124 protein-coding genes, 2 tRNA genes and 2 pseudogenes (2 of these 128 cut by a window edge) are annotated in these 113693 nt (G+C 49.7%); 22 read left to right on the forward strand and 106 right to left on the reverse strand.

Annotation, left to right across the window (positions count from 1 at the left end; genetic code table 11):
• From WMO20_RS05855 to WMO20_RS05875, 5 genes are all read right to left on the reverse strand, one after another.
• Positions 1 to 166 carry the 5' portion of a DUF6900 domain-containing protein gene (locus WMO20_RS05855; protein WP_278543963.1) on the reverse strand. Its footprint begins 26 nt before the window's first position, so only the first 166 of its 192 coding nucleotides appear in the window; the start codon lies at positions 164 to 166; its stop codon lies beyond the left edge, outside the window.
• A 170-nt stretch (positions 167 to 336) separates the two neighbouring features.
• On the reverse strand, positions 337 to 786 hold the full coding sequence (locus tag WMO20_RS05860; protein ID WP_173702795.1) for a hypothetical protein: 450 nt from the start codon (positions 784 to 786) through the stop codon (positions 337 to 339).
• Between the two features lie 202 nt (positions 787 to 988).
• The gene (locus WMO20_RS05865; protein ID WP_173702794.1) at positions 989 to 1249 is read right to left on the reverse strand and encodes a hypothetical protein; all 261 of its coding nucleotides are present in this window, start codon (positions 1247 to 1249) and stop codon (positions 989 to 991) included.
• A gap of 12 nt (positions 1250 to 1261) precedes the next feature.
• On the reverse strand, positions 1262 to 1468 hold the full coding sequence (locus tag WMO20_RS05870) for a hypothetical protein (protein ID WP_173702793.1): 207 nt from the start codon (positions 1466 to 1468) through the stop codon (positions 1262 to 1264).
• Between the two features lie 140 nt (positions 1469 to 1608).
• Entirely contained in the window at positions 1609 to 1785 is a 177-nt protein-coding gene (locus WMO20_RS05875) for a hypothetical protein (RefSeq protein ID WP_349186107.1), read from the reverse strand.
• Positions 1786 to 1994: 209 nt separating this feature from the next.
• On the opposite strand from WMO20_RS05875, the gene WMO20_RS05880 reads away from it, so the two are divergent.
• The gene (locus WMO20_RS05880) at positions 1995 to 2246 is read left to right on the forward strand and encodes a hypothetical protein (RefSeq protein WP_349186108.1); all 252 of its coding nucleotides are present in this window, start codon (positions 1995 to 1997) and stop codon (positions 2244 to 2246) included.
• 198 nt (positions 2247 to 2444) lie between these two features.
• On the opposite strand, the gene WMO20_RS05885 is transcribed toward WMO20_RS05880, so the two are convergent.
• The 36 genes and pseudogenes from WMO20_RS05885 to WMO20_RS06060 form a co-directional block, all read right to left on the reverse strand.
• Positions 2445 to 2636, reverse strand: coding sequence for a hypothetical protein (locus WMO20_RS05885; RefSeq protein WP_107000231.1), 192 nt, complete (start codon positions 2634 to 2636; stop codon positions 2445 to 2447).
• Between the two features lie 71 nt (positions 2637 to 2707).
• Positions 2708 to 3079: a DUF3846 domain-containing protein gene (locus WMO20_RS05890; protein ID WP_349186109.1), complete on the reverse strand. Its 372-nt coding sequence runs from the start codon at positions 3077 to 3079 to the stop codon at positions 2708 to 2710.
• Complete coding sequence (locus WMO20_RS05895; RefSeq protein ID WP_349186110.1) at positions 3076 to 3516, reverse strand: DUF4314 domain-containing protein; 441 nt, start codon at positions 3514 to 3516, stop codon at positions 3076 to 3078. The genes WMO20_RS05890 and WMO20_RS05895 overlap by 4 nt, the downstream gene beginning before the upstream one ends.
• Complete coding sequence (locus tag WMO20_RS05900) at positions 3513 to 3992, reverse strand: gamma-glutamylcyclotransferase family protein (RefSeq protein WP_349186111.1); 480 nt, start codon at positions 3990 to 3992, stop codon at positions 3513 to 3515. Before WMO20_RS05900 ends, WMO20_RS05895 begins: the two co-directional genes overlap by 4 nt.
• Before the next feature lie 130 nt (positions 3993 to 4122).
• Positions 4123 to 4644: a gamma-glutamylcyclotransferase family protein gene (locus WMO20_RS05905; protein WP_349186112.1), complete on the reverse strand. Its 522-nt coding sequence runs from the start codon at positions 4642 to 4644 to the stop codon at positions 4123 to 4125.
• Complete coding sequence (locus WMO20_RS05910; RefSeq protein ID WP_227200398.1) at positions 4637 to 4873, reverse strand: DpnD/PcfM family protein; 237 nt, start codon at positions 4871 to 4873, stop codon at positions 4637 to 4639. The genes WMO20_RS05905 and WMO20_RS05910 overlap by 8 nt, the downstream gene beginning before the upstream one ends.
• A 67-nt stretch (positions 4874 to 4940) precedes the next feature.
• Entirely contained in the window at positions 4941 to 5879 is a 939-nt protein-coding gene (locus tag WMO20_RS05915; protein WP_227200396.1) for an amidoligase family protein, read from the reverse strand.
• A 232-nt stretch (positions 5880 to 6111) separates the two neighbouring features.
• Positions 6112 to 7287, reverse strand: a complete 1176-nt coding sequence (locus WMO20_RS05920) for a hypothetical protein (protein ID WP_227200395.1) — start codon at positions 7285 to 7287, stop codon at positions 6112 to 6114.
• Between the two features lie 223 nt (positions 7288 to 7510).
• Complete coding sequence (locus WMO20_RS05925) at positions 7511 to 9769, reverse strand: DNA cytosine methyltransferase (protein ID WP_349186113.1); 2259 nt, start codon at positions 9767 to 9769, stop codon at positions 7511 to 7513.
• Complete coding sequence (locus tag WMO20_RS05930; protein WP_173702782.1) at positions 9766 to 10539, reverse strand: DNA-methyltransferase; 774 nt, start codon at positions 10537 to 10539, stop codon at positions 9766 to 9768. Before WMO20_RS05930 ends, WMO20_RS05925 begins: the two co-directional genes overlap by 4 nt.
• Positions 10532 to 11800, reverse strand: a complete 1269-nt coding sequence (locus WMO20_RS05935; RefSeq protein WP_349186114.1) for a site-specific DNA-methyltransferase — start codon at positions 11798 to 11800, stop codon at positions 10532 to 10534. The genes WMO20_RS05930 and WMO20_RS05935 overlap by 8 nt, the downstream gene beginning before the upstream one ends.
• Before the next feature lie 21 nt (positions 11801 to 11821).
• Positions 11822 to 12040, reverse strand: coding sequence for a hypothetical protein (locus WMO20_RS05940; protein WP_173702780.1), 219 nt, complete (start codon positions 12038 to 12040; stop codon positions 11822 to 11824).
• The gene (locus WMO20_RS05945) at positions 12033 to 12527 is read right to left on the reverse strand and encodes a hypothetical protein (RefSeq protein WP_173702779.1); all 495 of its coding nucleotides are present in this window, start codon (positions 12525 to 12527) and stop codon (positions 12033 to 12035) included. The genes WMO20_RS05940 and WMO20_RS05945 overlap by 8 nt, the downstream gene beginning before the upstream one ends.
• Positions 12499 to 12819 (reverse strand): DUF2256 domain-containing protein, encoded by a 321-nt coding sequence (locus WMO20_RS05950; RefSeq protein ID WP_173702778.1) that lies wholly within the window; start codon positions 12817 to 12819, stop codon positions 12499 to 12501. The genes WMO20_RS05945 and WMO20_RS05950 overlap by 29 nt, the downstream gene beginning before the upstream one ends.
• Before the next feature lie 400 nt (positions 12820 to 13219).
• Positions 13220 to 13579 (reverse strand): HNH endonuclease, encoded by a 360-nt coding sequence (locus tag WMO20_RS05955; RefSeq protein ID WP_349186115.1) that lies wholly within the window; start codon positions 13577 to 13579, stop codon positions 13220 to 13222.
• 3 nt (positions 13580 to 13582) lie between these two features.
• Positions 13583 to 14650: a methionine adenosyltransferase gene (metK, locus tag WMO20_RS05960; RefSeq protein WP_349186116.1), complete on the reverse strand. Its 1068-nt coding sequence runs from the start codon at positions 14648 to 14650 to the stop codon at positions 13583 to 13585.
• Positions 14651 to 15156: 506 nt separating this feature from the next.
• Complete coding sequence (locus WMO20_RS05965) at positions 15157 to 17568, reverse strand: phage/plasmid primase, P4 family (protein ID WP_349186117.1); 2412 nt, start codon at positions 17566 to 17568, stop codon at positions 15157 to 15159.
• Positions 17569 to 17573: 5 nt separating this feature from the next.
• Positions 17574 to 18170, reverse strand: a complete 597-nt coding sequence (locus WMO20_RS05970; protein WP_349186118.1) for a type II toxin-antitoxin system PemK/MazF family toxin — start codon at positions 18168 to 18170, stop codon at positions 17574 to 17576.
• A gap of 254 nt (positions 18171 to 18424) precedes the next feature.
• A complete protein-coding gene (locus tag WMO20_RS05975; protein ID WP_349186119.1) occupies positions 18425 to 18895 on the reverse strand; it encodes a hypothetical protein in 471 nt (156 codons plus the stop codon).
• Positions 18855 to 19397 carry a hypothetical protein gene (locus WMO20_RS05980; RefSeq protein ID WP_173702772.1) on the reverse strand — a complete coding sequence of 181 codons (543 nt, stop codon included), beginning with the start codon at positions 19395 to 19397 and terminating at the stop codon, positions 18855 to 18857. Before WMO20_RS05980 ends, WMO20_RS05975 begins: the two co-directional genes overlap by 41 nt.
• 33 nt (positions 19398 to 19430) lie before the next feature.
• Positions 19431 to 19811, reverse strand: a complete 381-nt coding sequence (locus WMO20_RS05985) for a hypothetical protein (RefSeq protein WP_243873313.1) — start codon at positions 19809 to 19811, stop codon at positions 19431 to 19433.
• Positions 19811 to 20572: a hypothetical protein gene (locus WMO20_RS05990; protein ID WP_349186120.1), complete on the reverse strand. Its 762-nt coding sequence runs from the start codon at positions 20570 to 20572 to the stop codon at positions 19811 to 19813. The genes WMO20_RS05985 and WMO20_RS05990 overlap by 1 nt, the downstream gene beginning before the upstream one ends.
• 9 nt (positions 20573 to 20581) lie before the next feature.
• Positions 20582 to 21964: pseudogene (locus WMO20_RS05995) on the reverse strand (SNF2-related protein).
• Between the two features lie 7 nt (positions 21965 to 21971).
• A complete protein-coding gene (locus WMO20_RS06000) occupies positions 21972 to 22379 on the reverse strand; it encodes a VRR-NUC domain-containing protein (protein ID WP_330599548.1) in 408 nt (135 codons plus the stop codon).
• Entirely contained in the window at positions 22366 to 22602 is a 237-nt protein-coding gene (locus tag WMO20_RS06005) for a hypothetical protein (protein WP_173702770.1), read from the reverse strand. The genes WMO20_RS06000 and WMO20_RS06005 overlap by 14 nt, the downstream gene beginning before the upstream one ends.
• 10 nt (positions 22603 to 22612) lie before the next feature.
• Positions 22613 to 23680, reverse strand: coding sequence for a DUF932 domain-containing protein (locus WMO20_RS06010; RefSeq protein WP_173702769.1), 1068 nt, complete (start codon positions 23678 to 23680; stop codon positions 22613 to 22615).
• Positions 23681 to 23779: 99 nt separating this feature from the next.
• A complete protein-coding gene (locus WMO20_RS06015) occupies positions 23780 to 24118 on the reverse strand; it encodes a hypothetical protein (RefSeq protein ID WP_173702768.1) in 339 nt (112 codons plus the stop codon).
• Between the two features lie 12 nt (positions 24119 to 24130).
• A complete protein-coding gene (locus tag WMO20_RS06020) occupies positions 24131 to 26128 on the reverse strand; it encodes a DNA polymerase (protein WP_349186121.1) in 1998 nt (665 codons plus the stop codon).
• Positions 26129 to 26248: 120 nt separating this feature from the next.
• Positions 26249 to 26836 carry a DUF2815 family protein gene (locus WMO20_RS06025; RefSeq protein ID WP_179985299.1) on the reverse strand — a complete coding sequence of 196 codons (588 nt, stop codon included), beginning with the start codon at positions 26834 to 26836 and terminating at the stop codon, positions 26249 to 26251.
• 89 nt (positions 26837 to 26925) lie between these two features.
• Entirely contained in the window at positions 26926 to 28149 is a 1224-nt protein-coding gene (locus tag WMO20_RS06030) for a DUF2800 domain-containing protein (protein ID WP_349186122.1), read from the reverse strand.
• Between the two features lie 11 nt (positions 28150 to 28160).
• Complete coding sequence (locus WMO20_RS06035) at positions 28161 to 28853, reverse strand: hypothetical protein (RefSeq protein WP_349186123.1); 693 nt, start codon at positions 28851 to 28853, stop codon at positions 28161 to 28163.
• Positions 28850 to 29314 (reverse strand): hypothetical protein, encoded by a 465-nt coding sequence (locus WMO20_RS06040; RefSeq protein WP_349186124.1) that lies wholly within the window; start codon positions 29312 to 29314, stop codon positions 28850 to 28852. The genes WMO20_RS06035 and WMO20_RS06040 overlap by 4 nt, the downstream gene beginning before the upstream one ends.
• Positions 29307 to 29906: a DUF7768 domain-containing protein gene (locus WMO20_RS06045; RefSeq protein WP_349186125.1), complete on the reverse strand. Its 600-nt coding sequence runs from the start codon at positions 29904 to 29906 to the stop codon at positions 29307 to 29309. The genes WMO20_RS06040 and WMO20_RS06045 overlap by 8 nt, the downstream gene beginning before the upstream one ends.
• Before the next feature lie 83 nt (positions 29907 to 29989).
• Positions 29990 to 30745 (reverse strand): sigma-70 family RNA polymerase sigma factor, encoded by a 756-nt coding sequence (locus tag WMO20_RS06050; RefSeq protein ID WP_349186126.1) that lies wholly within the window; start codon positions 30743 to 30745, stop codon positions 29990 to 29992.
• Between the two features lie 481 nt (positions 30746 to 31226).
• A complete protein-coding gene (locus WMO20_RS06055; RefSeq protein ID WP_173702761.1) occupies positions 31227 to 31577 on the reverse strand; it encodes a helix-turn-helix domain-containing protein in 351 nt (116 codons plus the stop codon).
• A gap of 1213 nt (positions 31578 to 32790) precedes the next feature.
• The gene (locus WMO20_RS06060; protein WP_349186127.1) at positions 32791 to 33690 is read right to left on the reverse strand and encodes a helix-turn-helix transcriptional regulator; all 900 of its coding nucleotides are present in this window, start codon (positions 33688 to 33690) and stop codon (positions 32791 to 32793) included.
• Positions 33691 to 34049: 359 nt separating this feature from the next.
• Here WMO20_RS06060 and WMO20_RS06065 point away from each other — a divergent pair, with 359 nt between their 5' ends.
• The 7 genes from WMO20_RS06065 to WMO20_RS06095 all read left to right on the forward strand — a co-directional run bounded on the left by WMO20_RS06065 (position 34050) and on the right by WMO20_RS06095 (position 38099).
• A complete protein-coding gene (locus tag WMO20_RS06065) occupies positions 34050 to 34544 on the forward strand; it encodes a helix-turn-helix domain-containing protein (RefSeq protein ID WP_089984792.1) in 495 nt (164 codons plus the stop codon).
• A 27-nt stretch (positions 34545 to 34571) separates the two neighbouring features.
• Positions 34572 to 35237, forward strand: a complete 666-nt coding sequence (locus tag WMO20_RS06070) for an ImmA/IrrE family metallo-endopeptidase (protein ID WP_349186128.1) — start codon at positions 34572 to 34574, stop codon at positions 35235 to 35237.
• A gap of 18 nt (positions 35238 to 35255) precedes the next feature.
• Entirely contained in the window at positions 35256 to 35528 is a 273-nt protein-coding gene (locus tag WMO20_RS06075; protein WP_055058486.1) for a hypothetical protein, read from the forward strand.
• A 14-nt stretch (positions 35529 to 35542) separates the two neighbouring features.
• Positions 35543 to 35767, forward strand: coding sequence for a hypothetical protein (locus WMO20_RS06080; RefSeq protein ID WP_173702759.1), 225 nt, complete (start codon positions 35543 to 35545; stop codon positions 35765 to 35767).
• Positions 35768 to 35796: 29 nt separating this feature from the next.
• A complete protein-coding gene (locus tag WMO20_RS06085; protein WP_055058488.1) occupies positions 35797 to 37269 on the forward strand; it encodes a Y-family DNA polymerase in 1473 nt (490 codons plus the stop codon).
• 11 nt (positions 37270 to 37280) lie between these two features.
• Positions 37281 to 37733 carry a YolD-like family protein gene (locus WMO20_RS06090; RefSeq protein ID WP_055058489.1) on the forward strand — a complete coding sequence of 151 codons (453 nt, stop codon included), beginning with the start codon at positions 37281 to 37283 and terminating at the stop codon, positions 37731 to 37733.
• Between the two features lie 174 nt (positions 37734 to 37907).
• Positions 37908 to 38099, forward strand: coding sequence for a DUF6219 family protein (locus WMO20_RS06095; RefSeq protein ID WP_055058490.1), 192 nt, complete (start codon positions 37908 to 37910; stop codon positions 38097 to 38099).
• Positions 38100 to 38164: 65 nt separating this feature from the next.
• On the opposite strand, the gene WMO20_RS06100 is transcribed toward WMO20_RS06095, so the two are convergent.
• The 30 genes from WMO20_RS06100 to WMO20_RS06245 all read right to left on the reverse strand — a co-directional run bounded on the left by WMO20_RS06100 (position 38165) and on the right by WMO20_RS06245 (position 68190).
• Positions 38165 to 38488 (reverse strand): hypothetical protein, encoded by a 324-nt coding sequence (locus WMO20_RS06100; protein ID WP_155512383.1) that lies wholly within the window; start codon positions 38486 to 38488, stop codon positions 38165 to 38167.
• A gap of 111 nt (positions 38489 to 38599) precedes the next feature.
• Positions 38600 to 39385 carry a hypothetical protein gene (locus WMO20_RS06105; protein WP_349186129.1) on the reverse strand — a complete coding sequence of 262 codons (786 nt, stop codon included), beginning with the start codon at positions 39383 to 39385 and terminating at the stop codon, positions 38600 to 38602.
• A 2-nt stretch (positions 39386 to 39387) separates the two neighbouring features.
• On the reverse strand, positions 39388 to 39771 hold the full coding sequence (gene gloA2 / locus WMO20_RS06110; protein ID WP_349186130.1) for an SMU1112c/YaeR family gloxylase I-like metalloprotein: 384 nt from the start codon (positions 39769 to 39771) through the stop codon (positions 39388 to 39390).
• A 132-nt stretch (positions 39772 to 39903) separates the two neighbouring features.
• A complete protein-coding gene (locus WMO20_RS06115) occupies positions 39904 to 40296 on the reverse strand; it encodes a pyridoxamine 5'-phosphate oxidase family protein (protein ID WP_349186131.1) in 393 nt (130 codons plus the stop codon).
• A 51-nt stretch (positions 40297 to 40347) separates the two neighbouring features.
• A complete protein-coding gene (locus tag WMO20_RS06120; protein ID WP_349186132.1) occupies positions 40348 to 40674 on the reverse strand; it encodes a hypothetical protein in 327 nt (108 codons plus the stop codon).
• 66 nt (positions 40675 to 40740) lie between these two features.
• Entirely contained in the window at positions 40741 to 41100 is a 360-nt protein-coding gene (locus WMO20_RS06125) for a hypothetical protein (RefSeq protein WP_349186133.1), read from the reverse strand.
• Positions 41097 to 41957, reverse strand: a complete 861-nt coding sequence (locus tag WMO20_RS06130) for a restriction endonuclease (RefSeq protein WP_349186134.1) — start codon at positions 41955 to 41957, stop codon at positions 41097 to 41099. Before WMO20_RS06130 ends, WMO20_RS06125 begins: the two co-directional genes overlap by 4 nt.
• Before the next feature lie 232 nt (positions 41958 to 42189).
• On the reverse strand, positions 42190 to 43083 hold the full coding sequence (locus WMO20_RS06135) for an alpha/beta hydrolase family protein (RefSeq protein ID WP_349186135.1): 894 nt from the start codon (positions 43081 to 43083) through the stop codon (positions 42190 to 42192).
• Positions 43084 to 43093: 10 nt separating this feature from the next.
• Entirely contained in the window at positions 43094 to 44074 is a 981-nt protein-coding gene (locus WMO20_RS06140; RefSeq protein ID WP_349186136.1) for a hypothetical protein, read from the reverse strand.
• Between the two features lie 27 nt (positions 44075 to 44101).
• The gene (locus tag WMO20_RS06145) at positions 44102 to 44470 is read right to left on the reverse strand and encodes a nuclear transport factor 2-like protein (RefSeq protein ID WP_349186137.1); all 369 of its coding nucleotides are present in this window, start codon (positions 44468 to 44470) and stop codon (positions 44102 to 44104) included.
• A 13-nt stretch (positions 44471 to 44483) separates the two neighbouring features.
• Entirely contained in the window at positions 44484 to 45290 is an 807-nt protein-coding gene (locus tag WMO20_RS06150) for a hypothetical protein (protein ID WP_349186138.1), read from the reverse strand.
• Between the two features lie 9 nt (positions 45291 to 45299).
• Positions 45300 to 46109: a class I fructose-bisphosphate aldolase gene (locus WMO20_RS06155; RefSeq protein ID WP_349186139.1), complete on the reverse strand. Its 810-nt coding sequence runs from the start codon at positions 46107 to 46109 to the stop codon at positions 45300 to 45302.
• A 361-nt stretch (positions 46110 to 46470) separates the two neighbouring features.
• The gene (locus WMO20_RS06160; RefSeq protein ID WP_349186140.1) at positions 46471 to 47373 is read right to left on the reverse strand and encodes a sugar phosphate nucleotidyltransferase; all 903 of its coding nucleotides are present in this window, start codon (positions 47371 to 47373) and stop codon (positions 46471 to 46473) included.
• 23 nt (positions 47374 to 47396) lie between these two features.
• A complete protein-coding gene (locus WMO20_RS06165) occupies positions 47397 to 48491 on the reverse strand; it encodes an acyltransferase (RefSeq protein WP_349186141.1) in 1095 nt (364 codons plus the stop codon).
• On the reverse strand, positions 48472 to 50037 hold the full coding sequence (locus WMO20_RS06170; protein WP_349186142.1) for a BCCT family transporter: 1566 nt from the start codon (positions 50035 to 50037) through the stop codon (positions 48472 to 48474). Before WMO20_RS06170 ends, WMO20_RS06165 begins: the two co-directional genes overlap by 20 nt.
• A gap of 1 nt (position 50038) precedes the next feature.
• The gene (locus WMO20_RS06175; protein WP_349186143.1) at positions 50039 to 50758 is read right to left on the reverse strand and encodes an NTP transferase domain-containing protein; all 720 of its coding nucleotides are present in this window, start codon (positions 50756 to 50758) and stop codon (positions 50039 to 50041) included.
• Positions 50759 to 52534: an NTP transferase domain-containing protein gene (locus tag WMO20_RS06180; RefSeq protein WP_349186144.1), complete on the reverse strand. Its 1776-nt coding sequence runs from the start codon at positions 52532 to 52534 to the stop codon at positions 50759 to 50761.
• 105 nt (positions 52535 to 52639) lie between these two features.
• Positions 52640 to 53884 carry a CDP-glycerol glycerophosphotransferase family protein gene (locus WMO20_RS06185; RefSeq protein WP_349186145.1) on the reverse strand — a complete coding sequence of 415 codons (1245 nt, stop codon included), beginning with the start codon at positions 53882 to 53884 and terminating at the stop codon, positions 52640 to 52642.
• Positions 53885 to 53904: 20 nt separating this feature from the next.
• Positions 53905 to 55341, reverse strand: coding sequence for a lipopolysaccharide biosynthesis protein (locus WMO20_RS06190; RefSeq protein WP_349186146.1), 1437 nt, complete (start codon positions 55339 to 55341; stop codon positions 53905 to 53907).
• A 56-nt stretch (positions 55342 to 55397) separates the two neighbouring features.
• On the reverse strand, positions 55398 to 56561 hold the full coding sequence (locus WMO20_RS06195; protein ID WP_349186147.1) for a glycosyltransferase: 1164 nt from the start codon (positions 56559 to 56561) through the stop codon (positions 55398 to 55400).
• A 33-nt stretch (positions 56562 to 56594) separates the two neighbouring features.
• Positions 56595 to 57755, reverse strand: coding sequence for an EpsG family protein (locus WMO20_RS06200; protein WP_349186148.1), 1161 nt, complete (start codon positions 57753 to 57755; stop codon positions 56595 to 56597).
• 15 nt (positions 57756 to 57770) lie between these two features.
• Positions 57771 to 58958 carry a Coenzyme F420 hydrogenase/dehydrogenase, beta subunit C-terminal domain gene (locus WMO20_RS06205; RefSeq protein ID WP_349186149.1) on the reverse strand — a complete coding sequence of 396 codons (1188 nt, stop codon included), beginning with the start codon at positions 58956 to 58958 and terminating at the stop codon, positions 57771 to 57773.
• A 4-nt stretch (positions 58959 to 58962) separates the two neighbouring features.
• Positions 58963 to 60054, reverse strand: a complete 1092-nt coding sequence (locus WMO20_RS06210) for a polysaccharide pyruvyl transferase family protein (RefSeq protein WP_349186150.1) — start codon at positions 60052 to 60054, stop codon at positions 58963 to 58965.
• A 31-nt stretch (positions 60055 to 60085) separates the two neighbouring features.
• Positions 60086 to 61069, reverse strand: a complete 984-nt coding sequence (locus WMO20_RS06215) for a glycosyltransferase family 2 protein (protein WP_349186151.1) — start codon at positions 61067 to 61069, stop codon at positions 60086 to 60088.
• A gap of 25 nt (positions 61070 to 61094) precedes the next feature.
• Positions 61095 to 61346 carry a serine O-acetyltransferase gene (locus WMO20_RS06220; protein ID WP_349186152.1) on the reverse strand — a complete coding sequence of 84 codons (252 nt, stop codon included), beginning with the start codon at positions 61344 to 61346 and terminating at the stop codon, positions 61095 to 61097.
• A gap of 215 nt (positions 61347 to 61561) precedes the next feature.
• On the reverse strand, positions 61562 to 62671 hold the full coding sequence (locus WMO20_RS06225) for a glycosyltransferase (RefSeq protein WP_349186153.1): 1110 nt from the start codon (positions 62669 to 62671) through the stop codon (positions 61562 to 61564).
• Between the two features lie 21 nt (positions 62672 to 62692).
• A complete protein-coding gene (locus WMO20_RS06230) occupies positions 62693 to 63460 on the reverse strand; it encodes a glycosyltransferase family 2 protein (protein WP_349186154.1) in 768 nt (255 codons plus the stop codon).
• Between the two features lie 19 nt (positions 63461 to 63479).
• The gene (locus tag WMO20_RS06235; protein WP_349186155.1) at positions 63480 to 64727 is read right to left on the reverse strand and encodes a nucleotide sugar dehydrogenase; all 1248 of its coding nucleotides are present in this window, start codon (positions 64725 to 64727) and stop codon (positions 63480 to 63482) included.
• Positions 64728 to 66015: 1288 nt separating this feature from the next.
• Positions 66016 to 66690, reverse strand: coding sequence for a sugar transferase (locus WMO20_RS06240; RefSeq protein ID WP_005926608.1), 675 nt, complete (start codon positions 66688 to 66690; stop codon positions 66016 to 66018).
• Between the two features lie 1089 nt (positions 66691 to 67779).
• Positions 67780 to 68190 (reverse strand): hypothetical protein, encoded by a 411-nt coding sequence (locus WMO20_RS06245; RefSeq protein ID WP_349186156.1) that lies wholly within the window; start codon positions 68188 to 68190, stop codon positions 67780 to 67782.
• Positions 68191 to 68384: 194 nt separating this feature from the next.
• Between WMO20_RS06245 and WMO20_RS06250 the strand changes: the two genes are divergently transcribed.
• The 7 genes from WMO20_RS06250 (at position 68385) to WMO20_RS06280 (ending at position 72517) form a co-directional block, all read left to right on the forward strand.
• Entirely contained in the window at positions 68385 to 68660 is a 276-nt protein-coding gene (locus tag WMO20_RS06250; RefSeq protein WP_005926617.1) for a hypothetical protein, read from the forward strand.
• Between the two features lie 139 nt (positions 68661 to 68799).
• Positions 68800 to 69462 (forward strand): SprT-like domain-containing protein, encoded by a 663-nt coding sequence (locus WMO20_RS06255; RefSeq protein ID WP_349186157.1) that lies wholly within the window; start codon positions 68800 to 68802, stop codon positions 69460 to 69462.
• 67 nt (positions 69463 to 69529) lie between these two features.
• Positions 69530 to 69814: a hypothetical protein gene (locus WMO20_RS06260; RefSeq protein ID WP_349186158.1), complete on the forward strand. Its 285-nt coding sequence runs from the start codon at positions 69530 to 69532 to the stop codon at positions 69812 to 69814.
• A gap of 69 nt (positions 69815 to 69883) precedes the next feature.
• Positions 69884 to 70084 carry a helix-turn-helix domain-containing protein gene (locus tag WMO20_RS06265; RefSeq protein WP_349186159.1) on the forward strand — a complete coding sequence of 67 codons (201 nt, stop codon included), beginning with the start codon at positions 69884 to 69886 and terminating at the stop codon, positions 70082 to 70084.
• A gap of 199 nt (positions 70085 to 70283) precedes the next feature.
• Positions 70284 to 70682 (forward strand): hypothetical protein, encoded by a 399-nt coding sequence (locus WMO20_RS06270; protein WP_112091280.1) that lies wholly within the window; start codon positions 70284 to 70286, stop codon positions 70680 to 70682.
• Positions 70683 to 70733: 51 nt separating this feature from the next.
• The gene (locus WMO20_RS06275) at positions 70734 to 70916 is read left to right on the forward strand and encodes a hypothetical protein (RefSeq protein WP_349186160.1); all 183 of its coding nucleotides are present in this window, start codon (positions 70734 to 70736) and stop codon (positions 70914 to 70916) included.
• 1241 nt (positions 70917 to 72157) lie between these two features.
• Entirely contained in the window at positions 72158 to 72517 is a 360-nt protein-coding gene (locus tag WMO20_RS06280; RefSeq protein ID WP_349186161.1) for a sporulation initiation factor Spo0A C-terminal domain-containing protein, read from the forward strand.
• Between the two features lie 910 nt (positions 72518 to 73427).
• On the opposite strand, the gene WMO20_RS06285 is transcribed toward WMO20_RS06280, so the two are convergent.
• From WMO20_RS06285 to WMO20_RS06305, 5 genes are all read right to left on the reverse strand, one after another.
• Positions 73428 to 75236, reverse strand: a complete 1809-nt coding sequence (locus WMO20_RS06285; protein WP_349186162.1) for a DEAD/DEAH box helicase family protein — start codon at positions 75234 to 75236, stop codon at positions 73428 to 73430.
• Between the two features lie 74 nt (positions 75237 to 75310).
• On the reverse strand, positions 75311 to 76279 hold the full coding sequence (locus WMO20_RS06290; protein WP_349186163.1) for a tyrosine-type recombinase/integrase: 969 nt from the start codon (positions 76277 to 76279) through the stop codon (positions 75311 to 75313).
• A 121-nt stretch (positions 76280 to 76400) separates the two neighbouring features.
• Positions 76401 to 76484 (reverse strand) — tRNA-Leu (locus WMO20_RS06295).
• 180 nt (positions 76485 to 76664) lie between these two features.
• Entirely contained in the window at positions 76665 to 78182 is a 1518-nt protein-coding gene (locus WMO20_RS06300; protein WP_349186164.1) for a nicotinate phosphoribosyltransferase, read from the reverse strand.
• Between the two features lie 213 nt (positions 78183 to 78395).
• On the reverse strand, positions 78396 to 79910 hold the full coding sequence (locus tag WMO20_RS06305; protein ID WP_005926656.1) for an IMP dehydrogenase: 1515 nt from the start codon (positions 79908 to 79910) through the stop codon (positions 78396 to 78398).
• A gap of 617 nt (positions 79911 to 80527) precedes the next feature.
• Here WMO20_RS06305 and WMO20_RS06310 point away from each other — a divergent pair.
• The 4 genes from WMO20_RS06310 to WMO20_RS06325 are packed head-to-tail and all read left to right on the forward strand — an operon-like array spanning position 80528 to position 83734.
• Positions 80528 to 81328 (forward strand): aspartate dehydrogenase domain-containing protein, encoded by an 801-nt coding sequence (locus tag WMO20_RS06310; protein WP_316539799.1) that lies wholly within the window; start codon positions 80528 to 80530, stop codon positions 81326 to 81328.
• A gap of 18 nt (positions 81329 to 81346) precedes the next feature.
• Positions 81347 to 82243, forward strand: a complete 897-nt coding sequence (locus WMO20_RS06315) for an NAD(P)-dependent oxidoreductase (RefSeq protein ID WP_349186165.1) — start codon at positions 81347 to 81349, stop codon at positions 82241 to 82243.
• Between the two features lie 20 nt (positions 82244 to 82263).
• Positions 82264 to 83064 carry a bifunctional hydroxymethylpyrimidine kinase/phosphomethylpyrimidine kinase gene (gene thiD, locus WMO20_RS06320; protein ID WP_349186166.1) on the forward strand — a complete coding sequence of 267 codons (801 nt, stop codon included), beginning with the start codon at positions 82264 to 82266 and terminating at the stop codon, positions 83062 to 83064.
• Complete coding sequence (locus WMO20_RS06325) at positions 83057 to 83734, forward strand: thiaminase II/PqqC family protein (RefSeq protein WP_349186167.1); 678 nt, start codon at positions 83057 to 83059, stop codon at positions 83732 to 83734. Before thiD ends, WMO20_RS06325 begins: the two co-directional genes overlap by 8 nt.
• Positions 83735 to 83946: 212 nt before the next feature.
• On the opposite strand, the gene WMO20_RS06330 is transcribed toward WMO20_RS06325, so the two are convergent.
• The 4 genes from WMO20_RS06330 to WMO20_RS06345 all read right to left on the reverse strand — a co-directional run bounded on the left by WMO20_RS06330 (position 83947) and on the right by WMO20_RS06345 (position 87435).
• A complete protein-coding gene (locus WMO20_RS06330; protein WP_349186168.1) occupies positions 83947 to 85365 on the reverse strand; it encodes an aminotransferase class I/II-fold pyridoxal phosphate-dependent enzyme in 1419 nt (472 codons plus the stop codon).
• The gene (gene scfB, locus WMO20_RS06335) at positions 85362 to 86813 is read right to left on the reverse strand and encodes a thioether cross-link-forming SCIFF peptide maturase (RefSeq protein ID WP_349186169.1); all 1452 of its coding nucleotides are present in this window, start codon (positions 86811 to 86813) and stop codon (positions 85362 to 85364) included. Before scfB ends, WMO20_RS06330 begins: the two co-directional genes overlap by 4 nt.
• Positions 86814 to 86880: 67 nt before the next feature.
• Positions 86881 to 87027 carry a six-cysteine ranthipeptide SCIFF gene (gene scfA, locus WMO20_RS06340; RefSeq protein WP_005926683.1) on the reverse strand — a complete coding sequence of 49 codons (147 nt, stop codon included), beginning with the start codon at positions 87025 to 87027 and terminating at the stop codon, positions 86881 to 86883.
• A gap of 120 nt (positions 87028 to 87147) precedes the next feature.
• Positions 87148 to 87435, reverse strand: a complete 288-nt coding sequence (locus WMO20_RS06345) for a hypothetical protein (RefSeq protein WP_015538363.1) — start codon at positions 87433 to 87435, stop codon at positions 87148 to 87150.
• A gap of 228 nt (positions 87436 to 87663) precedes the next feature.
• Here WMO20_RS06345 and WMO20_RS06350 point away from each other — a divergent pair.
• Positions 87664 to 87737: transfer RNA gene (locus WMO20_RS06350), tRNA-Gln, on the forward strand.
• A gap of 352 nt (positions 87738 to 88089) precedes the next feature.
• On the opposite strand, the gene WMO20_RS06355 is transcribed toward WMO20_RS06350, so the two are convergent.
• From WMO20_RS06355 to WMO20_RS06410, 12 genes are all read right to left on the reverse strand, one after another.
• Complete coding sequence (locus tag WMO20_RS06355; RefSeq protein WP_349186170.1) at positions 88090 to 89850, reverse strand: bifunctional metallophosphatase/5'-nucleotidase; 1761 nt, start codon at positions 89848 to 89850, stop codon at positions 88090 to 88092.
• 288 nt (positions 89851 to 90138) lie between these two features.
• A complete protein-coding gene (locus WMO20_RS06360; protein ID WP_349186171.1) occupies positions 90139 to 91911 on the reverse strand; it encodes an oleate hydratase in 1773 nt (590 codons plus the stop codon).
• A gap of 365 nt (positions 91912 to 92276) precedes the next feature.
• Positions 92277 to 92540, reverse strand: coding sequence for a TIGR03905 family TSCPD domain-containing protein (locus WMO20_RS06365; RefSeq protein WP_112091053.1), 264 nt, complete (start codon positions 92538 to 92540; stop codon positions 92277 to 92279).
• A gap of 5 nt (positions 92541 to 92545) precedes the next feature.
• The gene (locus WMO20_RS06370; protein WP_112091052.1) at positions 92546 to 93406 is read right to left on the reverse strand and encodes a PHP domain-containing protein; all 861 of its coding nucleotides are present in this window, start codon (positions 93404 to 93406) and stop codon (positions 92546 to 92548) included.
• A gap of 14 nt (positions 93407 to 93420) precedes the next feature.
• Positions 93421 to 95688, reverse strand: a complete 2268-nt coding sequence (locus WMO20_RS06375) for a hydratase (protein WP_435387759.1) — start codon at positions 95686 to 95688, stop codon at positions 93421 to 93423.
• A 244-nt stretch (positions 95689 to 95932) separates the two neighbouring features.
• Positions 95933 to 97294 (reverse strand): MATE family efflux transporter, encoded by a 1362-nt coding sequence (locus WMO20_RS06380; RefSeq protein ID WP_349186173.1) that lies wholly within the window; start codon positions 97292 to 97294, stop codon positions 95933 to 95935.
• A 191-nt stretch (positions 97295 to 97485) separates the two neighbouring features.
• Positions 97486 to 98268 (reverse strand): amino acid ABC transporter ATP-binding protein, encoded by a 783-nt coding sequence (locus tag WMO20_RS06385; protein ID WP_349186174.1) that lies wholly within the window; start codon positions 98266 to 98268, stop codon positions 97486 to 97488.
• Positions 98269 to 98283: 15 nt separating this feature from the next.
• On the reverse strand, positions 98284 to 98931 hold the full coding sequence (locus tag WMO20_RS06390) for an amino acid ABC transporter permease (protein ID WP_349151601.1): 648 nt from the start codon (positions 98929 to 98931) through the stop codon (positions 98284 to 98286).
• A gap of 44 nt (positions 98932 to 98975) precedes the next feature.
• A complete protein-coding gene (locus tag WMO20_RS06395; RefSeq protein WP_349186175.1) occupies positions 98976 to 99818 on the reverse strand; it encodes a transporter substrate-binding domain-containing protein in 843 nt (280 codons plus the stop codon).
• Between the two features lie 326 nt (positions 99819 to 100144).
• Positions 100145 to 101173, reverse strand: coding sequence for a hypothetical protein (locus tag WMO20_RS06400; protein WP_349186176.1), 1029 nt, complete (start codon positions 101171 to 101173; stop codon positions 100145 to 100147).
• A 92-nt stretch (positions 101174 to 101265) separates the two neighbouring features.
• Positions 101266 to 102807 carry a cardiolipin synthase gene (gene cls, locus WMO20_RS06405; RefSeq protein WP_349186177.1) on the reverse strand — a complete coding sequence of 514 codons (1542 nt, stop codon included), beginning with the start codon at positions 102805 to 102807 and terminating at the stop codon, positions 101266 to 101268.
• Between the two features lie 164 nt (positions 102808 to 102971).
• The gene (locus WMO20_RS06410; RefSeq protein WP_112091118.1) at positions 102972 to 103820 is read right to left on the reverse strand and encodes a DegV family protein; all 849 of its coding nucleotides are present in this window, start codon (positions 103818 to 103820) and stop codon (positions 102972 to 102974) included.
• A gap of 258 nt (positions 103821 to 104078) precedes the next feature.
• On the opposite strand from WMO20_RS06410, the gene WMO20_RS06415 reads away from it, so the two are divergent.
• On the forward strand, positions 104079 to 104621 hold the full coding sequence (locus WMO20_RS06415; RefSeq protein ID WP_316539789.1) for a DUF1836 domain-containing protein: 543 nt from the start codon (positions 104079 to 104081) through the stop codon (positions 104619 to 104621).
• 100 nt (positions 104622 to 104721) lie between these two features.
• Here WMO20_RS06415 and WMO20_RS06420 read toward each other — a convergent pair whose 3' ends face one another.
• The 7 genes from WMO20_RS06420 to WMO20_RS06450 all read right to left on the reverse strand — a co-directional run bounded on the left by WMO20_RS06420 (position 104722) and on the right by WMO20_RS06450 (position 108668).
• Positions 104722 to 105009, reverse strand: a complete 288-nt coding sequence (locus WMO20_RS06420; protein ID WP_097770331.1) for a helix-turn-helix domain-containing protein — start codon at positions 105007 to 105009, stop codon at positions 104722 to 104724.
• A complete protein-coding gene (locus tag WMO20_RS06425; RefSeq protein WP_113620964.1) occupies positions 105006 to 105365 on the reverse strand; it encodes a type II toxin-antitoxin system RelE/ParE family toxin in 360 nt (119 codons plus the stop codon). The genes WMO20_RS06420 and WMO20_RS06425 overlap by 4 nt, the downstream gene beginning before the upstream one ends.
• 305 nt (positions 105366 to 105670) lie before the next feature.
• Positions 105671 to 107182, reverse strand: a complete 1512-nt coding sequence (locus WMO20_RS06430) for a recombinase family protein (RefSeq protein WP_349186178.1) — start codon at positions 107180 to 107182, stop codon at positions 105671 to 105673.
• A gap of 13 nt (positions 107183 to 107195) precedes the next feature.
• Positions 107196 to 107516 carry a type II toxin-antitoxin system RelE/ParE family toxin gene (locus WMO20_RS06435; RefSeq protein WP_097785877.1) on the reverse strand — a complete coding sequence of 107 codons (321 nt, stop codon included), beginning with the start codon at positions 107514 to 107516 and terminating at the stop codon, positions 107196 to 107198.
• The gene (locus WMO20_RS06440) at positions 107513 to 107818 is read right to left on the reverse strand and encodes a type II toxin-antitoxin system RelB/DinJ family antitoxin (RefSeq protein WP_035393314.1); all 306 of its coding nucleotides are present in this window, start codon (positions 107816 to 107818) and stop codon (positions 107513 to 107515) included. Before WMO20_RS06440 ends, WMO20_RS06435 begins: the two co-directional genes overlap by 4 nt.
• Before the next feature lie 111 nt (positions 107819 to 107929).
• Complete coding sequence (locus WMO20_RS06445) at positions 107930 to 108361, reverse strand: hypothetical protein (RefSeq protein ID WP_143405465.1); 432 nt, start codon at positions 108359 to 108361, stop codon at positions 107930 to 107932.
• Positions 108362 to 108419: 58 nt separating this feature from the next.
• Positions 108420 to 108668 carry a hypothetical protein gene (locus tag WMO20_RS06450; protein WP_097791371.1) on the reverse strand — a complete coding sequence of 83 codons (249 nt, stop codon included), beginning with the start codon at positions 108666 to 108668 and terminating at the stop codon, positions 108420 to 108422.
• A gap of 149 nt (positions 108669 to 108817) precedes the next feature.
• Here WMO20_RS06450 and WMO20_RS06455 point away from each other — a divergent pair.
• Positions 108818 to 109006: pseudogene (locus tag WMO20_RS06455) on the forward strand (DUF6061 family protein); the annotation flags it as partial.
• Between the two features lie 72 nt (positions 109007 to 109078).
• Here the strand turns inward: WMO20_RS06455 and WMO20_RS06460 are convergent.
• The 7 genes from WMO20_RS06460 to WMO20_RS06490 all read right to left on the reverse strand — a co-directional run.
• Positions 109079 to 109618, reverse strand: a complete 540-nt coding sequence (locus WMO20_RS06460) for a hypothetical protein (RefSeq protein ID WP_112091226.1) — start codon at positions 109616 to 109618, stop codon at positions 109079 to 109081.
• Positions 109615 to 109935 carry a hypothetical protein gene (locus WMO20_RS06465; RefSeq protein ID WP_242983423.1) on the reverse strand — a complete coding sequence of 107 codons (321 nt, stop codon included), beginning with the start codon at positions 109933 to 109935 and terminating at the stop codon, positions 109615 to 109617. Before WMO20_RS06465 ends, WMO20_RS06460 begins: the two co-directional genes overlap by 4 nt.
• 92 nt (positions 109936 to 110027) lie before the next feature.
• Positions 110028 to 111002, reverse strand: a complete 975-nt coding sequence (locus WMO20_RS06470; RefSeq protein ID WP_349186179.1) for a hypothetical protein — start codon at positions 111000 to 111002, stop codon at positions 110028 to 110030.
• Between the two features lie 156 nt (positions 111003 to 111158).
• A complete protein-coding gene (locus WMO20_RS06475; protein ID WP_349186180.1) occupies positions 111159 to 111848 on the reverse strand; it encodes a DUF4367 domain-containing protein in 690 nt (229 codons plus the stop codon).
• The gene (locus WMO20_RS06480) at positions 111841 to 112371 is read right to left on the reverse strand and encodes an RNA polymerase sigma factor (RefSeq protein WP_349186181.1); all 531 of its coding nucleotides are present in this window, start codon (positions 112369 to 112371) and stop codon (positions 111841 to 111843) included. Before WMO20_RS06480 ends, WMO20_RS06475 begins: the two co-directional genes overlap by 8 nt.
• A 64-nt stretch (positions 112372 to 112435) precedes the next feature.
• Positions 112436 to 113101, reverse strand: a complete 666-nt coding sequence (locus WMO20_RS06485; protein ID WP_349186182.1) for a sigma-70 family RNA polymerase sigma factor — start codon at positions 113099 to 113101, stop codon at positions 112436 to 112438.
• On the reverse strand, positions 113085 to 113693 hold the 3' portion of the coding sequence (locus tag WMO20_RS06490) for a helix-turn-helix domain-containing protein (protein WP_349186183.1). 222 nt of this gene lie beyond the right edge of the window; only the last 609 of its 831 coding nucleotides appear in the window; its start codon lies beyond the right edge, outside the window; its stop codon occupies positions 113085 to 113087. Before WMO20_RS06490 ends, WMO20_RS06485 begins: the two co-directional genes overlap by 17 nt.

Consider the following 113693-nt stretch of genomic DNA (forward strand, 5'->3'; position numbering starts at 1 on the left):
AGGCTTCTTCCATTGCTTTCTGGATGCCCCAGACCGGAACCTCAATGAAGTCCTCGCTGTCATTATCGCGGGCTTCGAGGTCGCCCCGGCTGTCTACCGCTGCCATCAGGCGCTTGGCGATCTCCAGCAGGGCTTTTTCCTCTTCCTTGGTGATGTTCTTCTTCATGGTGGTTTCCTCCGTTTTTCTTGGTTTTCCGTTTCGGTATGTGCATATTACCGTCTATGTCACACACTATCAAGCGGCTATACTACACAAATATGTTCCCCCGGAACTGTGCGTATTACGGCAGAAGAAAAGGGCCGCCGTTTCCGGCAAGCCCCATGTGTTTCTCTGGCTTAGTAGTCTTCATCGTCCTCGTAATCTTCCTCTTCGTCCCAGTCATCTTCCTCTTCATCCCAGCTGTCATCCTGGTCTTCTTCCTCATCTTTGAAGTCCCACATATCTTCAGTCGGCTGGTTTCTAAGGTCTGGGTTCTGCTCGACATAGTCGGCAACCGCTCCGCAAAGGATGTCCAGAACCTTTTCGTAGGCTTCCTCGCTGTAGACTGCCCAGGCATCTGCAGTCAGCTTTGCGATTTTGTCGTTGCCCTTGACTCCAAGGAACCGCCCTGCAGGGTTGCAGGTTTCCTTGCCGTAGCCGATGCCCAGCTGGTCGCCATCGTTGTAAAAGCGGTATCCGATGCGGCTCATTGCCCTTACCAGCTCCCCTGCGAGGCTGTCTGCCTTGCCCGTCTCCGGTACCAGTTCCTTGAAAAGTTTATTGATGCGTTCTTCGTTCTTCGTCATTGTCGTATCCTCCGTTTTTGTTGTTTTCCCCTTTCGGTGACTGTATATTACCGTCCCCTCGGAGCACTATCAAGCGGCTAAACTACACGATCATTCAATCCTGTAATTGCCATATTTATGTGCTTCTCATGCCAGCTTTCGGAAGACAGACACGAGCAAAAGGCTGGTCATTTCCAACCCCTTGCGCCTGTCGGTCTTGCCTTTAGCGGATGATTTCAAGGTAGCTTACGTTGCCCCAGCAGTCCGTTCCCTTGAAGCGGATGCGCTTGTCGTTCTCCCTGTCGAGGGTGAATTTCCGCAGGAGCTTCATCTTCTGGATGCGGTTCAGAAGGTCCTTGCCGTTCTTCGCATCCTCAACGGCATCCCTGATCTCGACCACCGCGCTGTCGCTTCCGTACCAGAGGTTGCTGAGTGCCTCTGGAATTCCGTTTGCAAGGTAAAGGCTGATTTTTGTGTAGGTCATGTTTTTTTCTCCTCAGAATGTCATCGTTTCCAGAATCTCATCCATGCCTGTCTCCCAGTCATGGCAGCTAAGTTCGATTTTGCTGTACATCTCTGCGCTGTCCGGCTCATCGAAAAGCCGGAAGCATTCTCTTGCCAGCTCCTCGCTGGTGTGCTGCTGGATTTCATCCGGCTGTCCATCCAGCCGTGTAAAGATAATCTCGTAAGTGTAGCGTTCCATGTTCTTTGCCCCTTTCGTTTTGGTAGCTGTATATTACCGTCACTGCCGGACACTATCAAGCGGCTAAAGTACACGATCATCTGCGCCCTGAACTGGTGGATTTATGTGTTTATCCGGGGAAGTTTCCCTCCCCGTTTTTCTTAGTTGAACATCTCTGCCGTGTCATCGTCGATCCAGAGGTGCATGCCGTCTGCTTCCATGATTGCGTGGTCTTCATGAACCTCGGTGATGATTCCTTCCCGGCTTCCGCTACCATCGAATTCGTTCCAGTGCCATGTTGTCTTTCTTCCTTTTTTCCATGTTCTCCAATCAGCCATTCTGCTGTCCTCCTTTGCTTTTTGTAGCTGTATATTACCGTCACTGCCCTGTGATAGCAAGGCCATAAAACCTCATATTATCAACGATCTTCGTCCCTCATGTTTGGTACATATATGACCCCTGATTGACTTGCTATATATGTGTTTCTGCGGCATTATACACACAACGAAAGCAAAGAAAACCAAACCAAAAACGGAGGACAAAAACCATGAAAAAGACCATTACAGAAGTTGAAAACGCAATCGAAAACCGCATCGCAGAGCTTGAAGAAGAATACGAGCTGGACATTTACGACCGCAACGACATTCGGGAAGAAGAATACCAGAAAGCCGGATGGCGGCACGACCCTTTCCCAGAGGAGCTTGAGGAAGATGACGAAGAAGAGGAAGAGGATTGGCACTACCACAGCATGGAGGAACGACTGAACGAGGTCGGCATGAGCATGAGGGATTTCTTCTAAGGAATCCCAAGAGGCTCCCCAGCAGAGGCTGGGGCTCTGCCTCGTATCCCCCGTTTTGGTTTGGTATAATACACAAAACCGCTGCCAGATGTTTGTGTACATTATGGCGGCGGTTCTCCTTGCTATTGTTGCTTTCCAGAGGTAATATACAGTAAACTGGAAGGGGGTTCTCATTCTTTTAAAGCCCCCATTTTCCGTCTAATCGGCCTCGCCCTGCATTGCCTGATGCATCACCCTGCGGTTATGCGCTCTGGCTTTCTTTTTCAGGTCCCTTTTCCATCTGCGGATGGTCACCGCCTTGCAGTGGTTTCTTGACCATTCGTATTCATCCAGAATGTATCTGCCGCCGTGTTCCCTCTCGCCATAAGCAGGCATCTTTCTGTGTCCCATAGGCTCCTCCTGTTAAACCAAGCCCTCCCGGTCTTTTCTGGCCGAGAGGGTATTTTTCTGATTGCGGTATCTTATTCCGGCTTCGTTCCGTCATCCATCTGGATGACTGCCATCTGCCCGAACATGCTGACGAATGCCTCCGGCACCCAGAAGCGTTCCTTGAATTTCCGGATCAGGTCCTGGGACAGTTCTGCGAAATCCTCCTCTCCCAGTCCGCAGATGAAGAAGTTTCCCTTGATGGGCTGCTCCAGCTCCGGGATGTATCTGCTGAATGACTTCTCGGTGAACAGACCGTTGTCATCGGTGACCAGGGCGGCGCGTTCTTCCCACGGGTAGGTGGCTGTGATGCAGTCGCAGTCGAGGATGCGGTAGAACTCTTTCAGGGAGTTTTCAATGTCAACCACCTGCGGATGCTCCATCGGTTTGATCAGAAGAACTTTCATTCGACCCAGCCCCCTTTCACGATTGCCCAGTCTGCAAGATGCATCTTCTGCTGTCCGCCCCATGCAATGTCCTCTAATGCTTCCTCCGTTCCGCAGCGGTTGCAGATCTGGATGTCCGCCCTTCGGCTGAGTGCCTGCTGCTGATGGTCGTAGCAGTCGGGCTTTGCTCCGCACCTGGGGCAACGCGGGCCGGTCTGTCGCGTTTTACCAAGGCGGTCGAGCGACACCTTGACCTCGGCATCCGTTTCCACACGGTGGCAACTGTCCGCACCGTAGGCAACGTTTAGATGGCTTCCGGTATCATCGACCCCGTTGCAGGTTCCCTGCGTTCCGATGGGCGGTGCCTGCCTGTCATCCATCTCATCGAGGACGATCCGGCATCCGACCGGGAACTCTTTTCTCAACTTCTTGACCATTTTCTGATCTGCGAAATTCATGCCTGCACCTCCTCGATCATCCGCTGGGCGGCATCCTTATCCATGCATTCCTTCAGCGCACCTTCGAGGATGTGCATCGGGAAGTGGAATGCCTTGTAGCCGTCATGCAGAACTTTGTAGTAATACCGGCTCGGTGCGCGGTGCCCGAAGTCGTTCTCCATGATGTAGACCATTGCGGTCACCATCTCCGGCTCTGCCTCTTCCCGGAGCAGTTCAATGTTCAGGTCTTCCTTGCGGTAGTAGTTCGGGTAGCCCTCATAGAGGTCGAGGTTTCCTTCGTCCCTTTCCGAGATCTCCCACACCAGAACCGGCGTGTTCTTCTTCGGGTTCGGTGCGATGGTGGCGCAGCCGCGGAACAAAAGCTCCCAGCCTGCCAGCACCGCCTGTCCTGCAATTTTTGCATCCGGACACCGGTATGCCATCTGCTCCACCGACAGGTTGCTGCCGTAGGCGATGTAATATTTCTTGTTTTTCATTAGAATCTCTCCCTTCGGTTTTCTCCGCTCTTGTCTGGCGGTATGGTATATATCACTCTTCTGCCCTGATTTATCAAGACCGATGAGCATCATATACTGCACAATGTTTTTTGCTTTTGATCGTGTACTCTTACATCATCTGCTGCTTCTTCAGATACCGGATGGCTTCCGCCCTTCCGATACTGGCTGCCAGTCCACGCTTCAGTGTGTCCAGCGGAAACTCCCAGTCGCTGTATCCGCCCTGCAGCAGTTCAAAATACTCGGCATCCGGGCAGCCAAGCCGCCGGTCCTCGTGCATCACATAAGCGATGCAGGGCTTTGCCTTTTTCATGCGGTTCCCGTTCAGGTTCCAGACCGGAAGCTGGAACTGCTTCTTGTAGTAGTATCGTGGGCAGCCCTCGTACCGGTCCAGCAGGAGTTCATCGTATTCCGAGAGTTTCCAGACCACCGCAGGTACGCTTTCATTGGCATCCTGCTCGATGGTGGCATAGCAGCCGGTCTTGCTCTTTTTGAACAGAAGCCGGTAGCCCTTGATCTCGGTCGTGCCGACCACCACAGCGTAGGGGCATCTCTTTCCCATCCGCTCCATGTCGAGGTTGCTTCCGTAGGCAAGATAATATCTGGATGGGACTCGGCTGATCAACTCAAACATCTGCCTCACCGTCCTCCCTGCCAGTGAATTCCACGCCCTGGAAATCCTCTGTCCCAAGCTCGATCTGGCTGTCCTGCCACCAGTCCTCTGCCACACGCTGTGCTTCCTCCACGGTCGGCTCTTTCATCTCGGATTCATAAATGGTCACCGTTCTCTGGTAGGTCTCGGTGATGGTCACCTTAAAGGTTCTGCCACCCGGTGTGTTTTCATTTTTTAACGTGCTTTTCATAAACCTGCACCTCCTTCTACCACCTCAAGGGCGGTTGCCCGCCCAAAAGGTGCCCGTGCATCCCGGCTTATTTGTTCCGCCAGGATGCGTTGCCCTCCATGTTCCGCAGAAGGATCTCCCTTGCCGTTGCAAATTCATCCCCGATGAATCCCAGCCTCAGCATCCAGCACCGCATCGCATACTTTTCATTGTCGGTCTGCTGGGGCTTTGGGCTTGCCGTCCTGACCATCTTGGCAAGCTGGCTCATTGCGAGGCAAAGCTGGATATAGGCTTTCATCTCACCGGCGTGCAGTCCGTTGCACTTTCCGTCCGCTGGGTCTGCGAATTGGAAAAGGCGGAATTCAATGGTCCCTTTTGTAAAGGTGGCATGGAGGTTCAGCATATGGTACCGGCTTGAATTGTAGTGGGCATTCCGGTTTTCCCAGCTGGAACCGTTGCCTTCGTACCAGATGTCTTCCAGCCTGTGCATGGTGGTCGGCTTCTCGCGGTTCAGCCGGTCGAGGAAGCGATGGTTGACCACCTGGCAATATTGTCCGGTGCGCCCTGCATCGATCCGGATGGCTCTGCCGATCTGCTGTTCGTGCGCCGCCATGATGTTCACAAGGTTGCGGATGGTCTTTGCGGTGTGGTCGCCTTTGCCAATGTGAATGTGGACTCCGCATCCGCGGCTTGGGCCGCTCTTTGCGCCTGCCTTTCGGAGCAGCCGGATGATTTCCTGCAAGGTTTCGATGTCGTCGTAGGTGAGGATCGGGGTGACCAGTTCGCATTTTTCTGCGTCCGGTCCGTAGATGCTCACATCCCTCTGGAATTTCCAAACCCTGCCCTGTCCATCCTTGCAAGCCCAGCTGTAATATCCGTACTCGCCGGCGGCGTTCCATGCTCTGGTTCCGAAGTACTCGGCGACCTTTCTTGCCGCTTTTTCTCTGGTGATGTTGTTCATCTCGATCTCAACTCCGATGGTCTGGTTCTTCATGGCTTCAATCTGCTCTCTTGTTTTATCGTTCATGGTATGTTCTCCTTTGTTTTTTCCTTGTTTTCCCTTTCGGTATGTGCATATTACCGTCAGGTGCGGATAATAGCAAGGATATAAAAGAACATATATTCGACAAATATAAGGCAGAATGATCGTGTACATTTCTGCAGTTTATCCGCTTGATAATGTACATTTTCAGAGCTAATATCGGTACAATGGAAGAGGGTCTCGCATATTTTCCGGCCCCCATTGGGGGATTGGGAGCTTACGCTCCCGCCTCCAGCATCTGCGCCGTGTCTGCCCCACAGTCGGGCTGTGTCGGCCGGGTCGTATCCGGTGCGACCGTTTCCCCTGTGGCAGGATCGCCGTTCTGTGCCGCCAGTTTCGCGGCTTTCAGGGCATCCCGTTTTGCCTTTTCCCTTGCAAGGAACTTCTGTGCTTCCTCATCCGTGCGGAAAGCCGCATGGCCGGAAAGGTTCTCCATGAGGATCTTGCGTGTCTCTTTGAAATCCGGACCGTTCATCCCCAGCCGCAGGAGCCATGTGCGGAGTGCGTATTTCTCATTCTCATCGTTGACATCCTTTGCCTGGATGCGCTTCTGGCTGATCGCCTGCTGGTTCATCAGCACCGCCAGCTGTGCAAAAGCCGTCAGGTGTTCGTGGTCCGATGCAGTCGGGAAGCCGGTGAAGATGACCTTCTCGGTGGTGATCTTCAGGCCTTCCAGTGCAGCACCATGCTCAGCCTCATAGTCGCTGACCGCGTTTATGAAGTTCATGATGGCAAAGGTGCAGCTATCGTCCTTCAGCTTCTCGACCAGCCCCTCTTCCACATGAAAGTGTCCGCCAGTCGCCTTGCCGATGAGCTTGCCGCGGCTGTAAAGAAGGTTGACCAGGTTGCGGAGAGTGACACCATTGTGCTGGCTGACCGGGAATGCAAGCTCCAAGTCCAGTGGCACTTCTTCCGGCTGGTCTTCTGCTTCTGATTGCTCCTCGCTTTCCGGCTCCTCTGCATCCGGCTCATCCTCTGCCGCATTATCCGGCTCCGATGCTTCCTCGGATTCGGCTTCCGCAGGTTCGTTCCCTTCTGTGGTACTTTCATCTTCAGATTCCTGCTCGTCCAAAACCTCCGTCTCTGCTTCGGTATCCTCGGTCACAGGATCCTCTTCCAAATGGTCGGTCGGCTCCGTGTTTTCCATCTGGTCATCCGTGCTCTCAATGCTCTCGCCACCGCGGATCAGTCCCTCATTCAGCAGGGTCGTCAGCAGCTCGGCATCTGCATTCTCCGGCTCGACCAGAAGGTTGCCATTCCGGTCGATGGTGTAGCTCCCGATGTCGTAAGAATACAGAGGTGCTTTGGTATAGTAAGGGTGGATGCCGGTCAGCTCCTCCATGCGTTTTGCGAGGGTCTTGCGCTCGGCTACGTTCAGTTTAAATTTCAACATGATTCATCGCTCCTTCTCGTTCATTTGTTTTTGTGCATCCCGATGTTCTTTTCGGTAGCACATATATCACTCTAAACCGGATGAATAGCAAGGCCATTTCCCGATATTCTTCATGTTCGACCATTTACACAAGGGACCGCAAAATCTGTTGTGTAAATAGGACCAATATGTAAGCCCACCATATCACCAGGTCGCTTTCTACCTAGTAATATAGCGGGCCAGTTTATTCTTCCAGACCTGCACACCATGCGATGCCGGCCAGAACAAAGAATGCGTTGGCTAAGCAAATGCCGTTGCCCCAGATACGGTACTCGGCCGAATCCGTATACGGGTCAGCCAGCCATTTCCGGATCTGCTTCTCCGTTTTCGGCTTCTTGGCATGGGTCACGATCTTACGGTGCGTTTCAAACACATCTGCCCAGAATGCCAGCTCTTCTTCGGTCGGGTCTTCCGTTCCGAGGTCTCTGCACCACCAGTCTGGGAAGCCCTGCAGTCTGGCACACTCGGTCGGTGTCAAACGGCGAACTGTATAGGTCACAGGTGCGGGCTGTGCTTCCGGATTGTCGATGACCAGACGGTCATTGAAAGCATCCTGCCCGTTGAAGCCGCTGGGATGTGCCCCGGTTGCCACCGTTCCCATGACACCCTCGTTCAAATGCGGTACCGGTGCGATGGTGGTCGGGTCTTTGTAATCCCGTGCCATCAGGGTCGGTGCGACTTCTTTTGCCACCTGCATATAGGAGCCGGTGGTCATGGCATACACATCCTCCGGTGCGCAGACTGCATGGCGGTCAGTGGCATCCAGTGTAAAGCAGACATCCTCATTGACACCATCCCCCTGCGGACCGTTCTCATCCTTGCGGCCGATCATGTTGCCCTGCAGGACGAAGGTCTGCATCTGGTCACTCCGGGTCGCCATCAAAGCGCCGGACTTACCATGCAGATCGATCAGCTCATTGCGCTGGTTCACATGGAAGACTGTCACATCTTCCGGCTGTGCCACAAAGGTCTGCTGCTTCATCCCCGGATCTGCTGCCAGTGCCGCTGACTTTTCTCCAAGATCCCGGACTTCATCCCTCTGGTTCTGGGTAAAGGCGACCGGCTCTTCCACACAGATACCGCCCTGATTGCAGGTCGGGTCACCGCCGCTGCGGTCCAGTGTCCGGGAAGTTTCGGCCTCATAAAAACCGCTGTGCGGATTATCGGACATCATGGAATGGCTGGCTTTGGAACAGACGCCATAGCATTTCGGAACGAACAGTGTCTGGTCGTTGTTGCAGCCGAGGGTGGCCGACTTTTCTTCCTGCCAGATGGCTCCCTTCCCGCCGCCCTCGCAACCGGAGCGAATTTTCAGTGTGACTGCCGGGGAGTTTTCAACATCTTTCACCGAGCTTTCCACTGAATTTTCAACAGCATCCATGACCATCGGGACATTGCCGCCACCCGTACCACACCGGCTTGTCAGTGTCTGCACCTTACCGTCCTCGGAAATCTTCACCCGGCTGTCAGCAGGATGATTCTCCAGTGCGATGGCGGCAGGCACAACACCAGCTCGGAGGGTCGGTGACCGCTCTTCCTCGTATCCGATGCTTCTGGCATCTGCGGAATGCTCGGTACAAAAACCGGCGGCTTCCAGAACACACGGCTGATGCCCATGCTCCTCTGCCCGTAGGGTTCCGGTCACATCTTTGGAAACATCCATCTGCCTGCCGCCCTGGTCGTTCAGACAGATCCGTCCTCCTGCTCCGTTACAGCCTGCCTCTCCAGTGCCGCTTTCAGCACCGGCGGCAGCTCTTTGCCACGCACGGAAGCCCTCCGCAGAATACCGAGACACGCCTTCGGACTCAAATAGTACCTTTGGGGCACTCTGGTCTGCAAAATCTGCGACAAGGTAGATACGTTTTCTTCTTTGGGGAACGCCCCACCACTGTGCATCAAGAACTCGATACGCGACGCTCCATCCGTCTCCCACATAGTAGTCGGCATCGGGCCATCCTTTCTTCTCAGGCGCAGGCACCGAGGCGGCCGGTTCTTTAACACCGATGACGGCTTCGAGGACTGCTTTGAAGTCCTGCCCTTTGTTTGAGGAGAAGGCCCCTGGCACATTCTCCCACACGATAAATCTTGGTTTTTCTCCATTGGTCTTACACCTCATTTCCTTCACGATTCGGATTGCTTCGTAAAACAGACTGGACCGTGAACCATCCAGACCGTCCCGCTTACCGGCGATGGACATATCCTGACAGGGACTCCCAAAAGTGATGATGTCCACTGGAGGCAGGTCTGCTCCGCTGATGGCAGACACATCTCCGTAGTGCTTCACCTGCGGCAGATGTTTGGTCGTGACCCGGATGGCAAACGGCTCGATCTCGCTGCTCCACACCGGAGTGATCTGCCCGGTCAACAGACCGCCCAATGGAAAACCCCCGGAGCCATCAAAGAGGCTGCCGAGGGTCAAAGTCTTATTCTGTTCTGTGCTCATCCGGCGACCTCCTCTCCGAGCATCTGCTCATTTGCTTTCTGGTAAAAGTCTCTGGATACTTCAAATCCGTAGCTGTTGCGCCCCAGTTCTCTTGCTGCTCTCAGCGTGGAGCCGCTGCCGGCGCAGGGGTCAATGACCACATCGCCCTCATCTGTAAAGGTCTCGATCAGTCGTTTCAGCACGGAGATCGGTTTCTGGGAAGGATGGATTTTCGGATATTCCCTGCCATCCCGCTTCCAGTCAAACCAGTTGAAGATCATATGGGGCTTTCCGTCCTCACCGAGATTACGGAACTTCGGGAGCTTTCCCCGGTACAGAACCAGAGCATACTCCGTTGCACCCACGATCTTCATGTTGGCCTTTAAAACCTGCGGACTGTAGTTCTTGCAAAACACCAGCGGGATATAATTCTTGAAACCGTATTTCTCTGCTTCGGTGATCACCTTCGGGATCTGTTGAAACGCACAGAACACGATCATGCACGGCGCATCCTTCTCTCCTGTGCCGGGTTCTTTCTTCAGCAGGCGGTTGCAGAAGTGGAAATACTCTGCAATGTTGAAGGTGAAATCGGTATTGAATGCCGCCTTCCGCGCCTTGCTACTCTCCCCGTTTTTGTTGTCGCCATCCACATACCAGTCCGGCCGGCTGGCATAGAAATCTGTACCGATGTTGTACGGAATGTCTGCGATCACCAGCTGCGCCTTGGGGATGTTATAGGACTTGAAATTCTGGAAGTTGTCATGGATGAGGACGCATTTTACATCAGGCATCGGCATCCTCGCTTTCCGGCTCGAAGGTCGCCACTTCCTCGAACTTCAGCTTCTGGCCGTCACGGATGACATACACATCATCGTAGTGACCATCGCTGTGTTCGATGTACCGCTTCACGATCACATCCACGAACTTCGGGTCCAACTCGATGCCCCGGCACACACGGTCGGTCTCCTCACAGGCGATCAGGGTCGAGCCGCTGCCCAGGAACGGATCGAGGACGATGCCGTTGGTCATAGTAGAGTTGCGGATCGGATAGCTCATCAGGCCGATGGGCTTCATGGTCGGATGGTCCTTGTTGGACTTCGGCCGGTCGTACTCCCAGATGGTCGTCTGCTTCCGGTCGGAATACCACTGGTGCTTTCCCTTCTGCTTCCAGCCGTAAAGACACGGCTCGTGCTGCCACTGGTAAGGACTACGGCCCAGCACCAGCGCATTCTTCTTCCAGATACAGCACCCGGACAGGTAGAACCCGGCATCCTTGAATGCCTTTCTAAAGTTCAGCCCTTCCGTATCTGCATGGAAGATGTAGATGGAACCGTCGTCTGCAAGATGGCCGTGCATCTGCTGGAACGCTGCCAGAAGGAACTGGTAGAATTCCGAATCGTCCATGTTGTCATTCATGATCTTACCGGCAGTCTCTTCCACATCCACGTTATAAGGGGGATCGGAAAGGACCAGATTTGCCTTGGTTCCGTCCATCAGGGTGTCATAGCATTCCGCTTTGGTGGAATCCCCGCACAGAACGATGTGCTTACCCAGATGCCAGAGGTCGCCCTCTTTGGAGAAGCATGGCTGTTTCAGCTCGGATTCCACATCAAAGTCATCTTCCTTGACCTCCTTGCTGTGGACCTTGTTGAACAGGGTCTCAATCTCCGGCGGCTCAAAGCCGGTCTTGCCAAGGTCGAAGTTGGAATCTTCGATGTCCTTCAAAAGATCAGCCAGCAGGGAATCATCCCATGCACCCGTGATCTTGTTGAGCGCAATGTTCAGGGCTTTTTCCCTGGTCTTGTCGATGTCCACCACCGCACAAGGCACTTCGGTATAGCCCAGTTCCATTGCAACAGTCAGTCTCTGGTGGCCGCCGATGATCGTCATGTCGGCATTGACCACCAAAGGATCTGCGAACCCGAACTCCGTGATGGAGTTCTTGATCTTCTCGTACTCTTTATCCCCCGGCTTCAGCTTTTTCCGGGGATTGTATGCGGCCGGCTTGAGTACGGACACCGGCAGCATCTTCAGTTCAGCAGTCGCTTTCATGTAAGCCCTCCTAATTCAGATTCACATGCGCATGACCCCGGAGAACGGCACGAAAAAGGAGCCGAACAAAAAGCCCGACTCCATCTCATCTCCATCTTCCTGCGGATGTTCAGCCATCTCGTACCATTCCGGGTTTTCCCCGTTCACGGATGCCAGGACCTTATCTTCCGCATCGTCAATCGCATGTACACAGATACCCCCGGTGTTGAACATCGGAAACACACCGATAATCTTACTCATCCTCATCCACTCCCTTCATCCCGTATCGATAATCCCAGTAACAATTCAGACTGCAGAACTTCCGCTGCCGTTTTCCTTCATCTACGGCATGGAACTCCCTTCCACAGTTTTTACAGACCGCGATCCTAAAAGACTTATGCTGCCTGTAATATTCCTCCCGGCACTCAGGAGAACAGAACCGTCTCCGACCACTGTTCCCTCTCTGCACGAGAATGCGTCCACAAACCGGACAGTGCCGTTCCCTCGACCCATCCGACGGCTGTAACTGGCAGCTCCCCGTTTCCGGCAGACCCAGTTCCCGACAGTAATCCGTGACCTGTTCCAAAGACAACCCGGTGTTTTCTGCGATCTCCACACATTCAAACCCGGCAAGCCGCTGGCTTCGGACTTCTTCCCTCTCCGGGCGGTACTCATAGCCCTCAAACACACAGTCCAGCCGGACACCGTTCTTTACCACATTACGTTCTATGTTCAGCGGTTCTTCCATTTGCATCGCCCTCCTTCCAGCGTCCTTTGTTTGCACAGGCACGGCTGCAATATTTCCGTTCCAGACCATACTGGTGCCGGTAGGAAAACTCCCTGCCGCACACCGGGCAGATCTTCGACCGCACGGTCTTCCAGTTCTCCGGCTTTGGATGGGTGTTGTTCCACCGTGACCGGCATTCCGGTGAGCAGAACTTCCGTGGTCTGCCTTTATGGTTTGGTACGATTGCCGTACCGCACTGAGGGCAGAAGGAAAAAGCCATGTCCCTAATCATCTCAGCCGTGTAATCTTCCATCTGCCCTCACCTCACTCTCATTTTTCGCCGTTTCTTCGGCGGTTTCTTAGAAAAATTTCAAAATACATACGAAAAGCAGCGAAGTTGAAATCGGCACTGCCCCGCCAGGTTGGATCGTTGTTGCGACGGCCGATTCCCGCTCGCCCCTGCTCCTCCCGGAACAAGCTAAAATGTGCGAAAGCTCCCTGTTTACGAGAGGTTTCACACACTTTGGTTCATTTCGGGGAAAAAGAATGGCACCGGAACCGAAGCTCCGATGCCTGAACATTTTCCTGTTTCATTTTGCGTCGTTATTCCTCTGACCCCCGGCCTATGAATTTTGCGGTTTTTCACGCAAAAGGGGCCACCGGTCTCCGTGTGACTTCACTGTAGAGAAGTGACCCCGGCCCCGGTGGGGGTGTCAGTAGGTGTAGGTCGGGTTGATGTCCTCGGTCAGCGTCTTCTTATCGTGGCAGCTCTTACAGAGCGACTGCCAGTTGTTCTGGTCCCAGAAAAGTTTCTGGTCACCACGGTGCGGAATGATGTGATCCACCACCGTTGCCCGGACGTACTTGCCTTGCTTGGCACACTGCACACAGAGCGGATGTGCTTCCAGATACGACTTTCTGGCTTTCTGCCACCGTCTGTTGTATCCACGCTTCGCTGCCGGACGGGTGACTTCCGGGTGGAGAGGCAGGTGCTTCTCACAGTAGAGCCGGCCGGCTTCCACCAGCTCCGGGCAGCCGGGATGACGGCACGGTGTCTTTGGTCTGTACGGCATGGGTCAGTCCTCCCACGGAAGACCAGCCTTGCCGAAGTGACCGTAAGCACTGACCTTGTTGTAATCTACATCCAGCAGTCCCAGCCGCTTGATGATACCCTGCGGGGTCAGGTCGTAGCTGTCATGGACGTAGGCTTCGATGAAGTCAAGGGACTGGTGATCCGTACCGAAGCACTCCACCGACACACCCACCGGCTGTACCACACCAATGGCGTAGGCCAGCTGGACTTCACACTTGTCAGCGTAGCCCGCCTGCACGATGTCCTTTGCAATCTTCCGTGCCATGTAAGCTGCGGAGCGATCTACCTTGGTGGGGTCTTTCCCACTCAGCGCACCACCGCCCATGCGACCGATGCCACCGTAGGTATCGCACGCCAGTTTCCGGCCAGTCACACCACAGTCGGCATAGCTGCCGCCCAGCACGAAACGACCGGTCGGATTAACCAGCTTCGTGAAGTCACCATCCAGACCGTACTCGCAGGCGGCCAGCACCATCATGGATTCGATGATATGCCGGAAGTCGCTGACCTCCACATCCGGGCTGTGCTGCACGGAGCAGAGGAAGGTGGTGATTCGGCCGGTGTCGTAATCGTAGCTGACCTGCGCCTTGGCATCTGCTCGGAACATCTTGGACGGATGGTTCTTCAGCAGCTGCAGGAACTTGGTGGCAACCATGTACGGGATTGGCATCTGCTCTGCTGTCTCGTTGGTGGCGTAGCCATACATGATGCCCTGGTCACCGGCACCGCCCTTGTCCACACCCAGTGCAATGTCCGGGGACTGCTTGTCCACCAGAATGCCGATGCGAAGAAGCTCGGTCAGGTTCCACCCCAGCTTTTCGGCGCCGATGCGATTGAACACATCATGGACGATCTGGTTGTAGTTTGGCCGGTAGTCGGTGGTGACCTCGCCAGCAATAAAGAGCTGGCTCTTTTTCAGCAGACACTCGATCGCCACACGGGCGTGCCCGTCATGCTGAAGAATGTCGGTCACAATAGCATCTGCGATCTGGTCACAGATCTTATCAGGATGGCCATTGCTGACCTGTTCACAGGTGATAATCTTACTCATGTTCTGTCCTCTCTTTCATGTATCACAAAGCAGGCCGCCTTTGCCCTTGCCCACAAATAGGCTCCCACAAAAGCGGCCTGCGATGTTCCATTGTGTAGTTCCAATGTGTCCTCTGAATCTGTTGCTGGTGTGTTGCTGGCGCTTTCCTCACAAAGCGAGGTGTCCAGTCCCCAAAAATATTGATTTTACGCACTTTTCAGGGGTGTTAAGATCTATATTTTTTCTTTTGTTGCTATTGTTGCTAGTAAAAAGTAAATAGTATATAAAAGAAAATAATATAAATAAAATAGGGTTTTCACTCGCAACACTCGCAACAGCACCGAAAGCCCTTGATTTTCCTACGTTTTTCTGTTGCTGGGGCGTTGCTGCTGTTGCTGGTAACGTGACTCCGAAGCCGTGTGTTGCTGGAATTTTGGCAGGAACTTATGAAAATCAAAAACAATAGATTTCACTGTGTTCTTCCAGCAACAGCCGCAACAAATCCGTCCGTACCTTGAATTTCAAGCTCATGATGTCAATGGTGCAAAGTCCTCTTTTGATTCTTCACTTGCCGTGAACGCCACATCCAGGACCATCGGAGTCGTACTGCTGGAGGCACCGTCATTCGGACGCTTTCTTGCAGTCTTGTACCGCTTTTCAATCTCCTGGTTTAGATTCTTGGCTGCCTCTGCCCGGTAGCCATTCTCTCCACACCACTCTTTGTAGCGTGTGTAAACTGCACCGCGCCGAAGCTCACACCCTTCCTTTTCTTCAATGCATTCATCAAAAAACTGACCCATCTTATCTGAGAATATCTGATAGTCCGTTGTTGCCTGAACGACAGAATCCGGCATGGCAAGTCCCTGACTGCGGAACAGCTTATAGCCTTCGAGCATCCAGTTCAGAATGCCGGACATATTTTCCGGTTTAGCAAAAGTGGACTTTAGATCCTTATCCTGTTCATTTTCTTCAAAATGCCGGTCAAACGGAATGATTTTGATTCGGCCAGACTCAAACAGCGTAAGGTCTGTGATATTCGGACGATGGTTCGTGTTGATGAAAATTTTGAAGTTCGGTCGGAACTCAAAACTGTTCTCATGCAGATACCGGGCTGTGATCGTATCGTTACCGGTCAGTCGTTTGGTAAGAGCTGCATCCAGAGTGATCTTTTTCTCCGGCTCGGAGATGTTTACAAAACGAGAGCCGGCAAGCCGGGCGATTTCCTCAGACGGTCCTCCGCTCTGGCTGTTAAACTTCGCCTGCAGCATGGTCGGATCTGCATTTTTACCGTACTCGCCCATAATACGCAGAATACTCTCCATTGTGGTACCCTTACCGTTTCTGGATGTCGGACCGTACAGAATAAACAAGCACTCCATGCGGGTGTCACCAGTCAACGAGTATCCGATAGCCTTCTGAAGATAGTCTGCTCTGGCCTTATCCCCCTGCATGATCTCCGTGATGAACGTCCGCCAGCGAGGGCAGTCGGCATCCGGGGCATATATCACAGGGGACACTTTTGTGAGAAAATCCTCCGGGCGGTGTTCCCGGAATTCCATCGTCCGCAGATCCAGTGTTCCATTTTTGCAGTTGAACAGATAGATATCCTGATCGTACTGCTTCATGGACAGTGGGAATACGGACTTCGCGTCTTTCAGCATCGTGTCACGGTGCTTGCGTTGCTGGAGTTTCCGGACGCGGTCGATGAACCGCTTTCTGACATCCTCTTCTGTAATCTTCAATGCAAACAGATACAGCTTATCTGCCAGATATTTCGCAAGCTCTGCCACCTTAAGGTTCTCCATATCTGGCTGCCAGACAACTCCATCATAGACAAACCAGATGCCGCGTTCACTGTTGTACCGTGCGATAGGCTTGAAAAAATCGGCGAACATGTTGCCCAAACCGATCTCATCCCTGCCGTAGCGCGGATTCGTGTGCGGAGCCATTTCTTCCAGCGACAGCGTGAGCTTGCTGATGTCCGGTGGCCGCTCCGCCTCTTTATCATCAGAGTCAAGATTTGCAAACTCCTCATCCACAATGTCCTGCGCGTTGACAGGAATGTAAACGGAAGCGCAGGTATTGACCGTGTTACGGATAGAGATTGCACCGTAGGTCGAACCAGCCTGTTTGCGATCCCACTTCGGGCGCATCAAGCCCGATGTACGGAAGATGCGGTTCATCTGCTCCTCATCACAGCCGCACCAGAATGCCAGGATAGACAAGAGTGCCATATCTGCATCCGACTGGCTGCCGTAGAGGTCTTCCCACTCACCGGCAAAGAGCTTTTTGAACTTTTCAGAGTTACTGGCCTCGTTAGCGTGTGTGATGACAGCCTCATCCTCCAGATACGAATGGTGCTGAAAATGAGTCTGCTGTACCTGTTTGTTCCGCTTCATGAGCGTATCGAGCAGTGTGGTCATCGCCGTTTCATCGTTGGGAATTTCACCTGTGCGGTAAACATCTCCCGTTACGGTGACGAAGCGGTTTGTCGCACCGGGCATATACACTTCCAGACCTTTGCCACGGTTGTTGATGTAGTAGACCGTCTTGTCGTAGACGTAGTCTTCTGGCACATGGAAGAATCCACGCAGACCTTTGCCGGACGGTGACTTCTCTACATACGCTGTAGGAAAGATTGAAAGTACAGTGTCTGCTGTGTCATTCAGCGTCCCGTCCTCACGGATACAGTGGTCGATGTCAAAAGCTCCGATACCACTGCCCACAGCAATGCCGATGCCGTCATAGCCGCCCATTGCATAAGTGACAAGCGTAGTCTTGAAATCTGCAAAGGTGCGGAGATCATTGATCCTGGCTCTATCACCATTCGCCGGGTTATACGGCATCTTGGTCTTCTGACCGTTTCGCTTTTCAAATTTCCAGACACAAAACCGGCAGGAGGTCTTCAGCTCCGCCGGGATATTTTTGATATCCACCATAGCGGTTAGACCTCCTTCCTGCCGTGTACAGCGTTGCTGCCGTAATTGGCATTGCTGCCGCGCACAGCATTTTCGTCTGTATTTTGTTTGTTTTTCTTAGTACTGTGCATATCAAACTGCCTTGCCACAGCCTGTTCAATCTCCTGCTTTTTCTCAGCAGAGATCACCCTGCAAAGGCGTCCAAACAGTGCCGACTGGTCGATCGTTGTGATCTGCTCGACCAGCAAAATGGAATCCTCCAGTCGTTCCGCTCTGAGCATCTCACAATGTGCTTCTGTCAGCACGATATGTGTTGGCAGGTCGAGCTTTTTCATCTTGCTCGTAAGCGGAATAACTGTGAAGGTCTGCGAATAACGGTTCGCAATATCGTTTGTCAGGATCAGCACCGGACGGTTCCCACTCTGCACACAGGTGCCATAATGGTTACCAAGTTCTGCAAACCAGATCTCATACTGCTTCGGGATTCTGGTCGTCGGCCAGTTGTAAGCGGGGAAGCTGTCATAAGTTGTGTGGCTGCTTTCCTGCTGCTTTTCGGTGCTGTGGTTATGCGTGGCGGCGCTTTTATGCTTGGTGCAGCCACGCTTGTTGATGTACTTGTTCACATGGATCTTCCTGCCGCGCGGCAGAATCCGTGCGTTGCTTTTCTTTCTCCCCATTCTGGGTTTCACCTCTTCTCTCCTGATACAAAAACAGCCGTCCGGAATCCGAATCCGTGACGGCACAACATGTAAAAAGCGGATAAAAATTCTGGGCAGCTTTCGCTCCCAGCACTCTTATCCACTCCCGGTTTTATCTTATTTTCCTAGTATAAAGTATAGCAAAAAGCCGATGTACGCATAAGAATCAATTTTCCTAATTAACTGCTGTTTTTCCTAAAAAAGCCCTCTTTTTCCAGATTTACTACAAATTCTTTGAAGCCTTTTCCCTTGTAATAATCTGCCCTGCTTTTTCCAAAAGAACAGCCGTTGGAATCCTTCATCGACTTCAATGGAATACGCTCAAAATAGAACTGTCTGACTGCTACCCTCGCATCAGAATCAGACACCCGGCTCAGAGCCAGTTCCATAATACGAAGCTGTGTGCTCTGCTTGTCGTATTCCCTTTTGCACTCCGTATACATCTCTTTCTTGATGCCGCGCTCCAAATCGGAGATGGCCGCTGCCTGTTCCTGTTTGATCTCGGCCAGCATCTTCTCCTTTTCCGCAATGTCTGCCTTGAGTTTTTCATAACCGCCACAGGCATCTTTTGCTATGGCTTCATGCCGTTTATCCGGCTGAAAACTCCACTTAATCGGTCTTCCCACATTCTCCCCTCCTGTGTCTGTCATGCAAGCGGATCACATCCGCAATCCCCTGCAATGCAGTTTCTTTCTCTCGCTCCACCACCCGGCGGCTTAAAGTTCTCCCATCCATACCAGTGATCTCCGACTGCTTTCTGCCGTCCACAAAGAGCTGCTCTGCCACAATCCGTGTACACCCCCGAAGACTGCGCAGTCCAACCTCGAACAGCTCGATATCTTCACAGACCTTGTAATAGGGTTCCAGAAACTGCTCGGTGCGCTGGGTCTGCACTTCCCGGTTCATGGATGCCAGCACCTTGTCACAGTTCAGCACGGTGCGCTCCACCGGATTTGATGTACCGCTGGTCTGGACACGCTCGGATTCCTCATGTGCGCCCTGCGACAGCTTGTAGATGATCTCGTCCTTAGTGTAAAACCAGGACCGGGAATCCTCGTACTGCTGCCGGAGCATATCCCGCCTGTGTACCAGCAGCCTGTAGGAATCAGCCAGTTCCTTTGCCTGTTCCATATACTCCATCTCGTCTGCCATACTGCACCTCCTGTTCTGGTCTGCTTATTTTTATCACGTAATGTCACCTAACGCCCGGATGTGCTCCGGAGTCAGAGCAGCACCGGCTTCCGTGAGCAGCTTCACGAGCTTTTTCATCTCTCGCTCCGCTTTCCGGCGCAGGTTTTCTGCCCTCCTCTTTCTACGCTCCACGGCTTCAACCTTCACTCTTGCCTGCACACCTGAAATGAGTGTGCAGGCATCCAGATCCGTCAGCGTGTTGTACCAGTTGGAGTGAAAGAAACCTTCCAGCCTCTTTTTCTCAAACTGCGCATCCCGGTTGTTCGGATGGTCCTCCAGACGGAACAGTACAGTTTTATAATCCTTGACAGCCTGCATGATGATTGCATTCGCCAGATTCTCGTAGCATTCCAGATTGTCTGCTGCCATTCCCATCAGTCGTTCACCCTGCCCTTTCCTGAATCATTCTCTTTTGTGTCGTACCACGGTGCCGGCACCTTCTGTCCATCCAATCCATACTTAAACATATAGATGGAATACCATGCTACCTCATACATGCAGTCGATCAGTTTGCGGTTCGGCTCCGGCATCAGAGCTGCATTCCGCACAAACAGGTCAACAAAGTTTTCTTCCCTGTCTGTCACCAGACGGTGCTCCTTCGCATCGATCAGGATTTCAGCAAAGCGATAGCACTTTCTCTTGTTCTGCTGAATCCAATCGAAACGCCAGGTAACCGCATCCAGAATCGTCTGTTTGGTATCCTCCGCCGTCAGCTTCGGTGCATCCGGGTGTTTGCCTGCCGCCACTGCTTTCGCATAGCATTCCTCCGCACGGTCTTCCGCACAGAAACGCTTGTGAAACTGAAGCTCGTAGGCTTTTGCCTGACACATGAGCAGTTCGATCTCATGCTCATAGGCTTCCTTCGCCAGCATATCCTGTGTAACTCGCAGGTCAGAGGTCTTACGGGCGGGTGTTTCCCCGAAGATCGCACAGAGCAGGCCGGTGCCACTGTACGGACGGAACATCGCATACGGTGTGAAAAATCCGTCACTGTCGCGCTTCCGCTTGCCGGTCTGCACATGCGGTGCAGTCTTGTAGTGATATCGGTCCGTGTCCATAACACTGGAGCTGCGCTTTCTCTCTGCGGCGCGGTCCTTTGCATTCAGAAATTTGTAATTGCTCGTATTCTTTTCCATAATCTTCTCCTACTCCTCCAGCCGTGCTCTGACGGCAGATATCAGCTTTTCCTGTGTCATGTCCTTCTGCTCCAGCGCAGCCATGACATCCTCGTCTACTGTGTTTTTCGTGATGATGTGGTGAATGGTCACCACATGGGTCTGTCCCTGCCGCCAAAGCCGGGCATTGGTCTGCTGATACAACTCCAAAGACCAGGTCAGCCCAAACCAGATCAGGATGTGTCCGCCCTGCTGGATGTTCAGACCATGTCCGGCCGATGCAGGGTGGATCAGTGCGACCGGGATGTTCCCGGCATTCCAGTCCTTGATGTCAGTGCTGCTCTTGATGTCCCGAACTTTGATTTTCAGCTTCGACAGATGGCTGATGATACGCTCCCTGTCATGCTTAAACCAATAAGCTACCAGCACCGGCTGTCCGTTGGCGGCTTCGATCAGGTCTTCGAGAGCTTCCAGCTTGTGGTCGTGAATGACTCTCGCCTTGCCATTCTCGTCATATACCGCGCCATTGCTCATCTGCAACAGCTTCCCTGTCAGTGATGCAGCATTGGCAGCGTCTATGTCACCGTCTTTCAGCGGAATCAAAAGATCCTGCCGGAGCATATCGTAGAGTTCCCTTTCCTGCGTGTTCATCTCAACTTCATACCTTGTAGGTACACAATCCGGCATATTGAGATAATCCAGAGCCTTCATAGAAATCGTGATGTCAGAGATCCGCTGGTAGATCATCTCCTCTGCTCCCTGTCTGGGTACATACTGGAACACGATTCCTGTTGCCGGGTTCATCGACCCAGCCTTAAAGTAGGCTTCCCGGTAGCGGCCGATAAACTTTCCAAGGCGCTCCCCGCCATCCAGAATCCCAATCTCTGCCCACAAATCCATAAGGCCGTTGGAAGAAGGTGTGCCGGTCAGACCAACCCACCGCTTCACAAACGGGCGGACTTTTCGCAGGAACTTAAAACGCTGGGACTGATAGTTTTTGAACGATGACAGCTCATCGATCACAACCATGCCAAAATCCCAGCGCATGCCATTTTTCTCGTAATACTCCACCAACCACTTGATGTTCTCCCGATTGACAATGTAGATCATCGCCGGGTGGTGGACTGCCGCAATCCGGGTCTTAACATCTCCAACAATAACGGAAATGTCCAGACCTTTCAGATGGTCCCATTTCTCGATTTCTGCCGGCCATGTGTCACGGGCAACTCGCAGCGGTGCGATGATGAGGACCTTGTTGACCTCAAAAGTCTCAAGCATAAGGTCTTTGATGGCAGAAAGTGTAATAACGGTCTTTCCTTAACCCAAGCCCATATCCAAGAAAAGTGCTGCAATCGGGTGCGTTTTAATATACTCGGTGCAGTAACTCTGATAATCGTGTGGAATGAACTTCATAGCGGCATCACCTCCTCCCGGCATCCTGTGCCCGTGTTTCCGGCTCATCGCTTTGTGTATCTCCCTGCGGCAGCGTAACTTCCGGCATCTCCGGGATCTTTGCTCCGATTCCCTGTGGGAGAGGTTCACCCGGCGTCCAGTGCAGGAGTGCGTCCACCGCAGGCTGAATCTGCTCCAAACGGTCAACGCAGAACACCGGAAAGCCCAGTGCCTCCAGCTGCTGTCTGCGCTTCCGCTGAAGGATTCGCATCTGCTTGCCCGGAGCTTTCAGCTCCACAAACGCACACTTGCCACCGATCAGTAGAACCAACCGATCCGGCACGCCGTTCATAGTCTGACTGGTAAATTTAAGGGCCTGTCCTCCGACGGCCCTTACTGCTTCCACAAACCGCTTTTCGACTTCATTCTCCCTCATCCGACTTCGCCTCCTCTGCCCGCCATGCACCGATGCGTGGGCGTTTCTTTTCCTGGTATTCCTTTTTCGGGCGTTTCCTTGGGCGGTGCTTCTTCCTGCGCTCTTCCCGAACCACATTGCCGATGGCTTCATTGGCTGTCGGGTCCGGGTGGCTGTGGCTGACTTTCCTGTTTGGAGCGCTTTCCTCTTTGTGTTCTGTGATCCAGTGAATGACCTCTTCCATAGCCGCCCCCTCACTGATTGATCTGCTTCCACTGCTGCGGCTCCATCGTGGCGACCTGCCAGCCGATGCCTTCCAGTGTGGTGGCACGGTCATAGGAAACCACGTCCTGCGATGCGCGGGTCACCGCATTGGAAAGGCCGTACAGAGAAAGGTCGCCGCCTTCGATGAGGTACTTGAGGATGCCTTCCTGCTCCTCGGCATTGATGCCATAGCTCTGCGCGGTCAGCTGCACCACGTCCTGCACCTTGCCGGTGATCGGTACTGCCATAGATTCCTGCAGGCGGCCGACCACCTGCGAGAATCTGCTCTCGTCAATAGCGGCCATCGTGGTATCGCGGAGCTTCAGCAGAAATGCCTTGTCTTCCGCTTCCATCGTTTCATCCGAATACAGTGCAAAGCTGTCCTCCACTGCCTTTGCCTGCCGGCCGACATGGTGGCGGCGTTCGCCCATGTCGTTCACTATCATACCGTTGGTGCAGACCAGACGGTATACCAGCGGCTGAATGGATACAGCCCCCAGACCAACCTCGGAGTTGGAGATCATCACACCGGCCTGTACGATATCGCCCTTGCGGACTTCCATCTCCAGACGGTGATTGACCACCTTGAGGTACAGACGGTTTTCCGTCACCTCGCAAGACATCACCTCGTACTGATCGTTTCCGGCGAACAGAGGCAGGACAGATGTGGCGATTTCCATGTTGTCAATTCGGTGGTACCGTTCCGACAGCAGCGCACGGGCCACCTGTCCGGCACCGTAATCCATTGAACGGACCATGTAAGAACTGGGCTTGTCCGCAAACCAGCTGTTCACGTTCTCAGCCAGAAGCTCCGGTTTCTGTGCCTGCATGAGATCATAGTATTTGGCCGGGATACCCAGTGCCGAAGCCACCTGACGATGGAACAGCGAGGTCGTACCGAACACCTCCTGCTGGCTGGTGGTAAGATGGTTGATCTCAAAGGTGTGTCCATCTTCCCGGAGACGCATTCCCTGCGCCGGACTGATGAAGTCCTGCTTTGCCTGATTCTGACGGTTCAACTCGACCAGGACTTCCTGCAAATTTCTTCCTGTTTTCATAGTGTTTTCCCTTTCATTTCTGCGGCGCATATTTATACGCCTGTTTATGCGTCTGTGTCCTTATAACAATGACGCCGTGTTATTCTAAGTTCCAAGTGCTTACAATTCCCGGTTGATCATCTGCCGGATGATCTTGACCGCTCCCTGCATACGCCTGCGGCTCAACCTGGTATCCTGCAGGAGTGTGTCCAGAGCATCCACCTCGTCCCGAATGTTACAGAGGACTGACCGCTGGTGGTCTGCAAGTCGTTCACCATCCCGTTCCATGCGGTCATACTCTTTTTCGTAATCATCGATATCCTCCACATTGGTTTCGATATACTCCTCGATCTCCCGGCGGAGTTCCTCGCCGGCATAGTCCTCGACTGCATCCAACAGGTCTCGGATACCAAATGGTGTCAGGAGTTTTCCGTCCTTCATTTTCAGTACATGCGGCATCTTGCTCCCCCCTTAGTCTTTGAAATAGTAGTCACCCTTGTAACCAGCTGCAGCCAACGGCAAGCCCTTACACCATGCCGGATTGACGGACATCAGCTTACAGACTTCATCCACTGTATACTGATCCTTTGGTGCCTCGATGATGACTTCATCGTGAACATGGGCCACAATGTTCAGGTCTTCTGCTGAGATGCGGTCCATTGACTCCGCCAGAATGTCACGGGCAATCGCCTGTGTCGCATTCTCGACCAGCCGACCGGAGTAGGTTTCCTGTCTGCTCCACTTGTGATTCTGTCCCATGCCCTCATAGGTCAGGCTCATACGACCGAAGCGGTTCGGCTGCTGTCTCGGCTTCAGATAGGCGAGCCTCCTGCCTGACGGAAGCACCATCCAGAGGGTGCCGGAATAGAACTCAAAGGCGATCTTGCCGACCTCCTGTCGTTCCCCGGTCTTATAGGCAGTCATTGCAGCTTTTTCGGTATCCCACCAGTACTGCACGATCTTCGGGTTGGCTTCCCGCCATGAGTCGATGATTTCCGGGAGTTCTTCTTCCTTCAGTCCCATCTGCAACGCACCCATGCTGATGAGTGCGCCGGAGGAACCGCCATATCCACAAGCCAAAGTTGCGATCTTTCCTTTCTGCCGCAGGTCACCGTTGATGCCGTGCTTGACGACCGGAACATGGAACATCTGGGAAGCAGTGGCACAGTAGAGATCCTCGCCGTTCTGGAACGCATCCAGCACCCACTGCTCCTCTGCCTCCCACGCCAGTACACGGGCTTCAATGGCAGAAAAGTCAGCAACGATGAACTCGCAGCCCTCTTTCGGAATCAACATCGTGCGGATCAGCTGGGACAGGACATCCGGTGTATTACCGTAGATGCTCTCGACCATATCGAAGCACCCCAGCTTCACGAGTGTTCTTGCTTCGTCCAGCGTGGAAATGTGGTTCTGTGGAAGGTTTTGCAACTGGATATTCCGGCCGGAATATCGTCCGGTGCGGCTTGCGCCGTAGAACTGGAAAAGCCCCCTGGCTCTGCCGTCCGGGCAGACACAGCGTTCCGCTGCCTGGTATTTCTTCACAGAGCTTTTCGCCATCTGGAGTCGGAGCTTCAGCATATCCAGTGCTTCCGCATCGACCCCGTTCTTGTCCAACTCCGTGATCATCTGCGCCACATCCTTTTTGCCGAGTGTATCCATCGGAATCCCGCGATCCTCCAGCCAAGTCTTCAGCTGGGATACGGAATTCGGATTTTCCAGCCCGGTCAGCTCGTAGGCTTTTTTGCTCATGGCATCGGAGAGCATCAGGTCACAGGTGATTGCTTCCTGTACCAGCTCCGTATCAATCCGCACGCCACGGTCATTGATGCGCTCATTGGTGCGGTAGTGCTGCCATTCCAGTTCCGGCATCGGAAACTTCTTCAGCCGTTTGTAGATGTCCACCTCGGTGTTGACATCCTGAATGCAGTAATACTTAAACTTCGCCCAGTCCGCCGGGTAATGCTCCGGGAGATTCCGGGTGCGCATCCCATTTGACTTGGTCGGCTTGCACGGTACAGAAAACAGCTTGATGAGCCTCTCACCTTCTTTGTCTTTCTGCTGGCTGGTCTTCAGTACCGTACCGACATCCTTCAGTGCCAGCGGCAAAGTCAGCGATGCCGCCATTACCATCGTGCAGATCCAGCTATCCGGCGAAAGAAAATCTCCCGGTTTCAGATACTGTCCGGGACAGTACCGGTTCAGATGAACAGAGAAACAGACACGTTCAAAGGCAGCATTGTGTGCGATCAGCCGCACACTTCCGGACTGAAATGCCTCCAGCAGTTCCATTGGAATGGTTTCTCCTGATGCAAGGTCAGCGCACTTGGTTTCACCAAAGCCGGCTCCCTCATCGGTTGCCCAGGCAATCAGCAGGATCTCAAAGCTAGGGTCCGTAGCATAGCGGTACAGACCACATTTTCCGATGTCCACCTCGCTGTAAGTCTCAATATCGACCAATATTTCTTTCAAAAATCTCACCCCTTCGTTTGAATCAATCCGTCATGTGAATCAATTTTTCATGTAAAAACCGGGAGATGTTCTGACACATCCCCCGGCCTGCTTACTTAGCTGTGTACAAATTGTCCGTGCTTAACGCAGGTAATCTGGCAGTTCCTCACCGGCGTCTCCGCCCAGAACATCCTCATCATCTTCCAGCGCATCAAAGTCAGCGTCTGCAGACGCACGTCCGGACAAACGGTCACCGTCCTTGACGAACTGGATATTGCCCAGACCTACTGCTACGCCACGGTTACCGTTGGCATTGAACGGGTAGAAATTGACGCTGACATTGCAGAAGCAGCCGGAGTAGACCATCATCGGGTCAACCACAGGCTGGACGTGACGGTCAACGACCTGCGGTGCATCCTTACTGGTGGCGTTCAGGAAGAAGTGCTCCTGATAGTTCTCATCATCCGGACGGTCAATGTCACCATCACGCAGCGGAAGTTTCAGGTTCGGAGGGAGCTTACCGCCCCACTTGCGGACCTTGCCATCTTCCTTCGCTGCTTCGACCGCCTTGTGGATCGCCAGCAGGGTCTTCTTATCGTCCTTCGGGATCAGACAGGAAACGGAATACTTCGCCTCACTGCCATTGATGCTCTTCGGCTCGAAGATGTTGGCAAAAGAGATACGGCACGGGATAACGAGCTTCGTTGCACTGGTAATTTTCTTAGCCATAATAAAAATCCTCCAAATTCTTTTGTGATGCCGCGCCTCTTATCTGACTGCGGCATCCTGTTGTGTAATGCGGTTTTCTATGTCCAGCCTCAGTCAAGGGGCGTGAACTCATCCTCGGCAGTCTCCAGATCGACTGCCTCTCTGGGATTGGAGTTTGGTACAAGCGCCAGCTTACCGGGTGACTTGACCACATACTCTCCCAGAATCTCTTTGAACTTTTTCTTTCCCATGAGCTTTTCAAACTCAGTAAGGGAGATCAGCTCGGTCTTATAGATGTCGGTGTATCCGGCTTTTTCTGCTGCGGCCACCACTGACTTTGTGTCAAGGAACTGCCGCTTGCTCCTGCCCTCGACCACCTTATAGCCATCCCACGCAACGCCGTGGTTGATGGCTTCGGAACTGACATAAGCAAAAATCGCTTCGATCCAGGACTCAATACGGTTCAGGGTCGGAAGCATCTTTTCGATGTCCGTCTTGGAAAGGAGTGCTGGGGACTTGAAGGTCGGTGCGGAGGTGTCCGGATTATAAGCTGCTGTGGCATCGGTCTCCTCCGCCTCATCGGTAAGAACACCTTCGTCCAGATCCAGAAATTCTTCCTTCACCAGTGCCAGAGCTTCTTCGGCACAGGCTTTGCAGGAAGTCCTCGCCCTGCAGAACCGGCACCAGTCACCGGGAACCTGCTCACCTTTTCCTTCAAAGGCCAGCTTCGCCCTCGGTCTGACATAGGTCTCTGCCCAGTCCAGCAGTTCCTCCACACTGCATTCATACGTTGAGATATTTTCCAGTCGCGGCTGGATAATGGTCATGGACACCTGCTTGATGTTATACAGGTATCCGTAGGCGTGATAAGCGCCCAAGGCGTACAGCATCATCTGCGAATTGTGGTCACAGCTGACGAATACGCCTTTGCCGTTCTTGTAATCCATGACATACAGTGTCCCGTCTGCGATGATCACGCAGTCGCCGGTACCGAAGCCAGATGGAACCAGATAGCTGTAATCGAGCCGCTCCTCCACCATGACCAGTGGATGCGGGCAGGTTTCCTTGATGCGCTCCACCGTTGAAATGATGAACTCTGCGTAGATGTCGGTGTTCGTTTCCATCTCCTCGTTCTCGTACTCGGAGGTCGGACGCTGCACCCTCTCATGCAGGTACTTGCGGAGCTTATACTCACCCAGCGCATGGGCGGCTGTTCCTTCCTCGGCATACACCGAGGACTCATTTGGAAAGTTCTGCTCCAGCCTTGCCGATGGCGTACAGTTCAGCCACCGCTTCGAGCTGGAAGCAGACAGGATTGCGTGTACTTCTGGCATAATGACCTCCCTTAAATCTGGGAGACATCAGCCAGAAATGCTTCGTACTTTTCCGCAGGCAGATCAGACAGCTGGGCGACACCATAGGTCTTCAGAAGCTGGCCAATCTTCTCGTTGTTGTCGCGCTTCTTTTTGATCTTCGCCACAATGACCGCTGTGATATCATCCTTGGTGATTGCCACCGCAGACGGTGTCTTAACGGCAGCAGGCGTTTCCTGCTTACATGGCTGAGCCTTATCCGACTGTTTGGTCTTATCAGGCGGCTCGTCCTTCCGGCCGGTCTCTTTCACCTGACCGGTATCCTCGCCCCACGGCAGGGCATCTGCATCATCCGCTGGGAAGTTTTCTTCTTCCTCTGCTTCCCCGGCACTGTTCTCGGCATCCGGCTGTATGTCTGCAGTGGCATCGCTGTTGCTGTCAGTGACAGGTTCCTCCAGCTTGTCTGAAGCCTCCTCGACCTTTCGGATCTTCTTGATCGGCTTCTTGCGGGGATGCGATGCTGCTGCACCTTTCTTCTCAGACACGGCAGGAGCTTCCTGATCCACGATCGGGAAGATACGCTTATCCTCCGGGGCAGCATCTGCGCCCAGAAGTTCAAGCTGATCAGACACGCCTTCAAACATCTGGGCAAGTCCTTCAAAAACCTCGGTCAGCCCGTCCACGACCTTCTTTGGAGCATTCAGAACATTCATCTCATCCATCATACCTTGTCCTCCTCATCCATGTTCTCGCCCCAAATGGAATCGAGGTACTCCTCCTGGGCGGCCAGCACTGCCAGAATGACCTTCTCGCACAAACCGGTCTTTGCCTTGATGAGACCGATCATCGCATCCACATCAATGTCCTCCGGCTCGTCCTCATCAGGCTCATCCGTTTCATCGGAGTCACCCTCGAAGTTGTTGTAGGAAGTCATGCGTTCATCCATGTGGATATGCAGGTTGTCGATGTGGATATTGATCGGCACGGTCTTGACCTGTCCGCCCTGCGGCACCGCTTCCGACTTCTCAGTTTCCGGCTGAACCGCCTCCTGCGCATCTTCCGCAGCCTTAACATTCTCCTGCATCTTGTCCACTACATCCTTGAGAGGAATGCGGACAGCCTTGCCTTCCTTGAGCATTTCCACGATGATCTCCTCCAGAGTCCCGTTCTTCTTTTCGTTAGCCATTGTTTTCCTCACTTTCTGCAGCTTCCTGCTGCCCGTTGCTGTTTTCAGCTTTCCTATCATCCAGCGGAACATGGTACTGTTCCGAGATGCTCTTTAAGAGCAGTTCGATCACTCGCCCCGGCTCCGGCAGATTGCGTACCGGCTTGTTCAGCTCATGCGCTTTCTCGATCTCTGCCGCCATCCCTTCGGATATCGTGTTACCGAACACCCAGAGCTCGTCCGCCTCCTCCAGCCAGCGCATTCCCAGCTTCATGCCGGTGTTACGCTCCTGTGCATCCTCATCCTTTAAGAACTGGGTGAAGTACAGGTGCGGTGCCAGCGGTAGAAACCCCAGTGTGGTGAGAATCCTGCAGGCGGTCTTGGCGCGGTTGATATTCGCCATCAGCTCATCTTTCCTGCATTCCTCTGTTTTTGAAGTCGGTCGGTATGGCGAGCAGACGAAAATTTTCTTCGGTGTCGTTGCAGCCGCTTTGTTTACTGTATCCGCACCCACGGCTGCGGCATCCGGTTCAGTAGCCGGATCTCCCCCGCCGGGTGGACGCTCAATCGAATCGGTGGTCTGCTGGATGACCTTATCGTTTACTGCTTTCATAGGTTCTTACCTCCTTGATGTATTGAGGATTTTGTATCCTTACATAAAGCACACCGTTTGGAGCTGTTTGGGAGGTACTTTCCTTAAAAGTTTTTTCTAATTTTTTTCAAAGCACCTTCCAGGCAGTTTCCAACAGAGCGGCGACCGATACCAATTTCCTCTGCGATCTCCTGCTGGGTCATACCTTTATAGAAGTAGAGCTGGACCACTTCCATCTGACGCTCGGTCAGCTTGCTCATGGCAGCATACAGACGGCGCAGTTCCTTGTCTGCCAGCATCTCGGCATTGTCTTCATCCAAAAAATCCACCATAATAGAAGCGGACCAGTCAGAGCCATCGCACTCCAGCGGCACCTGCTCAAACTTTGCAGCAGTCTTACTGAGGTTATGTTCCATACGCTTCTCCCCTTCCATCAGAAGGCGCAGGCTCCACTCTGCATCCTCGAAGGTCTCTGCCGGCACGATCTGGTGTGTGCCATCGGTGAAATCGTAGCGGTAATCTCCGCAGCGATCCACGGCCATGACAGTGTGGGCACTGTCCACCTCGTAAACTGCATAGCCGTTTTCATAGGCCGTCAGCTTTGCACCGTTCACGCTCGTGCGGGCTACTGCCACCGGGTTCATCTCCATGAGGGTCTTGAAAGTCGGGAGCTTCTTCTCCACCACAGTGTCGATCATTCCTTTCAGCTCACGCAGGGTGATGTGTGCATTCAGAGCCACCTGCTCTGCAGCCTGTGCCGCGCTTGCTGCCATCTGGCTGACTGCCACCTGCGGCTGGCGAACCTCCATCACACCTACTCCACCGTTGATTGCTACTGCTCCAGTCATCATGTTCATCATTGTTTTGTCCTTTCCCCCGGACTTCTGGGAGGGAAGGATACTGAAAGCTCTGGCTTTGAAGAACATGCATGGCAGATTCGCCGCATCCTCATGAAACGGACAGACTCTGCGGTCAAAAAGGCGCAAAAAGCCCGGTTCTAAAGAAGGTTAGAATGATCCCATGTTCAGTCCTCCAGCTCCAGCAAATAACTCTGCTGTGCTGTCAGATCGCTTATGGTATCCTTCGCCTGCTCTAGAATCGGGCTTCGATATTTTTTTAATTTGTCCGAGGTACTGCCGACAGGTGCTTTCGTTTTGGCTCTGTGGGCTTGTCCCTTGAACTGTTTATAGTCTACCAGTTGGAAAGGCTCTTGCAGATGGCAGATAAGCCACACTTCTGTGGCGAATTCGCCACATTTTCATATCGACTCTGTGAAAGCCCTATATCGGCAGTAAAAAAGGCAAAAAAATACCGCACAGACACTTTTGATCTGTACGGTACTTAACCAGCCATAGCCACATGACTTTCTTGGAATAAGAACGCATCAATGGTTTCTTTTACCATCTCTTGATGCCTGGAGCTCAACTTCTCATATTTTTCTTGAATTGAAACTGCTGTGTTTTCTGGCTCTTCTTCGTCCATCAGTGCGTCCATTGAAACGCCAAGGGCTTTTGCAAATTTACGCAGCAGTGTGCTGCTCATTATACCTTTCGCTCCATTCTCATACTTGGAGATGTCAGCTCGGTCAATATCCACCGCATTGCTCAAATCTGCCTGCGACCATCCCAGCCGCAATCGGTACTTTCTTATATTCTGACCCAATATATATTCTTCGCTGTGAATATCGACCATGCTGCTCACCTCCTTCCTCTTTCGTACTTTTACTTGATTATATCCGACCTAGGTTTCTTTCCGGTCTAATTCATTTTTTCAGATAACTTTTTTAATTGCTCTGGATGGGCAACCTCCATTTCCTTTGTACTTATCCAAATATGGTACCCTTCCGCCTTCTGTCCATAAACGACAAAAAGACCGGAGCAAATAAAGATTCAAGTGCATCGAATGCTACAATACTTGTTTCTTTATTTACTCCGGTCTACAGATTCTTTTATCTATATGTACCGGCATGTACCAGATTGATAGTTACTTTTCAACCTCAAACAAGCGCACTTCGACCCAACAAATTAGTAAAAATTAATTTAAACTATTTAATTCAAACTATTTAATAGATTTTCCTGCGGCACTATGCCGCCAATTCAACAGTAAATAAATAATTAATTTTACTAAATATGTAATCTTTGTACGCCGTTCGCTCACCCAATTATCTGGTGAGCATTGTGGCATCAATCAACTATCTTTCTCAGTACACCTCCTATATGACTACGATTTCGATATATTTATACAATTAAACTTTTCCACAATTTGTGGTAAATTTAATTATATCAGATATAATTCCGTCCGTAAATAGGTTCTGGAAAATTTTGTCATATAGTTCAGAATCAAGTCGTTTTTTTGTGCATACTGCATATGTTCTATTTATCATCAGAATCTCCTTGGAACTTCACCCTTTCTCCCACTAAGCTGGATTTCCACTACTAAGTAATAACCCAGTATTTCATATTTTTTAGACGTCTGCGTGATGTAAAGATGCTCTCAGCATCGCTTTTGTAAACTCAGATAACAAAAAAAGCCGAGGCAGACCCAAGACAACCTAAACTAAGATCATCTAAAGTCTACCTCGGCTTACCACGCACACTACGCTTTCCAGCATATCCGGGCAGCACCTGCAGGCAGGTGTAAATTCAATCAGGCTGGCTCACACGTCCTGCGGTGAGTCAAGCGGTTACTGGGATCAGTCACATCCTGAGCTGTTCCTTTTTGTCTTCAAAGGTCATGTACGGACCAGAATAACATTGCTCATTAAAATCATCCAGGTACTCATACCCCTGCAATTGCCCGTTCTTCACATAGGCAACAGCCTTACGGCCATTTACAACTGCACGGGTTGCAAGGAGCACCCGCTTTCCTTGCGACGTATAAATTCCACATTTTGAAATCAATATCCTCATCTCCCATCTTGTACCTTAAACACTGACTTCTCTGTTCCATCGATTCGCGGAATGCAAAATTCATCTTTCACACATCGGTTCACCGGATCAATCAGAATAAAAGAGAAATAATCTCTAATCCTGCACCCAGCATAATACTCTCTCGCCTGTTCAATCATAGCCACATGGTTTACTACTACTGAAACCTTCATGCCATGCTCACGAGGACTCTCCATATATGCCATCGCAAACAGCTGATTCATCTTGCTAATCGTACCTCTGCCGATTCCTGCCGTATAAGACTTGCACTCAAACAGCCATGTATCAATGCCTTCTTCCAAAAGAGCATTTGTCCGAATTGCGAAATCAGCCATATAATGTTTGGTTCTTGGCCAGATCATATTTTCGTAGGAAACCAGTTCTACAAAATAGCCGTTCATAAGGAATGCGTTCTGCAGCGTTTCCCTGTAATTTTGCTCTAACATATATCCGGTAAGCGTCTTCGCTGCATTCCGTAAGAACGTATTTGATGAATTGGAATCTGGCTCAATATTCTGCTCTTCTGCGATATCCGCCAAGCCAAAAACAATCTGAGATGGAGAGACAACCGCTCCCTCTGTACCAGCAGGAACAAGTTTCACCATTCCGTTTGCCGCCAGCAGTTTCTCCAGTGTGACCCCACTGTTCGGATCTGCAGCCTTTGATATCGCCACCAACACCTCATCAGAACAGGCGGTTGTGTTCTTCATATTGATAATACGGGAAATCGTCGATGTGTTTACCCCGCACTCATTCGCAAAGTCATTCATCGACCGTTCTCCCTTTGCACTCAGAACCAACTGACTCAGCACTTCCAGGTCAGCCTTTCCCGTCCGAATGTAATCAGGAAAAAGATTCGTTATCTTCTTTCTTCCCATCGGTGTCACACCTCCTCTGTTTATATAGTAGCACATCATTGCATACTTGTCAATATTACGCAATGATTTTGTTTTGTTGCTTTTATTGCATTTCTTAACTCGAAGTTGCGTTATGCTAAGTCCATGTTACAGCCACAGTTACATCCCATACCATAATAAAAAGGAACAGAAGTTCATTTCCCTATTGACTTCTACAACTTCTTATTGTATTATAGGAACAGAAGTTCACGAACTGTTGTTCTTAGTATATGGGAACAGTTGTTCCTTGTCAAGTAGGCTTTACAAAAAAATTGCTGCTTCTCACCGGCCACTTTCCCTTCCGGCAAAAAACAGCAAAATATCCCACATGGAGGCATGACATGAAAAAAGATACGAACTTACTAGACACACAGGATGTCCGGGCTGAAGCAGCCACCGCGCTTACACCGAATGCGACCAACGGTGAAAAAATCAAAGCTCTGCGAACCGCACAAGGTATGAGCATGGCCGAACTCTCCAGACGAGCATCCATGTCTGATCGTGCCATCCGCTATATCGAAGCCGGCGAGCGCGAACCAAGCGTGGACGCAATCCAGAAGATTGCCGCTGCTCTTGGTGTCACGACCGACTACTTTATGGACGATGCCACCTTCCAGAAGGAACTCAGCGATGACCAATTCTACGCTGATGTCCGTAAGAAGTATGGCTCCCGCGGTGTAGCGCAGGCAAAGAAAATAAAAGAACAGACCTCTGCCCTTTTTGCAGGCGGCGAGCTGTCCGAAGAAGATCAGGCTAATTTCATTAAGGAAATGGAAGCCCTCTTCCTTGACGCAAAAGAAGAGGCAAAAAAGTTTACTCCTAAAAAATATCTGTAATTGAATTGCAGAAGAAAGGAGTCGCTGTTGAACAACTTTGCTATTACTGCCGCCGACGCTGTAAGCCGCCGATACAAGAGCAATGATCCGGAAGCTATCATTGCCCAGCGCGCCATTAAAATCAAAGACATCCGGTTCTGTGAAGAGCTCCTTGGGTTTTACACGGTACTTCTAAACTGCGAATACATCGGCATCAATCCAAACTGCTCAAAGCAACAACGCAGATCCGCACTGGCCCACGAACTTGGGCACGCTATCTTCGACCGGAAACATGCGGCATCCGGTCAGGCTTTCCAAGATACATATTTTTATAGTCTCAGCAACGCAAAAGCAGAACGCAGGGCGAACACATTTGCTGCTGAACTGCTGTTGTCAGATGATGATGTGCTGAAGCCAATCGGCTTCTATGAATTTAACGCCGACAGGCTTCAGATGGAGGCTTCTCTGCCAACCCACTGCTCCAGCACATACCCTGCCTTGAAATACCACGAGCTTCTGCAGGACTTTCAATACACGCATACAGGATTCGCCACCCTTGAGGAGATCGCACAGGTGGCTGGAATCGAAAAAAACTTTGTTGATTTTAAACTGAACATTCTTACCGCAAAAGGGTACCAGCTTCCTGCTGTGCCGGAGCTCAAGAGCAACTTTCTGAAGGATTCTATGAAGAATTGCTCTAAAAGCTACGATTAAACATGGAGGTGACTGCTTATGACAAAAGAACGAGTCTATGTAAAGGTATCCTCCGACTTTGATTCTACAGGCTATATGCAGCCGACATCGATCACCTGGTCGGATGGACGTACCTTCCCAATCGAAACCGTGCGTGATTTCCGCCCCGCCGGGACTGCCGATAACGGTTACTCTGGTGACTGTTTTACTGTGCTCATCCAGGGGCAAGAGAAGCATCTGTTCTTTGAGCACCTTGATCCACGCTTCAACGGTCGGTTAGGCCGGTGGTTCGTGGAACGAGCGGCGCAATAAATAGGAGGAGCATCATGACTTTGATAGAAAAACTCAGCAATCTCGGTGGTATCGTTGATCGGGATGAAATGGCAAAAGCGTGTTCAGAAATTCCAGATGAAGATCTTCGTCTGGCTCTTATGACTCTCGCACTAACCTATGATCAAAACATCAAGATAAACGAAGAAATCTTCCAAAAGCAAAGCCGCGAGATTGAACGTCTTCAGAAAGAGATAGATGAACTGAAAAAAGCAAAATAACGCGCAGTCAGAAAGGAGGATAATGTACGATGCAACGCACATATCTTGCGATAGATCTTAAAAGCTATTACGCGAGTGCGGAATGCGCCGCTCGACACCTCGATCCGCTTACCACAAATCTGGTCGTGGCGGATTCCTCCCGCACTGAGAAAACCATCTGCCTTGCTGTATCCCCTTCCCTGAAAGCCTATGGCATTCCAGGTCGCGCCAGACTGTTTGAAGTCGTGCAGAAGGTCAAGGAGGTCAATGCAAACCGGTTAAGGGAAGCGGTACGATTAAGAAAAGCTGTGTATAAGGACGGTAAGCCATCCTTCTCCTCTGCTTCCTATGATTCCTTATCGCTTGCCGCCGACCCGTCACTCGAACTCTCTTACCTTGTTGCACCACCCCGGATGGCATATTATGAAAAGGTGTCGCGGCAGATTTATGGCATCTATCTGAAATACATCGCGCCAGAGGACATCATGGTATATTCCATTGACGAGGTGTTCATCGATGCCACCCCGTACCTATCCCACTATAATATGACCGCACACGACCTTGTCATGACAATGATCCGGGAAGTGCTTTATACGACCGGCATCACTGCCACCGCCGGGATTGGTACGAATCTGTATCTGGCGAAGCTGGCAATGGACATCACTGCCAAACACGCTGCGCCTGACAAGGACGGAGTCCGTATCGCTGAGCTGGATGAAGAGAGTTTCCGTTATCTCCTCTGGGATCACAAGCCACTCACAGACTTCTGGATGACTGGCCCCGGCACTGTCAAGCGGTTAGAAAAACACGGTATTCATACAATGGGCGAGCTGGCCTATTTCAGCACCGTCAATCAGGATATCTTATATAAGGAATTCGGTGTTGATGCCGAACTGCTGATTGACCATGCTTGGGGTCTGGAACCCTGCGACATGAAAAAAATCAAAGCCTACAAACCCAGCACCAACAGTATCTCTGAAGGACAGGTGCTCTCCTGCCCTTACCCATATGACAAAGCCAGGATCATTGTCATGGAGATGGCTGACAGCTTAGTATTACAATTAACGGATAAAGGGCTGGTTACGGACAGTCTGACACTGGATGTTGGCTATGACCGGGAAAACTGTGACTGCGGAAAGTACAGAGGTCCAGTACACATCGACCACTACGGCCGCACCGTTCCGAAAGGTGCTCATGGCAGCACAAAACTGGATAACCCGACCAATCTCGGCAGTATCCTGATCTCTGCCACAACTGAGCTGTTCGAGAGAATAGCGGATAAAACACTGACGGTAAGACGGATCACAATAGCCGCCAACCGTGTGGTCAAAGATGAGGGATTCTTCCAAGTTGACCTATTCACGGACACAACCAAACTGGAAAAAGAGAAAAAGCTACAGAATGCGATGCTGGGTCTCAAGAAGAAGTTCGGCAAGAACGCTGTACTAAAAGGAACCAACTATCTGGACGGCGCTACGATGAGAGAAAGAAATCAACAGATAGGCGGCCACAAGGCCAAGTGAGGAGGGAGAACATGGACTACAAGAACACACCGGAAGGCAGATCCGTCCAAAGTAAGTATGGCAAAATACTCCATGCTTCCCGCCCGGAGCCGCCACATAATCATCCCCGGATGCCGATGTCAAATCGCGCTAAAATCTTCTCTCCTTTTGCCGCCTTGCGAGGCTATGAGGATGAGATTACTTCTGAAGGCAGAGATCATCTCAAAGGAAACAGAATCGAGCTGTCTGAAGAAGGCAAGCAAGCTCTGAGCCAAAAGATCAGCCAGCTTCGAAAAGGACAAGAGCTCACAATAAAATATTTCACGGACGGCTACTATGAGAATGTAGCCGGAGTATTGGATGCTGTGGATGCGATAACTAAAGAACTACGAATTTACACAGGATTTATAAATGATACCGGCAAAGAGCTGCCGACCATTATTGCATTTGAAGATATATTAGAGATTGGGGTGAATATGACTTGAATTACTACTTTTGCGATGCCTGCCGCTACTGCTTCTCTGCAGAGAAGCTACCCGACCGTTGTCCTGACTGTGGAGCGGTAGCACACAATAATAAAAAGGCAGTACGGCCGGCGAGTAAAACGGAAATCGAGGAATTGCTCAAAATACAGAAAGAAGATAAGGAGGACACACAAAATGAAAGCACATAAATATTGGTCACTCGGCGCACTTGCCTGCATGGCAGGGTGCTTCTACACAGGCTGCAAGAAACTGATGCAGGCTCATAAGTATTTCGCTTGCGGCTCTCTGGTCTGCATGGGCATGGCAATCTACTCAGGCCACAAAATTGCACCAAAAAAGAAAAAAGCTGAAAATCCTGAAAAATAAGAACACACGCCCTCGCCGTAACAAGCGAGGGCTTTTTTGAACTCCAGGAGTTCATTTTATTTCCGTTACAAACTATATACTTCCATCATAAGTCGTATCCCGACTTTCAGTCCTTCCTCAAAAGCGGTCTTCTCCCATGCGCAGCACACCGTCCCCTGCCGGTCCATGATCTTTTCCCAGAGCGGAATCTTATCTCCTACATAATCATCTACCAACCTATCCATACCATCTAGCCCACGCAGCCACTCTTCCAGCTCCTTTTCCTTGGCCTTTGCAGTTTTCCCGGCAACTGTGTTTTTCTCTACTGGATTATTCTCCGTGTAATGCTCGTAGATCAGATCCAGCAGGTTCTCCACCGGCGGGTAATACTCCGGCTCTGTTTTCTTCAAATACTCCTCCAGCATTTCCTTCAATTTTTCTATAATGCTACCATCCTTCCCAACTGAGATTCACATCCTCAGTTATGGCACATATTACCGCACACTTCTGTACATAGCAACCTATTTTTTGCGGGTTTTCGGATGTCCCATCTTCTCCTTCACTTCATCCGGCACATCAATCAGTCCAAACCGATAGAACATCCCATAAATGTAAGTCACTCCCCGGATATTGCCCAGAGCTTTGGGTCTCTCTACTACTTCTTCTTTTATATTTCCCAGTGCCAAAACTATAGAACTCCATGCCAAACTCTTACTCTTCTCCCGGCGGTCGATCCACAGCTCTTTCGTGTACTCGCCGTTCCTACCTTTTTTTATTTCGTAAGAGAATGGCAACCCGGAGTAGGTTTTGAATTTTATCCCGGCATAGGCCAGAACCACACCCCAGAGGTTTTCTTCTGTCGGATGAGCCCTCCACAGCTTCATTGCTCTGTATCTTCTCTGCCGCTCTGCTCCGACACTGATCTTTTCTTTCTCTGTACTTGGGAAGTACACGCCTTTTTTATAAGGCAGGTACGAAGTGACGGAGGCTTTGGAGAGTTTCAGGGTGTTTGCAGTTGAGAGTATGGAGGTTTTATAGTCCTGTGTTTCTCTGTATTCTTCAAAAGTGTTTTTTACTTTTTCCGCCACTTCTGATTCATACACACCAGCTGTGATAAGCAGCTTTCTCACTTTGATAGGATTCAGATTCAGAGCATCAGCGATGGCCTGCAAGGACATCTCAGAATCATAAAGAGCCACAGCCGCATCCATCTGCTCTTTTAGATTCTTCCCGGCATCATACTCCGGCTTCAGCTTCTTCCGGCCTCCACCGGGCTTTCTGGCTTTATACGCTCTTTTCTCTCCCATGATTATTCATGCAGTTCCAGCGGCAATCCGTCCGGGTCGTGGAAGAAAGTCATCTTCTTGCCGGTGTAATCGTCAACCCGGATCGGCTCACATTCTATACCTAATTCTCTCAACTCTCTCACTGTCTGCTCCACGCTATCTACACAGAATGCAAGGTGACGCAGACCACAGGCTTCCGGACGGTTCACACGCTTCGGCGGATATTCCTCAGCGAATATCTCCAGTTCTGTGTGCTCATTGACACGCAGATTCAGCTTCCAATCCTTGCGTTCCGGGCGATAGTTTTCTCTGATAATGAGAAAACCCAGCTTGTTCACATAGAAATCCTTTGCAGCTTCGTAGTCAGATACGATGATTGCAATATGATGTATTTTGGATAAATTCATTATGTGTCACACTCCATTTCTCATAATTTTGTTCTTCTTTTATTTCCGCCACAAACTATATAGCACCCCTCAAAATATACCGTGTGTGCTCCAGCTCCGCGGAGAGCCTGTGTTTCACACACGGCAATATCATCAAAACTTGATCACTTTTGGTTCATGGGTGAAAGAACTAATGGTAGCCACACCATTCTTGAAATAGAACACCTCAGTGTTTCCATCATCTGCTGCATACATCTTCTTCAAACTCGGATAGGCATCCAGCATAGATTCTCTCGCTTCCACACGATCATCCTCTACCAGTTCGCCAGCAACGCGAATCCATTCACCGCCTTTGAATGCGCACAACTCTGCTTTCGGATTAGCATGCAGCTGTTTGGAAACATCCTTCTTCTTGCCAGTCTGGATGTACAGCTTGCCTTCAAAAATATGTGCAGTGCCAAACGGACGCACTCTCGGCTGGTCTCCTTCGACCGTTGCCAAGTAATATGTTTCAGCTGCTTTTAAGAACTTTACGATTTCTTCCATTTAATTCTTTCCTTTCCCACACGGTCGTGTGTGTTTTATAGTTTTATGGTTTTATTTCAGCTTTTCCAGAATCTTGTCCGCACTCATGCCGCTTGCCAGCAGTTTCTTAACCACACTCTCGGCTTCAACCTTCTTAGCTTCTTCAGCGGCCTTAGCATCTGCCTTTGCCTTCTTCGCTTCCATGGATGCCACTTCTTTTTCGGCCTTCTTCAGAGCAATCTTCTTCTCTTTCAATGTGTTCTTCTGCTCCTCAATCGCTTTCTGGATGGATGCAATCTCGGTAGTCAGAGACGCAATAGTCTCCTGCTTCTCTGTAATCTGGGATGCGTAGTCATTGATTGCCTTCGGTTTGTTCTTGCTGCCTTTCGTTCTGGGCATGGTGATAACCTCTTTCCTTTTTTAGTAGTTTAAGTGTGGTAGTGTGTCGGAGTGAGGGCAATGTGCTCACATCTTATAATCCGAGCACTCTATCAAAAAGTCGACAGACACGAAATAAGGATTGTTCTTATCTCCATTTTTAATAATCAAAATAGAATCATCATCCGCTGCAAGAACAGTAACCTGATCACCGGTTTTCAAAACAAGTTTTATCTTCTTGATTTCTGCATCTTTTATCACAGAATATGTTCCCAGAGTTTTCAGTTCTTTTTTATCCTTGATGTCTCTATATTTATTGGTAATCACGCTTCCCACTGCGCCTCCTATGATTGCGCCACCACTTATAAACATCCCTATAAGTTTAGCTGGACCACCAACTTTTTTAGCTGTAGTAGTGAACCATTGATACAGCCCAAGATTACTCATTCTCTCACCTCGATTTCAGTTTTTTTGCCTCCAAAATCACTCACCATATTGCGAATATTGATTAGTAGTGATTTCCCTGTAATGACATTGTTTACCACTGCCTTTGCCATATCCATTGCATCAATATGCTGCTGTTCATAGCTGAATTGAACATCGTATTCAAACTTGATGCCCTTAATCTTCATAGAAATGTCTTTATACTCAAGGTAAGCATCGTCATATTTTTCGACAAGTATTTTATTTTTCCCTTCTTTATCACATGGGAGTTTATTTATAAGTTCAGCAAAAGATGTTTTGCATTCACTCAGCGTACCTTTATTTATAACAACAAAAGTTTCTTTGGGTTCGCTACAGAATCCTGATACTTTGTCTTTATCAATTTTATTCTTTTCTACCCAATCCAAATCCACAAGAATTATTGGATGGACATTCAAAATACTCCGAAATACATAATTAATGTATATGTCTTTGATATAGCCATTCCAATCACTAGCCAATGGCTCACGAATTTGCATTAATTGTATTCCGTATGCTTTTTCCACTTGCTGTGCGCCGGATTGGAACCCATTTCTTGATGCAAATATCCCCTGAATATTTCCGATATCTAATAATGTGGAACGGAATGCTTCTATCTTCTCTGCCGTCACAGGATTTTTGTAGTCCTTGCACTCCACAGCTACTCTATATGTTACTGTGCCATATGAAAATTGCCAATACACATCAATTTGATGCTCTCGACTAATTCCTTTCAATTTCACATTATGCTGTACCACAACATCGCTCAAGCCGTCATTCGCGTTTAATACTCTATACACATCCTGAACAAAACATTCGTATTCTTCTCCCTGTTTTGACATTTTTGCGTTCCTTATTATGGCATTTTCTTTTCTCACATCTCAGCCGACCATCGAATCCCTGATTCTTAGATCGTTGCCTGCTGCTCACCACGGAGAGGTGTGTGATTATTTATACGAGCAGTGCAGGGAGCTATCTTGCCCCCTTACTTTATTTATAAATTCTTAAGAAACCTTATTTTCTCTTTATGGTATCAGGTTCCAACAAGTCTCAATTAAGTTCAAGATAAAATCATCATTTTTTATACCAAAGTATTATATCATCAATAAGCATATCTTCTACACCTATGATATCATGATCGCATACCATACAATCATTAACATAGCATTGCGTAAAATGTTTATTTACAAAATTCACCATGTCATCCAGTGTGCACATTCGGAGGCCATCATTTCTCCCTAAGAAAACATATGTTTCTTTATCGACCAAAAAGTCCTCTCCATTTTTTAGCTTAATAAATTTAAATGCTGAGCCCTGTAAAATAGAAAGAAGCGCCTTTGTCGTAACTGGAATCTTATAAATCCAGTCATCATTTAATCCTTCTGCACCATATTCATTTAAATCTAGCCACTGTAGAACGTCATTTTCTGAGTCACATAATTTTATTAGGCGATCTAGCTGCTCCTCCACCGTTTCATTTTTATGCATGTACAACCATCTTTCTTGGACAGCATAACTATCAACGGGAGACAGCAAAATTACTTTCTCAATATCATTATGATTTAAAACGTATTCAAGAATTTTATCACATCCGAGACTATGTCCTTGTAATGTAATCTTTTTATAACCTGCTATCTTTACAAAATCAACAGCCGCTTCTATATCTAGAATTGACTCCGAATAATCTGAAACCGCCCCGCCTACATAGTCTAATATTCCTTTTCGATACCCCTCACACAATCCATCATGCGCAGATAAATTAAATGTCAAAAATGATACGCCACAGCTCAAGTACTTTTCTGACATTTTCCAAATGAATTTGTTGTTATAAAAATTCCCATAATTTCCATGCACATGAATAATAATATTCTCCTTATCACCTCCATCGGCTTCAAATATCAATCCAATCAATTCCAAATTCTTCTTATTATCAAAGGCTACAAGTCTTCCTTTTGCACTATTTATCATATCGCATGCCTCATCTTATAATTTCTGCGAGTTCCACATGTGTTGTATTATTACTTGGATTTGCTTTTGTTATCACATCCGAATTCCAAACCTCGTCAAACAACCGCGTATAATGCCGAACTCTTGTCTCATCTTTATAATATGTTCCTTTATGTATTGGGAGATATTGTTCAGTAATGTACAACATTTTAGGGCCATAAATTCCGAAATCAACAAATTGTGATGAAACACCATTTGACTCACAAACCGCCTTAAAATCATTCAAAAGTGCTACTTTACAAGTGTATCCCTCTTCCGCAGAAAAGAAATTCAATAGCTTTTTTACATCACTCCTATCCAAGAGTTTTTTATCATCATATATTAAAATCACTTCAACTCCATCAACTTCTTTACTATCCATCTTTAATTTTAGGACTTCAAAAAAGTGTATATCTGCCTGACTTGTAAATATCGCGTTATCCTCTTTCCAAATAGGGAAAGTCATTTTAAGGACTTTCTTTCCAGTTACTTGCGAGAAGGCATCAAAAACACCGTTTGCATTAACAATATAGTCAGATGAAATACTAAATTCCTTTTGATTTGCCGCCTTACTTAATATTGAATTTAGCTTTTCAATTTCCTTTTTTGCATATGTCACAAACAAATCATGCGGACCATGGCTATCTTTACTCACAATATAAAAATCTCGATTTATATCGTAGAGCATTTTCGAATATTCCGTTATATTCTCCATAAATTCATCGTCTTGTCTCTTTTGTATCGTATAAGAAATAGAATAAAATACCAAAGAAATCAATTCGATAATCATAAAGGTACAGCAACCTAACAATAACGATATTCCGATCTGTAACGAATCCAAAGATATGTTTCCTTCTCCGATATTACCATCTGATTTAAACTTCAAAGCTGAAACGATGGTAACAATAACTGACAAAAGGATCGAACCAATCATTGTTCCTATTCGAAACATTTTTTCTTTCTTTTCGTTCATATGCACTCCATTTCGAATGAGAAAGAATCACTCTTTTATAACCCACCACTGCGTAAAACTAACACATCTCCTACACTCATCAAAATCAACTTGATATACTCCATCCATAATCGCTAACGAGTCATCCCTAACATCTGTATAATCCAAAAACCATCTCACTATTAAGCGATTACCGTCAATCGCAATCGGTTTCAATTCCAATTTTGATATTCTTTGATATTTAATTTCTTCCCAAAAAGCTAAAATATCATCAGCCGATTTTCCGGGGGTCGCAAAAGGATCTTCGTAATATTCTGAAGTATCGCTAAAAATATTCATAATTTTCTGGAAATCACATTTTTCCCACGCAAATTTTAAATCATTACACCACTTTGTTGCAAATTCACGAGTTATCATAATATCCTCCATTTTATTTAATATTTACAAACTGCTTGGTTCTACCATAGTAGGGGCTTCCCTCTATATCATCTATTGCTGTGCTTGATCTATAGTATGCAAAATAGTCGTTTCTCAGTTTTTCCCACGCTACTCCATAATACCAGACACATCCCTCCGGTGTTATCAAATGACACTTCTCAACAAACTTCGTTAACACTTTATCATTTTTATATGTTTCTCTGAGCACCTCATAAAAATCCGTTGTATTAATTATCCCGCCCTCAAGAAGTTCACTTCCAAATAACGCCTCACAGTTGAACATATTCACGGTTTCAAGGTTAATAGGGAGATTACGATATTTGCCTCCAATCTCACGCAGAGATATTAACCGTTTTTCATTTGTCAGGACCTTATCAATAAACAATCCGCCATATTGTAGAGAATTAGAAATATCATTGTAGAATTTATTCCGTTTACCGTATTCAATATTTCCCATCGTCAAATCAGACAGAACAAATTGAAACTTTTCTATAAAAAGGCTGATTGTATTGCACCAATCCCCCTCTATCACTCTTTCGTTTTCCACTCCATAGGCACACCATTCACAAGTCCACTTATAGAAATCTATGTTTTTTTCAAAAATATAAATATCTTGAAATCCTAATCTGTTAAGCAGCGTACGAAACTCAATTGTACTTCCTAGAACGGCAACCGGTTTTTTCTTGTCAAAGAGTGACACGGTACTTTCTATCCTTTGCAACTCATAAACAGTAGGTCTTGAAGGAGGCAAGACGTACTCCCACTTTGATGATATCGTCAAAAAATTATTTGTTCCCATGTTTTCTCCTCAGTCAAATACTATCTTGCGTAGCCTTTCAATCACTTCCAACGAATCTTCTCTGTTAAATACATTTCTCCCTATACTAACACCTGCACCGCCCGCCTTAATTGAATCACTTACCATTGCGTAAAGCTCATTTTCATCTTTCATCTTTCCTCCCGCAATCAAAACAGGAGTCCCATTAGCTGCTTCAACTACTTTACTAAACGATTCCGCTGAACCTGTAAATTGTGTCTTTATAATATCTGCACCTAACTCAAATGCGATTCTAACACAGTGGCAAACAAGTTTAGTATACTCTGCTTCATTCTCCTTTTTTAAATCTTCATAATTATAATCTTTCCCCGCATGTTCAGTTCTTGGATACACAATTACCAACAACGGCATACCATACTTCTGACAAACTTCCGAAACGGCTCCAAGATTCTCCAGCATTATTGATTCATAGCTGCTAGAAACATTAATATGTACTGCAACCGCAGCTGCATCTATTGCAATGGCCTGTTCTATAGTTGAAACCAATATCTTTTTTGTGTGTGTTTTATATTCTGTACTAGCAGTTAAGTTCAATATAATTGGAACTTCGTATTTATCTATAATAGAAGCCGTCCCTAAATAACAAAGTACTCCATTAGGCTTTGCTTGTTGTATATCTTTTATTTTGTCGTGTAAATTTTTTAATCCTTCATTGTACTTTGATATCAAGTTGTCGTCCAAAGGAACAACAATACACTTTCCTTTATCACCAAAAATCCTAAACATCCGTCGCCTTTTTCCTAGTGCAGATGCAGTAACGATTTTATTTCCAATTCTCATATTATTCCACCTCGTGATATAAAAACATGTACAAGGGGCAATTTTTCTTGCATCAAAATCAATTAATACAGGGACTATAACGTTTCAAAAAAGTTGAACAAGAATGACGGCATTACAATTCTTCTCTCAAACTCCGTCCCCTGGCTCTTGGCGTTCTCCACAACCTGAAAATGTACTTCTGACAAGTATCATGGTTAGGTACTTCTACTATGACACGCACGACCACTCAGTGCCAGATTCACAAACCAGAATACGACCGGTATCGCCCAGTGCCCCAGCAACTTTAGACACAGCTATCTGCACAGCTGCATCATCCTGCTCATATTTTTTTCTGGTGTCTGCCCCCAGTACTTTCAGTATATCACAAGTCTGCAAATAAATCAGCCTTGTACACGCCTTTTTCTAACATTTTCTTGAAGCTGTTCTTTACGGCTGCGACATCTTCATGGTAGGTCATGCCGTACCAGGTGTCATTTGTCTCCAGAACCTTTACAGACATCTTGCCCTGCTCCAGCAGCTCACCGATGAAAATAGGAATCAGATACTCCGCTTTCAGAGGATTACCCGGCACTTCCTTCTCGAAAAACTCTTTGAAACCTTCTTCCAACACATTCAGAAAATCAGAAGTTAGTCCCCACATATTCATGGAAACCAGAGAATTCACATCAACAACCACACCGTCTGCCTCTGCTCCATCTGCAGTCTTTACGATGTTCTTGGTTTCCACAACCTCAGTCAAGTTTCCATTCTCATCCATCTTGCAGATACCACGAGTCACACCGCCGTTATCAGACAGCGTGTTCTTCAGCACAAAGCCAGCCATGCAGGACTTGCCACCATTCACCAGATACTCATGGACGGCCTTGAAACCCTCTTTTCCATAATAATCGTCTGCGTTGATTACGATGAACGGAGTGTTAATTACACTCTTTGCCGCAAGCACGGCCTGACCAGTTCCCCAAGGTTTTGTACGACCTTCCGGAAGTTCTCCCGGAATATCGTTGATGTCCTGGAAAGCATAGTCTACGGTTACGTCATGAGAAGAGCAAATAGCTTCAATCCGGTCGCCGATGACCTCTTTGAATTCTTTTTCGATATCCTTCCGAATAATAAATACTACATGGTTGAATCCAGCCTCAATCGCATCATGAATTGAGTAGTCCATGATGATATGGTTCGCATCATCAACCGGCTCCAACTGTTTAATTCCTGTTCCGAAACGGCTGCCGATACCGGCCGCCATGATAAGTAATGTCGTTTTCATAATTTTTCTCTTTTCTTTCTTAATTAAACAATCCACTTTCCAACAAAAGGTATCTTTTGGATTACAATTCCAACAAAATAAGCACAAATAAAAATCAGAATAGCAATTGGTATGGACGCAAATGGATACCTAAAACTTGTTGCAACCATAAATCGATCAGATATTCCCTGAACAAACATAACATGAATCAAATAGATTCCAAGTGTTGCTTTACCCAATGCGAAAATTCTTCTTTTTGCTTTTTCTGTAAACTGAATTGCATTTACTTTATCTTTGAAAATCATAAATACTGCTGCAGCATAACAAGCGATATTTAATGTCAAATTATTATAAGTTATCTGACTTGGTTCTCCTGTATATTGGCTATATAAAATTCCTCCAATTGTCGCATAGGCCGCGCCAAAAATTCCGGCAACTAAAATTGTATTTTTCTGTTTATCTGTAAGTCTATTTTTGCAAAGATAATAGCCCAATATGTAATATCCAACATATCCAGCCGGCAAGAACAAATACATTTTATCCTGCAAAACGCCTTGTACCAACTTATTTAATGCCGGAACAACTTCCAACATTCCCGGTACCCAACATACAGCAGCACATAAAATCAAAAAATACCTACAAAGCTTATTATCCTCCACAATCTTGTTCAGAATCGGAGTTACTGCATATAATCCTGCAATCATCCACAAATACCAAAGATGATAATTTCCAAAAAGCAGCTCACCAAAAATGCTTTTTAGACTTGTGATTTTTAAATTTCCGTTCAGTATTCTAAACACGAAATAGGTGCAGGACCAAAAGGCAATGAGAACCACGATCCTGAAAATATACTTTTTGTATATTTTTTCAATGCTTTGTCCTCTTGTGTTTCCTAGAAACAATGAGCCGCTTATCATAACAAAGCAGCATACTCCAATCCGAGAAATCGCACAGAAGATTTCATATACAGGCCATGATTTCGTATCAACACTAGCATAACTCCACCCTTTTGTTGACACATGGAGCAATATCACACAGAAGCACGATAGAATTCTTAGCAGTTCAATCCAACCTGCTCTGCTCTGCTCTGCTCTGCTCTGCTCTGCTCTGCTCACAAGTTTATTTTCTGATCGTAACATTGTCAACCTCTTTCTGTTTCTTTTCTTCCAAACTTTCCATGTATTTTTTAGCATCTTTCATAAAGCTGGCAGTAATCATCACAATAACTGCGCCGATGGGGAATGCGGCAACAATACTTACAGACTGAAGATTATTCATAGAGCTTTCCGCAAACAGCAATGCAATCGGCAGCAGAATCAGAAGAATACACCACATGAGCTGAATTCCTTTATTCGGCTGTTCGCCATCTTCCAGCTTATGATAGCTATAGCAAGAAGCCGTCAGAGCGATAGAATCAAAGGAAGTTGCATAGAAGGCAATCATTGTCAAAAGCACAACCACCATAATGACCGGCGCGAACGGCATTGTTTTTATAATGTTTACAATCATTCCGTAAAGGTCACCATCAGCCAGATACTGTGCAATAAAATCTGCTTTTCCGGTAACCTGCATACCCATCGAGTAGTTGCCAAGCACAATAAAGCTCGTCAGAGTTGATCCAACACCAAATACATAACCACCAAGAATCGTCTGACGCACTGTTCTGCCACGAGATATATTTCCGATAAAGAACGGAGCTGCCACGCACCATACCATCCAATATGCCCAGTAATAGATTGTCCAATTCTGCGGGAAGTTCGAGGTTCTAAGCGGATCAGTAAAAGTAGACAAATCAATGAAGTTTTGGACCATCTTACCCAAAGATGCAAATCCAGTCTCAACAATATAGCGTGTTTCTCCTCCGAACAAAAGAACAAAGGCAATCAGTCCGAAGAACAAATAAATGCAAATGTTTGCCAACTTACTAATTCCCTTAAATCCATGCAATAGGGAATAAGTATATACAGCACAAGTGATTAAAAGAATAATAATATTGATCACAGTACGGCTAATTGCAACATGGAACAGTTCACCAATAATTGTCGCCATCAACGGAGTGGCAACGCTGAATGTAGTCGCAGTACCAGCAAGAAGTGCAAAGACAGCCAAGAGGTCAATAATTCGGCCAGCCCATCCATCTGTATACTTTCCCAAAATCGGTCGGCAAGCTTCTGAATACTTCTGACGATTTCTTTTCCTTACATGAAGCATAAAGCCAAATGCAACAGCCAGCACAAGGTAGAAGCCCCAAGGAATAAAGCTCCAATGGAATAGCGGATATACACCTGCCCAATCCTGAATGCTCCCCATTTCCGCAATGTGCGGATCAGTTGCATACAGTACCCATTCAGAGAAAGAATAAAACAAAATGTCTGCTGCAAGGCCGCAGGTGAACATCATGGAACCCCATGCAAAAAAGGAGTACTTCGGTTTCTCATTCGGCTCACCGAGAACAATATTTCCATATTTAGATCCAGCAATGTAAAGTGAAATAATAAAAACTCCAAGACCAATAATCAGATAGTACGTTCCGAAAGTGTCGCCAAAGAAAAATCTAATCTGACTCAATACAGCATTTGACTGTTCCGGCACAAAGAAGAACAGCACACAAAGCGCAATTACAATTGCTAACGGCACTAGCGTTATCATCCAGTCTATTTTCCCATGCTCTTTTTTCGTGTTCATTTTAATTTTCCTCCACATATTTTTTATAGCTTTCATCCAACGCAATCAGTTCTGATAGATTGTCCACTTCTATAATATCCGATGCATTCATTGGACGAATTCCCAATTTGAAGTCATTGGGATGACAAAACATTGCTACATCATCCCAATATATCTGCCGATTTTGTTTTTCTTCAAATTCTACTTCCAAGAAATGTTTCAGCTTTCGACCATCTTCCGCTGTCCATCTGGAAATGCTGTACAATTGCCAGCCGCCCCTGCCTCCAGTCCGGCTGCAAGAGATCACAATTCCGTCTTTTACAGTCTGAAGCCATTCATCAGTTTCATCGTCTGTCCAAACGCTGTTATACCCAGAGCGCTCGAATTCTGGTGAAAGAATTCTCGGATTATAAATAATCTGATCTCCATCCAAGATAATTGCATTTTCAATATGATTTCGTGCGACATAAAGCGAAGCTATATTGTTGCAAGTATCATAATATGGATTTTCAATGAGTTTAACTCCCGGATATTCCTGTTCCAGTTTCTCAAATTGCTTCTTTAAGTATCCAACCACTACATAGATCTCCTGGATTCCATTCTTATGCAAACCATCGATCACCGTGTCAATCATGCGAATTCCGTTCACACGAACAAGCGGTTTGGGCGTTGTCAACGTAACCGGGTGCATTCGATTACCAAGCCCTGCCGCCATGATGATTGCTCTTTCCACTTTGTGCATTTATTTATCCTCGCTTTCTTTTTGCTTCTTTAATTCATCTTGAACGATTCGATAGTATTCCTTTGCATACCGATACTGGCGTAGCGAATACTCTCCAAATTCCACACCCAAGTTTCGCTTATACTCACACCAGTTGCTCCACAACAGTCCACAAGCCGCAATGTAACAATAAATTTTAATTCTGGTTGCATCGTCACATCCTTCCGTAAAATATGCCGCTATCAAACGATCTACCTGCCGTTTGTTATAAAGCGAATAGATACAGAACATCGCCACATCAACATGGGGGTCTTGCATTCCTGCATACTCCCAGTCGATCAAGCGTATTTCTTCCTTGCCGTCCTGCTGAACAAAAAGGAAGTTATCCGGCACTGCATCAATGTGTGTCAAAACCTTTTCAGATACATTAGCATCAATATAGGGCTTCAACGAAAGAACATTTTCCTTTGTCTTTTGATAGTCTTTATAGACAGAGGGCGTTCCATCCCATAGGGTTTCGTAAAACTCCATCTGGTCAAAGATATTAAACTCGTGATTCACCTTCAGCTTTAGCTCATGGAATGCTCGTAGCCGCTTCATGCACTTTTTAACATCTTCGTAATTTAACGGATTACATACTCTGGCTCCTTCCAGAAACTCCGTAATTTTATATCCGTTTTCAGGATTAATATAGGCAATGTCATCGCAGATTTTTTTACCATCTATTGTGTGATACACTTCTGCTTCCTGTCTGCGATTAATCAACTGATCTGTCCCTTCGCCTGGTATACGCATGATGTACTTTTTCCCTTTACAAGTAAAGAGAAAAGAGCGATTTGTCATACCTTTTTTCAAGACAGTAATATCTGTGACCTCATCTGATTTTGCATTCAATGCTTTGCCAATCACTTGAATTGCATCTGTTTTTAGCTGATTAGAATCACTATCAATTTCCCGGAGCTGCTCATAGGTATTGATTTCCACAACATCTGCCGAATGTACAACACGTGCAGCAACAATCATACGATCTTTGTGATACAATGCCTCTTCCCAAAAAGAACCATCATATCTTTGATTTCCACATAATTCTTCAATACGCCGCTCTACAATATCTGCGTCATCCTTGATCAGATAACAAATTCCAATCATCGCATTGCCGCCAGAAGACTCCGGCACAGTGACAAGTTCCATTTTCCGATTAACACGAACATTGCTCTCATTGTCTACGAGGTCACTAACCATATACCATGAATAAAGCTCATGCCGATGAAATGGATTTCGGTCACACCATATATCACACGGAACGATATACGAATTTTCCAAATGCTCCTTAACGAGTTTCAAAGAATGAAGATTATTTTTAGCAGCGTATTCTGAATTTACGACTAATTCCACTCCGTATTCATCAATTAAATATTCATACTTTTCTTTCATGAAACCTACTACTACATAGATTTCTTTGATTCCCACTTCATGAAGTTGCTTTATAATACGTTCAATGAGAGGTTCTCCATTGACCTCAAGAAGCCCTTTTGGCATTTCCGTATTAATCGGAACCATACGCATTCCGAATCCAGCAGCCAAAATAATTGCTCTTTGAGGAGTTTTCTCTTTGAACTCAGTAATTGCTTTCACTGTTGGTCGGATTGAGTCATCCAGATAATCTGCTTTTATCAGATCTTTCAGTGAACGATTGACTACACCCAATGAATGTCCTGACACTTCAGCTAAAATACGTTGATTAATAAACGGTTCTAGTAAAAGTGCATTTAAGATATCACTTTCCTGTTTGTTCATATCTCTCGTTTTCCTTTCTTTCATGATTTCTTATTTTCTCATTTTCGTGAACGTCAAATCAAACACAAGCCTCCAACTACAGGAGGTTGTGCGGAGTAAATCCATTTAATCTTTACTTAGCAATGTGTTGATTACACGCTTATTAACACCGCCGTGATAACTGTTCCCGCTTAAGGCACGTTTACGTAAATCAGCCTTTTCATCCATACCACTAACCAGTTTATTCATATAAGAAATGGTCTGGTCCGGTGATTCACTAACGTAAAAAGCCTCCGCGACTTCTTTTTCTACGGTATCCGTTCCGTTTAGATATATGATTGGCTGACCTGTAATAAAATACTCTATAACTACAGATGAGTAGTCCGCAATCAGGCAATCTGCCTTTCTAAAGGAATCAAGATACGACGCTGATTCGTCTAATGTAATATTCGGAGCATCATTGATTAATTGTTTGTAATCAGCTACTTCTGCTTTAGTCATAACACCAGTGTCAATGTAATGTGCAAACATCAATGGGTGCGGGCGGATTATTAACGATAACTCTGGATGATCTTGAAAGTATTTAATAAGAACATCTTTGTTTTCAAAGAATGTGCTCTTCTCATTGTTGTCGGTACTGGTAGTCCACCTTGGAAGCCAAAGAAAGGTTTTAACTCCATCATACTTCTTTTCCCGTTCTACCAAATCGTATCTTGGAAATCCAATGTTATATACGATTTTCTTAGAATCAGCATTCTTGCACAATTTAAGTTTTGAATTGCAGTATTGATACACTTTGTCGCAGTCTGCAAACAGATAATCGACATTCGTCAAAAGATCATTTGTAAGGCTAACGCGGAGCATTTTCTTTCCATCTGCGTAGCTTGAACCGTATGGAACATAGCACAAACGGCTCTGTTGAGAAAAATCTTTAAAATTATACGCCTTAGGATACTCAGCTCTGTACGGAAGGCCTAAAAAAACAAAGTCAAAATCATACTTGCTTATATCATCAAAGCTCCCACTCTTTTCGTCATACGGGTTGATAATCGTAATTTTCGCATTTAAGTTTTCACAAAATTCGACATTTCTTTTAATTGTATTAATATCTACTTTTCTTTTCGCGTGATCATATCTTGGCAGTACTAAAACAGATACTGAGAATCGACCATCCAGACACATCGCATTAAATATTGACTGAACCGAGGTGAAAATTTCAGTTCTCTGTAAGATAAAGCACACTTTTATATTTTCCATATCAAGAGCTGGAAGATTTTTTTTATTCCGCTTAGCCAAATAGTAAACGCAGTTCTGTAAGTCTGTCTTCAGCTCCCATTTCTTGTGTCTTATATTTTTTATAAATTCATCCATTAAAATTCTCCGGTTGTCGTTTACTTTTTCTTGAGACCAACAATATTTGAAATCAGCAAATCACGTTTAATATACGCCAAAATTGCAAAAGCAGCCAAGAGTCCGTATCGTGCAACTCTATACTCAAATAAGAAGTTGCACCCAATTCCTGCCACAATCACAAAAACGGATAGGCCTATAACACATTTATAATCAAATAGTTTTCTCCCTGGCATATATTCGTTCATGACTCTACGGCTTACTACCGCATGCCCAATACTATAAAGCACATAACACACCAGTGTTGTATAGCCCGCCGCCACATAGCCAAATTTCTTAATGAATATATAATTTAATCCCAAATTTATAACTGCTGCTAAAATTGACGATGTCATCAAAAAGCTTGTCTTTTCGTAATAAAACTGTGGTGTAGACAAAATATTGTAAAGGAAAATAAAAAACACACTAGCCGCCACAGGCGGAATCACATACGCAGCACTTGCATATCCACTTGAGCCGAACAACAGCACAAGTTCGGGACTCATTAACATAAGGCAAAGCGAAATTCCTGATACTAGAATCATCAGCATATTAATTGTTTCTGGAATTCTTTCGTACTTATCCACCTTAATTCTTTGATAAATCCATGGAGTAAACGAATTTGAAATTGCGTTGGTAAATATCTGAACGAGCATTCCAATATTATAGGCAACACTATAAAACGCTACCGCAGATGTTCCAACCATCTTGCTGATCATAATCTGGTCGCCCTTATTCAAAATCATGCCAGACAGGTAATGCGGCAACAATGGAATCGCCATACCAAGAGCAAATTTCCAATAATTCTTATCGATCCAACATTTTCCTTTTATAAACTGATAAACCATAATTACACCGCAGAAGCAAAATTCTACGATGACCACAGACACGATTCTTGCGGTTGCTTTATCTTCAGCTAAAGATACTAAAATCAAGCCCAGTATGGGGTTGACAGCAGACTTGCAAAGGGTCACTGCAACCAATTTTCTGTATTTATATTCAAATCGCTGTCTCCCGGACCAAAAACTAAGTGCAGGAGTTACAGCCATTTCAATAAACATCAAAAATATCAAATGTGGTGCAAGTCCTAAAATGCTACTCCATGTATTCCGTGCAATAAGAAACAAAAAGAACACAACTGCCGTAATCGTTAATGTTAGTCCTTGCATTGATGATATATAACGATCCCTGTCTTCGTCATACTTATTCATTCCGTTTGTAAAGACACCAAAATACAAGTACAGTGATGTAATAATCGTTAACAATTGGAGCCACGACAAATACAAACTATATGTGCCATATTGTTCTGTTGTAAGCATTCTTGTAAAGATAGGTACAACAATAAAAGAAATGCCCTTTTGTAAAATGCTACAAGCAGAAAACCAAATGGCAGCACGTGCTTGGACACTAATTGATTTATATTTTTCAATAATATTCACTATATTTCACCTACTTCCGATCCACTTTCTAACAATCATCCTCTGCATGTCATATATCATGATATGCTCTCATAATACTCCAAAAGATCATTGTTATTCGTTCTGTCATATTTTGCATCAATAATCATTTGCTTATATTGACTTCTGTCTCCATAGTTTGTGTGATCCGACAAAATTGTTTTAGCCCATTCTAACGCTGTATTCTTTAACGAAATGTAGTGAACCAGACGCGTCAATTCAATGTCTTTGGGTACCACATCCGACGCATAAACAGGAACTCCACAAGCCTGTGCTTCTACAAATACAATTCCAAGTCCTTCATAACGTGATGGCAAAATAAAACCATCCATCATCGAATATATACCCGCCATATCCTCACGGTTTCCAATGAAGAGAATTTTAGAATCCAAATTTTTTTCTTTTACATATTGCTTAATTTCTGTTTCCAGCTCTCCAGTTCCAACCCATACAAATTTTGCGTTTTCCTTGTTTTTAGCAATCTGTTCAAAAACATCAATTGTAAAATATGGATTTTTTTGATACGTTTGTCGACACACGGTCCCATAAACAAAGCTATCACTTGAAATCGAAAATTCTTTCCTCAGCTTGGTTCTATCTTCTTCGATATAATAAACACAATTGGTGTCAATCGTATTTCTTATTATGCTAAATTTTCTGCGTCCAAACATAGATTTTCCGGCCAAACTCGAACACGCTAAATACCGGTTACAATTATGCACACATTGCGTGTTGTAATAAAGCGCAAAAAGCAACGAGTGTAGATTATGAATATGTACCGGATTATGACTATGAAGAATTCTAATTGGAACGCTATATTTCTTAGCAATTTGTGAAGCCATTAAAGCATATCGTCCAATGATATGAATATGAACAATCCCATAATTTCCTTGCTTTATGACTTTTTCCATAAAGGAATATGCTCTCTTCTTATCTGGCGCTCCTGATCTTTCTTCCTCTACCCTTATGCCGCATACTTCAACTTCATCTTTACGGTTCTCTTGTGGGAGAACATAATAATTTCCTCCATTTTCTAAAATTGTTTTTATATATGGAGAACCCCAATTATACAATGCACAGAAATCAACTTGATAACCTGCTTTTAACAGTTTACCGTAGTGATTCATGATAACGCTTGTCACGCCATTACTTACGCGAACATTACCAATTACAAACAATATTTTTTTATTCAACGTCATCATCTTCCTTTCTTATCATATATAATCAAACATCCCTCATTTCCAAAAAGGAACATACGGAACTGCTCCATAGAATTTTTCTGCAAAAGAAACTGTCATCCATATAAAATAGATTCCATAAGCCAGATAAACTGCCGTTCTTATGATTTTCCTATTCGGGACATAGGTGATTTGATTGATTGCATATGGATACAAAAGGACTATAAATGGAACAAAATAATAGGAGAATCGATTGATTATATTCATTTTAAATATCAAAAGTCTGCAAATCGTTGCCAACAAGCCCATATATAGCAGAAAGCTCTCATTTCTCGTAAGTACATACACTTCTTTAGAATCCATATTTTTTATATGTCTTCTGTTTTTCCAAACCAAAATATATACACCAATAAAAAAGGCTCCGGCTGTCAAGATTAGCGATGTAATCGATTGTCGATTTATATTGCCTACATTTTCTCCTGCTTTTTCCATATAGGACGCATAGCTACCACTATCGTTTGAAATCAAATTTGCAACAAGAATAAAGACTTTCGAGTATAATACATAGCATAGTGCCGTAATAGCTCCACTAATCAAAATATCCCTGCGTTTAAACTGCATTCTGTCGAAAACAATCATAATCAAGCACAATATTGCCGAATCATGAAACGTACTTGCAATCAGCACAAAAAATGCAAATTTCACATAGTCCATTATCGAACGCTGGCTCTTATCCAAAAAAATATAACCGAGTAGAACGATAGAAACAGCAAGTGCTTGCCGTATAATATTCATATACATATAATATTGACAGCTAAAAATCACTAGCATTGTGCTGAGTATGACATCACTTGATTTTTTATAAATCAAGTATCCCATAGTTCCATATACGATTAGGCTTGTCACAAATATATAAAACTGCACATTAGGATTTATCATTGAAAGAAATTTACAATAATAACAATAGCCAATTTCATATGTTGAAAAGACTGAAAATTTAGGAATGTCCTTCCAGTTATAAAAAGCAATTTGCTCAAATCTTTTTGCATAATGACCGGCCAGGTCGATTCCGACGCTCGGTGCGCGAAGGCTTGCCACGAGAATCATTAATCCAAATGAAAAAATAAGAAAATCTCGTCTTCTCTTCATATTTTTATTTGCATGAATCCCTATACCGACCAATGCAATCATTAATGTGATAATGAAATATATCAGCACGCTTTTTCATCCCTCCTATTTCGAATTTTTAATTCTTATTCTGAGTTCCAAAGGTACCAGTGTTTGAATTTTTGATTTAATCCATTGCTTTTTGGATATTTTTTTCATCATCAACTGATCAACCGCTCTGTAACCGTTTTTTTCATAGCTATCAAAAACTTGTTCTCGTATAGCTGTATGCTTACTCGGTTCTTTCAACTGTCCATTTGATACTGCAATTTTATCAGGAGACGATTCAAACACGTAAAGTTCTGGTTTAACTCCATCAAACAATTGAATACCTTTATTAGTGTTTGCCAACACACATGATATACCGCGCCAATTTTGATCTCTCCATTTTTTTTCATTTAACTTCTCAGGGTGCACTTTTTCAAATCCCCAAAAATCTCCTAATGTAATGTCACTGACCCGCGTCATGCAAGCAAACTGACAGCTATAACAGTTTTCCCTGTAAATCTCCCCTGTCAAGAAAAGCCGATAATAAGATGACATTTTATTATGAAGCCGCTTTCTCTTGTTTTTTTCTTTCCATGTTAGGAAAAAATCTTTCCAGCCTCTGGTTTTGTCACGAAACACAAAATTTTCGATCTTCTCAGAACTTAATGTTGCTACATAGTCCAAAAACATTTTCTGGCTCGGCACACCATGACAAATCAGATCAATCGTATAGAGATTATCATACTCTTTTTTCAGGTAATTTTTTAACCCTGCAATTTGGCACGGAGTACCTGAAAAAAGAACAGTCTTTCCTTGCTGCAGATCACTTTTTGCTAGTTTATAGCTATTTCCAATCTCACTCTGCACATATTTAGAACCCTGAATCTTCCAAAGTTCCCCAATTGCATCTACACGAGTGTGCTTCACATGACATTCTCGTGCAAAAGCAGCACCATAAACAACTCCACCTTGCTTCAAAATTTTTTCTGCACATACAGAAAAGACCCCACCAGAAGCTGTTTTTTTTATTAGGTCTTTACTTTTTGTAGCTGCCGCAAAGGCCACAAGAGGGGATGTTTTGGGCACCTCGTTTTGATATATACAAACCGATTTACATAAACCACAATTAATACATTTATCTTCATCAATGCTTGGATAGACAAAACCTCTTCTATTCTCTTTCATTGTAATTGCCTGTTTAGGACAAACATTACAACAAGCTTCACATCCACAGCATTTGTTATCATTTATATATAAGTCCTTCATTTTCTTAATTTCTTTCACAATATTTTTTTATAAATGCGGTTGCCCTGTTGCGTTCTTTGCTAAGAACTTCATTTACGGATGTATAATCAATTTCTTTCAAATCATCCGCATTTTGGGGTTCCGCACGATTTTCCGTACCTGTCAATGTAAGAATACTATGAAGTCTCGCACTATATTTTCCAGGATAAAATGTGAAGAATTCCTTATTAAAATTTAATGAAAATGCTGTGCAATGGAATGAGTCTGTAATCACATAATCTGCGTAATAGATAAGTGAAAGGAACTGTTCTACGGTGGGCATAAACACCATTTTCCCTTTTGATGCAAAATGAGTAACATAGTAACTCATTCTGACAATTTTACAGCCGGTCTTTTTTGAAAGTTCCTGTGCAAATTCTTCCAATCTTGGGCAGTTGTTCAGGCGATAAATTATTATATATTTATCTTTTATCATTCTCGGAGCAACTAATGGTTTCCAGTCTTTTTCGCTCAAAACCAAAGTGGGATCCAAAATCTGTTCAACATTTTGACATCCCATATTCTGAAGAATTTGTTTAGCTGAATCTTCACGAACAGAAATCGCATCATACCGCTCAACATAAGGTTTGGTCTCGTTTTCTTCTTCCTTGGAAATCGATGATCTTCCAATGCTCACAGCATATCCGATTTTCTTTTTTCCTTCTGGAGCAAAATTCAAAAAATATGCTGGTAAAACTCCTCCATTATACTCAGCGTTCCATGTTTGATCGCTGCCTGTACAGTACACATCTGCTGCTGGCGGATCGTTTCTCAAATCATTGTAATCTTTATATCTTCTTGTTAATTTGCAATACTTGTCCAAAAAATCGATACACACTCGATTTCGTTTTGAAAATTCAAATTTTTTCAAGCCAATGTAGAGCATCTTTTTGATGCCATGAAGATTTTTCTTTTCAAAGCCTTCTTCGATCATAGCACCATCTTCAGCATTTGGGCGAACATAGTCCACAATCTCTGCTTCATAACCCATCGCCTCAAACTTGGCTTGCGTTGCATAGGTTTGTAACACCGATCCATAATTTCTTATATAATGCAATGTAATAATATCTATCTTCATTGAAATGTTCTCCTTGCTCTTTTCCACCGAATTATAAATATTTTTTGTCACCGTCATTCAGGTTGTAAATAAAGCCAAATGTTCTTTCTCCCAATAAAAGTGCTATTATCTTTATTTTAGTTTTCAGTGCTACTTTTTTTGATGCCAATAGTTCACCTTTGTGCCTTCTAACATCTTCTACAATTTTTTGCTTGTAATCATCAAACTCTTCATTCTTTGCATTCAGGATATTTTGCAAACATTTAAGCTCCGAAGTAACTTTTCTCGCCAGTGCTTCTTGTTTAAGAGCTGGCCATTTTTTCACAATAAACTCCGTTTCCTCATCTGCAATGTCTACAAGAGATAAGCTACGTCGAGAACACTTTTGATGCATAATAGATTCTATATGCTGTACATAGAAATACATTGCAGCATTGCCCCAAGCCGCTTTATCAACCAAGGCCATCACGCGATAGGTCGTTGCATAGTCTTCATAGATTTTACCTTTAGGATATCGAACCGTTTTCCATAAATCTGCCGAATACAATTTTCCCCATGCAGAATGTCCAGAACCATGACCACACAACATTTTTTGAACTGCACGTTCACCTGTTATAATTTCATGAAATGTTTCGGGATCAGGGCTTGCATTCTCATCTTCACGGACACTTTTTTTCCCGCAAATAGCTATTTGTATATCTTCCTCTTGAGTTATTAAGCCATACAAATACTCAAAATATCCGGAATCAACATAGTCATCGCTATCAATGAACGTGACATATTTTCCTTGCATTCTATCGATGCCGTAGTTTCTGGCATCAGATAGTCCACCATTTTCTTTGTGGTATACCTTAATTCTACTATCCTTCTTGGCACAAGCATCACATATTTCAGGCGTTGAATCTTTAGCGCCGTCATCAATCAGGAGCACTTCAAAGTCTTTAAAAGACTGTCGAAGAATGTTGTCTATGCACTTTCCGATAAACTTTTCTACATTATAAGCCGGTACTATTACTGAAATAAGTGGCTTTTCCATTTTCTTGACTCCTTCAAATTAAACTTTAGTTCTCATCTCTATTCTCAATTTTTTTCACTACTTTCGCTGGTACACCCACCGCAACCGTATATGCTGGAATATCATGTGTTACAACTGCATTAGCACCGATTTGTGCATGGTCTCCAATATTAATATCTCCTAATAAAACGGCTCCTGCACCGATTAACACATTATCACCAATCTTAGGTGCTCCAGGCAGTCCATTTCGACCACCAATTACGACATTTGCCTGAATCCTGCAATTTGATCCAATCACACACTGTTCATGTAATATTACACCCGAACCTCCGTGAGGAAAGAGTGACCCCCCCCGATTTGACATGTGTACGGAATTGTCGCACCAAAAACAACTCTAATAAAAATTTTCAAAACTTTTGGCAATATGTGAAAATGGTGCAAATACAACCATCTCTCCGCAGCATAAATTTTCATTACACCCTTTCGCACTTTATTTATCCTCCAACCTCAATCTTACACTTCATAAAGCCGTATCCAATTATTTACAAATTCTGTTTTTCCGAATCCCATGTCGATTAGTCGCTTTGCGCATTCATTTCTCTGTAGATAATTGCGATTCTTCTCAATTGTTTTTAATTCTTCCACCCATTCATCAGGCTTCTTTAATGGAATGCTCTTTACAAGCTTTAATCCCACTTCAACTTCTTTTGTAACATTCTCTGATATCAGGCATCTGCACCCTGCGGCTTGAGCCTCTATCATTGTGACCGGGAAACCCTCTCCTGGCAAAGATGGAAGAATAACGCAATCAAATGTTTTCATCAAAGAGGGAATATCCGAACGCCGTCCCATTAAAACAATGTTAGATTGATTTTGTGCCAGAGTTTTAATTTCCGGAAAATCAGGTCCATCACCAATCATGACAAATTTCAGCTTTGAACAATCTTCCATTTTTCTTGCCAATCCCAAGATGAATCTCTGGTTTTTCATTTCGCTCATTCTGGCTACATGCCCAATCAGAACATCATCTTCTTTTGCACCAATCTCTTGCTCCCTTTTTCTTATTTCCTGTGGTGTAACATCTAAATAAGGCGCGATATCAACCGCATTGTAAACAACCGTAAATTTGCTGTCTTTCCCATACATAAATGCTCCAGCATCCTTACTGCAGGCAACTTTAACAGTTGAATTTTTAATGTATAAATATCGAAATATCGGTGTGGCAATGATTTTTTTTATGATAGACGTTTTGCGCTGAATTGCTGTCACATGAGAATGACAGATTCTTTTCGGAATTCCGGCTTTTCTTGCTGCCGCTAATGCAACACCAGATTGCATTCCAGTATGAACGTGTATCGCATCATAGCTTACACCCATCTGCTTTAATGCTTTCAAAAAGCTTTTATAATAATTTATCAAGCCCAATTCACGGACATCTCCGTCCATGATATAAACTTTTGAACCGGCATCGCGAAGCTCTTTTACTATCTCTTCTTTTGCACCTTTATGCGTAATAAAGTCAAAATGGAATTTCGAGCAATCCATATTCTTCATTACATCTAGTACAACGGTTGTGTCTCCGCCCCTACCGATATGACCTATTACATGCAACACGTTATACATCGGTGGCACTCTCCTTTATATTTATTTGTTTACATATACACGCTTCCACACAGCAAGGAAAGCATATCTCACAAAACAATAACAGCTGAAAGGTAATGAAAGCTTTTCAATGTCTCTATATAAACTCCAAACGCCTTTTACAGCTTTAACTTTATTGCTGCTCAGAGAATTCTCAGCTCGTCGGTATTCTGCAAGAACCTCATCGATTCCATAGCATTTATATCCTGCTTTAAGCACTTGAAGCCATGTTGCCGCGTCTTGTCTCCGGCGAATATCAGGCATAACAAGATACTTTTTATCGATGATACTCGTGTCGGCCATAATGCCGACCGTCTGAAGTAAATTATTGGTCAAAAACCCAACATAATCAACTGAAGGCAACATGTGTACTTCCTTATTCAATGCACGACCTTCATCGTCAATCACCTCATATGAGGCGCAAGAAAACCCACAATGGTTAGCCTTCATAAATTCAACCTGCTTTTCAAGTTTTGTGGGTTTCCAAATATCATCCGCATCCAAATAAGCAATATATCGACCTGTCGCTTCACAAAGCGAGCGATTTCTCGCCTTCGCCGCACCACCATTTACTTCCTGTCTGATAATTCTTACTCTTGGATCTTCTTTGGAAATTTTTTCAACGATCTCGACTGTTCTGTCAGTTGAGCAATCGTCGACAACTATCATTTCCCAATTCATGTATGTCTGTTTCTGAACAGACTCGATTGTTTTTTCTATATATTTTTCACTATTCCATGATGGAGTAATGATTGATACTTTATCCTGCATGTTTTTCTCCACACCCAAATTAATCTCTCTGGAAAATATCTCTCGTGTAAACTTTCTCTTTCACATCATCCAGGCACTTGTCATAACGGTTTGCGATGATGGCATGGCTCATTTCCTTAAACTTTGCCAAGTCATTTACCACCACCGAGCCGAAGAAAGTTTCTCCATCCTTCAAAGTCGGCTCATAAATAATGACCGTTGCTCCCTTTGCCTTCACACGCTTCATAACGCCTTGAATAGAACTTTGACGGAAGTTGTCCGAGTTAGACTTCATGGTCAAGCGGTAAACGCCAATTGTGACGGATTTCTCCTTGTCCTCATCGAACTCATTCTCTGCATCATATCCATAGTAGCCCGCCAGCTTCAGAACACGGTCTGCAATAAAGTCCTTACGAGTACGATTAGATTCCACGATTGCTTCGATTAGATTTTCCGGCACATCGACGTAGTTGGCCAGCAGCTGCTTGGTGTCTTTCGGCAGGCAGTAACCGCCATAGCCAAAGGACGGATTATTGTAGTGGCTGCCGATACGAGGATCAAGGCAAACGCCATCGATGATCTGCTGGGTGTTCAGCCCCTTGCTTTCTGCGTAGGTATCCAGTTCATTGAAATAAGCCACGCGCAAAGCCAAATAGGTGTTAGCAAACAGCTTGACCGCCTCGGCCTCAGTGAAGCCCATGAACAGTGTGTCAATGTTCTCCTTGATTGCACCTTCCTGGAGCAGACCAGCAAACTCATGTGCGGCTTTCACCAGACGTTCATCGTTCAGATCAGTACCAACGATGATACGGGAAGGATACAGGTTATCGTAAAGGGCTTTAGATTCACGCAGGAACTCCGGGCTGAAGATAATATTCTTGGTATTGAACTTCTTACGCACAGAAGCGGTATATCCAACAGGGATAGTAGATTTGATGACCATAATGGCATTCGGATTATATTCCATAACCAGCTTAATCACAGCCTCAACCGCAGAAGTATCAAAGTGCTGGGTCTTGCTATCATAGTTGGTAGGAGCCGCGATTACAACAAAATCCGCATCCGAGTATGCAACCTTTGCATCCAGCGTTGCGGTCAAATTCAAGTCTTTTTCTGCCAAGTATTTTTCAATATAATCATCCTGAATCGGAGATTTCTTGTTGTTGATCATATCGACCTTAGCCTGCACAATATCGACTGCAACTACCTGATGATGCTGGCTCAGAAGCACTCCCAGCGAAAGTCCGACGTATCCCGTGCCGGCCACAGCGATTTTATAATTTTTCATAGTTCTGTTCTCCCTCACTAATTTTTCATTTGATAAAACAGCAAACAAGCCCACGGCGGATCACTCAATGGCAATCCACCGTAGGCTCGATTCGTTCTCCTTAATTTTTTACTTGCTGCTCATTTTGTGGGTCAAAACAGAGCTGCACCAAAGCCTCCCACTTATAACCTCTGGATTTCAGCTTCTCCGCAGCCTGTCAGCAAATAAATACTTTTGTTGAACGAGTCGAGCCGTCAAAACCCTTTAGTTATCGTGGTTTTTCTTGGTTGACCCTATTATATCTCTAGCCCCAGTGCCCGCAACGGCGATTTTGTAATTCTTCATGTTATTTACTCCTCCGGCCCTCATCGGGCATATCCTCTAATTTTCTATGTACACATCCACATGGATGGTATTTCTCTCTAATTCCTCATGTGTGATAACCACACTCGGCTAAGTGTTTTCTTATACTGTCGTATCCAACTACCCCAGCAATCATGTTTCTACTCCATAAAACATCCGTTGGTACACTCGTTTCTATTTCTCTATAGCCGAAGTGTTGATTTATATAGTCGAACCCCGTATACCCTGCAATGACGTTTTTTCTAAGTGTTGGATTGTTGAATCGAACCCTGTCGGCGCATGAATTTTGTTAAAACTGTATATATCACCCAGTCCAATTTTCGTCATTCATTGTTTATTATGAATAAATCATTCACTCTCACTGCACAAAACATGTATTTATCATCACCATCCAGGCTCTACTCAACAGCTGTTTTATGAAGTAGAAATCATCTGTTTTTCTTTATTTTTCATGACTCAACAAACCGTTATGATGTAGGTGTCATTAACAGGTTAGATAGTGTACTCAACAGCAGTTTCAGACGTTAATGATAAACTCATGGATTTTTGTTGTTTTCTCTTGTTTTTCGCCATTTCCTCATAACTTCTGAAAAAGTTGTGCCAATTTTGTGCCACAGGGATCAAAACTTCAGCGTTTTGTATGAGTTCTCGGCATTTTCAGTTCATATAACTGTGAAATACAACCAATTTCAGTGCCCTATATAGTGTGCAAAACAGGTTCTTTTCGACATTGCTACGTCAATATGGTTTGTTGAGTAGACATTGATAGGAGCCACAATAGCGGTAAAAAGAAGTATCAGAATACCGAGCCATACCTTACCCCAGTTTCCAGCACCTTTTTATCCCTAAATTTTAGTGCCTATTATTATTGCGGCACCAAATACCGCAATTCTAAGGTCTCTCTCCATCTCGTCTCTCCAACCGTATTCCTTCCATGTACTATTTTTTACTCCCCACGCCCCAGCAGGCACACCTTGAAGGTCTTAAAAATAATCTTCCAATCCACCCAGAAGCTGCGCTCCTTGACATACTTCACGTCCAGATCCATCCACTCCTCAAAAGAGAGGTCATTGCGATGCGGGGCGATCTGCCAGTAACAGCTCAGGCCGGGGGTCACATACAGGCGTTGCTTTTCGTAGTCGCCGTACTGCTCCACCTCGCGGGGCAGTGCCGGGCGGGGACCCACGATACTCATATCACCCTTCAGGATGTTCCACAGCTGGGGCAGCTCATCGAGGCTGGTCTTGCGGATAAACTTGCCCACACGGGTAATGCGCGGATCGTCCTTGATTTTGAACACAGGACCATCCATCTCGTTCTGATCCAGCAGGTCATCTAGCTTTGCCTCTGCGTTGGGGCACATGGAGCGGAACTTATAGAACTTGAAGGGTTTGCCGTTGCGGCCAATGCGCTCCTGACTGAATACAGGGCCTGCAGACGGGTCATCCACCACAATTGCGATAGCCGTAGCCAGCATGACCGGCGACAGCACTACCAGCGCCAGCGATGACAAGATCACGTCCTGCGTCCGACGCCCGATCCAATACAGGCGATGGTCGCGCAGATTTTCCTTGCGGTTAACTTCAACTTCCTTATCGATTCCAACAGTATTCGTAGCCATTTTTTCTCCTCACATAAATCCTTGTCTATGCACTTCTTATCGTCATTCGTTTTATCGCAATTTTCAGAAATAGTGCCCTATCAACACGGCATATTTGCGATATGCAGTTTGCGGATGCTACTTGCGCATTAAAAACACAAACTGCTATAAAGTAATCCCTTTAACTCACACCGTTCCAGTAAGCACCTTCCTTTTAGATAACCGTTCCTCTTTTCCTAAAACCGGCAGACCGTTATTCCTGATCTCCGGGCAAGCAAAAGCCCTCGGACGACAGCTTCGCCCAAGGTCATTTCAAATGCAATGTGGCCGTAATGAAAACCAGAACGTCATGCTACAGCTCAAGCATCGCATGTGCATTGCTTCCAGTATGCAATATTTCACATTTTTGTAGAACCTCAACAAGCCCACTTCATTTTCACCTTTGCGCATCACGCCAGCAAGGGAAACAGCAGTGGGCTTTTTATTTTGATCTATCATTCTGATTTCCTCATGATCTATCACATGATTGTTCGCAAACAGACATAAGCCCACTGGATTCACCTCCTTACCGCAATCAAGGCGTATCCTTCCATTACAAAACAGAGGATACCAGTTCTTCTACGTGGCCGTCTGAATTTTCTTATTATTCTATCATGGTTATATCTGGGAATCAATAGAAATCCGAGGAAATGTATCCATCCATGTTTTAGAAAAAATGCGATTCAGCCAGAACTTTTTTTGCACATTGCCCAGTTTCGCATGAAAGCTCCAGATGAAATCATCGATGGACAAAATGTGTGGTCATATAGTTGTCCAAGGCGCTGGAGAGTGCAGTCAGGTGTGATAGCCGCTCTGATGTAATGACAGGCGTTAAATAGAGAACGCCCCCTCGCGCTGAAAAGCCGGTATATGCTGTCACATTGGTCAGGAGTTTTGACGAGGCATATCGCACAGTACTACATAATTTTTACTCTCTTCCCTGCTGCCCCTATTATATATAGGTATAACTTGCATCCCGTCACTGCAGCTACCACCTGCTCTGGGTCAGGCTATTTTTTTACGCTAAAAAGCCCCTGCCGATCACATTTCTGTGAAAGACAGAGGCCGATTTTACAGCAATGAATCCGTCATCGTCTGATAAACGCTGTCCGCATTTTGCTCTACGCTCTCATTTATAATCTGCACCAGCATCTCCGAAAGCGCAGTTCGTTCGCCCGGAGCGGTGTTCAATACGATATCCTGCAGAATGTCCCGCAAGATTTTTTCCCGGTCTGGGGAGATAAGACAACTCCGCTGTTCTAAGGAAAGGGAGCTCGTCTCTGGATTTTTAACCACCCCGCCCCCTGTTGCGCCGGTTCTTGCGTAGAGGGTCTGCAAAACATACCCCTGCACACTCATGTTTTCGGCTGCAGCAGACTGGCGGATTATTGCCCCCATCTCCTTGGAGGGTCGAATCATGATGTTGTCCTGGCGCCGATTATATTCTATATTTGCCCTGCTGTGCGCTTCTTTTGTTGCCATAAATACACCTATTATAGTAAATTTTTGCAATACCAGTTAATTGGTATCATTGTACATTTTCCGCAGAGATAAACCAGTTAACGTTGTTTATTATGTCAATAGACACAAGTCCAGTTAACTGGTATACTCATGCCATCGGGAACACCGGTTCTCACATCCGACCATTCACCAACGATTTGAAGAGAGGTACACACATGAGTATCAACGTTTTACTGACCCTTGTCGAGCAGTACAAGGAGGCCGCCCAACTGATTGAGGCTGCACAGGCTGAACAGGAGCAGCTGAAGATCCAGATCCGCGAGGCACTGGCAGAGCGCTCCACCAACTATCTGGAAGTAGGTTGCCACAAAGTCCGCCTGTCCGATTTCTCCAGCACCCGACTCGACAGCAAAGCCATCAAAGCCGTAGCCCCTGACCTGTACGATCAGTACAGCAAAACGGTCACCGGCACCCGCCTGAGCATCACCTGACATCACCCGAAAAAAGCCCCATACAGCGCGCACCGTCCAAAGTTTGCACTGTATAGAGCCCACTACACCCGCCGGGGCGGGCTACACCAATATTATACCTGTCCCGGCCTTTTTTATCAATAGAAAGGTTCGAAAAATCATGAAACAGACTGTTAAAACCTCCCGCGCTGCTGGTCAGCTGGAAAAGATGTTCCGCGAGCTCAACAAGCATTACTTTGCAGGCAAGCTGCCCGAGCCCATCATCAGCCTGAAAAAGACCCCGTCTGCCTATGGTCATATCACCTGTTCCAAAGTCTGGCAGGCAGGCGGTGAGAACAAGTATGAGATCAATATTTCGTCGGCTACCCTTGACCGTCCCATCGAGGAGACCGCTTCCACCCTGCTGCATGAGATGGTGCACGAATACTGCATGGAGACCGGTATCAAGGACACCAGCAACAACGGGGTCTACCACAACCGACGCTTTAAAGAGCAGGCCGAGACACACGGCTTGACCGTCGACCACCACGAAAAGTACGGCTGGACTATCACGAGCCCGTCTGAGGAGCTGTTGGACTTTATCATCTTCCAAGGCTGGCAGGATATCCAGATGGGTGAGCGGCTGGCATGGTCGGATATGGCAGGCACCGGAGCAGGCAGCAAGGCACCCGGCAGCAGCCAAACCGGCGCGCCGAAATCTCCCAAAGCCAAGAGCAGCACCCGGCGGTGGGTATGTCCCAAGTGCGGTACCATCATCCGGTCAACCAAGGAAGTGCGGGTCATCTGTGCAGACTGCATGGAGCTGTTCGTGAAGGCTGACTAATCACAGCAGGACAGAGAGCGAGGGCACAAGTGAGAGTAGTGCTATATATAAAAACAGGAGACTCCTCATGGATACTTATAAAATCGCTATTGACACCTTTCTTGCCGAGACATCCGAGTGCAAAGCCAGTGGGTGCGCCGTTTTTTCCGGGGCAGACATCGCGTTCCAAGACATCCAGCTGCACACGCACCGGAATAAGTCAGAGCTGCATTTCATGGCCGAACACACCATGCTTTCCATCCCCCTTGCCAGCATCCTGAGCATCGAAACGCTGGTATTGCGGGATATCCAGACCACCGAGTATGAGATCATCACCAAAGAGAGCGGCACCATCACCCTTGACGTTGTTTAAAAATGCGCCCGTAAAGACAGAGATCCGCCGGGCTGTGAGAGGACGCCCATTATTTAAAGGAGAGCAGCCATGACCATTATATCAGAACGTTTGCAGCACCTGCGCCTGACGCACAGCTATACCCAGACCGAGCTTGCCCGAACCATGGGTGTGACCCGCCGGGCAGTCTACGCATGGGAACACGACAAATGTCCCGAGATCCCCCATCTGATCCAGCTTGCCCAATTCTATCAGGTGTCGACCGATTATCTGTTGGGGCTGACGGAGTGAGGTGCTCCCCGCCACCGGAGGCCTTACCGGATACTTTTTGCCTGCTATAGTGCGGTCAGCCATCAGTCCGCGCGACGGCAGCCACAACGCTCCATATTTTTAACAGCACACTTGTAAGTCCATCTTATCGGATGCAATGTTTGGTAGACTTCAGGTACAACAAAAGCAAACACACTTCAAAATACAGGAGGAAACTATTATGGCAGGCGCTTTTTCGTTATTTTTAGGGTTGTTGGGTCTTGGTGCAGCTGGTGCAGTCAGCGCGGGACAGAACGCAAAAATCAAGAAGGCAGACTATCAGTATGGCGAGGAGCATGGCCTTCACGGCACATCTGAGGTTCTACAAATGCGGGAGCGAGTGCGTAAAGAATGGTGGAGTATCTGCGGCAAGACCTACAACGCATGTGAACGGCCTGCATCGAGTTACGGCGACCTCAGCAGAACCCCGTGGTGCTATCTGAAAAAGCGCTGGTTCATTGATCATCTGAACAAAAAGGGCATCCCTTATGATGATCTGGTCGTGGATGATGTTACTGGCGTTACCTTCTACGAGAGCCAGAAAAGAACGTCCCAAGCCTATATGAGAAAGCTGCGGTAATAGACATCGCGCCCATCGTCACCATTTCTTTCAGCAGCAGGAGGTAAGCTTATGGCTGAAAATAAAATCTTGGTACAAATTATCGATCATGAGAACGGAAATTCCGTGCTGGGACAAGATCACTTTGAATCAAGAGAAAAAGCAGAAGAATTCAAGTGGATCTCAGACCGCGCGTATGGCAAACTTCTTGGTGAAGGTCAAACCAGAATTACCACTGAGATCATTGAACGCTAACACCAACTGCCATTTCCTATAGCAGCAACAGAGCTCTGCCGCTCAGACACGAGTAGCAGGGCTCTTTTTTGCGGTATTCGGTCAGGAAGTGTACTTGAAGAGCGGCGTTTAATATCAGACAGCACACATCCCCGGCGGATTTTCGGCTTGATTATCGTTTTCACCACTTTTGTGCATTATCTATTTGCGTCGTGAAACGCGACGGAATTATGAGCGGACTTTGATTCCAGTCATAAGGTCTGTCAAACACATCTCCACTTGTGGCGAAAGTCCAGAATTGAACCACGGCGCACATTTTTGAGCACCGTCTACATCTCCCCAAAATTGGGGACACCTCTCTTGATGGGGTCAGTCTAAGTGACCTCACTCCAATTTAGACTGTTGCCGGTGCGTACTGTTTGGCACAGGGTCTCATACGGCAATCCCATCAGCGCAACAAAGCTTATCTTGAACCATTGAGCTCGTTAATCAGATTGATGATTAATGAGGTTGGAAACCATACGCAGACCATTTTGACCCGCTTTCAACTAGCATTAAATTGAGGCGGGTTGAGGGCACACATAAGAAAAACCGTCTTGAACCATTAAGCTCGGTCCTCAATCTGAGGACTGAGGTCGAAAATCACACGCAGACACCTCTTGATTCACTTTCAACTTTGGTCAAAATGACCAAGGTTGAAGGAAATGGAACGGTAAAATGTGAAATTATTCATTGCAATCTGCATGGAGTCATGGAGTTCTACCGATTCAGCACACAGCCCGGCGGATTTATGGCCTTTGAAACGATCTGGAACTTTTGCACGTTTTTTGTGTATCTGTTTGAGGTCACACATAAGAACGACCATCTCGCCCCGTTGAGCTCGTTATCCGAATTGGATAATGAGGTCGGAGGTCACACGTCTTGATTCGCTTTCAACCGTCCTCAAAATGAGGACACTTGAGAAGAATAGAACGGTAGTACGTGAAGTTATCTGTTACAGCTTGCGCAGTGTCATAGAAATCTGCCGCTACAGCCCCCATCCCACAACCAACGCCCTTATAGACTGTATATATCATAGCCAAGCACCCTCCTGTCGCGCTCCTATCCCCTGCTGGTGTACGCCACCGCCATACATTTACGACATATTTCGGCACTTTATGACGTATTTGGGCGCTTTTCGCCTGTTTTGGCATATTTTGCGCTACATTTATTTCGAACTGGATAAAACTGGTTCAAATATATGTAATGGGGATGATGTCAAAATGGTTACTTCCGATTTATCCGCCCGTATCAATGATGTACTGCGCTATGTCGGGATCACCCGTAACATGAACGCCTACATTATTCTATCACAAGCTCTGACGCTGATTGCCGAGGACGAAGACCGCCTGCGAGCTGTAGAGAAAGAAATCTACACGCCTATTGCCGACAAGAAGCTGTACGAGCCCAAAGCAGTCCAGAGCACGATCCGCCGGGCATCCAAGGTCGCATGGGATCTCTGCCCCAATCGTGTTCAGGAGCTGGCTAGCTATCTGCTGAATGGTCGCCCCTCTGCCGTGACCATGCTCGAGCTGCTCTATAATGGTGTCGCCCGCTATGACGATCTCTCTATTCTGAAATAAGTGTCCTTCAATAGCAACACCCCGCTACTCTATGTCGAGCAGTGGGGTATTTTTGCGTCTTGATTTGGTTTCAACTAGGGACAAAATGTCATCAGTTGAATGGAATATAACGACAGAACGATAAATCACATGTTACAATCTGTGCAGATCGTAGAAAGCCGTCATCTACTATGAGGCGTTTTTAATCGAGGGCTACTGCGACCACCTACCGCCTTTATCTGAACGCTATTGAACTTTTACCGATTTGGATAATGCTCCTCAATCGTATCATCGATAGAATATGGATCTTTGTAGTCGTTTTGACTACGGAGCTTTTTCAACCGTAATTATTTTGATAACAGTTCATCGACCCTCAGCTTGAGGGGTGAGCTTCTGAATGCCGAACAATTTGTTCGATGTTGTATAGGCATTGTCTTGAATGGTCCATTTTTGACAGCCCAAATTTCCGCCATCAAACGGTGTCCACAGTGTAGACGCCCTTGTATTATACGGTAACACGATATATTCCGTTCGAGGTATACTTTTTAATTGTATCAATCCAGATAGAATCACACTGCAGCAGATGTTTTTCTCAATTATTTGAGATTTCTCACTCTGATCAAATCGTCGCCCATTTCTGATATACGTCCTATTGGTGAAGGATTGATAAAGAGGAAGGTATTCGCTGGCGCTCATACCATTTAGATCAACTCCAATCTTGAAAAAGCTCACAGGTTCGCTTAGTCAAGATTTCCGTTGGCGTGATCATGTTAACCGAGCGTTTCTGTCCCGTCCTCATGCTTCGGCCGTTCAAGAAGCACTCGGCTAACACAACCACGCAAAAAATCAAATAAAGAAAATCGAATAAAGAGCGGCACCCGTGCGCATATTTTTCACTTTTCTATATAGTATAGTGAATTTCGTGCGCATTTTACTGCTTTATGACCCACCAAACGTTCTTATTTCGCAGTTCTCCACTTGTTGCGCGCTTTTTCTGTAAATCATATCCATAGCGCTGCAGCCATTGACGCGCAAAGGTATAGCTTGGCAACGATTTCTCGGCGTGTCCATCTGCTTTGTTGTAGATGTGCCCCAGCTCAAAGAAGATCTTCTGCCAGTCTTGATAGTAGCGTTCCTCATTCAGATGGGCATCCAGATACTCAAGCAGCAGCGGCGGGTCAAGGCGCTCTACTTTTGCAAGCAGGCTTTCATCGATCTTTTTCAGCAGCTCTGTCTGATACCCCTGTTCGAGCATTTGCAGCAGGAAAACACGTTCTACACGAGCCTGCAAGGTCGCACGTTTCCGCCAGCAGTATTCACCTTCCCGTGGATCCAGAACGACTGTATGGCTTTTTTTCAGTATTTCCACTGTTTCAGGCTGATGCAGGTATGTCTTCCATGCCTTCCTATCATCAAACCATTTTCGATATGCCTCGACCGGTTCCAGCTGATACTTCTCGATTTTTTTAAGTTCCCCTTCCAGACGTTCTTTGGGGTAATGCAGCAAATACGCCGCGCAGGTATCCCCCTCATCCAAGGGACGTTTGCGGCCAAGGATCTGTGCATTAACGAGCGGGTTCCACAGTTCACTGACAATATATTTCAGCGCACGGTCTTTCATATCCACACCATTATAGAGGGTCGTTGTGGTCAGTGTGACCTGATGCTGCAGAACATTGCCCACAAGCACATCATCCAGTTTGTCAAACTCCTCCGCTTCCTGACGGTATTTGGAGCACAGGCACACCACATCCTCTATGCCTTCTGCCTTCAGAGTGTCCCGCAGTTTTCGCAACTTGGCGATGGTATTCACAAAAACGAGGATCTTTTCTCCCGGCTGTACCCGGCGGATGATATCCAGCTCGTCATCGTCACGATAGAAGAACTTCACGCTTGACACAAACCGATAATCCATCGGCAGACGATAGTGCTGTCCCTCCGGGATCATTTTCCGCAGCTTCCAATAATCAAAGAAGGGGCGGGCGGTTGCGCTCATAAAGATGCAGGTCTTCGTTGTCCACAGCTCTTTAATAGCCTCATAGCTTGCATCCACATGATCGTTGAAGCTGGCATCCGTTACCATGTAGTGATACTCGTCTGACACGATATAATCAAACGATCTCAGATAAGTTTTGGCGGCATCTTCATTCCTTTGCAGGAAGGTTTCCAGCCACTGGTATGTTTCAACACGGATGGTGTGCTCATACTTGTTATCTATGGCGGGTTTGTTGACAATTCCTCCAAGCGCGGGATCATAGTCCTTGTAGGTCACTTCTATACGCCCCAAACGTTTTGCATCGCGCTCGATTTGGTTGCGCAGAGCTTCGCGATTGCACAGGATCAGGATACGCTTACGATGTTCATATGCCCACGGCAGCAATGTCTTCAGAATAAAATAGGTCTTGCCGGAGTTCGTACCCGCATCAAGCACCACGATCCCATGCCAGTTCTTGTAATCCTCACCAACAAGATCTGTGATGTACTGTTTTGCAGGCTGTGGAGTTGCCCCGGCGGTTTCCGGTTCTTCCTCCGGCACAATGGGATCAAGCTGTTCGTCGGCCTCCTTTTTCTTTTTGCGAGAGGCATTAATACAATCCAGAATCTCCTGCAGTTTTTGCTGTCGTTCTTCTTCCGTCAACGAGGCAGGGTCAATGTGCTGCTCCTGTTCATACTCCCGTTGTGCCTCAGCCAGCTTCAGGTAGAAACCATCGAATGGCCAGCGCTTCTCTTCATCACTCATATTGATCCGCGTCTCCTTTTTTGATTTCACTATACCATATCATTTCGTTTTGCTCAAGGGACATTGACCCATTTTTACTTTCCCTCCCCCTTCCCCATCTTGATCTTATCTCCGTGGCGATTTTGGCGGGTCAACTGCTCTAGGGGGTTCAGGGCGTCATAGTTGGCTCTCAGGTCGTCCGCATACAGTGCCACATACCGCCGGGTCATGGTGAGGTCTGCGTGTCCCAGAAGCTTTTGCAGACGGAACGGGTCGCCGCCAGCTTGGATATACAGTTTGGCGTAGGTGTGCCGGAACAGGTGCATAGAGGTCTTCTCCACGCCTCTGCTATGATTATAATTCCACACCGCATTGCCGAGCGAATTCAGGGTCATCTGGTTGCCATACTCCGAGACAAACAACGGGGCTGTAGGGTCGCTGGTACGATGCTCCAGATACTCCTCCATGATCTTGACCAGTGCCTTAGAGAGCGGCACGATTTGCTGATTGCGCGCCTTCATGTGGCGGAAAAACACTGTCCCGGCGGAAAGGTCCAAATCTCCGATCTGCAGGTTGAGCAGCGTGGACGCACGGCAGCCGGTACCAAGCAGGAAGTTGACTATGACCCAGTTGCGGTATTCGGCAAAGGAGCACGTCTTGCAGTCCGGTTTCTTCAGCAGCTTCTGCAGCTCGTCAGTGGTGTAGGGTTCTTTGATCGGATCATCGGCACGCACCAGTCTGATAGGATACTTTTCCAGATAGCCTTTTTCCATGCACCAGTACAAAAACGCACGCACCATGCGGAGGTTCGTATTGATGGTCGTATCGTGGAGCTGCTGGTCCTTCATATAGAAGATATAATCCTCTACCGTTTCCTCTGTGATGGTATGAATGGGCTGTTCTGTATCCCCCAGAAACCGAAAGAAGCTCCTACCCTTTGCGGCGTAGAAGTCGAGCGAGCCTTGGGAGAGGTTCTTGAGCCGGTTGTACTTTTGGAACCTTTCAAAGGCCTGTTGAATGGTGGGGTTTGCCTTGGCAGCGGGTCTTAAATCACGGTTACGCACGAGAGAGACTCCTCCTTTTTTCGCGAAAAATCCCTCTCGCCCGCTCAGCACTTCCAGAAAATGAAATAAAAAGAAAAAGCCCAGAATCATTCGAATCAACGAACAATTCTGAGCTTCTACATGCCGCCGACGGGGGTCGAACCCGTACTCTGTCTCCAGAAAGGGATTTTAAGTCCCTCGTGTCTGCCAATTTCACCACAGCGGCGCAAACCCGGCTTACAAAGCCCTGCTGCCCTCTGGCTTGGGAGGGAACCGGGAATAACAGGTGTGAGGTAAAATGTCATCCAAATGACTTGCCGTCACTTGAAGTAACATGAAATTCAGCGATATTTATGATACAATAGTTTCCGTACTTTGTCAAGAAAAACCGCTTATTCGGTGCTGCTTACACCTTGCCGCCGTGCAGCTCGGCGTACATCCGGGAGCGGCACTCGGCCACTGCGGGGGTCATATTGACGTAGTGCTTGTGGGGGCACTCCAGACGCAGCTCGCTCTCCCAAGTTTCCTCGGTGAGCTGCTTTGCAATATAGGCCTTCTTCTCCGCAATAGAGGGCAGTTCAATGGCCAGCTTGCCGCCCAGAATATGCGGCACCAGCAGCGGACGCACAGCGGTGGGGGTAAAGGTGATGGTGCGCTCGATGGCGTCTGAGTCCAGATTGACCATGGTGACCGGCTTACCGGCCTCGATGACCTCGCCGTCCATGGCAATCAGGTCACACTGCGCCTGACCGTTTTCGTCGTACAGACGCCACGGCATCTTCTTGCCCGGGATGATGGCCTTGCTGGCGGAGTCCGAGCACTTCATCTTGGGGGTGTAGCTGCCGTCCGGCTTCTTCACCGCCACCAGCTTGTACACACCGCCGAACACGGGGTCGGAGGCAGAGGTGATGAGGTTTTCGCCCACGCCGTAGGAGTCGAAGTGTGCGTGCTCGTACAGCTCCATATTGGCGATCTTTTTCTCGTCCAGACCGTTGGAGGCCACCAGCTTGATGTAGGGCTTGCCGGCGGCATCCAGTGCCTTGCGCAGCCGCTTGGAGCCGCGGGCAAGGTCACCAGAGTCGATGCGGGCGCTCTTGACGCGGCGGTTGGGGTCGTTGGGGTATTTCTCAATGAGATAATCGTCCAGCTTGATCAGGTTGGGCAGGCCGCTTTCCATAATATTATAGGTATCCAGCAGCAGGCTGACCGAATCCGGGTAGGTATCAGCAAAGGCCTTGAACGCATCGAACTCGGTGGGAAAAAACTCGATAAAGCTGTGTGCCACAGTGCCCACGGCCTTGACCTCTGCGCCGAACTTCATCTCTGCCAGACAGTTGGCCGTGCCGATGCAGCCGCCCAGCACTGCGGCGTAAGCACCATCGTTACCGGCACTCTCGCCCTGTGCGCGGCGGGTGCCGAACTCCATGACGCTGCGAGGGGTGTGGGTGTTCAGACCGGTGACGCGGGTTGCCTTGGTGGCGATCAGGCTATGGAAGTTCATGGTCTGCAGCAAGTAGGTCTCGATGAGGATCGCGCCCACCAGATCGCACTCGATGCGCACCATCTGTACATGGGGGTAGCAGACCGTGCCTTCGGGCAGGGCGTACATATCGCCCTGCCACTTGTAAGTGCGCAGATACTCGCAGAACTCCTCGCTCATGCCCTTGGTGCGCAGCCAGTGGATATCCTGCTCGTTGAAGTGGTAGTCCAGCAAAAAGCGGGTCAGCTTGCGCTGGCCTGCGCTGATGGAATAGCCCTGATTATCCGGGTTTTTGCGGAAGAACATATCAAACACCAGCGTGGTATTCTTAAAGCCATGCAGGAACAGGCAGTTTGCCATGGTGAATTCGTAAAAATCCACCACCATCGCGGGGTTATCGTAGTCCTCATCGGGGATATAAGGCTCAACCTTGATCTCGTTCATGAATGTTTTCCTCTCTATCTGTACCCGGCGTCAGTTCTTCCCTACTGCGCGCCGCCTGCCGCTTGCCCGGCAGGGGGATCTGCCGCCCTGTCATGACAGAGCGTTTCTATCATGATAGCACGATTTCCCTGCCTGTGCAAGTATTTTCGCGCAAAAAGACCGCTGCACAAACGCTGTGCAGCGGTCTCTGCGCTTATAACAAATAAATCAGGCTCAGCCGTTCATAATGCTGGGGGTGGCGTTCTTCAGCACAACGTCGTGGCTGCCGCCCTCCACGATGGAGGTGGAGGAAACAACGGTCAGCTTGGCCTTCTGCTGCAGCTCGGGGATGGACAGAGCGCCGCAGTTGCACATGGTGCTCTTGACCTTATACAAGGTGGTCTGCACGCCGTCCGCCAGAGGGCCTGCGTAGGGCACATAGCTGTCCACGCCCTCCTCAAAGCTCAGCTTGGTGGAGCCGCCCAGATCGTAGCGCTGCCAGTTGCGGGCACGGTTGGAACCTTCGCCCCAGTACTCCTTCATATACTGGCCGTTGATGCGCACCTTGTTCGTGGGGCTCTCGTCAAAGCGGGCAAAGTAACGGCCCAGCATCACAAAGTCTGCGCCCATAGCCAGCGCGAGGGTGATGTGGTAGTCATGGACGATGCCGCCGTCGGAGCAGATGGGCACATAGATGCCGGTCTCCTTGTAGTACTCATCGCGTGCCTTGGCAACCTCGATAACAGCGGTAGCCTGACCACGGCCAATGCCCTTGGTCTCGCGGGTGATGCAGATGGAGCCGCCGCCGATGCCGATCTTTACAAAGTCTGCACCAGCCTCAGCGAGGAAGCGGAAGCCCTCGGCGTCCACCACGTTGCCGGCACCCACCTTGACGGTGTCGCCGTAGTGCTCGCGGATCCAGCCGATGGTGCGGCTCTGCCACTCGGAGTAGCCCTCGGAGGAGTCGATGCACAGCACATCCACACCGGCCTCTACCAGTGCGGGTACACGCTGGGCGTAGTCGCGGGTGTTGATGCCGGCACCCACAACGTAGCTCTTGTTCTTGTCCAGCAGCTCGTTGACGTTGGCCTTGTGGGAATCATAGTCCTTGCGGAACACCATATACACCAGATTGCCCTCGGCATCCACCAGCGGCAGGGTGTTGATCTTGTTGTCCCAGATGATGTTGTTGCAGTCGTGCAGAGAGGTGTTGGCCGGAGCGGTGACCAGCTTTTCAACGGGGGTCATAAAGGTGGTGACGCAGGCATCGTCCGGGGTGTGGTTGATGCGGTAATCGCGGGAGGCCACGATGCCCAGCAGCTTGCCATTGGGAGTACCGTCGGCAGTGATGGCAATGGTGGAGTGGCCGGTGCGTGCCTTCAGCTCCAGCACGTCATGCAGGGTGGCAGTGGGAGCCAGATTGGAATCGGACACCACATAGCCGGCCTTGAAGCTCTTGACGCGGCGCACCATAGCGGCCTCGTTCTCGATGCTCTGAGAGCCATAGATAAAGGAAACGCCGCCCTGACGAGCCAGTGCAATGGCCAGCTTATCGCCGGAGACCGACTGCATGATGGCGCTGATCATGGGGATATTCATCTGCAGCGGGCACTCCTCCTGCCCCTTGCGGTACTTGACCAGCGGGGTCTTCAGGCTGACCGCCGTGGGCACATTCTCCGCAGAGGAATAGCCGGGGACCAGCAGGTACTCGCCAAAGGTGCGGGAGGGTTCTTCGTAGAAATAAGCCATAATCAAACTCCTTTTCTCTTAACGCATCCGATACAAATCAGCATCAAAATCCTTCATGTTTGCTGCCTATAAATTGATTGTATATACTTTACCACAAAGCCCGCAAGAATACAAACCCCTGCCGCGCCAAACTTTATAATTGTCCTTTGCGGAAAAACAGACAAATTGCCAAGCGTTTTTAGGCATTGGTCATACTTTGATTTTTGAAGTATCACTTTTGCAGGCAAATCAGAGCTTACAGAATGCAAAAAAGCTCGTCCGGAACATCGGACGAGCCCTTTTGCACACGAAGCGGGACACTGCCTGTGCGGCGCATGGATCATAGCTGTGAAGGAGAACAGCCGGAGGAGGAGGATCCGCGCCCAGTATCCCAAAAAACAAGAAGAAAAAGATTTCACACACAGCCTTGGGGCTTTGCCCTTGCTGTAACCATATTGTAACTCTTTTGAAACCATTTTGCAATAGGGTATTGTAATTTTTTTGTAATTTATTTTGTTAACTTTTTATGTCCTGCTCCGCCGGGCTGCTGCAAACATTATTTCCCTTTTTGTGCCCGGTATGGTATACTGGCTTTGAATATGCTGCCACAGGCAGAAAAAGGAGTTTAGGATACGGATATGAAAACAAAATTGGGTATTGTGGGCTGCGGCTTTCTGGGCAACATCGTGGCTGACGCGTGGAAGAAGGGTCTGCTGCCGGACTACGAGCTGGTGGGCGTGACCAGCCGCACCCGCGCCTCGGCTGAAAAGACCGCCGCCAATGTCGGCTGCGCTGTTTGTGAGGACGTGGACGCGCTGCTGGCGCTTGAGCCGGAGTACATCGTGGAGGCCGCTTCGGTGGAGTCGGTGCGCGCTATGGCCATCCCGGTGCTGAAGCGGGGCGTGAATCTGGTCATTCTGTCCATCGGTGCCTTTGCGGATCTGGATTTCTACGCACAGGTCAAGGCAGCTGCCGTGGAGGGCGGTGCCAAGGTGCACCTGACCAGCGGTGCCATCGGCGGCTTTGACGTGCTGCAGACCGTCACCCTGATGGCACAGGCGCAGGGCTTGCCGGAGACTGCCGGCATCGAGACCCACACCGGTGCAAAAGGCTTCCGCAATACGCCGGTGTGGGCAGAGCATCTGCTGACCGACACCGAAAAGACCACCGTGTTCACCGGCAACGCCAAGCAGGCCATTGCTACCTTTCCCCGCCGGGTAAACGTGGCGGTGGCTACCTCTCTGGCCACCACCGGCCCCGAGATCACCGGGGTGACCATGCACTCCGTGCCCGGCTGGGTGGGCGATGACCACTGCATCACTGCCGAGATCGAGGGCGTAAAGGCTGTGGTGGATATCTGCTCTTCCACCAGCGCCATTGCGGGCTGGAGCGCCGTCTCCCTGCTGCGCAATCTGGCTTCGCCCGTCTGCTTCTACTAATATAAGGAGGAGTCCGTCATGTTTGAAAAGCTTGTTGCCATTGAGCCGGTCAGCCTGATCCCCTCTGCCGAGGAGGAGCTGCACCGCTACGCCAAAGAGGTGGTACTGTACCGGGACGTGCCCGCCAGCGATGACGAGATGGTGCGCCGCATTGGAGACGCCGATGCCGTACTGCTGAGCTACACCTCCCGCATGGGCAAGGAAGTCATCGCGCAGTGCCCCAACATCCGCTATATCGGGATGTGCTGCAGCCTGTACTCTGAGGAGAGTGCCAACGTGGATATCGCCTACGCACGCACCCGGGGCATCCAGGTGCTGGGCATCCGGGACTACGGCGACCGCGGCGTTGTGGAGTACGTTCTGCACGAGCTGACCGGCCTGCTGCACGGCTTTGGGATGCCCATGCTGCGGGACGAGCCGGTGGAGATCACCGGCCTGAAGGTGGGCATCGTGGGGCTGGGCGTTTCCGGCCGGATGATCGCCGATGCGCTGCAATTTATGGGCGCAGAGATCAGCTACTTTGCCCGCAGCGCAAAGCCGGACGCCGAAGCCGCCGGTATGACCTTCAAGCCCCTGCCCCAGCTGCTGGCGGACAGCGAGGTGGTGTTCACCTGCCTGAACAAGAATGTACTGCTGCTGGGCGAAAATGAGTTTGCCCAGCTGGGCGCAGGCAAGGTGCTGTTCAACACCTCCATCGGCCCCGGCTTTGACTCCGCTGCGCTGGAAAAGTGGCTCGATCTGCCCGGCACCCGCTTCTTCTGCGACACCCGCGCCGCTGCAGGCCCCGTGGCCGAGGACTTCTTTGCCCGGGAAAACGTGCGCTGCGCCAATGTGTCCGCCGGCCGCACCAAGCAGGCCTTTGTGCTGCTGAGCAAAAAGGTGCTGGACAACCTCCGCACCGCACTGGGCGAATAAAAAACAAGGAGTGTTTATCTATGAAAACTGCATTGACCATTGCCGGCAGTGATTCCAGCGGCGGCGCCGGGATCCAGGCCGATATCAAGACCATGACCGCCAACGGCGTGTTTGCCATGAGCGCCATTACCGCCCTGACAGCACAGAACACCACCGGTGTGACCGCCATTTTTGACACCACGCCGCAGTTTCTAGCGCAGCAGCTCGATGCCGTGTTCACCGACATCTACCCGGATGCGGTGAAGATCGGCATGGTATCCTCTGCCCCGCTCATCGACACCATCGCCGAGCGGCTGCACTTCTACGGCGCAAAGCATATCGTGGTGGACCCTGTGATGGTGGCTACCTCCGGCGCAAAGCTGCTGCAGGACGATGCCGTGCAGGCGCTGACCGAAAAGCTGCTGCCGCTGGCTGAGGTGCTTACTCCCAACATCCCGGAAGCGGAGATCCTGTCCGGCATGACCATTACAAACGCCGCCGACATGGAAGCTGCTGCCCGCACCATCAGCCAGCGTTACGGCTGCGCCGTGCTGTGCAAGGGCGGTCACCAGATCAACGATGCCGACGACCTTTTGTGGCGCGGCGGCACCGGCAAGTGGTTCAAGGGCAAGCGCATCGCAAACCCCAACACCCACGGCACCGGCTGCACCCTGTCCAGCGCCATCGCTTCCAATCTGGCAAAGGGCTACGACCTTGACACTGCCGTGGAGCGCGCCAAGGCCTACATTTCCGGCTGCCTGTCTGCCATGCTGGATTTAGGGCACGGCTCCGGGCCCATGGATCACACCTTCAACCTGAAGGGAGATTTTGTCCGTGACTGACCTGCCCTTTGTTTCGGCGCTGGTGCAGGCCGACCTGCCCGTGTGGGAACAGTGCTTACAGACCGAGTTTCTGCAAAAGATGGAAAACGGCACCCTGAGCGAGGACTGCTTTAAAAGCTATCTTGTGGAGGACAGCCTGTATCTGCGGGAGTACGCCAAAATTTTTGCGTGGGGCATGACCAAGGCCACCACCATGGCGGCTATGCGCACTTACTATTCCCTGCTGTCCTTCGTGCAGGAGAACGAGGATCTGACCCGGCTGCGGTATCTGGAGCAGTACGGCCTGCGGGAAGCCGATATCCAGTCCCTGCCCCTGCGCCCAGAAAGCCGCGCTTATCTGGACTGCATGATCGACGCCGCCCGCAACGGCGAGGGCGAAGCCGAGTGCCTGATGGCCTGCCTGCCCTGTATGCTGAGCTATGGCTGGCTGTTCCAGAAGCTTTTGCAGCGCTCCCCCGCCGTAAAGGATACCTACTACGGCGCGCTGGTGCTGGACTACGCCAGCCCCGGCTACGATGCCGCCTGCCGCGCATGGGCTGAACGCGCCGAAGCCGCCTGCACTGGTCTTTCGCCGGAGCGCGCCGCCCGCTGCCGCGCGATCTTCCGCGCCTGCTCGGAGCACGAGCTGCACTTCTGGGAGATGTGCGCCGCACCCCGGACGGATATTTAGTCTTTGATACGCAAACGACCCACTGCAAGTTTTATGCAGTGGGTCGTTTATTTTCAGCCTATTTACCCCTTCCGTCTGCTCCCGTTGGTCGCAGCCACCTTCCCCAAGGGGACGGCTTTTGTAGCAACGGGCAGCTTTCCGGCACAGCCATAAGGCGTCCCCTTGGGGAAGCTGTCGCCGCAGGCGGCTGAAGGGGTAAATAATAATATTTTTTATCGCAGCACCGAGAGTTCTTCGATTCCGTAGCGCTGCATCAAGGCAATAGCCGCCGGGGTGATCTCCTCGCCGCTGACCGCCACAGGGATGGCGGGCGGGCAGGACACCGTAGGCATGGCACACACCCGTCCCAGTGCCTTGTGCACCGGGACGCGCACCTGTGCGCCCAGCACCGCCTGCCGGATGGTGCAGCGCTGCACCGCCTGCTGCTGCAAGGCGGCAAACTCCCCTGCCCGGTTCTCGGGGCGGGGCAGCCCGGCGGGCACCGCAGCCAGAAGCTGCTCCAGCGCGGTTTGCAGGCGTTCAAAGTCCTGCGGCGGGTTCTCCGGGGTGAACATCAGCACCACATAGCGGGGGTCGGCGTACTCGCATTCCATCTGTGCGCGGCGCAAGGCATCTGCCAGCGCTGTGCCGGTGCAGCCAAGGGCGGCGGCATCCAGCGTAAGCTTCATCGGCTCCTGCTGCGCACCGGCAACTGCCAGCGGCACCGGGCACTGCCGTACCGCTGCGGCCTTGTTCAGGCTGCGGCGCACCCCTTCCAGCGCCGCGCAGCACTGCGCCAGCCGCCGGGGGTAGTCCCCTGCCAGCACCGCGTTGCAGGCATCCAATGACTGCAAAATGAGGTAAGAGGGGCTGGTAGAGCCGAACAGCGCCAGCGCACCCCGCACGGCGGCTTCGTCCTGCACGGGGGCATCGTGCGCCAGATGCAGATACGCGCCGCCGGTGACCACCGGCAGGGTCTTGTGGGCAGAGTCGCAGCACATGGCCGCGCCCTGCGCGATGGGGTGGCAGTTCTGCGGCAGAAAGCGCAGGTAGGCACCGTGGGCGTTATCCACCAGCAAAGGCACGCCCTGCGCCCGGCAGACAGCGGCCAGCGCCGGGATGTCCTGCACCCCGCCCAGATAATCCGGGCTGGTAACGTACACGCCAAAGGGCTCTATCCCCTGCTGCGCCAGCGCGTGTAAAGCCCCGGTCAGCGCTTCGGCTGTGACCGGGCAGCTGCACAGTGCGCCTTCTGCCTGCGCAGACGGCCAGAGCCAGCGGATATCAAAATCCAACAGCGCCGCCGCGTACAGCAGCGCCTTGTGGGCGTTGCGGGCAGCCAGCAGCACCGGGCGCTTGCCGTTTTGCGGTGCGCTTTGCAGCGCCAGAAACAGCATGGCGCGGATGCACTGGGACGAGCCCTCGGTGCTGTAATAGCTGTGCGCCGTACCAAACAGCCGGGTGGCGTTGGCTTCGCTTTCGGCAATGATGCCCTCCGGCGCGTAAAGCTCGTCTGCACCGCGGATCTCGGTGATATCCAGCGGCTCAAAGCCTAAAAGGCTCTGCCCCTTGTGGCCGGGCATATGCAGCCGGGCAGTGCCGGACTGTGCATAGCTGCGCACAAAATCCACGATGGGGGTGGTCATGCTCATTCGCAGGCTTCGCCATCGGCGCAGGCGTTGCAGGTGGAGCCCAGCTCAATGGGCACCTCGATGCCCTTGGCAGCCAGTTCCTGATTCTCGGCTACCTTGATCATGATGGCGCACTCCATGCGCTTTTTGAACAGCTCACAGCCGTACTCGTACACGCCGGTAATGCTGCCGGTGGCATGGTAGGAGTTGGCAGCGCAGCCGCCGGAGCAGTACAGCTTTGCCCAGCAGTCCTGACACTCCTTGCGGGCGTAGGCGTTGCAGTGCTTGAACTCATCCCGCACGGCGGTGTTGGTGACACCCTTCCAGATATCGCCCAGCAGGTACTTGGGGTCGCCCACGAACTGGTGGCAGGGGTACAAGTCGCCCCAAGGGGTAACCGCCATATACTCGGTGCCGGAGCCGCAGCCGGAGATACGCTTATAGATGCAGGGGCCGCCGGTCAGGTCGATCATGTAGTGGTAGAAGGTAAAACCTCTGCCCTCGCGGTCGCGCTTGATCATCTCCTTGGCAAGGATCTCGTACTGCTCCTTCAGGATGGGCAGATCCGCCTCGGTCAGGGCGCTGGGGTCGCTGGGGTCGCAGACCACCGGCTCCATGCTCAGCTCGGTAAAGCCAAGGTCTGCCATGTGGAAGATATCGTTGGTGAAGTCGGTGTTATAGTGGGTATAGGTGCCGCGCATATAGTAGTTCTTGTCGCCGCGTTTCTTGACGAACTCCTGGAACTTGGGCACGATGCGGTCGTAGCTGCCGTTGCCTGCGCAGTCCACACGGAAACGGTCGTTGACCTCCTTGCGGCCGTCCAGACTCAGCACCACGTTGTGGCACTCCTTGTTGCAGAAATCGATAACGTCATCATCGATCAGCACGCCGTTGGTGGTCATGGTAAAGCGGAAGTTCTTGTTGTGGATCTTCTCCTGCTCGCGGCAGTAGGCCACCAGCTTTTTGACCATATCAAAGTTCATCAGCGGCTCGCCGCCAAAGAAGTCCACTTCCAGATTGCGGCGGGTGCCGCTGTTCTCAATGAGGAAGTCCATGGCGCGCTTGCCCACCTCAAAGCTCATCAGGGCGCGGTCGCCGTGGTAGCGTCCCTGCGAGGCAAAGCAGTAAGAGCAGCTCAGGTTGCAGCTGTGGGCAACGTGCAGGCACAGTGCCTTTACCACGGTGTTGCGGTTCTTGAAGTCAAAGGCCATGTCCTTATAGACATCCGGGCTCCACAGCTTGCCGTTTTCCTTCAGGCTGGTCACATCGTCGATGCACTGGCGCAGATCCTCCTCGGTCACGTCCGGACGGCTGCCGTACTTTGCCAGCATGGCGGCAACGATCTCGTCTGCGGTATGCTCCGGGTACATGGCGATGATATCGTAGGCCACCTCGTCCACAACGTGCACCGAGCCGCTGCAGGTGTCCAGCACGATGTTATAACCGTTTAATTGATACTGATGTACCATTTTACACTCCATTCCAGATTACACAAAAAAATGCCGCCCGGCAAAGGCGGCATAAGGTTTGCAGAAATTACTTGTTGCTATTCTCGCACTGCTGGTTAGCCACGCCGCAGGAAGTCTTGCAGGCGGACTGGCAGGAAGTCTGGCACTCGCCGCAGCCACCGGTCTTAACGCTCTTGGTCAGGTCACGAGTAGCAATAGTCTTGATACGCTCCATGATAGAAACCTCTCTAACTCTCAAAAATTTATCGCGCCGGACATAGTTCCGGTACGCTTTTATCTTGTAATAGGATATCACGCAGCGCGCCTTTTGTCAAGATTTTTTCGCTGACCGTTTTCACCCACCCATGGGCTGGTAGCGGGTAAGCACCGTGTGCAGTCCCAGCTCCCGGGCGCGCGCCAGTAAGTACCGGTAACGGCACAGCAGCGCCTGCCGCTCGTAGATGCGCTGCTCAATGAGGTCGGTATCCACCTCCATATCAAACATCATCTCGTTGCGCTTCAGGCAGAACAGGCATTCTTTCAGTTCTTCTTCCAGTTCCGGGTGGTAGCGCTCGTGCTCGGTATCCCGCGGGACGCGGGGCGAAAGCAGGGTCTGGGCGTTTTGTGTGGTTCGTTCCGGCATAGGCATCCTCCTTCTGGTACTTTGCAAGGTTTTGTACCTTCCAGTATAGGCGGTGCGGTGCGCAGAATGTGCCGAAGCGTGGCAGTGCTCCGGCACAGATTATCCGGCGCTGCTGCGGCATTTTCCAAAAAAGTACAACTTTTTTCAAAATTATGCTTGACAACTCCGGGCTTTTCCCGTATAATAGCACACGTTGAGCGGCTCACCCCGCAAAACACAACAGAATATTGGGGATTTGCATAGTGGTAGTGCGGTAGACTCTGACTCTACTTGTGGGAGTTCGATTCTCTCATCCCCAACCAGAACAAAGCCATCTGAGGAAACTCAGGTGGCTTTTCTGTTTGTATGATTCTGAGCCACAGCCGCAAGACCGTGACTCTTCAAAACCCCTGTGGGTCATAGGGAACTTTTGAAGAGTCACCCCTGCCGGGGAAACTCCCCCAGTCTGCTGCGCAGACAGCCCCCTCGGGGATGGGGCCTTTGGCATGGTGGGAAAGTTCCCGGTTTCGCCAGAGGCTCCCTCCCAGAGGGAGCTGGCAAAGCCGTCAGGCTTTGACTGAGGGAGTTTCCCTGCACACACAAAAACCGGGCAGCCCGCAGACTACCCGGTTTTTTGCTATACCGTTGATTTTGCCTTAAATAAAGAGCTTTCTTTTACAGAATAGTAATGCGGCCTGCGCCGTAGGGCTGCTCGTAGTCGAGCAGATAGCCGGGGTAAGCGGCCAGCGGGCTGTTGGCGCTGGACAGGTGCGGCAGACCCGCAGCATCTGCGCCGTCAAAAATCATAGCGTAGGTAGCCATCACCAGATAATCCTCGGACACATAGTCCTTGATCAGCTCTGCGCCGTCAAACATGGCAAAGCCATCGCCCAGATTGCGCAGGGTGTAGTTCATACCGGCCAGCGCGTAGGTAGCGCCCGGGTCCAGCGGCAGATAGCTGCCGGAAGCCTTATCGTAGATCTTCACGTTCTGCACGCGCGGAGTGCCGGTGGCGCTGCCGATCCAGACATTCTTCTCGTCGGTCTGCACGGTGTTGGGGATATCGGTGTGGATCTCGTAGGTAGCACCTGCCACCTGCAGGAAGCCGCCGTTCTCCTTGCCGCCCTCGCCTGCAAAGCGGGCTGCAAATTCCAATGCGTCCTGGATCTGCTTACCGGTGACCGACATCAGGCAGGCCACGTTGCCAAAGGGGCTGACCTGCTTGCAGGTCTTGAAGGTCCAGTCGCCTGCGGGCACATCGGCGCGGATGCCGCCGCCGTTCATGATGGCCAGATCACAGTGCAGCTTTTCCACCTCGTTGAAGTAGGCGTAGATGCCGTCGGCCACAAAGTCGCCGAGGTTGGTCTCGGCAGAGCGGATGCGGCGCTTGCCGGTGGCGGGGTCAGAGACGTAGAAATCGCTGTCGCCCACAGCGATCTTCTCGCCCAGCATATCGTCCACGGTGTTCACCCAGCCGGTCTGCATGGCGGCGATGCCTGCGTCCATGCCCTCGTGGGTGGGGATGAGCTTGGTGGTGATGGTGCCGTCCGCAGCGATGGTCATCTCGCCAACGTTGGCAAAGTAAGAACCGGTCTGGGTCAGGGTGACAGCCTTGCCGGAGGCATCCTGCACCTGCTTGTTCTCCATTACGGTATGGGAGTGACCGTCGATAAAGGCGTCAAAGCCGCTGGTGTGGGCAATGACTTCCTCACTGGTCCACGGAGAGGAAGAGGGGTCTACGCCCAGATGGCCCAGACCGATGACGACATCTGCCAGAAGCTTTGCCTTATCAATGGCCTTCTGCACGGCGTCATAGAGCTTTTTGCCGTCCTCGCCGCCCTGAATGTCGTAGATGTACTTGCGCTGTGCCTTGTCCATAAAGTAGGCAGGGGTGGACTTGGTAAAGGTCTCGGGGGTGGTCACACCCACAAAGGCAATGCGTCTGCCGCCGCGCACGAACACCTTGACGGAGGGCAGCACACGCAGGCCGGTGCGCAGGTCTACCCAGTTGCAGGACAGGTACGGGAAGTCCGCTTCCTTCATGATGGCCTTGGCGCGGTCCATGCCGTAGTCAAACTCGTGGTTGCCGGGGGTGGCGACATCGTAACCGGCAGCGTTCATCAGCTTGATGATGGAAGCGCCCTCGTCCATAGAGCCATAGGCAGTGCCCTGCACATGGTCGCCTGCGTCCACCAGCAGCACATCCTTGCCGGCGTTCTGGTAACTCTGCTTCAGGTCGGCAATGGCGGCGTAGGTCAGCTTGGGGCTCTGCTTGTCGATGTAAGTATGGACATCGTTGGTGTACAGGATGGTGACGTCAGACTTATCACCAAGCCAGCAGGCCGATGCGGCGGGCGCACCGATGGCCATGGATGCAGCGGCAGCGGTCACACCAGCAGCCTTTAAAAAGCTGCGACGGGAAATAAGTTGTTTCACAGGAAAACGACCTCCTTTTATTTTTGGCGTATCGCATTTGGGGCAGGCTCTTCCCTCCTGCCCTTTCAATAGCTCTAGCATAGCACAGAACGCCGCCGCAAACAAGCCAAAATCGTTCTTTTGGTACAAATAATTTTCACGTCCCGCTTTATTTTGACACACATTGTACCATTTTTACACAAATCCTATACAAAAAAGACCTCCCCGCGCCCTGTCGCAGAGCAGCGGAGAGGTCCTTTTCAGGGGGGATTCAGACCCGTTGCCGGGTCTATCGGAGGAGAGGAAATATCAGATGGCGTTATACTCCTTGAGGAACTTCTCAAGGTCGGTACCCTCGATCTTCTTCAAAGCTTCCTTCAAAGCCAGACGCGGGATCAGCGGCAGATCCATGTCGGTGATCTTTTTGCCGTCGCGCAGCTTCACGGTGGCATCGATCAGGGCGCGCACATCGTAGGTGCTGCCCCAGACCTCGGGCACGCCGCGGTCAATGTTCAGCAGGGTGTACACGGCCTCCATACCGGTGCGCATGGAGTACTCGGTGGTAAAGATGGTATCGCGGGCGGTCTCGGCAAACTGGCCAAGGAAGGCAAAGTTCACAGCACCCTCGGGCACAACATCGGGACGGTCGCCCATGGCACGGGGCATGAAGAAGGCATCGATATAGGGCATCATCACAGGCACGGTGTTGGCGCTGTGCTCTGCCAGTTCAGCGATCTGATCCTCGGGCACGCCGATGTGGTACAGCCACTCCATGCAGATCTCGCGACCGGTGCAGTCACGCATGGGCTTTTTGACGTAATCGCCGGGCTTATCGCTGAACAGGCCGTACACCCAGACGCACAGCTGGTTCTTGGGCTGATCCTTGAACTGCTGCTGACGGTTCAGCGTCCAGCTGAGCAGCCAGCTGGAGTCCTTGACGGTGACGATGCCGCCGGTGACGGTGTGGCCGCTGAAGGGGTCGCGCTTGCAGATCTTGCGGATATACTGGGGGATCTTGTCGTCCAGCGTGGTGATGGTAGCGCTTTCCCAGTTGCTCAGCTCCGGCTCGGAGCAGAACTTCTCCGGGTGACCGAAGGAGGGATCCTGTGCGGCGATCTTCTTCCACAGATCCCAGCCGTTGCCGGGCTGGATGGTGGGATCAAAGCCGGTAGCCTTATTCTGTGCACCCACGGTGCAGCTTTCCACGCAGCCGCCGTTGGTGATGAACAGCAGATCGTTCTCGGTCAGATCAATGTTGGTGGTCTCGCCCTCGTGCTCCACGGTGACAGAGCTTGCCAGCTTGCGGCCCTTCTGGATGTCGAACTTCACATCGGTGACCTTGGTGTTGTAGTGGAACTGCACGCCAAAGCTTTCCAGATAGCGCACCATGGGCAGGATGATGGACTCGTACTGATTATAGCGGGTAAAGCGCAGAGCGGTAAAGTCCGGCAGACCACCGATATGGTGGATATAGCGCTTGAGGTACAGCTTCATCTCCAGCGCGCTGTGCCAGTTCTCGAAGGCGAACATGGTGCGCCAGTACATCCAGAAGTTGGTGTTGAGCACCTCGTCATCGAAGAAATCGGTGATCTTCTTATCCTGCAGCTGCTCGTCCGGGGTGAAGAACAGCTTCATGATCTCCATGGCGCCCTTATCGGACAGGCCGAATTTGCCATCAGTGTGAGCATCCTCGCCGCGGTTGACGGTGGCACGGCACAGGGAGAAGTTGGGGTCCTCCTTGTTCAGCCAGTAATACTCGTCCAGCACGCTGGCACCCTCGGTCTCCAGAGAGGGGATGGAGTGCAGCAGATCCCACATGACCTCGAAGTGGTTGTCCATCTCGCGGCCGCCGCGCATCACATAGCCGATATCGTACTTGTAGCCATCGCAAGCGCCACCGGCCAGTGCGTTCTTTTCAAACACATGGACGTGCTCGCCCTTCATCTGGCCATCGCGCACCAGATAGCAGGCAGCGGTCAGGGCTGCCAGACCGGAGCCGATGATATAAGCGGATTTATGATCCACGCCCTCCGGCTTTTTGGGGGTTGCAAAAGCTTCGTAGTTGCCACTGGAATAGTACATAAAAAAGCCTCCCTGCTTCAAAAATATCTTTTCACAGCCTTCATCGTGCTGTTCTCTATGGCAACAGTATACCCCGCAAAGTGAACTTGAACAACAAACAAACTTTGCCCGGTGTATAGATTTTTTACATCCGCCCTTATTTGCTGGAAATGCGTACAAATTGTGACATAGTGCGAAGCGCAAAAACATTTAAAGCATTCCCGCAAAAACGCAATGCCGGACAGCTTGCAGGCTGTCCGGCATTGCTCTAATTCAAAATAATTTTCCGCTATTCATGCCCAGAGCATAGCGGCGGGCATTCAAAATCGTCCCGCACAAAAAGAGAGCCGCCGCACAAAGGTCTGTGCAGCGGCTCTCCGGTGAGTTTAGTTCATCTCTTCCAGAGCCTTTTTCAGGTTCTTGGCAATCTGGTCCGGGCAGCTGGTGCTGCGGAAGCCGCACAGCGTACCATCCAGACGGGCAATGGCATCCTCTGCCTTCATGCCGGTGAGCAGCTGGCAGATGCCTTTCAGGTTGCCGTTGCAGCCGCCGATGACCTCGATGGATGCAATGGTGTGGTCATCGTTCAGCACAAAGTTGGTCTGCTTGGAGCAGGTGCCCTTGTTCGGGAAGGAAAATTCCTTGCTCATGGTCTTTACGTCCTCTCTCTTTTACGTTTTTCGGCGATGGCGCGCAGCTGCGCTGCGGCTTCGTCCGGTGCGGTGCAGGTGCCGATGGGGTGGGGGTGCTTGTGGTTGCGGCCATGGAAGTCCGTACCTGCGGTTGCCACAAGGCCGTACTGCTTGCACAGGGCAAGGCACTCGGCGCTGTCCTCCGGGCTGTTGCTGGGGTGGTACACCTCTATGCCGTCCACTGCGCCCTCTGCCGCCAGCTCCCGCAGCAGGGGCATACTTTTGTACACCGTGGGGTGGGCAAACACCACCGCGCCGCCGCTGGCTTTAGCGGTAGCCAGCACCTGCCGCACCGGCAGATACTCCGGCGAGTGCAGCACGATGCCCCGGGGGTTCCACCCGAACAGCTTGTGGTAGGTCTCGCCGTAGATGCTGCCATCGGTCAGGCCCAGCAGTTCCAGCGCCTGCATCAGCCCACTTTTGAACAGCACCCCGCTGGCCTTGGTGGTCTCCCACGCAAGGTCGGTGGTAAACTGCGGGTACAGCTGCTCCAGCTCCTTTGCGCTCTGCAAAGCGCAGGCGTTGCGGCGCTCCTTCATGATGGCGCAGTGCTCCCGCAGCGCCGGGCAGTCCACGTCCGGGTAGTAGCACAGCAGGTGCACCCGGTGCTGGCGCTCAAAGTCGTAGCCGGTCAGCTCCACGGCAGGGATCAGCTCTACCCCGTCCTGCCCGGTGTGGGCGTAGGCGTACTGGGCGCTGAGCAGGGTGTCGTGATCGGAAAGGGCGATGGCGTGCAGCCCGGTGCGGGCGGCGATGGACGCCAGCCGCTCGATGGGCACAGCACCGTCAGAGCAGGTGGAATGGATATGCAGGTCACAGGACATAGCGGGTTACTTCCTTAGTGCTTATAGAAATTGATCAGGCAGCCGTCAGCCAGGATCTGGCGCTCGTCAGTGGTGAGCGGAGCCATGTACAACTCGAACTCCTTGACGGTATCGCCCAGAACGTAGGCCTTGATGCTCTGCAGATCGCCCTTGAGTGCTTCCCGCACATTGGGGATGAGCACATAATCCCCCAGACCAAAGGGGGTGGCACCTGCCAGCTGCAGGGGCAGCATACCCCAGTTGATCAGGTTGGAGCGGTAACGCTTGGTGGCGTACTCGGTAACGATATTGGCACCGGCACCCAGCACACGCTGGCAGCTGGCAGCCTGCTCGCGGGCAGAGCCATCGCCGGGCTTGACCGCAAAGATGGTAGAAGCGATCTGGATATCGTTCCAGCTCAGCTGCTCGCAGCCGGGCACGGCGTTCACCTTTGCCAGCAGGGCGGCGTCCCCTGCACCGGCGCGGCGGGCAGTTTCCTCGGCCTGCACGGCCTTGGCGCGGCTCACATACTCCGGGTCCTTGCGGCTGAGGGTGAACTCAGCCAGACCCAAGGGGTTGGAACGGTACGAGGACGTCTCGCCGGAAGGGATCAGCTCGTCGGTGGTGGTGACGGGGTCGGTGATATAGGATGCCACCTTCAGCAGCAGGTTGTCGCCCAGCGGTGCGATCTCCGGCCAGTCCTTGATGTTGGGGCCGAACTTGAGCAGAGCGTCGTAATCGCCCTTGCCAAAGCCCTGATACACGCGGGTGTCGTAGCTGGAAGCATCGTACTGGTACTCCGGCACGGTGGGATCGTAATCAATGTCGGTGGCGGGGGTCAGGATGCCGCCGTTTGCGGTGGTGGCTGCAATGCTGCGGGCATCCATCAGTGCCACACCGGACAGCTGACCGCTGCCGGGCTTGGAGCCTTCGCGGCTGGGGAAGTTGCGGGTGGTGTGACGGATGGACAGTGCGCCGTTGGCGGGCACATCGCCCGCGCCGAAGCAGGGGCCGCAGAAGGCGGTGCGGATGGTGGCACCGCTGGCCATCAGCTCGCCGATGACGCCGGTGCGCACCAGTTCCATCATGATGGGCTGGCTGCCGGGGTAAACGCTCAGGGCGTAGTCGCCGCAGCCGCCGGTATGACCCTTGAGGATGGAAGCAGCCTCGTAGATGCTGTCGTACAGACCGCCTGCGCAACCTGCAATGACGCCCTGATCTACCCGCAGCTTACCGTTTTCGATCTTGCTGCACAGATCCAGCTGCACGTCCTTGCGGCCGATCAGCTTCTGCACATCCTGCTCGCAGGCGTGGAGGATGTCCTCCAGATTTGCGTTCAGCTCCTCAATGGTAAAGGCGTTGGAGGGGTGCATGGGCAGGGCGATCATGGGACGGATGGCAGAAAGATCCACCTCCACCACGCCATCGTAGTAGGCGAGGTCTGCCGGTGCCAGCTTTTTGTAGTCCGCTGCACGGCCGTGCACTGCCAGAAAACGCTGGGTGACTTCGTCAGTCTCCCAGATGGAGGACAGGCAGGTGGTCTCGGTGGTCATGGCATCAATGGCGTTGCGGGTATCCTGCCGCAGGGAAGCAATGCCGGGGCCAACAAACTCCATGACCTTGTTCTTGACGTAGCCGCTCTTGAACAGCTTGCCCACAAGGGCAATGGCTACATCGTGGGGGCCGCAGCCCGCCGGCAGACTGCCGGTCAGGTAGATAGCCACAACGCCCGGGCGGGCAACATCGTAGGTGCGGCCCAGCAGCTGCTTTGCCAGCTCACCACCGCCCTCGCCGATCGCCATGGTGCCCAGTGCACCGTAGCGGGTGTGGGAGTCCGAGCCAAGGATCATTTTGCCGCAGCCCGCAAAGCGCTCGCGCATATACTGGTGGATGACTGCCATGTGCGGGGGCACAAAGATGCCGCCGTACTTTTTGGCAGCGGACAGACCAAAGCGGTGGTCGTCCTCGTTGATAGTGCCGCCCACAGCGCACAGGCTATTGTGGCAGTTGGTAAGCACATAAGGGATGGGGAACTTTTCCAGCCCGGAAGCACGGGCGGTCTGGATAATGCCCACAAAGGTGATGTCATGGCTTGCCATGGCATCAAACTTGATCTTCAGATTCTCGGCATCGCCGCTGGTGTTGTGTGCCTGCATAATATTGTAGGCCATAGTGCCGGTCTTAGCCGTGGCAACGGCAGCGGCATCAAAGCCCTTTGCTGCCAGTGCAGCAGGTGCATTGCCGTCTGCGGGCACCCACTCGCCGCGCGCATAGTACGCACCGCCGGTGCTGCATCTGATCATATCCAACATCTCGATTCGCCTCTCTTTTTGTATTTTCCCGCCCGCCGCAATTGCGGGCATTGCCCCGGCAGTGCAGCTATTCATCCCGAAAACAGCTGTCCTCTTAGCCTTCACCCCAAGGGGGAAGCCTTTAAGCAAACCAGCTTTTCAAAGACTTATAACCCCTGCCCTGTTACGGCAAAGCCGTACTTATTTGTTATTATAGCATGAAAAGACGAAAAGAAAAAGCACTTTTTATGAACCCTTACTGCGCCTTTGCGGCGGCTTCCTGCTGCTTTTCCTTTTGCAGTTTACGGAACACCACAAAATACGCCGGGATCAGGAAGAAGCAGGCAAAGAACCATGCCACCGGGTTTGCGATGCAGGCGGCAAAGTAGCCCCACAGCGGCACGAACCAGAAGCCCACCATGGCGCGGGCGATCATTTCAGCCACACCGGCAAACATGGCAAGGCCGGAGTGCCCCAGACCCTGAATGGTATAGCGGTAGATGATAAGCACCGCCAGCGGGATGTAGAACACACTGTTCCAGAAGATGAAGTCCTGCGCATTGGCCATAATGGCGGTCTCGCCTGCGTCCAGAAACAGGCCGATCAGGGACTTGTCCAGCACGCGCAGGATGAGGAAGGACGCTACACTGTACACGCAGCCGATGCCCAGTGCGGTGTTCACGCCGCGGTTCACACGGCCAAGGTCTTTCGCGCCCATATTCTGGCTGGTGTAGGTGGTCATGGCGGTGCCGATGCTCTCCAGCGGCACGCTGAGGAACTGCGCAGCCTTGCCGCCGGCGGTCTGCGCCGCCACGATGTCGCTGCCCAGACCATTCACCGCGCCCTGCAGCACCACGCTACCGATGGCGGTAATGCTGCACTGCAAGCCCATGGGGATGCCCATAGAGCAAAGTTTTGCACAGTGCGGTGCGCTGATGCGCCCTTCTTCCTTATTCCAGCGCAGCTCCGGGTAGTGGCGCACGATATAAAGAAGGCTGCCGATGCCCGCCACAGCCTGACTGAACACGGTGGCAAAGGCCGCGCCGAACACGCCCATGTTGAACACAATGATGCAGGCAAGGTCCAGCCCGATGTTCAGCACACTGGCCACCAACAGGAAATACAGCGGGCGCTTGCTGTCGCCCAGTGCACGCATCAGGGCGCTGGTCACATTATAAAGCAGGGTGAACGGGATGCCCGCAAAAATGGTGCGGATATACACATCCGCAAGGTCGATGATATCGGCCGGGGTATTCGTCCACACCAGCACCAGCCGGGTCATAGCCACCGTGACGATGGTGAGCACCGTGGCAAAGGCGATGGACAGCCACACGGTATTGGCGGTGTAGCGGCGCATCTCATGGTGGTCGTGGGCACCGAAGGTCCATGAGATGGGGATGGAAAAGCCGCAGGCAATGCCGTTGACAAAGCCCAGCACCAGATAGTTCAGGCCGCCCACGCTGCCTACCGCCGCCAGCGCTTCCACGCCCACGAACCGGCCCACGATGATGGTATCGGCCAGATTGTAGAACTGCTGGAACAGGCTGCCCAGCATCAGCGGCACAGCAAAGGCAAGCAGCAGCTTCAGCGGGCTGCCCTGCGTCATATCTTTGGTCATGGAAATATACCTCCTGCCCACACAAAAAAAGATGGATGTTCGCATTTTTGCCGTGAAAAACGCCCTGCCGGAAAAGCGGCAGGACGTTGTAAGGATTCATGAGTGGTATTATAGCGGAGCAGCGCCGGTTTTACAAGACTTGGTTTGCATCAACATTTCCATTTTTTTGCGTAAAGAATTGGTGATTTTGCTCATTCCGCGTAGTGTGCCAGAAACTGTTTGGTGCGCTGCTCGCGCGGGTGGTCGATCAGCTGCTTTGCAGGGCCCTCCTCCACCACCACGCCGCCGTCCATAAACAGGATGCGGTCAGCCACATCCCGGGCAAAGTGCATCTCGTGGGTCACGATGATCATGGTGGTCTTGCGGTCGGCCAGTTCCCGCAGCACCCGCAGCACCTCGCCGGTCAGTTCCGGGTCAAGGGCGCTGGTGGGCTCGTCAAAGCAGAGGATGTCCGGGTGCAGTGCCAGCGCACGGGCAATGGCTACCCGCTGCTGCTGCCCGCCGGAAAGCTGGTGCGGGTAGTGGTCTGCCCGCTCCGAAAGCCCCATCTGCGCCAGAAGTTCCCGCGCCTGCTGTTCCAGCTGGGCGTGCACCGCCTTTTTGTTGGCACGGTAGTCCGGGCGCTCCTTTGCCAGCAGTTCCCCTGCCAGCATCACGTTCTGCAAGGCGGTATACTGCGGGAAAAGGTTGAAGTTCTGGAACACCAGCCCGAAGTGCAGCCGCTTTTTGCGGATCTCGCTCTCCCGTTGGGTGGCGGGGTCGGCGGCGTCCCACATAGTCTCGTCGTTCACCCGGATGCAGCCAGTGTCCGGCCGCTCCAGAAAGTTCAGGCAGCGCAGCAGGGTGGTCTTGCCGGAGCCAGACGAGCCGATGATGGCCAGTGTCTCGCCCTGCTCCAGGGTAAGGGAAATATCCTTTAAGACCTTTGTATCTCCGAAATTTTTGCCAATGCCGGAGGCTTCCAGTAATGCCATATTTTAAAAACCTCCTCAGCAGCGGAAATAATCCAGTTTCTTTTCAGCCCAGCCAAACAGCAACGTGAGCGCGCCCACGAACACAAGGAAGAACAGCGCCGTGGAAAACAGCGGCCAGATCAGGCCCTTTGCGCTGTACTCCTTGGCCATCATGATGATCTCCTTGTTGGCGATGGTGTTTGCCAGCGAGGTATCCTTGACAAGGGTGATGATCTCGTTGCCCATGGGCGGCAGGATGCGCTTGACCACCTGCAAAAGGGTGACCTTGAAAAAGATCTGCGTGCGGGTCATGCCCAACACCTGCCCGGCCTCGGTCTGGCCTTTGGGCACGGCCTCGATGCCGCCGCGGTAGATCTCGGAAAAATAGCAGGCGTAGTTGATGGCAAAGGCTACCACCGCCGCCACCATGCGCCCGCCGGAGCCGGAGGGCCACGGGTTATTCATGCCCAGCAGACCGGGGCCTAAATAAATGACGATGATCTGCAGCATCAGCGGCGTGCCGCGGATGACCCAGACAAAGGTCTTTACCGCGCCGGACAGCAGCCTGCACCGGCTCATGGAGCCAAAGGCCACCACCAGCCCCAGCGGCAGCGCAAACAGCAACGTAAGGGCAAACAGCTCACAGTTGAGCAGGAACGCGCCGGAAAGGCGCCCAAGGATCACAGACACAAAAACACACCCATCTATCGTTTTGTTTTACGCCCGGCTCAGTCCGCCAGCGCCAGCTCGTACTTCTCTGCCAGTGCCTGCATGGTACCGTCAGCCTTCAGCTCGTCAAAGGCGGTGTCCACCGCGGCGGCGGCATCGCTGCCCTTGCGGAACGCCACGCCGTACTCCTCGGCGTTCAGCTCGTCCACGATCTTCAGGCTTGCGTAGTCGGTGCCCTCCCCGATCATGGCGTTGGCAAGGGTCAGATCCAGCACAGCGGCATCTGCCGTACCGGCAGCCACTTCCATCAGGCAGTCGGTCTGCACGCTCTTGGAAACATAATCGGCCTTGGCAAGGTTTTCATCGCCCTGAATGGCGGCTTCACCGGCAGAACCGGCCTCGGCCACCACGGTCTTACCGGCAAGGTCGGCGGTGGAGGTGTAGGCGGTGCCCTCCTTGACCACCACGACCTGTGCATTCTTGGCGTAGGCCTTGGTGGTGGCGGTGTTAGCCATGATATCCTCGGTCAGGGTCATGCCGTTCCAGATGCAGTCGATGCTCTTGGCGTCCAGCTCCACCACCTTGGTGTCCCAGTTGATCTCCACGAACTCCGGCTCTACGCCCAGCTTTGCGCACACAGCGGTGGCAAGCTCGGTATCAAAGCCGGTAAAGTTGCCGTCGGCATCGGTATAGTTCATGGGCTCGTACACGGTGTAGCCGATGACCATTTTGCCCTTGCCCTTGATGTAGTCCAGATCGCTGCCCGCTGCGGCAGAAGCCGAACCGGCTGCACTGCCGGAAGCAGAAGCCGCCGCAGAGGTGGATGCACTGCCGCCGCAGGCTGCAAGGCTCAGTGCCAGAGCACCGGCCAGAAATGCACTTGCAATACGCTTGAGTTTCATATCTTTTTCCTCCCATGGGGGACGTTCTGCGTCCCGCTTCCCTCTCGTTTTACCATTTTACCATGCTAAAGTGGTAAACTGTAGCTATAGAATAGCGCGTTTGCCGCCGTTTTGCAAGAGGAAACCTTTATTTTTTGCACAATGCACTGCTTTGCCCCGCCCGTAAGCCCGCTTTTTGTAGGAAAGTGTGCATACCCCTTCCGGCTTTGCGTCTGAGAGGGCAGCTGCAAATACCCCTTCCGTCTGCTCACTGCGTTAGCGCCTGAGGGGGTATCCATAAAAAATCCCCCCGCACTTTTTGTGCAGAGGGACATCCTGTTTTATGATTATTGCTCCGCCATGGCCTTCAGCACCGCCTTTTGCAGGTCGGTGACCGAGATGGTGCACAGCGCCTTCAGGTCGGCATCCGTGCCGTCTGCGGAGAGTTTGCCGATCTCCACGGCGTTTTTGCCTTTCAGGTAGCCGCACCAGCCTGCGCTGTGCTCGTACCACTCCTTGCCTAACGCGCTTGCGCTGCGCATCCCGTAGCGGTCGCCCAGTTCGTTTTTGGTGTACACCGGCTCACGCGGGGCAGACACCGTGCCGTCCGCGCTGACCGTCAGCTCCGGCTCGGTCATATCCCCGATGGCGCTGGTCACCCGGGCGTTCTCGTCCATAGTCACCACCGCCAGCGTGATCTTAGCCTGCACCTGTGCGTCCTTATCATCTGTGCCCGCAAGCCCCTGCGGCATTTCGGCTACCTCAACGCCCAGTTTGACCGTATCGCCCCGGGCAGCGCCCAGCACCTGTGCATTCTCGCAGGCGCGGACAACGGCATCCCGGTAGCGGTTCACCGCAATGGTGCAGCCGGAGAGAAGATCTGCGTCCGTGGGCTTGCCGTCTGCATCCGTTTTCAGCTTTTTCACTTCCTCCGGGGTCTTGCCCTCAAGCCAGCTGCCAAAGGCATCGGCCTGCTCTGCCCAGCCCTTTTTCAGGCCGGACACCTCTGCCAGTGGGTAGTCCTTCCCCTTCTGGCGCTTGGTGCGGGTGTCGGTAGGGGTGGTCACCTTGCCGGTGCCGTCCGCACTGACCGAAAGCTCCAGCTCGTCCAGCGTCACCCCCGCCAGCTTGCCGTCTGCATCCAGCAGCACGGCAGCCGCCACGGTGCGGATATTGCCCGCACGGTCTGTACCTGTCGCTTCGGTCAGAACCCCCAGTCCGGTGCGCCACGCCGCGCTTTGCGCCGCGCTGCCGCCCGCAGAGGTGCTGCCGCTCATAGAGCCGGAGCTGCTGCCGGAGTTTCCCCCGCCGCAGCCGGTCAATGCCAGTGCTGCCGCCAGCGTGCAGCACAAAAACCATCGCGATGCCTGTTTCATATCGTCACATACGCTCCCTTTCCGTGCCTGCATTGCTAACGCAGGCTTTGGAGCCAGTATGCCCCGCCGCGCGGGATTTTATGAGCAGGCAGTTACATCAAGGGGCTTAACAGCCGCAGCACGCTGTCCAGCACCGTACCGGCCAGCCCGGTGCGGCAGTCCGCGCACTGCACCTCCCGGCACTGGGGCAGGGTGCGGCGCACATCGTCCCGCAAAGCCAGCACCTGACTGTTTTGCAGCAGCAGCACCCCACACTCGAAGTGCAGGAACATACTGCGGTAGTCCATATTGATGCTGCCCACCACCGCCGCGCGGTCATCGCTGACGCAGCACTTGGCGTGGAGAAAGCCCGGGGTGTACTCGTAGATACGCACCCCCGCCCGCAGCAGGGGCAGATAGTACGAGCGGCTCAGCCGGAACACCAGCTTTTTGTCCGGGATGCCCGGCAGCACCAGCCGCACATCTACCCCGCGCTTGGCGGCGTTGCGCAGTGCGTCCAGCATTTCCTCGCCGATAGCGAGATAGGGCGTATAAAAATAAACGTACTGCTGTGCTTGTGCCAGAATATCCAGATAGACGGTTTCCGCCACCGGCTCTTCGTCCAGCGGGCTGTCCGCGTAGGGCTGCACCACCCCATCGCTGGCGGGCAGCACCGCAAGCTGCGGACGGAAGGCGCTGTAATCCTGCTCAAAGGGACGGAAGGCGTTCCAGAAATCCAGAAACATCACGGTAAAGTTCCACACCGCAGCGCCCTCGATGCGCAAGCCCGCGTCCTTCCAGTAGCCGAAGCGGGTGATCGCGTTGATGTATTCGTCTGCCAGATTGATGCCGCCGGTGTAGGCTACTTTGCCGTCTATCACCACGATCTTGCGGTGGTCGCGGTGGTTCATCACCAGCGAAAGCAGCGGCACCACCGGGTTAAAGGGGATGCAGCGGATATGCGCCCGCTCCATGCGCACCGCAAAGTCCTTGGGCAGACCCAGCAGGCTGCCAAAATCATCATAGATTAGCCGCACGTCCACCCCCTGCGCCGCCTTGCGCCGCAGAATGTCCTCCACGCCCTGCCACATCTTGCCCTGACTGACGATGAAAAACTCCAGAAAGATGCTCTTTTCCGCTTTTTCAAGGTCTGCCAGCAACGCCGGATACATGGCTTCGCCGCAGGAGAAATACCGGGCGGTGGTGTTCTGCCATGCAGGATAGCAGCCGTATTGGGTCAGGTAGCGGCTCACGCCCCGGTTTTCATCGCACAGCCCGGCAGTCTGCCCGGGCTGCTGGGCGCGGTCTGCCCGGTGCGCCTGCTCCACCGCCTGCATTTTGCTGCGCAGGCGGCGGGAGGGGCGCTTGTTGCCAAAGGCCAGATACAGCGCCCCGCCCAGCAGCGGCAGCAGCCCGATGAGGGCGATCCAGCCCACCTTATAGGCGCTGTTTTCGTCCTTGCGCACCAGATACAGAATGATCAGCAGGCTTAACCCGTTGAGCACCCCGGTGACCCACACCCGCGCCGTGCCGGTGGTGAGGGCAAAAAACACCCACGCCAGCCATGCAAGCTGCAGCGCCACCAGCACCACCGTGACCGTGATGCGGTTGAGGATGCGGTTGAAAAATTTGACGATCGGCAACCGGAACAGCATACCATCTCCCCTTTCCGTGTTTCTAATACGGTTAAGTATAACGCGGTTTTTCACCCTTTGCAAGTTTTTGGTGTCGGGTGCACCGGAATTATTCCGCATAAAAAAGTTCACCGGAGCGTCCGCAGATGCCCCGGTGAATCAAGATCCTATTCTATATTTTCTGCTCAGACGGTCGGTGCTTCGTTATCCTCGTAGCCCACCATCAGGCCGCCGTACTCTGCATAGTAGCTGCACAGCGCGCCGCAGGTGCCTACCTCCACCTTGGCCTCCGGGAACACGGCATGGACCATGTGCTTCAGCCGCTCCGCAGCGGCAGCGTTGCAGCAGTGGTCGATGTGCACCCGGCCGTTGGTCAGGCCGTGCGCCTTCATTTCCAGCACCATGCGCTCCAGTGCGCCGTGCTCGCCGCGGGTCTTGCAAAGAACCTCCAGATCACCGGCATCGCTGGCCTGCCCGATGACCCGGATACCCAGCATCCGCGCCACAGCAGCCACAGCGGGCTTCACGCGGCCATTGCGGGCAAGGTTTGCCAGAGATTCCAGCGCAAACAGCAGATGAGTGTGCTCATGGTACGCCCGGATCTCCTCACATACGGTATCAAAGGGCTTGCCGGCCTTGATCAGCGCCGCCAAACGCTCCACCAGCAGTCGGGACTCCGCACCAGTAGACAGGCTGTCCAGCACAAAGACCCGCGCGCCCTCGTGGCTCTGCTCGTATTCCTCGCCCGCCAGCAGCGCGGCGTTATAGGCACCGGACAGCGTACCGGTAATGGTTACAACATACACCTCGTCTGCGCCCTCGTAGGCGGTGAGCCAGTCCGAGATATTGGGGCAGGAGGTGCTGGTGCGGCCCTTATAGGTGCGCATCATCTGAGCCAGCGCGGGGGCATCCACCTCTGCGGTGTCCACATATTCCTGCTCGTCGGTCAGGATCTTCAGCGGCACGCAGGCAAAATCCACATCGGGGAGCTGGTACACATTTGCAGAGGAATCTACAATGATCTTGCTTTTCATATTTTTCTCCACTTTCAAGCGGCGCAATGCCGCGGTCATTCCTTTGTTTGTGACCATCATAGCAGTTTTTCAAAACCCTGTCAACTGTTTTTTCAAATTCTTTTACAAAGTTTTCGTTGCCCGTTGACCAATTTTTCAAAATGCGGTATACTATTTTACAGGCAGAAGTGCTTTTGCGGAAAGCAATTGCCCTGCCTTTGCACAAAAACAACGTTCCTGCTTGCAAAAAGTGCAGGAGCATGAACGGAACAAGATGCTATGAAAGCTGAAACCAAACTCCGCGTTGCGGCGTGTGCTGCGGGCTTTGCCCTGCCCCGGTACAACGATCTCCCCTCGGTAGGGCTGTATCTGGACCAGACGGTGCAGTTCGTCAACGGCTACTTCCGCAGCTTCTGCGGGGTGGAACTGACCCCCTCTATGGTAAGCAACTACGTCAAAAAAGGGGTGGTGGATCACCCCATCCGCAAAAAATACACCCGGGATCAGATCGCATCCCTGATGTACATTGCAGTCTCCAAAACGGTGCTCTCGATCGAAAATATCGACACCCTGTTCAAAATGCAGCGGGAGCACTGCTCCGCCGGGACAGCCTACGATATCTTCTGCGAGGAACTGGAGACCAGTCTTTCCGTGGTGTTCGGCAGCAAAGCCGCCCAGCCGGAGACTGTGCTCAACGACGAGCGTCTGCTGCTGCGCAGCACCATTTTTGCGGCGGTCAACAAAATGTATCTGGACTGCTGCTTTGATGCCTTGCGGCAGGAGCAGGCTCTGTGGTCGGATATCCTGCCAGATCTGGCGTGACAGTACAAAATAATATTGCAGGCACAAAAAAACCACCCAGAAACGCAAGTTTTCGGGTGTTTTTTGTTGGCAGACAGGCTAAACCATATCCGATGCCAAATCATTTTGCAGATGCGGGAACAAACTCGATTTTAACTTTCATTCCCATTCCGGCTGCAAGCCGCTGTAGGGTGCGAAGCGACGGATTCGCGTTTCCACGTTCCAGCTTGCTGATGTCGGTCTGTGCAATGCCCGTGCGCTCCGAGAGCTGCTTCTGGGTCAAGCCGCTTTCCTTGCGCGCCTTGAGCATGGCTTCGATCACGGAAAATTCCGGGTCAAGTGCGTCCCATTCGGCCTTGAATTCAGGGTCTTTCATCTGTTCATTCAAAAAATCATTGAAGTTTGTCATTTGGAATTCTCCTTTCGGGTAAGATACTCTATGCGATATTGTTTTGCCAGTGTGATCTCCGAAGCAGGTGTTTTCTGAGTCTTTTTGATAAAGCCATTTGTAAGGATCACCCTTTTACCGATCACGAAGAAGTACAGCACACGGGTGATGTCTGAGCCAAATTTAGTGCGGATCTCAAAAATTCCATCGTCCAGTGCTTTGGAATAGGGTTCTCTTAAAAATGGCCCTTCTTCACGGAGCAGGGCGACTGTACGCAAAACCTTGGCCTGCATTTTCTTATCCAGACTCAGGATAAACTCTTTTGCAGGCTCAGAGCCATCGGGCTTATCGTAAAATTCAATTTCATATTCCTGCATGGCCGTACTTCCTTCAAATAGCGGATTTATCTCATATCCAGTATAGCGGATATATCCTCTATTGTCAAGAGCGTATCGCTTTACATATTCGTTCCTTTATAGGACGATAATGGCATTTTAAACCACAAAGGGAGAACACTATGACTTTCTGTCGATTTGTAGCGCCGTGTATATCTGCCGCAAAAATAAGAGCAAGCGCATCCGATACTGTCCAGAAGCAGGATCAAATACGCTCGCAATTTCAAAAACGAAATGCAACCTGAAATGTAACCGGTTACATTTTTACAAAGAAAAGCAGCCAGAAATCAACAAAACCACGTTAATTTCTGGCTGCTGTCTGGTGGAGCGAAGCAACCCAAATCCGAACCATTGCCCTCTGGGGCATCTTTGGCGGCAATTTCATCGAAAGTGATGGTTTTTGTGCCGTCTTTGTAGTTGAATGTAATCAAAACTTTTTCATCATAGAGATAAACAGCGTTCACGAATGTATTGATAAGCGTTTCCCGGTGGCTTTTCACGTTCGGGTCGAGCTTGCGGAACCGGGTCAGCCAGAACCGAACCTGATTTTCACTCAACCGAGGCCGAGCGATTTTTTCTTCGGCAATCCGAACCTCAAGCTCTTTCTGCTGGGCTTCCAGCTTTTCCAAACGTAACTTGGTGGAGTTGGTCAGCACACCTGCTTGGATGGCGTTCAGCATATTCTCAATGCCGTTCTCTACCTCGCGCATCTGCTTTTCCAGCAAAGGGAGTGTGGTGTTTTCCTGATCCTGCAACTCCATCACTTCCGCAACGATGGCATCAATCACGGCATCGTCCTGAATCAGCTTTATGGTTTCAGCTACGACCAAATCTTCCAGCCATTCCTTACGGACGGTCTTTTTCTTGCAGGTCTTGAAACGCTTCGCGGTGGCGCACTTATAATAATGATGAACGACTTTGTTCCGACCCGTGCCGCACTCGCCGAACATCATGGCGCCGCGCATTCCGCAGAACAGCTTGGTGGTGAGCAAGTAATCATCCTCGGCCTTGTGGCGGGCAGGAGCGCGGCTGTTCTTTTTGATTTTCAGCTGCACTTCCTCAAACAAATCTTTATCCACGATGGCCGGGATGCTGTCGGGCATCACAATGTCCTTAAAACGGTTCTCGCCGATATAACGGCGGTTTGTCAGCAAGGTCTGAATACTGTTATAGGTGAACTTCTGATTGCGGTTGGTAGTCACGCCGCTGTCGTTCAGCCAGTTCATCAGTTCTTTCATAGTTGCGCCATCGTTGTACCGCTGAAAGGCTTCTACCACAAAGGGAGCTTTCAGCGGATCAACTTGAAAGAACTTCTCCTCATCCACCTTAAAACCAATGGGAATCGTGCCGCCGTTGTACTTCCCCTTCAGAACATTCTCGGTCATGCCGCGCACAACTTTTTCAGAAAGTTCTGTCGAGTAGTATTCAGCCATGCCGGTGAGCATACTCTTGACCATGATACCCGCAGGGCTGTCAGAGATAGGCTCCGTGGCAGATACCAGCTTGACATGATTTCGTTCCAACTGGTACTCATAGTGGGCCGAATCATAGCGGTTTCGGGCAAAACGGTCAAGCTTCCAGACCAGCACAATGTCAAACAACCGTTTCTCGCTGTCCTTGATCATCTGCTGAAACTCCGGGCGATTGTCCGTCTTTGCGGAGAATGCACGATCAATGTAGTGCTTAATGACCGTGATGCCGTTCTTTTCGGCATAAGCCGTACATTCACGAATCTGGCCTTCGATGGATTCTTTACGCTGATTGTCGCTGGAATAGCGGGCGTAGATTACGGCGGTCATGCAAACACCCCTTTCACTTCATTCTCCGCAGGCGGCGCACAAGGTCGGATGCACTGTACAGAACACGGGCCACCGACACGGCATCCCCGCCCACGATGTAGAACACCGAGTAGTTATCCACCAGCATCTGCCGCAGCCCTTGGGTGCGCTCCGGCTCACTTTCCACCAGCGCACAGCGTTCCGGCAGGATGTTCAGCGACTGGATGGCTTCTGCAATGCGGTTGTACTGCCCCATAGCCGTATCAGGTTCAAGCAGACGGTCAGCAATGTAGCTGTAAATCTGCTCCATATCGCTGAGTGCCATCCGGGAAATTTTCACATCATACTGTTTCATCTGTGCTGTTCCCTGAACTGTGCGAATGCGCTTGCAGCATCCACGGTATCACCGTTCTGAATCTCCTTAATGCCCACCTGCAAGGCTGCATGGAGCTGGTCATCGGTCATGGTGTCAGCGTTCAGAGCCGCAGGAGCCTTCGGCAGGGACAGCGAGAAGGGGATGCCGCCAGTCAGGGTGATCTGGCGCAGGTACATATCAATGGCTGTTGCCATCGGGATGCCGAGCTGCTTCAACACATCCTCGGCTTGCTGCTTAACGGTGGGGTTGACACGAAGATTGAGTGTCATCGTTTTTTCCATGGTTATCACCTCGGCCTTATTGTAACGTATTTTGCGTTGCAAATCAACAACTCCCAAACTTATAATTAAATTTCTCCATATTGCACAACATAACTTCAGGTTCTCCGACTTCTAAAATTTTGCTTCATACCAATACCAATGTGCTGCAATTCGTTCAGTATATTGTGTATTATCACCTTCTGATTCTGCCCACGACCATCCATTTCCACTTTTTACAAACTCAACCGGAACATCTTGAAAGCCATGTGGTTCATCATCTTCAGAATAGTAAAAGCCCTTATATGTAGTACTCGGAATGAGCCCGAAAGAGCCTGTACAAAATTCCACCATATCATCTGCGTAATAATATACTTTCCATCCATTCCACTCTAGCGGTCCCATTGGATGTTCTTCTATCACTTTCCGCGCATAGTTTGTCAGCTCATCCTGATTTCGCAGTACATAAGACTGGATGGATTTTTTGCTAAATGGCCGAACAATCAACGCCGTAGCTACAGCAATACACCCTAGTGCGGTCAAAAGTCCAATGCAAATTCTTTTCATGTTTTTCTCCAGTCAACTGAAAACATATCACGCTGTAAGAACTATGATATCGCAGACTTTACTTTAGCGTGTGTACAATATGCAGTGCCATATCTGCATTTTCTTTGTCTACAAATATCTCTGTGATATACTTTGGTTTTATACCTAGAGTTCCAATTCTTGCCTGATCGAACGTATTACGCCGATTGACATCTTTAGTTTTGCAATAGAACTTGATTCCCGCAGCCGCCAACGCATCCGTGATGCGACTGCCTTGGTAGGGATCAGAAACGGTTGCGACTTGCGATTTGAAAAACTGCTCTAGCATAAAAGGATCTCCTATATACACTCTAAAAGAAATCTCTTGCGTTTCTTACTGGAATAACGAAATTTAAGCCCAATTTATTTCGTTTGTCTACAAAATTTTTCAAAATCGTATAGCTGCACATAAATTCATGGAAAATTTGTTGCATAATCACAGTTTTGTTTATCTGCATCGCTATTGAGGACGAATACAGCAATACTCCAACGCAGCGGGCGGAACTGGACTGGCTGCTCTACAACAAGCCCTTGGAGTATGCTCAGCTTGTGCTGGGTGGTGAGATTGAGCATTATCTCTCACTCAGCTGTGACCATGGCAGATTTAGAGGATTGACCTTTAATTAAAATATCCAAGGCAAAACAACAGCCCTCTACTTGCAGTCGTTGCAAATAGAGGGCTCATGGTTAGTTAGTAGTTCAACCTATTATGGTAACCATCTGAAAATACTGATACTGGTATTCATCTTCTAATACCGCCTGCATTTCTTCCATGTATAGCGGGTCTTTCAACAGTTTGGGATGAAATGCTCGCTCTCTCCAGAGTCGGACTCCAATTTCGGGAAAAAAATATTCCGTTCCCAGTTGCAAGTCCTTTTCGTTGCAAATAACGTTGTCCTTTTTCATTAAGCTATCAATAATACACTCGGCGGCTGTATTAAACATATCCATCCCGAACAATTTTATTGATGCCACTTTAGACAAATCACGCTGGATGCCGATTTCAGCAGCTTTTCCGTTCCGATACTGCACAAGAAAGAACGAATCATTATCCATATATCGTCCGGTTATCAAATTAGGGTCATCGGTTTCCGCACAACATTCCATTTGCATTGCTTCATCAGAGGAATTCGACCACTGTTTCTTCATTTGTAGAAGAGCATTTTCTAATTCATCTGATGTCATGCCTAATTTTAATTGTCCAATTCCAATATGTGGTTCAATAATTATCTCTTTCATAACAAAACCTTATACCAAAAAGTGAGCCATACAAATGCAGCAGTTGCACATATCATCAGAACCAGTAGTATCGTACTTGCAAGTTTTTTCTCAATGGAAACTTTCTGATTTTCGCACAAGACAATTTGCTGAAGATTGTGAAATTCGGCTTCGCTGACATTTCCATTTAACGCTTTCCATGTATTGCGGCGTTCTGTAACCAGCAAGAAATCAGACAGCATTTCCATAAAAATGACGGCGAAAAATGCCAGAGAAAAGAACCACATACCGCTCCATTGGCTTGCTGTCAAAGTATCTCGGAGCGTTGCCGGTTTCAAGGACTGTACCGCAATGACATAAAGTACGGTACTTTGTTCACAGTTGTTCTCCTTAATCTGCTGGCACCTATACACCGTTATTCCCATCATGTCTAAAAGCGAATTGATTTTGCAATTTCCAATGCCTGGCTTTCCGACACAGAACTTGCTTCAAGTTCAATTGCAACAAAGCATTCTTTCTCGTTATCATAAGCGAGAACGCCTAAATTGTTTACTGGTTCTGAATTTGCACCATCTTGAAAAATTACCGTTGTAAGTGCAGTCGTTCCGCGTTCCGTGGTTTGTATCACATCGTATTTATTATCCGTGTCAAACCTGTAAACCGATCCTAGCCGAAGTGCAGAGTAAACAATCTGCACGGAATCTCTATCACCTTCATATGGCTCATAGGTACTGTATCCAACCGCGCCAACCAACACATGATTTTTGTCATAAATATCATATACTGGATAAGACGGATTCAGGCTTGCAAGAACAAGCGGTTTATTATCAGCACGTTGCGTTTGTTCTCTCTTTTGAATTTTCCACCCTTGCGGAAGTTCGATTGAAATAACACTGCTCGCTTGTCCTGATTCTTCAGGTTGAAATTCAATTTGCCGATTTGGTTTCTCCTTGTTTTCAGCTTGTTCTCCTAAAATATCTGATGCGATTTGTCCATATTCTTTATCAGTGGTGATGGATTCCAGATACTGATAAATCGTATTTCTTTCTTCATCCGACCCACTATAGGGAAGCTCTGTTTTTATGCCGGATAAAACAAGCTGCTGAAAGTCTTTATCATTCATCAGTTTGTCATATTTCAACACATACAGTGTGTCTTGAGGGAATTTGATAAGGCGATTTGTCAACACCGAAAAGCAATCTTCTGTATACCCACCATCCGATTCTTTAAGCTTTTGCAGTACTTGGCTTGTGCTGGCATTTTCAAGATTAGATAAAAATTCCTGCTCGCTTGTCACCGATGTCGATATAGGAGAGTTCATAGAAGTTGAAGAGGATACTTTTGTTGAGCAAGCTGACAATCCTATGATTGTCGCAACCGAAATTGCAATGAAGCTCCTTTTCATATAGAACATACACCTCCCGTTTGTTTCCATCAGAAGCTTTTACTTAGACAACGCAGCAACCAACACATTTGTTGCAGGATTTTCCAAATTTGTTTACTTAAACAAAAATCCATCCTCGCATTTGTGCTCATCTACAAATATCTAGGCATTTTGCTGTTAACAAATACTTTCTGCAACCCTCATCAACTCATCCAATGAACCATCGCCCATAATTGTGCAGGAAACACCAGCATCCTCCCAAATCAAAATATAACAGGTGACCTGCCCCGGAATCTCACTTGTTCCAAGTGTTGCTTCCTTATCTCCAATCTTTACAGTTGTATAAACGGTATGTTCATTATCGAATGTTTCAATCTGTCCGTATGCGGTTATAATTGAACAATCCACAAAATAGATTTCTCCGGCAGCATTAACATACGCATGAGAGAATGTTTCCTTTTTATCATAGCCTTGCGTATAGTCACGCCAAAATCCGACTTGTACATAATGTTCACTATACGCATCGGGAAGCTGCTCTAATGGTTCTCCCTCAACTTTATAAGTGACTTGCATCTCAATTGGTAAGAACTTCTGAATCATCGTATAGACTGTCTTGCGGAAGTCTGCGCTTACTGCAAGCGCACCGAGAGTTAAAATTACCAGCGTCAGGGCTGCAACAAGCACCCGTTTCAGCATAGGGCGGCGTTTATGCAACGTCGCTTGCAGGCGAGTATCCCATCGGGAAGTGTCAGGGTAGCGTTCTTTAAGCTGCGCCGGAGTTGGCAGCTCGTCCAGTTCTTTTTGTGCATCTGCACGGAGTGCCATCATCAACGCTGCATCAAAAGAAACTTCTGTCCGTTCACTCATGGCTGTTCAGCTCCTTCCACAATCGTTGTCTTCCACGGAAAAGTCGCATCCGAACCACTTCGTCCGTCAGGCCAAGCGATTCGGCAATATCCCGGTTGGTATAGCCCATTGCCAAAAGGCGCAGTGGGTCACGATACATTGGTTTCATCTGTCCAATCAATTCTGTCAGGTGTTGGATGTTATCGGTGCTGACTACTGCATCGTCCGGCACCGGGGCATCATCTGGTGCGTCCGGGACTTCTTCCAGCGGTTCTTCTCGCTGCTTGCGAAGCATATCGTATGCACGGCTTCTACTACAACTAACGAGATAAGCGGCGAGTTCGTGACAGTTTTCTCGATGAATTTTAGAAAAATTTTTGGCAACGTACAAAAACACCTCTTGCAGCACATCCTCTGCCAGATACAAATCGCCCATAATTTTGTAAGCGGTATGGTAGACCAGCCGCTTGTAGGTATTATATACATCTATAAATTGTTCTTCGCTGCTCCGGTCATCCAGAACTGCCAGATACATTGCCAGCATTTTCGCCCACATCCCTCTTATCGGGAGGAATTATGTCAACTTGACACAATTCCTCTCTGCCAATTCAGATAAACCACCACGGCAGTTCCAGCCACAGGTTATCCATGGCCTGTTCCTCCGTCTTTTTTGCGCGGCCTTTTGTCAGGTGAAAGTATATCGCCGTGCCGATCAGCGGATGTTCCTCGCCATCGGTGAAGCCATAGCGGTACAGCAGGTAGGTCTGCTCTCGCTGGGTCAGCCGTTTCAAGGCATCGTACAGTTCCCGGCGCGATTCCTGCTCCTCCATAATGCTCTGCGGCTGCATGGCGTAGGGGTCGGCTATGGCTTCAATGCGCCGCAGTTGTTCCTCTCCCGGCAGAACATCGTCCAGCGAAACGCGCTGGTAACAGATACCATCCTTATCCTCCATCACCATCCGCTGCTCAAAAGCGTTAAAGGCATCCCGCACCATGTCCATCATGGCGTTGCGGATGGCAGGAGCAGCATAGGTCAGGAACTTCATGCCACGCGCTGCATCGAACTTCGGCACGGCCTTCCATAAGCCCAGATTGCCCGCCTGTTTCAAATCATCCGTGTCAAGGTTCAAGCCAGACTGTGCCAGATTCATGCTGCGGAAAAGGTCATTTGCCACCTTGCCGATAAAGGACTTGTTGTTGTCGATCAGGCTGTCCAGCGCGGCAGCATAGCCTTTCTGTGCCAACGCACAAAGCCGTTCATTCGTCTGCTTCATGGGCGTTTTCCTGCTCTGCAGCAGACTGCAAGATTCCCAGCAGACCGCTTCGCAGCTGTTCCAGTGCTTCCGGCGTGACTCCTTCCATACCCGAAACGCTGTCCAACATTGCATCCGTCAACTGCTCTGCCGTAATCGTTGGGTGCTGCACATCCTGCCCTTTGGTCAATTCGGTGAACATCTTCTCTGCCACTTTCTTGCTCATGGCTTCCTGCTCGGCGTAGTGGCTCCCGATACCCTTTTTGATTTCCTTGACCGCTGCCATGAAGTACATTTCAATATCATCAAGGTCGCCTTGGTACACCGGCTTTCTCCGAAGGCTGATGTCCTTTGCGGCTTTGGCTGCTTCCGGGGTCTTGACCTTTGTGCGCAGAAGGGTACTCAATGTCGTGAGCATAGCGTTCTGTGCTGCGATGCCGGATGCAAAGGTATCATCAAAATACTGCGCTATGCGGTAAGTAAGCTCTGCAAAGCGGGCGTTTTCCAGCAGCAGGTTGACCACCTCTGCATTGATGCGCCCTGTGTAGAGGTTCTTTGCGGCTTCTACGGACAAGCCCAGTTCGGCAATGTCGTAATTTTTGCGGTCGGGGAT

Source organism: Faecalibacterium intestinale, assembly GCF_040096575.1.
In the GTDB taxonomy this organism is placed as follows: Bacteria; Bacillota; Clostridia; order Oscillospirales; family Ruminococcaceae; genus Faecalibacterium; species Faecalibacterium intestinale.

Excerpts from the sequence above, each read along its gene's own strand:
- WMO20_RS05895 (WP_349186110.1), bottom strand. The coding sequence starts at position 3,516 with ATGAATTTCGCAGATCAGAAAATGGTCAAGAAGTTGAGAAAAGAGTTC.
- WMO20_RS06345 (WP_015538363.1), bottom strand. The coding sequence starts at position 87,435 with ATGCCGGAACGAACCACACAAAACGCCCAGACCCTGCTTTCGCCCCGC.
- WMO20_RS06215 (WP_349186151.1), bottom strand. The coding sequence starts at position 61,069 with ATGGAAAAGCCACTTATTTCAGTAATAGTACCGGCTTATAATGTAGAA.
- WMO20_RS06040 (WP_349186124.1), bottom strand. The coding sequence starts at position 29,314 with ATGGCTAACGAAAAGAAGAACGGGACTCTGGAGGAGATCATCGTGGAA.
- scfA (WP_005926683.1), bottom strand. The coding sequence starts at position 87,027 with ATGGAGCGTATCAAGACTATTGCTACTCGTGACCTGACCAAGAGCGTT.
- WMO20_RS06425 (WP_113620964.1), bottom strand. The coding sequence starts at position 105,365 with ATGCAGGAATATGAAATTGAATTTTACGATAAGCCCGATGGCTCTGAG.
- WMO20_RS05875 (WP_349186107.1), bottom strand. The coding sequence starts at position 1,785 with ATGGCTGATTGGAGAACATGGAAAAAAGGAAGAAAGACAACATGGCAC.
- WMO20_RS05910 (WP_227200398.1), bottom strand. The coding sequence starts at position 4,873 with ATGAAAAGCACGTTAAAAAATGAAAACACACCGGGTGGCAGAACCTTT.
- WMO20_RS05885 (WP_107000231.1), bottom strand. The coding sequence starts at position 2,636 with ATGGGACACAGAAAGATGCCTGCTTATGGCGAGAGGGAACACGGCGGC.
- WMO20_RS06170 (WP_349186142.1), bottom strand. The coding sequence starts at position 50,037 with ATGAACACGAAAAAAGAGCATGGGAAAATAGACTGGATGATAACGCTA.
- WMO20_RS06225 (WP_349186153.1), bottom strand. The coding sequence starts at position 62,671 with ATGTATAACGTGTTGCATGTAATAGGTCATATCGGTAGGGGCGGAGAC.
- WMO20_RS05890 (WP_349186109.1), bottom strand. The coding sequence starts at position 3,079 with ATGAAAGTTCTTCTGATCAAACCGATGGAGCATCCGCAGGTGGTTGAC.
- WMO20_RS05940 (WP_173702780.1), bottom strand. The coding sequence starts at position 12,040 with ATGAGTAAGATTATCGGTGTGTTTCCGATGTTCAACACCGGGGGTATC.
- WMO20_RS05990 (WP_349186120.1), bottom strand. The coding sequence starts at position 20,572 with ATGGAAAAGAATACGAGCAATTACAAATTTCTGAATGCAAAGGACCGC.
- WMO20_RS06115 (WP_349186131.1), bottom strand. The coding sequence starts at position 40,296 with ATGGAAGAAATCGTAAAGTTCTTAAAAGCAGCTGAAACATATTACTTG.
- WMO20_RS06175 (WP_349186143.1), bottom strand. The coding sequence starts at position 50,758 with ATGCACAAAGTGGAAAGAGCAATCATCATGGCGGCAGGGCTTGGTAAT.
- WMO20_RS06365 (WP_112091053.1), bottom strand. The coding sequence starts at position 92,540 with ATGAGCAAGGAATTTTCCTTCCCGAACAAGGGCACCTGCTCCAAGCAG.
- WMO20_RS06245 (WP_349186156.1), bottom strand. The coding sequence starts at position 68,190 with ATGGCAACAAAAGAAGCGCACAGCAGGGCAAATATAGAATATAATCGG.
- WMO20_RS06240 (WP_005926608.1), bottom strand. The coding sequence starts at position 66,690 with ATGGCTACGAATACTGTTGGAATCGATAAGGAAGTTGAAGTTAACCGC.
- WMO20_RS05880 (WP_349186108.1), top strand. The coding sequence starts at position 1,995 with ATGAAAAAGACCATTACAGAAGTTGAAAACGCAATCGAAAACCGCATC.
- WMO20_RS06140 (WP_349186136.1), bottom strand. The coding sequence starts at position 44,074 with ATGAACGAAAAGAAAGAAAAAATGTTTCGAATAGGAACAATGATTGGT.
- WMO20_RS05955 (WP_349186115.1), bottom strand. The coding sequence starts at position 13,579 with ATGCCGTACAGACCAAAGACACCGTGCCGTCATCCCGGCTGCCCGGAG.
- WMO20_RS05980 (WP_173702772.1), bottom strand. The coding sequence starts at position 19,397 with ATGGCAGACGAGATGGAGTATATGGAACAGGCAAAGGAACTGGCTGAT.
- WMO20_RS06055 (WP_173702761.1), bottom strand. The coding sequence starts at position 31,577 with ATGGTCGATATTCACAGCGAAGAATATATATTGGGTCAGAATATAAGA.
- WMO20_RS06030 (WP_349186122.1), bottom strand. The coding sequence starts at position 28,149 with ATGCCAGAAGTACACGCAATCCTGTCTGCTTCCAGCTCGAAGCGGTGG.
- WMO20_RS06230 (WP_349186154.1), bottom strand. The coding sequence starts at position 63,460 with ATGCAGGATAAAGTATCAATCATTACTCCATCATGGAATAGTGAAAAA.
- WMO20_RS06060 (WP_349186127.1), bottom strand. The coding sequence starts at position 33,690 with ATGGGAAGAAAGAAGATAACGAATCTTTTTCCTGATTACATTCGGACG.
- WMO20_RS06485 (WP_349186182.1), bottom strand. The coding sequence starts at position 113,101 with ATGAAGCAGACGAATGAACGGCTTTGTGCGTTGGCACAGAAAGGCTAT.
- WMO20_RS06130 (WP_349186134.1), bottom strand. The coding sequence starts at position 41,957 with ATGTCAAAACAGGGAGAAGAATACGAATGTTTTGTTCAGGATGTGTAT.
- WMO20_RS06235 (WP_349186155.1), bottom strand. The coding sequence starts at position 64,727 with ATGAAAAATTATAAAATCGCTGTGGCCGGCACGGGATACGTCGGACTT.
- WMO20_RS06375 (WP_435387759.1), bottom strand. The coding sequence starts at position 95,688 with ATGATCAGATGCAGCACCGGCGGTGCGTACTATGCGCGCGGCGAGTGG.
- WMO20_RS06025 (WP_179985299.1), bottom strand. The coding sequence starts at position 26,836 with ATGGCTAAGAAAATTACCAGTGCAACGAAGCTCGTTATCCCGTGCCGT.
- WMO20_RS06435 (WP_097785877.1), bottom strand. The coding sequence starts at position 107,516 with ATGAAACAGTATGATGTGAAAATTTCCCGGATGGCACTCAGCGATATG.
- gloA2 (WP_349186130.1), bottom strand. The coding sequence starts at position 39,771 with ATGAATTTATCCAAAATACATCATATTGCAATCATCGTATCTGACTAC.
- WMO20_RS06385 (WP_349186174.1), bottom strand. The coding sequence starts at position 98,268 with ATGGCATTACTGGAAGCCTCCGGCATTGGCAAAAATTTCGGAGATACA.
- WMO20_RS06085 (WP_055058488.1), top strand. The coding sequence starts at position 35,797 with ATGCAACGCACATATCTTGCGATAGATCTTAAAAGCTATTACGCGAGT.
- WMO20_RS05930 (WP_173702782.1), bottom strand. The coding sequence starts at position 10,539 with ATGCCTGATGTAAAATGCGTCCTCATCCATGACAACTTCCAGAATTTC.
- WMO20_RS06210 (WP_349186150.1), bottom strand. The coding sequence starts at position 60,054 with ATGAAGATAGATATTATTACATTGCATTATATAAGAAATTATGGATCG.
- WMO20_RS06440 (WP_035393314.1), bottom strand. The coding sequence starts at position 107,818 with ATGGAAAAAACGATGACACTCAATCTTCGTGTCAACCCCACCGTTAAG.
- WMO20_RS06105 (WP_349186129.1), bottom strand. The coding sequence starts at position 39,385 with ATGGGAGAGAAAAGAGCGTATAAAGCCAGAAAGCCCGGTGGAGGCCGG.
- WMO20_RS06050 (WP_349186126.1), bottom strand. The coding sequence starts at position 30,745 with ATGATGAACATGATGACTGGAGCAGTAGCAATCAACGGTGGAGTAGGT.
- WMO20_RS06065 (WP_089984792.1), top strand. The coding sequence starts at position 34,050 with ATGAAAAAAGATACGAACTTACTAGACACACAGGATGTCCGGGCTGAA.
- WMO20_RS06005 (WP_173702770.1), bottom strand. The coding sequence starts at position 22,602 with ATGGAAGAGGTCATTCACTGGATCACAGAACACAAAGAGGAAAGCGCT.
- WMO20_RS06135 (WP_349186135.1), bottom strand. The coding sequence starts at position 43,083 with ATGATAAATAGTGCAAAAGGAAGACTTGTAGCCTTTGATAATAAGAAG.
- WMO20_RS05900 (WP_349186111.1), bottom strand. The coding sequence starts at position 3,992 with ATGAAAAACAAGAAATATTACATCGCCTACGGCAGCAACCTGTCGGTG.
- WMO20_RS06145 (WP_349186137.1), bottom strand. The coding sequence starts at position 44,470 with ATGATAACTCGTGAATTTGCAACAAAGTGGTGTAATGATTTAAAATTT.
- WMO20_RS06430 (WP_349186178.1), bottom strand. The coding sequence starts at position 107,182 with ATGACCGCCGTAATCTACGCCCGCTATTCCAGCGACAATCAGCGTAAA.
- WMO20_RS06360 (WP_349186171.1), bottom strand. The coding sequence starts at position 91,911 with ATGTACTATTCCAGTGGCAACTACGAAGCTTTTGCAACCCCCAAAAAG.
- WMO20_RS05920 (WP_227200395.1), bottom strand. The coding sequence starts at position 7,287 with ATGTTGAAATTTAAACTGAACGTAGCCGAGCGCAAGACCCTCGCAAAA.
- WMO20_RS06395 (WP_349186175.1), bottom strand. The coding sequence starts at position 99,818 with ATGAAACTCAAGCGTATTGCAAGTGCATTTCTGGCCGGTGCTCTGGCA.
- WMO20_RS06150 (WP_349186138.1), bottom strand. The coding sequence starts at position 45,290 with ATGGGAACAAATAATTTTTTGACGATATCATCAAAGTGGGAGTACGTC.
- WMO20_RS06185 (WP_349186145.1), bottom strand. The coding sequence starts at position 53,884 with ATGGATGAATTTATAAAAAATATAAGACACAAGAAATGGGAGCTGAAG.
- WMO20_RS06380 (WP_349186173.1), bottom strand. The coding sequence starts at position 97,294 with ATGACCAAAGATATGACGCAGGGCAGCCCGCTGAAGCTGCTGCTTGCC.
- WMO20_RS06285 (WP_349186162.1), bottom strand. The coding sequence starts at position 75,236 with ATGAGTGATGAAGAGAAGCGCTGGCCATTCGATGGTTTCTACCTGAAG.
- WMO20_RS06080 (WP_173702759.1), top strand. The coding sequence starts at position 35,543 with ATGACTTTGATAGAAAAACTCAGCAATCTCGGTGGTATCGTTGATCGG.
- WMO20_RS06310 (WP_316539799.1), top strand. The coding sequence starts at position 80,528 with ATGAAAACAAAATTGGGTATTGTGGGCTGCGGCTTTCTGGGCAACATC.
- WMO20_RS05905 (WP_349186112.1), bottom strand. The coding sequence starts at position 4,644 with ATGTTTGAGTTGATCAGCCGAGTCCCATCCAGATATTATCTTGCCTAC.
- WMO20_RS06445 (WP_143405465.1), bottom strand. The coding sequence starts at position 108,361 with ATGAAAAGAATTTGCATTGGACTTTTGACCGCACTAGGGTGTATTGCT.
- WMO20_RS06280 (WP_349186161.1), top strand. The coding sequence starts at position 72,158 with ATGGTTACTTCCGATTTATCCGCCCGTATCAATGATGTACTGCGCTAT.
- WMO20_RS06155 (WP_349186139.1), bottom strand. The coding sequence starts at position 46,109 with ATGAGAATTGGAAATAAAATCGTTACTGCATCTGCACTAGGAAAAAGG.
- WMO20_RS06090 (WP_055058489.1), top strand. The coding sequence starts at position 37,281 with ATGGACTACAAGAACACACCGGAAGGCAGATCCGTCCAAAGTAAGTAT.
- WMO20_RS06265 (WP_349186159.1), top strand. The coding sequence starts at position 69,884 with ATGACCATTATATCAGAACGTTTGCAGCACCTGCGCCTGACGCACAGC.
- WMO20_RS06270 (WP_112091280.1), top strand. The coding sequence starts at position 70,284 with ATGGCAGGCGCTTTTTCGTTATTTTTAGGGTTGTTGGGTCTTGGTGCA.
- WMO20_RS05945 (WP_173702779.1), bottom strand. The coding sequence starts at position 12,527 with ATGGAAGAACCGCTGAACATAGAACGTAATGTGGTAAAGAACGGTGTC.
- WMO20_RS06165 (WP_349186141.1), bottom strand. The coding sequence starts at position 48,491 with ATGTTACGATCAGAAAATAAACTTGTGAGCAGAGCAGAGCAGAGCAGA.
- WMO20_RS06475 (WP_349186180.1), bottom strand. The coding sequence starts at position 111,848 with ATGAGTGAACGGACAGAAGTTTCTTTTGATGCAGCGTTGATGATGGCA.
- WMO20_RS06255 (WP_349186157.1), top strand. The coding sequence starts at position 68,800 with ATGAAACAGACTGTTAAAACCTCCCGCGCTGCTGGTCAGCTGGAAAAG.
- WMO20_RS06075 (WP_055058486.1), top strand. The coding sequence starts at position 35,256 with ATGACAAAAGAACGAGTCTATGTAAAGGTATCCTCCGACTTTGATTCT.
- WMO20_RS05870 (WP_173702793.1), bottom strand. The coding sequence starts at position 1,468 with ATGGAACGCTACACTTACGAGATTATCTTTACACGGCTGGATGGACAG.
- WMO20_RS06400 (WP_349186176.1), bottom strand. The coding sequence starts at position 101,173 with ATGAAACAGGCATCGCGATGGTTTTTGTGCTGCACGCTGGCGGCAGCA.
- WMO20_RS06250 (WP_005926617.1), top strand. The coding sequence starts at position 68,385 with ATGAGTATCAACGTTTTACTGACCCTTGTCGAGCAGTACAAGGAGGCC.
- WMO20_RS06000 (WP_330599548.1), bottom strand. The coding sequence starts at position 22,379 with ATGAGGGAGAATGAAGTCGAAAAGCGGTTTGTGGAAGCAGTAAGGGCC.
- WMO20_RS06160 (WP_349186140.1), bottom strand. The coding sequence starts at position 47,373 with ATGAAAACGACATTACTTATCATGGCGGCCGGTATCGGCAGCCGTTTC.
- WMO20_RS06300 (WP_349186164.1), bottom strand. The coding sequence starts at position 78,182 with ATGAACGAGATCAAGGTTGAGCCTTATATCCCCGATGAGGACTACGAT.
- WMO20_RS06480 (WP_349186181.1), bottom strand. The coding sequence starts at position 112,371 with ATGCTGGCAATGTATCTGGCAGTTCTGGATGACCGGAGCAGCGAAGAA.
- WMO20_RS06195 (WP_349186147.1), bottom strand. The coding sequence starts at position 56,561 with ATGATGACGTTGAATAAAAAAATATTGTTTGTAATTGGTAATGTTCGC.
- WMO20_RS06035 (WP_349186123.1), bottom strand. The coding sequence starts at position 28,853 with ATGATGGATGAGATGAATGTTCTGAATGCTCCAAAGAAGGTCGTGGAC.
- WMO20_RS05975 (WP_349186119.1), bottom strand. The coding sequence starts at position 18,895 with ATGACAGACACAGGAGGGGAGAATGTGGGAAGACCGATTAAGTGGAGT.
- WMO20_RS06275 (WP_349186160.1), top strand. The coding sequence starts at position 70,734 with ATGGCTGAAAATAAAATCTTGGTACAAATTATCGATCATGAGAACGGA.
- WMO20_RS05860 (WP_173702795.1), bottom strand. The coding sequence starts at position 786 with ATGACGAAGAACGAAGAACGCATCAATAAACTTTTCAAGGAACTGGTA.
- WMO20_RS06460 (WP_112091226.1), bottom strand. The coding sequence starts at position 109,618 with ATGAAAGAGATAATTATTGAACCACATATTGGAATTGGACAATTAAAA.
- scfB (WP_349186169.1), bottom strand. The coding sequence starts at position 86,813 with ATGGTACATCAGTATCAATTAAACGGTTATAACATCGTGCTGGACACC.
- WMO20_RS06010 (WP_173702769.1), bottom strand. The coding sequence starts at position 23,680 with ATGAAAACAGGAAGAAATTTGCAGGAAGTCCTGGTCGAGTTGAACCGT.
- WMO20_RS06415 (WP_316539789.1), top strand. The coding sequence starts at position 104,079 with ATGAAAGCTGAAACCAAACTCCGCGTTGCGGCGTGTGCTGCGGGCTTT.
- WMO20_RS06015 (WP_173702768.1), bottom strand. The coding sequence starts at position 24,118 with ATGCCGCATGTACTGAAAATGAAGGACGGAAAACTCCTGACACCATTT.
- WMO20_RS05935 (WP_349186114.1), bottom strand. The coding sequence starts at position 11,800 with ATGAAAGCGACTGCTGAACTGAAGATGCTGCCGGTGTCCGTACTCAAG.
- WMO20_RS05965 (WP_349186117.1), bottom strand. The coding sequence starts at position 17,568 with ATGGTGGATATCAAAAATATCCCGGCGGAGCTGAAGACCTCCTGCCGG.
- WMO20_RS06180 (WP_349186144.1), bottom strand. The coding sequence starts at position 52,534 with ATGAACAAACAGGAAAGTGATATCTTAAATGCACTTTTACTAGAACCG.
- WMO20_RS06260 (WP_349186158.1), top strand. The coding sequence starts at position 69,530 with ATGGATACTTATAAAATCGCTATTGACACCTTTCTTGCCGAGACATCC.
- WMO20_RS05925 (WP_349186113.1), bottom strand. The coding sequence starts at position 9,769 with ATGAGCACAGAACAGAATAAGACTTTGACCCTCGGCAGCCTCTTTGAT.
- WMO20_RS06370 (WP_112091052.1), bottom strand. The coding sequence starts at position 93,406 with ATGTCCTGTGACCTGCATATCCATTCCACCTGCTCTGACGGTGCTGTG.
- WMO20_RS05865 (WP_173702794.1), bottom strand. The coding sequence starts at position 1,249 with ATGACCTACACAAAAATCAGCCTTTACCTTGCAAACGGAATTCCAGAG.
- thiD (WP_349186166.1), top strand. The coding sequence starts at position 82,264 with ATGAAAACTGCATTGACCATTGCCGGCAGTGATTCCAGCGGCGGCGCC.
- WMO20_RS06120 (WP_349186132.1), bottom strand. The coding sequence starts at position 40,674 with ATGCCCAGAACGAAAGGCAGCAAGAACAAACCGAAGGCAATCAATGAC.
- metK (WP_349186116.1), bottom strand. The coding sequence starts at position 14,650 with ATGAGTAAGATTATCACCTGTGAACAGGTCAGCAATGGCCATCCTGAT.
- WMO20_RS06125 (WP_349186133.1), bottom strand. The coding sequence starts at position 41,100 with ATGAGTAATCTTGGGCTGTATCAATGGTTCACTACTACAGCTAAAAAA.
- WMO20_RS06045 (WP_349186125.1), bottom strand. The coding sequence starts at position 29,906 with ATGAAAGCAGTAAACGATAAGGTCATCCAGCAGACCACCGATTCGATT.
- WMO20_RS06305 (WP_005926656.1), bottom strand. The coding sequence starts at position 79,910 with ATGGCTTATTTCTACGAAGAACCCTCCCGCACCTTTGGCGAGTACCTG.
- WMO20_RS06420 (WP_097770331.1), bottom strand. The coding sequence starts at position 105,009 with ATGACAAACTTCAATGATTTTTTGAATGAACAGATGAAAGACCCTGAA.
- WMO20_RS06450 (WP_097791371.1), bottom strand. The coding sequence starts at position 108,668 with ATGCTAGAGCAGTTTTTCAAATCGCAAGTCGCAACCGTTTCTGATCCC.
- WMO20_RS06410 (WP_112091118.1), bottom strand. The coding sequence starts at position 103,820 with ATGAAAAGCAAGATCATTGTAGATTCCTCTGCAAATGTGTACCAGCTC.
- WMO20_RS06205 (WP_349186149.1), bottom strand. The coding sequence starts at position 58,958 with ATGAAGGACTTATATATAAATGATAACAAATGCTGTGGATGTGAAGCT.
- cls (WP_349186177.1), bottom strand. The coding sequence starts at position 102,807 with ATGCTGTTCCGGTTGCCGATCGTCAAATTTTTCAACCGCATCCTCAAC.
- WMO20_RS05985 (WP_243873313.1), bottom strand. The coding sequence starts at position 19,811 with ATGGGAATGGCAGCAGACAATCTGGAATGCTACGAGAATCTGGCGAAT.
- WMO20_RS06330 (WP_349186168.1), bottom strand. The coding sequence starts at position 85,365 with ATGAGCATGACCACCCCCATCGTGGATTTTGTGCGCAGCTATGCACAG.
- WMO20_RS05915 (WP_227200396.1), bottom strand. The coding sequence starts at position 5,879 with ATGAACGATAAAACAAGAGAGCAGATTGAAGCCATGAAGAACCAGACC.
- WMO20_RS06470 (WP_349186179.1), bottom strand. The coding sequence starts at position 111,002 with ATGAAAAGGAGCTTCATTGCAATTTCGGTTGCGACAATCATAGGATTG.
- WMO20_RS06315 (WP_349186165.1), top strand. The coding sequence starts at position 81,347 with ATGTTTGAAAAGCTTGTTGCCATTGAGCCGGTCAGCCTGATCCCCTCT.
- WMO20_RS05950 (WP_173702778.1), bottom strand. The coding sequence starts at position 12,819 with ATGGAAGATTACACGGCTGAGATGATTAGGGACATGGCTTTTTCCTTC.
- WMO20_RS06095 (WP_055058490.1), top strand. The coding sequence starts at position 37,908 with ATGAAAGCACATAAATATTGGTCACTCGGCGCACTTGCCTGCATGGCA.